The following is a 110,831-nucleotide window of genomic DNA, read 5'->3' on the forward strand; positions in this document are numbered from 1 at the left end:
GTGATAGACGGGCCTGATGAAGGTCAGGCATACAAAAAAAGAGACTGAATTGGTGGAAACGGACCAAGCCCACAAGTCGGGCCTTCCGGTCGCGGTGATCGCGGCGGCTAGGAGAAAACTTCGGTTCATTCGAGACGCCAAAGACGAGCGCGATCTAAGGGCAATGAAAAGCAACCACTTCGAGAAAATGAAAGGTTCAGAAGGTCAGTACTCCATCAGATTGAACGACCAGTACAGATTGATTCTCGAATTCGACCTGAGCTGCAATCCGCGCGAAGTCGTGATTGTGGCTATTACTGATTATCACTGAGGGAAGGAGGTTCACATCATGACTGCTGTATTCGATAACTTTGCTGAGCTTCCTGGTTTCTTTATCAAAGAGGAATTGGAGGCTAGGAATTGGTCTCAGCGCGATCTTGCTTACATTCTGGGTTATTCCGAGCAGACTGTAACGAAGTTGATTTCCGGTAAGCAGGGTATCACTGCTGAAATGGCCAAGGCTCTTGGCGGTGCCTTTGGCACATCTGCTGAACTCTGGTCGAATTTGCAGAGTTCCTACGATCTTCGGCTGGCTCGCGAGCCTGACCCTGCAATCAAAGTAAGAGCCGACCTCCAAGCCCTATTCCCAATTAGGGAAATGATCCACAGAGGATGGCTTGAAAAGACAGACCAATCGCTATTCGAATTGCAGATTACAAGGTTTTTTGAAGCTGATTCTTTCGATGAAATCCCGAAGCGAAGTCTTGTTGGGGCAGCTAAACGTACGAGCTACGATAATGACCCCGCCGAACAGATAGCGTGGTTATTTCGCGTTCGGCAAATTGCTCGTCAAATAAAAGCGCCAACCTACTCTCGGCATAAGCTAGAAGCAGCCTTGGCCAAGCTTCGCACGCTTACTCTCGATCCGGAAGATGTACGGCTTGTTCCGCCTATTCTTTTAGAGTGTGGTGTGCGTTACGTTGTAGCAGAGACGCTACCAAGTGCGCATAAAGACAAGATTGATGGTGTTTGTACGTGGTTGGATGACGATACACCAGTCATTGGGATGTCTACTTTTTATGACCGCATGGATAACTTTTGGCTCGTGTTGCGGCATGAAATTGAGCATGTAATTCGGGGCCACGGCAAAGCTAAGAGTGTCTTGGACAACCTAGAAGGATCGGCTCTCTCTGATGGTGACGATGTCACTGATGACGAGCGAGTGGCCAATTCTGCCGCGCTAAACTTTTGCTATTCACGCGATAAGCTTCTTTCTTTCTATAAGCGAAAAGCGCCGTATATTTCCGAACGAGACGTTGTAGGATTTTCCGCACTAATGGAGGCGCATCCATCAATTGCGGTCGGTCAAATCCAATACCTAAAAGACGACTATCGGTGGCTTCGCAAATTTCATGTTCGGATTAGGAAATATTTGTTGGAGACCGCCATCTATGATGGATGGGGACAAGTTGCGGCAACTAGCCTGTGAGGTGCGCAATGGTGACTAAAAACGACAGAATGGCCGAAATTTTGGATCGTTATATCGATGAAGTTAATCCGGAGCCGGTTTCGTTCGATGAGGTTGCCGATTGGGTGCTTAGCAAGGGCTTGTATGCACCAGAACCTCGCGACGTACGACGAATGTGCAAGGAAGCTCTCGCAGCAGGTGCTCGGGCGCAAAAGCGGTTTGATGGAAAGCGTTGGTATCGCGCAAAGCATTCTGTCACGACAAACATTGGGGGTGTCCAGCTCAGCATCTGGGCAGATATTGACAAAAATGCTTCGCGAACTTTCATGGAAAAGTCGCTAAGCCAAAGGCGTCGTGGCATAGTGAATGACTGTTACCAAATGAAAATGGACATAGATCATTTCAATGAGACACGCTTAGAGGAACCTCTGCCGCTTTTCCTAGACTTCACAGACGACGTGTTGGAGTTGGAGGCTGCCAAGCGCAGTGAGGATGATGCTGCTTAGGCGTTGTCCTTTTTCCATCTGGCGGCAGCCGCGCCGCGCGCGATTTCTGAGCGATGCTCTGGTGTCAGCGCACTGTATCGAGCCTTAGAACCCTTGATGCCGCCCTTGCGGGCGCTGGCGAGTGGCTTCTTGTCCACCACATCACCGGTTGCAAGGTCCACGATTCTCTTGGCCAGTTCATTGGCGTCTCTCGGTCTTTTCGGCGATTTTCCTGCCATGTTGCTGGTATGGCATGGAATGTCGATAATTGCGAACGTCAGCGTCCGATACAATCATACTGATCCGCTACCCACTCACCAACCCTCGAGATTCACTAACGGCAGGCGCGCCTCTCAATGAGGATAGAGGCTATGCGACCTTCTGGTGCCGCTCGCCGAAGATCGCCGAGCCGATGCGCACATGCGTCGCGCCGAAGCGGATCGCGGTCTCGAAATCGGCGCTCATCCCCATGCTGAGGCCTTTCAGGCCGTTGCGCCGGGCGATGGTCTCGAGCAGCGCGAAATGCAGCGCCGGCTCCTCATCGGCGGGCGGGATGCACATCAGGCCGGCAATGCCGAGGCCATAGGTCTCGCGGCACAAGGCGATGAAGCGATCGGCCGCCCTGGGCGCGATGCCGGCCTTCTGGCCTTCCTCGCCGCTGTTGATCTCGATGAAGAGCTCCGGCGAGCGGCCCTGGCGCTGGATCTCGTCCGCCAGGACGCGCGCCAGCTTCTCGCGATCGAGGCTCTGGATGCAGTCGAACAGCGCCAGCGCCTCCGCCGCTTTGTTGGACTGGAGCGGCCCGATGAGATGCAGCTTGATGCCTTGTATGCGCGACTTGAGCGCCGGCCACTTGCCTTTGCTTTCCTGGACGCGGTTCTCGCCGAAGACACGCTGCCCGGCCGCGATCACCGGCTCGATGGCGGAAGCCTCGAAGGTCTTGCTGACCGCCACGAGGGTGACGTCCTCAGGCCTCCGTCCCGCGTCGATTGCCGCGCTGGCGATGCGCTGGCGCACTTGTGTGAGGCCCGGATGTCCGGCGTCGACGTCAAGATGGGCGGGATGGTGGGTCATGGTTCCCCGCGATATACGCGGCTTGCGGGGCTTTGCAAGGGCTGGTACTTCCAAGCGGAAATAACCCCGATTGGACCCGAAGTTGAGCACCGAACGCTATAATCCGCGCGATACCGAGCCGCGCTGGCAGCAGGCCTGGACCGAGAAACGCGCTTTCGAGGCACGTCACGACCCGTCGCGGCCAAAATATTACGTGCTCGAAATGTTTCCGTACCCCTCGGGCCGCATCCATATGGGCCATGTGCGCAACTACACGATGGGCGACGTGCTCGCCCGCTACCGGCGCGCTCTGGGCTATAATGTGCTGCATCCGATGGGCTGGGACGCCTTCGGCATGCCGGCCGAGAATGCCGCCATCGAGCGCGGCGTCCATCCCAAGTCCTGGACCTATGACAACATCGCCGCCATGCGGGGGCAGCTCAAGTCCCTGGGGCTCTCGCTCGACTGGTCGCGGGAATTCGCGACCTGCGATCCGTCCTACTATCGCCACGAGCAGGAGATGTTCGTCGATTTCATCAAGGCGGGGCTGGTCGAGCGCAAGGTCTCGATGGTCAACTGGGATCCGGTCGACCAGACGGTGCTCGCCAATGAGCAGGTGATCGACGGGCGCGGCTGGCGTTCGGGCGCCCTCGTCGAGAAACGCGAGCTCGCCCAGTGGTTCCTGAAGATATCGGACTATTCGGAAGAGCTGCTGACGGCGCTCGATGATCTCAAGACCTGGCCGGAGAAGGTCAGGCTGATGCAGGCCAACTGGATCGGCCGCTCGGAAGGCATGCGCTTCGCCTTCACGCTCGAGGATGACAATGGCAAGCAGGTCGGCGACAAACTCACCGTCTATACCACGCGCCATGACACGATCTTCGGCGCCAGCTTTTGCGCGCTCTCGGCCGATCATCCCTTGGTCCGCGAGCTCGAGCCGGCGCTGCCCGGCCTCGCGGAATTCCGCCGCGAGGTGGCGGCACTCGGCACCAGCGAGGAATCGATCGAGCGGGCCGAGAAGAAGGGCTTCCCGCTCAAGCTCTATGCCCGCCATCCCTTCCGCCCGGAAGTCAGGCTGCCGGTCTATGCCGCCAATTTCGTCCTGATGGGCTATGGCGAGGGCGCCATCTTCGGCTGTCCGGCGCATGACCAGCGCGACCTCGATTTCGCCCGCAAGTATGGCCTCCCGGTCATACCGGTGGTCGCGCCGAAAGGAACGGATCCGTCACAATTTGCGGTCGGTGATGAGGCTTTCCTCGAAAAGGAAGACGATCAGACTGTCCTGATCAATTCGGATTTCCTCGACGGCATGACCGTGCCCGAGGCCAAGGAGGCCATTGCCCGGCGCATGGAGACGGCCGGCATGGGCGAGCGCAAGGTGAATTTCCGCTTGCGCGACTGGGGCGTGTCGCGCCAGCGCTATTGGGGCTGCCCGATCCCGGTCATCCATTGCGGCAAATGCGGCGTCGTGCCGGTGCCGAAGAAGGACCTGCCGGTGACGCTGCCTGAGGATGTCACCTTCGACAGACCGGGCAACCCGCTGCTGCACCACCCAACCTGGAAGGACACGACCTGTCCGTCCTGCGGCGGCAAGGCGCGGCGCGAGACCGATACCTTCGACACCTTCATCGACTCCTCCTGGTATTTCGCACGCTTCTGCTCGCCGCAAGCCCCGATTCCGGTCGACCGCGCCGAGGCGAAATACTGGATGCCGGTCGATCAGTATATCGGCGGCGTCGAGCATGCGATCCTGCATCTGCTCTATTCGCGCTTCTATGCCCGCGCCATGACGCTTACCGGCCATCTCGACCTGAAGGAGCCCTTCGCCAGCCTGTTCACGCAAGGCATGGTGGTGCACGAGACTTTCCGCACCGCCGCCGGCGAGTGGGTTCTCCCCGCCGAGGTCGCGCGCGCGGGCGAGGGCTATGTGCATGCGAGGACGGGCGAGAAGATCACGACTGGCGGCATCGAGAAGATGTCGAAGTCGAAGAAGAATGTCGTCGATCCCGAGGCCATCATCGAACGTTACGGCGCCGATACGGCGCGCTGGTTCGTCCTGTCCGACACGCCGCCCGAGCGCGACATCGAATGGACCGAGAACGGCGTCGAGGGCGCCTTCCGTTTCGTCCAGCGGGTCTGGCGGCTCGTTGCGGATATACAACAGAAGGGCGCGAGCCCCGGAACGAAGGCGCCGGCCGGCATCGCCGGCGACGCGCTGGAGCTGCGCCGCACCACGCATCTGGCCGTCCAGGCGATGACCGAGGATCTGGGCGCGCTGCGCTTCAACCGCGGCATCGCCCGCATCTACGAGCTCGCCAACGCGCTCCAGGCCGCCTTGCAGAAGAACGACCTCGATGACGGGATGCGCTTTGCGCTGCGGGAAGCCGGCGAGGCCTTCGTCGTCCTGATGGCGCCGATGATGCCGCATCTGGCCGAGGAATGCTGGCAGGTTCTGGGGCACAAGACCCTGGTGGTCGACCGGCCGTGGCCCAAGGCCGATCCGGCGCTCACCGTCTCCGATGAAGTGACCATTGCCGTCCAGGTCAACGGCAAGCGGCGTGATGAAATTCGCTTGCCGAAAGGCCTGCCAAACGCGAAAGTGGAGGCCGCCGTCCTGGCGCTCGACAATGTGAAGCGCGCTCTCGACGGCAAGCCGGTGAGGAAAGTCGTGGTCGTGATGGATCGTATTGCCAATGTGGTGAGCGGCTGAGCCCATGAAACGCTGGCGTTTCCTTGCTGTCCTGCCGCTGCTGGTCCTGCTCGGCGCCTGCGGGTTCAAACCGCTCTACAGCAGCGACAACGACTCGCCGGGCGTCAGGGGGGATCTGGCTTCGGTCAGCATTCCCGAGCCGCGGAACCGGCTGACCCAGCTCATCCGCAACGACCTGCTCTCGACCATGCGGCCGGCCGGCACGGCCGAGCCCGACCGTTACCGCCTCGATATCGTGGCGTCATCGCAGGAAGACCGCTCGATCGAGGATTCCTCCGATTCACGCCAGGCCCGCCGCTCGACCGTGCGGGTGATGGCGAGCTTCGAGCTGAAGGAGCTGGCCGGCGGCGGCAAGACGATCTATCGCGGCAAGACTTTCTCCAACGTGTCCTATGACGATATCGGCCAGTCCTTTGCCGATCTTCAGGCCAAGACCAATGCGGTGGAGCGCGGCGCCCATGAGATCGCGCTCGATATCCGCACCCGGCTCGCGGCGCATTTCGCGTCTGCGCAATAGAGCTGCATGGATGCGTCCCCACTCATCACCCTCACCCTGAGGCGCCCGCCAGAGGCGGGCCTCGAAGGGTGGCAACCGGCAAGACCGTTGTTCCTGGATCATGCTTCGAGGCTCGCTGCGCTCGCACCTCAGCATGAGGGTTGGGCAAGCGGCGCAATTGTTTTGAACTAGCCATGGCCATCCTCAAATGGACCGGCATCGACAATTTCCTGCGCCGTGACGCCGAGAAGGCGCTGGCGGTCCTGATCTATGGCCCCGATGGCGGCACGGTGCGCGAGCGGGCCCGGCAATTGGTCATCTCGGTCGCCGGCAGCCTCGATGATCCCTTCGCCGTGGTGCGTCTCGATGATCCCACCCTCCTCGCCGATCCAGCGAGGCTGGTCGACGAGGCGCAGGCCCTGTCCTTTGGCGGCGGCCGGCGCGTCGTCTGGGTGGAGAATGCCGGCAGCGGTTTTCTCAAGGCCATGCCGCTCGTCACCGCATCCGGCAATCTGGTGGTGGCGGAAGCGGGCACGCTCGCCAAATCGGCGGGCTTGCGCAACCTGTTCGAGCCCGCGGCCAATCTGTGGATCGTGCCCTGCTACGAGGATTCGGCCATCGACCTCGAGCGCCTCATCGCCGAGGAGCTGGACGCCAAGGGTCTCATCACCGACATGGAGGTGCGCCAGGCGCTCGTCGGTCTGCTCGGCGCCGACCGCCGCATGTCGCGCCAGGAGCTCGCCAAGCTGGCGCTCTACTGCCATGGCCGCGCGCAGGTGACACTGGCCGATGTGGAGGCTGTGTGCGGCGATGTCGCCGAGCTCTCCGCCGATGACCTCCTGAACGCCACCTTCGACGGCGCGCTGTCCGATGCCGATGACGCTTTCACGCGATTGCGCGACAGCGGCCTGGCGGGTGCCGGGCTGCTCATCATGGCCGCCAGTCACGCCGCCCGGCTCACCCGGCTCCGGGTCGATGTCGAGCGCGGCAAGAGCCCGGAAATGGCGGTGCGCCAGGCGCGTCCGCCGGTGTTCTTCAAGCAGCAGCCGGCGCTGCAGCGCCAGGTGGCGCTGTGGGACGGCGACTCGCTCCTGCGGGCGTCCGATCTCATTGGCCGGGCGACGCGCGACACGCGCACCACCACGCTATCGGCACTCAACGACCAGATCACTCATCGCGCCTTTCTGTCGCTGGCTCGTCTGGCGCTGCAGCGCCGGCACGGCGCGCGCGAGTGAATGGTCCGTGTCCGGATAATCCGTCTACTGATGATTACGACTTGACCAGTCGGTTGCACACGTCGTCGAGCTGCTCGAGCGTCTTGTAGCGCACCGTCACCGAGCCGCCGGCGCGGCCCTTGTTGACGATCTCGACCTTGAGGCCCAGCACCTCGCTGAGCTGGTGCTCGAGCGCCACCGTGTCCGCGTCCTTCTGCGCCTTGGCGACGGGAGGACGGCCCTTGGCTTCGGCTTCGCTGCGCGACAGGCCTTCGGCCTCGCGCACCGTCATGCCGAGCTGGATGATCTTCTCAGCGAGCTGCTGCGGCGATTCGGTGGCGACGAGGGCGCGGGCGTGGCCGGCGGTGAGCGCGCCGTCCTCGATATGGCGGCGGACACTTTCCGGCAGCGACAGCAGGCGGATGGTGTTGGCGATATGGCTGCGGCTCTTGCCGACCGAATCGGCGAGCTGCTGCTGGGTATAGTCGAACTGGTCCATCAGCTGCTGATAGGCGCGCGCCTCTTCCAGCGCATTGAGGTCGGCGCGCTGGATATTCTCGATCAGCGCGATCTCGAGCGCTTCGCCGTCGGTCAGATCGCGGATCAGCACCGGCACTTCGTGGATGCCGGCGCGCTGCGCCGCGCGCCAGCGCCGCTCGCCGGCGACGATCTCGTATTCGCTGCCGCGCTGGCGCACCACCAGCGGCTGCAGCAGGCCCTTGTCGCGGATCGAGCGCGTCAGGTCCTCGAGGTCGCTGTCGGCGAAATATTTGCGCGGATTGTTCGGATTGGCGTGCAGCAACTCGATCGGCACATGGCGCAGGCTGCGCGCGTCCTGGACGACCGCCTCTTCCGTCGTGTCATCGCCGATCAGGGCGGCCAGTCCGCGGCCAAGCCGGCGCTTTTGCGGTTGTTGTGTCATCATCATGCGTCCCGGAGCCCCCGAATCAAAGCGTTAACAAGACCTTAACAGAGTTTGTTGCGGTAGCGAATCGATTACGCCTCAAGCTGCCCGCAAATCACGTTCCCGCCGGATGATCTCCGAGGCGAGGCGGATATAGGCCTGGGAGCCCGCGCATTCGTGATCATAAAGCAGAACAGGCTTACCGTAGGAGGGCGCTTCGGATACCCGGACATTCCGCGGGATGACCGTCTGGTAGACCTTGTCGCCGAGCACGCTGCGCACATCCTGCGCCACCTGCTCGGAGAGCGAATTGCGCCGGTCGAACATGGTGAGCACGACGCCCTGCACGGCGAGCTTCGGATTGAGGCTGCCCTTCACCCGCTCCACCGTCTTGAGCAGCTGGCTCAGGCCTTCCAGCGCGAAGAACTCGCATTGCAGCGGCACCAGCACCGCATCGGCGGCCGACAGCGCGTTGATGGTGAGAAGATTGAGCGAGGGCGGACAGTCCGCCAAAATATAGCTGTAGCGCTTGTGGCGGGGATCCGCCTCGAGCTTCTGGATGGCATCCGCCAGCCGGTAGGTCTTGCGGCTGATCTCGGAGAGCTCGAGCTCGGCGCCGAGCAGATCCATGGTCGAAGGGGCACAGTCGAGCCGGGGGATGCCCGAGCTGACGATCACCTGGGAAAGCTCAGCCTCGCCCATCAGCACGTGGTAGGTCGAGCGCTGCTGCGGACGGCGCTGGATGCCGAGCCCGGTCGAGGCATTGCCCTGCGGGTCGAGATCGACGATCAGCACCGTTTCGCCGACGGCGGCGAGCGCGGTGCCCAGATTGATGGCCGTCGTCGTCTTGCCGACCCCGCCTTTCTGGTTGGCAAGCGCCAGGATGCGCGGCGTCGAGGACTGCGGCAGCAGTTTTTCAGCGAGGGACACGATGAGCCTCCTTCACCACAAGGATCACGCCGCGGGAATCGGTCATGCTCGGGTGCTTTTCAACCTGCATTTTCCAAGATTTGGTGGCATCGGTCAATTCCGCATCCACATCTTGTCCCTTATGAAAATAGCCTATGGCACCATTTTCGAGGAAAGGTTGGGCATAATCGAGGAGCTTGGGAAGCGGCGCAAGGGCCCGGGCGGTGACGACGTCAGCTTTGATCCGGGCCGCCAGCGCGCCCGCCGTCTCGATCCTCTGGCTGTGCACCTGTGCCTCAGCACCGGTCTGGCGCGCAGCTTCCCTGAGGAAGGCGCCCTTCTTGAGATTGCTTTCGAAGAGATGCGCCTCGAGCGGCCGGGCGATGGCGAGGATCAGCCCGGGTATGCCGGCGCCGCTGCCGAGATCGGCGAGGACTTTGGCGCTCTGCGGCAGAAGCGGCAGGAGCTGCAGCGCATCGGCGATGTGGCGTGACCAGATGTCGTCGCGGGTCGAGGGGCCGATAAGATTGATGCGCGTCTGCCAGGTCAGAAGCAGGCTGACATAGGTCTCGAGACGCTCGGCTGATTCACGTGAAACATCAAAGCGGTCGAGAACCGCCTGCTGGCCCGTCACGCGCTTTCCCTGCTTTCGCGCCGGCGCACATGACCCAGTATGGCGGTCAGCGCCGCCGGGGTCATGCCGTCGATGCGCGCCGCCTGACCGAGCGAGGATGGCCTGATCCGCGCCAGCTTCTGGCGCAGCTCCGCCGACAGCGACGGGATGGCCGCGTAGTCCACCGTGGCCGGCAGCGTCAGGCTCTCGTCGCGGCGCAGCGCCACGATGTCGGCCTCCTGGCGGGCCATGTAGCCCGAATAGAGCGCATCGGCTTCCAGCGCTTCGCGGGCATAGCGCGGCAGCCGCGCGAAATCCGGCCACAGGCCGGCGACGCGCTCGAAGCCGACATCGGGTGTCGCGATGAGGTCGAGGGCGCTGCGCCTTTTGCCATCCTGATTGACCTTGAGCCCGGCCTTGGCCGCCTCGGCCGAGGTGAGCGAGAGGGTGCGTGCCATGGCGCGGGCCTGGCCCAGCAGCTCCTGGCGGCCGGCGAAGACACGGGCACGCTCAGCCCCGACGAGGCCGAGCGCCAGGCCCTTGGGCGTCAGGCGCTCATCGGCATTGTCGGCCCTGAGGCTCAGGCGGTATTCGGCGCGGGAGGTGAACATGCGATAGGGCTCGGACACGCCCTTGGTCACGAGGTCGTCGATCATCACACCGAGATAGGCTTCCGCCCGGTCGAAAATGACAGGCGGCTGGCCGGCAACCCGGCGCGCCGCATTGAGGCCGGCGACGAGGCCCTGGGCGGCGGCTTCCTCATAGCCGGTCGTGCCGTTGATCTGACCGGCAAGATAGAGGCCGGGCAGGGCCTTCGCTTCGAGCGCCGAGGAAAGCTCGCGCGGATCGACATGGTCATACTCGATGGCATAGCCGGGCCTCAGCACCTGGACGGTCTCGAGCCCCGGTATGGTCTTGAGGAATGCCAGCTGCACCTCTTCCGGCAGCGAGGTCGAGATCCCGTTCGGATAGACCGTGTCGTCGTCGAGCCCTTCCGGCTCGAGGAAGATCTGATGCGCCGAGCGGTCCTTGAAGCGGTTGATCTTGTCTTCGATCGAGGGGCAGTAGCGCGGGCCGATGCTTTCGATCTGTCCCGAATACATGGGGCTCAGATGGATGTTGTCGGCAATGATCCGGTGCGTCGCTTCGGTCGTCTGGGTGATATGGCAGGAGACCTGGGGCGTGGTGATCGATTTCGTCAGGATCGAGAACGGGACGGGATCCTCATCGCCCTTCTGTTCCTCGAGCCTTGCCCAGTCGATGCTCGAGCCCCTGAGGCGGGCGGGCGTGCCGGTCTTGAGCCGGCCGAGTCTGAGGCCCGCGTCCCGCATCTGCTGCGACAGGCCGAGTGCCGGCGGCTCGCCGACCCGTCCGGCCGGGATCTTCTTGGGCCCAAGGTGGATGAGCCCGTTGAGGAAGGTGCCAGTGGTCAGCACCACGGCCCCGGCGCCGATGCGGCGGCCGTCCTCGCTCACAATGCCGCGCACCTGGCCATTGTCGATGATGAGGGCGGATACGCCGGCCTCGATCACCGCAAGGTTCGTCTGTACACGGATCGTTTCCTGCATGGCCTGCCGATAGAGCTTGCGGTCGGCCTGGGCGCGCGGCCCGCGGACGGCCGGGCCCTTGGAGCGGTTGAGCAGGCGGAACTGGATTCCGGCCTGGTCGGCGACACGCCCCATCACGCCGTCAAGCGCATCGATCTCGCGCACCAGATGGCCCTTGCCGAGACCGCCAATGGCTGGATTGCACGACATCTCGCCGATCGTCGCGAAACGATGGGTCACCAGGGCGGTGCGGGCGCCGAGGCGCGCCGCCGCGGCCGCGGCTTCGCAGCCGGCGTGACCGCCCCCGACAATGATGACATCGAAATCGCACGTCATGCGCGCTCCCATACTTAATCCGTTGACGGACGTCAAAGCGCCTGCATCTGGGAAGGCGCATCGATTCGCGAAAGTGTTAACGCGTCTTCACCAGTTTCACGTGAAACAGGGGTGAATCTACTTTCCGATGCAGAACTCACGAAAGATCGAGTCGAGAACATCTTCGATATCGATCCGTCCGGTAAGACGGCCCATATCACAAGCGGCCGCCCGCAAAGCCTCTGCCATCAGCTCCAGCTCATCGGTTGAATGTGTGGTGGCGCGCAGCAGATTTTCAACGCAGGATGTGGCGACCTGCTTGTGACGGGTCCGAATCAAAGTGGCCGATTCCGTTTGCGCCGCAAGCTGCAGAACCGGCTCTTCCAGCGCTGCAAAGAATTCGGCCATACCCGCGCCCGTCTTGGCGGAGATCCGGTACGCCGCGCCGGTGCTGCCGGTTCCGTCCCCGAGATCGCTCTTGTTCTCGATCCATAACGTCTCCGAATCGAGATCATGGGGAGGACCTTGCGGGCTTTCCGGCGCACTGACCCAGACGACGATGTCCGCGCCCGCAAGCTCGCGCCCGGTACGCGCCATGCCGATGCGCTCGATCTCGTCCTCGCTCGCGCTGCGCAAGCCGGCCGTGTCGGTGAGGATGACCGGCACGCCCGAAAACTCCATCGCCACCTCGATCACGTCCCGTGTCGTACCCGGTATGGCCGAGACGATGGCGGCGTCGCGCCGGGCGAGCACATTGAGGAGGCTCGATTTGCCGACATTGGGCGGCCCGGCCAGCACGATCTTGAGCCCCTCCCGGATGGCCGAGGCGCGGTCGGCTTCGGCCAGCGCACGGCGCATCCTGCGGGTCAGGTCATCGAGCCTCTCCCGGACATCCTCGACCGTCTGCCGGGCGACATCCGCTTCATCGGCGAAATCGACGGCGGCTTCCACCCGGCCCAATATGCCGATGAGATCGCGCCGCCAGCCCTCGATCACCTGCGAGGCGCCCCCCAGCGCATGATGGAGGGCGAGCTTGCGCTGCCGCTCGGTCCTGGCTTGGATGAGATCGCCGATCCCTTCCGCCGCCACCAGATCGATGCGCTCATGCCGGAAGGCCCGCCTGGTAAACTCGCCGGGCTCCGCCGGCCGCAGGCCGGCCATACCACCCAGCGCCGCGAGGACCGCGCGGATGACCGCGAGGCTGCCATGGACATGGAGCTCCGCCACATCCTCGCCTGTGAAACTTTTAGGCTCCGGAAACAGCAGCAGAATGCCGTCATCCAGCACGTCCTGCGAAAGGGGATCGCGGAAGATCCGCCGGGCCGCGAAGCGGGGCTCGGGTAGGGCGCCGGACAGCTTCCGGGCTGCCGCAAAGGCCTCTGGCCCACTGACACGGATGACCGCGATACCCGCCATTCCGGCCCCGGAAGAAAGCGCGAATATGGTACTACTTTCACTCATTTCGGATTCGAATCGATACCTTTTGACCGGCCTGGCTTGAGACATTTGCCTTGCTCGCCTGGCAGCGTAGCATGGGCTGATGACCGCATTATCCGCCAATCTGCTCCGCCACGAAACCAGCCCCTATCTGCTCCAGCACAAGGACAATCCGGTGCATTGGATGGCCTGGGGCGAGGCGGCTTTCGCCAGGGCCAGGACCGAGGACAAGCCCATCCTCCTCTCGGTCGGCTATGCCGCCTGCCACTGGTGCCACGTCATGGCGCATGAGAGCTTCGAGGACGACGACACCGCCCGTCTCATGAACGAGCATTTCGTCGCGATCAAGGTCGACCGCGAGGAGCGTCCCGATGTCGACCGCCTCTATATGCAGGCGCTGCATTCCCTGGGTGAGCAGGGCGGCTGGCCGCTCACCATGTTCCTCACGCCCGACGGCCACCCTTTCTGGGGCGGCACCTATTTTCCGAAGGAGCAGCTCTATGGCCGGCCGAGCTTCCGCTATGTGCTGCGCGAGCTCAGCCGCATCTGGCAGCACGAGCGCGACAAGGTCGCGACCAATGCGCGGGCCATCTTCTCAGCCCTCAGCCGCGAACCGGAAACGGCGGACCGCCAGGCGGCATTGTCTCTCGATCTCGTCCAGGAAGCCGCCCGCGCTTTTCTCGGCGCCGTCGATCTCGATCACGGCGGCCTCAAGGGTGCCCCGAAATTTCCGCAAGTTCCCGTCTTCGCCTTTCTGTGGACCATGGCCGAACGCACAGGCGATGAGCGCCTGGCCCAGGCCGTCACCACGACACTCACCCATATTTCCCAGGGCGGCATCTATGACCATCTGGGCGGCGGCTTCGCGCGCTATTCCGTCGATGCGGTCTGGCTCGTCCCCCATTTCGAGAAGATGCTCTATGACAATGCCCAGCTCGTCTCGCTTCTTGCCCGTGCCGCCGCGCGCACCGGCAATCCTTTGTTCCGTATCCGAATCGAGGAAACAATCGCCTTCGTCCGGCGCGAGATGCTTACCTCCTCAGGTGCCTTCGCCGCGAGCTACGACGCCGATTCCGAAGGCGAGGAGGGCAAATACTATGTCTGGACCAGGGAAGAAATCGATGCCGCCCTTCCGGCGCATGAAGCGGATCTTTTTCGCCAGGTCTATGATGTTTCACAGGCCGGCAACTGGGAAGGCCACACCATCCTCAATCGGCTGAGGATGCTCGACCTTCTCGACGACGAAACCGAGCGCCGTCTCGCCGCTTCCCGCCAGATCCTGTTCGCCCGCCGCGCGATGCGAATCCCGCCCGGTTATGACGACAAGGTGCTCGCCGACTGGAATGGCCTGATGATCTCAGGCCTGGCCGAGGCAGCACTTCTCCTGGCCCGTGAGGATTGGGCGCAAGCCGCCCGCACCGCCTTCACCGCCGTCCTCGCCACGCATTGGAAAAACAGGCGCCTGCACCACTCCTGGCGCGACGATCGGCTGCGCTACGATGCGACTGCCGAAGGCTATGCCCATCTCATCACTGCCGCCCTGGCGCTCGCCGCGATAACGCCGAACGGCGATCATCTCGCCTCGGCCGAAATGCTGGCAGAGGCCATGACCGCCCATCTCTGGGACGACAGCAAGGGCGCTTTCGATTTTTCCACCAAAGAGGCCGGCCTCATCATCCGTCATGCGCAAGGCCATGATGATGCGACACCCAATGCCAATGCCGTCATGCTGCGCAATCTGGCGGCGCTTCATCACCTGACCGGCAAGACTGAGTATCTGCGCAAGGCTGAGGCCATTCAGCGCGGTTTCGCCGTCCAGGCGGCCGGCAATCCCTTCGGCTATGCCACGCTGCTCGATGCCTTCACGACGCTCGCCGATCCGATCCAGATCGTCATGAGCGGCACCCAGGCCGATCCGTTTTCGGATCCGCGCTTCCGCCGCCTCATCGCAGCCCTGGGCGCCAGGGCCATCATTCTGTGGGTCACTGATCCCCAAGCCCTGCCGAGCGATCATCCGGCCCGGCAGAAATCCGCCGGCCCCGGCGCACGGATCTATCTCTGCCGCGGCCAGGTCTGCGCGGCACCGGCCGAGACAATTGCAGAGGTCGAGGAAGCCTTGCGGCTCCTCGGCTTAAGTCGGTAATTTCGCATTCTCAAACACTTCCCCCTCTCCCGTTGCGAAGCAATGGGAGAGGGTGCCCGACAGGGCGGGTGAGGGCTCTACCCTCACTCCGATACTCGCAAAATAATCAGAAACTCTTGGTGTCGAGAAAGAGCCCTCATCCGGCGCTACGCGCCACCTCCCATGCTGCGCACGGGAGAAGGGAAGGCCCACCTCAGGCATTCATTGAATCGAAGAAATCGCCGTTGGTCTTGGTCTGCCGCAATTTGTCGAGCAGGAACTCGATCGCATCGACCGTGCCCATCGGGTTGAGGATGCGCCGCAGGACATAGGTCTTCTTGAGCAGGTCCGGCTTGACCAGCAGCTCTTCCTTGCGCGTGCCCGAGCGCAATATGTCGATCGACGGGAAGACGCGCTTGTCCGCCACCTTGCGGTCGAGGATGATTTCCGAATTGCCGGTGCCCTTGAACTCTTCGAAGATCACTTCGTCCATGCGGCTGCCGGTGTCGATGAGCGCCGTCGCGATGATGGTCAGCGAGCCGCCTTCCTCGATATTGCGCGCCGCACCGAAGAAACGCTTCGGCCGCTGCAGCGCATTGGCATCGACACCGCCCGTCAGCACCTTGCCCGAGGATGGCACCACCGTGTTATAGGCGCGTCCGAGGCGCGTGATCGAATCGAGCAGGATCACCACGTCGCGGCCATGTTCGACGAGCCGCTTCGCCTTCTCGATCACCATCTCGGCGACCTGCACATGCCGCGTCGCCGGTTCATCGAAGGTCGAGGAGATCACCTCGCCCTTCACCGAGCGCTGCATGTCGGTCACCTCTTCCGGACGCTCGTCGATCAGCAGCACGATCAGATAGCATTCGGGGTGATTGGAGGTGATCGACTGGGCGATATTCTGTAGGAGCACCGTCTTGCCGGTACGCGGCGGCGCCACGATCAGGCCGCGCTGGCCTTTGCCGATCGGCGTCACGATATCGATGACCCGTGCCGAGAAATCCTTCTTGGTCGGATCCTGGATCTCCATCTCCAGCCGCTCATCGGGATAGAGCGGGGTGAGGTTGTCGAAATGGACCTTGTGCCGGGTCTTGTCCGGATCTTCGAAATTGATCGTATTGACCTTGAGCAGGGCGAAATAACGCTCGCCGTCCTTCGGGCTGCGGATCTGGCCTTCGACCGTGTCGCCGGTGCGCAAGGTGAAGCGTCGGATCTGGCTCGGGCTGACATAGATGTCGTCGGGGCCTGCCAGGTAATTCGCATCCGGCGAGCGCAGGAAGCCGAAGCCGTCCTGCAGCACCTCGACCACGCCTTCGCCGATGATCTCGACCTCACGCGCCGCCAGGCTCTTGAGAATGGCGAACATCAGCTCCTGCTTGCGCAATGCGCTGGCATTCTCCACCTGGAGTTCCTCGGCAATGACCAGGAGCTCGGCCGGGGTTTTCTCCTTGAGGGAGTGTAATTTGATCTCTTTGAGTTCTGAAATGCTTGTCATGGGGGTTCTTGGGAAACGCCGCAGAGGCGGCGCGTATTCCACGTAACTGTTGAAATGCCGGGCTTCCAAAACAACGGCCCGACGGGTGAGGGAGGGAGCTGATTCTGATGAAGAATCCTGCCGGTCCTTTGAGGTGGGAACCTTGAACCGGTCACTGCTTCACGAGAGCTTTAACAAAATCCTCGTGCGTTGGAAACTGTTAATTTCTGGCGCGTGATCAGGAAAAGTGGCTCCCGGTTTTCCGTCCGATCACGCGCCCAATCTTGGATTACGATCACGTTAATCACTTCAGACCGATACGGTCTGAAGTGATCGTGATCTATGGTTTGACCACGGCCATGATCACGATCACGATCAGCAGCACGGTCGGGATCTCGTTGATCATCCGGAAGAAGCGCTCATCACGCGGCCGTTCATCTTCGCCAAAGGCCTTCACGAACTTCGCCAGCCACTGGTGAAATCCGGTCATGGCCACTACCGCAATCAGCTTGACCACCAGCCACAGGCTGATATTGGCATAGGCATCGGTGACCCAGATCAGCGCCAGACCGAGCAGCCAGCTCATGCCCATCGCCGGATACATGATCGCCCTGAGCAACCGGCGCTCCATGACCTTGAACATCTCGGAGGTCTCGCCGCCGATCGCCGTGCGCCGGTGGTAAACCATGAGCCGCGGCAGGTAGAAAAGCCCCGCCATCCAGGCCACGACCGCAATGATATGGAAGGCCTTGAGCCAGAGATAAGCCATAACCGGGTCTACCCGTCCAACCTGCGCACAGCTTTGACGACAGAATCGACATGAGCCGGCGATGTCCCGGGCCGCATGCCATGGCCGAGATTGAATATATGGTGCTGCTTCGGCAGAATTCCAGCCACCTGCCTGACCCCTGCCTCCAGCGCTCCGCCCCCTTGTTCCACCACCAAGGGATCGAGATTGCCCTGGACGACATGCCGCCCCGCCAGATGATCCCGTGCCCAGTCCAGCGGCATCGACGTCTCGACGCTCAAACCCTCGGCCTTCGTCATCTCACCGATCATCCGGTGCCCGGCACCGGCGCCGCGCGCAAAAACGATCGCCGGCACACCCGGCCTCTCCTTCCGAAGCCGGCTAAGAATTGCCGCTATTGGCTTCCCCACCAGATCCTGCTGGGCATAGCCCGGCAGGTCGCCCGCCCAGGAATCGAATATCTGCACCACCTCGGCGCCGGCATCGACCTGCCGGACCAGATAGGCCACTGACGCATCGACCAGCCGCTGCATCAGCTCAGCGAACCATTGCGGACCAGCCAGGGCCACGGCACGCGCCGCTTCCCGTCCGCCTTCGCCGCCGCCACCGATCATATAGCTCGCCACCGTCCATGGCGCCCCGCAGAACCCGATCAACGCGATGTCCTTGGACAAGCTCGCCTTCACTTGTGACACGGTCTCGCAGACCAGCTGCACTTCCTCCGCCTCATCGACCGGCCGCAATGCCGCCACACCTTCAGGCCCTGAAACCTTCTCGACCACTGGCCCTTCGCCATCCGCAAAGCTCAGTCCCAGCCCCATGGCCTGCGGAACGACCAGGATATCGGCGAATATGATCGCCGCATCGAGATCGAAGCGCCGCAAAGGCTGAAGCGTCACTTCCTTCGCGAGCTCAGGCGTATAGCAGAGTTTGAGGAACGAACCGGCCTTGGCTCTGACTTCACGATACTCGGGAAGATAACGACCGGCCTGACGCATGAACCATAGTGGGCGTCTTCCCGGCATCTTGCCTTTCAGGACGTCCAGTAGTGCCGAACTCGCCATGACTCAAACCAATATAAGAGAAGAGAAAGGATTCTGATTAAGATGCTGGCGCACCGGAGTCATGAATAGCGATCTTCTCCGGCCTTTGCCAACCGGGCCCAGTTGTCACACATTTCCCGGACAAACGGCGAGCCCCGACAGATCAGGAATATGATCTTGATTCCAATGCTTTAGAGCAAGTCCGTTCAGGAATTTCCACAAGCCTTGCAGTCATCGTAAACAGCATCGGGTTATGCACAGAACCGACGCACCGCAATTCTGAGGCGCGAAATTGTGGATTACGCACTGAAGTAAATGATAGAAGCTTTCCAAGTCCTTAACAGGCACCGACTTATCCACAATCGAGTAACTGGTCCTCCCCGTGTCAGCGCCCAGATTTTTCCACATGCATCTGATCTCGGACGCCACGGGTGAGACGCTCAATACCGTGGCTCGCGCCGCCATGGCCTATTATGCCGATTACCAGCCGGTGGAACACATCTATGCCCTGGTCCGCACACCCAAGCAGCTCGCCCGCGCTCTGATCGAGATCGAGAACCAGCCCGGCGTGGTCCTCTTCACGCTCATCGACACCGATCTGAGGTCGCAGCTCGAAAAGAGATGTGCCGAGCTTGCCATTCCGTGCATTTCCATCCTCGATCCGGTCATCGCCAGTCTCGCGCAATATCTCAACGCCCAGTCGCGGCCGCAGCTCGCCGGCCAGCATGCGCTCAATGCCGAGTATTTCCGCCGCATCGATGCGCTCAACTTCACCATGATCCATGATGATGGTCAGCACACGAACGATCTCGACCAGGCCGATGTCATCCTCACCGGCATCAGCCGCTCTTCGAAGACTCCGACCAGCATCTATCTGGCCAATCGCGGCATCAAGACCGCCAATATTCCGATCGTACCGAATATTCCGGCGCCGAAAGAGCTCGAGACGGTGACCCGTCCGCTGATCGTCGGCCTCATTGCCAGCGCCGAGCGCATCGCCCAGATCCGCAAGCATCGGCTTCTCGCCATGAACGAGCACGGCGAGACCGACTATGTCGACCAGGATGCCATCGCGGCCGAGCTGTCGCATATGCGCAAGCTCTGCACCCGCCACAACTGGCCGATCATCGACGTCACCCGGCGCTCGATCGAGGAAACGGCTGCCGCGGTGATCAACCTGATGCGCGAGCGCAATGAGACGAAGGGTTCCGAGACATGAGACTGGTCCTTGCCTCGACCAGCTCCATCCGCCGCGAGCTCCTCACCCGTTCAGGCCTTGTCTTCGAAGCGGTCCGGCCGGATGTCGATGAGGATGAGCTGAAGCGCGGTGCGAAAGGCCTGTCTCCCGGCGACCTCGCGCTCGCCTTGGCGGCAGCAAAGGCCGTTTCGGTAACGAATCGAATGCCGGGCACCCTGGTGATTGGCGCCGACCAGGTCCTCAATCTCGCCGGCCGGACCTTCGACAAGCCGGCCTCTCCGGCAGCGGCGCGCGATCAGCTGAGCCAATTGCGCGGCCGAAGCCATGTCCTCGAGACCGCTTTGTGCTGCGCGGCCGACGGCAAGGTCGTCTGGCAGCATCTGGGCCAGGCGACACTGGTGATGCGTTTATTCTCCGATGCATTCCTTGACGATTATATGGCACGGACGGGCAGCGATGTGACCACCTCGGTCGGCGGCTATAAGCTCGAAGGCCTCGGCATCCAGCTCTTCGAGAGTATTGCCGGAGACTACTTCACCATACTGGGCCTTCCGCTGCTTCCCTTGCTCGATTACCTGAGGCGCAAGGGCGCCATCGCCGCATGACCCGCAAAGCCTGTGTCATTGGCTGGCCGATCAGCCATTCCCGCTCCCCCATCATCCATGGCTACTGGTTGAAGCGCTATGGCATCGAGGGATCTTACGAGCGCCTTCCGGTCAAGCCTGAGGACCTCTCCGGCTTTCTTGCCCGGCTGCGCGGCAACGGCTTTGTCGGATGCAACGTCACCTTGCCGCATAAGGAAGCCGCTTTCCGCGTTGTCCGCACCGCCGATGCGGCGACGAAAAAACTCGGCGTCGTCAATACGGTGTTCGAGCGCGACGGCGAGCTCTGGGGCACCAGCACGGACGGCGAGGGTTTCATCGCCAGCCTCAGGAACGACCTGCCGGACTGGCAGGTCAAGGGCAGGACCGTCGTGATCCTCGGCGCCGGCGGTGCCACGCGTGCCATCGTCGGCGCCCTGGTCGATGAAGGTGCCGAGCGTATCCTGATCGCCAACCGCACGCATGCCCGGGCGGAGGAATTGCAGCGCGATTTCGGTCCGCGCATCGAGCCCAGGGACTGGACGGAAGCGCCTCGGCTTCTCGGCGCCGCGGATCTGCTCGTCAACACGACATCGCTCGGCATGACGGCACAGCCGCCTCTTGATATCGACCTGGCGCACCTGCCCGCTTCCGCGGTCGTCACCGACATTGTCTATACGCCGCTCGAAACCGACCTGCTGAAGCGTGCCAAGGCGCGCGGCAATCCGACGGTGCCCGGTCTCGGCATGCTGTTGCACCAGGCGGTGCGCGGTTTCGAATTGTGGTTCGGCACCCGCCCGCAGGTGACGCCTGAGCTCTATGATCTCGTCGCTGCCGATATCGATCCGGGCTATCGGCGATGATCGTCCTGGGGCTCACCGGCTCGATCGGCATGGGCAAGACCGAGACCGCGCGTATGTTCGCCGAACTGGGCGTCCCGGTTTCCGATTCAGACGCGATCGTGCACCAGCTCTACGAGGCTGGCGGCGCTGCCGTGGCGCCGGTGGCCGAAGCTTTTCCGAATGTCGTCAGCGCCGGCCGCGTCGATCGCCGGAAGCTCGGCCTTCATCTCGGTGCCCATCCGGCCGACTTTGCCAGGCTCGAGAAGATCGTCCATCCGCTGGTGCGCGCCGAGCAGGCGAGGTTCCTGGCCGAGGCCCGCAAGCGCAACGCGCCGGTCGTGGTGCTCGATATTCCTCTCCTGTTCGAGACCGGGCGCGACCGCGATGTCGACAGGATCGTCGTCGTCTCCGCGCCCGCCGATGTCCAGCGCCGTCGCGTCCTTGCCCGCCCGGGCATGAGCGAGGCGAAATTCGCTGCCATCCTGGCGCGCCAGCTTCCCGATGCTGAGAAACGCGCCCGCGCCGATTTCATTGTGGATAGCCACAAGGGATTTGATCACGCCCGCCGCCAGGTCGCGGCTATAATCGCCGCACTTACCACAGGTGATTCGGCTTAAGCGATGCGCGAGATCGTTCTCGATACCGAGACAACCGGAATTGATCACGCCAAGGGCCATCGCGTCGTCGAGATCGGTGCGGTCGAGCTCGTCAACCACATTCCGAGCGGCAAGACCTTCCATTACTACATCGACCCCGAGCGCGACATGCCGTCCGACGCCGAAGCCATTCACGGCCTGTCGACCAAATTCCTGAAGGGCAAGCCGGTGTTCTCGGCGGTCGCGCAGGAATTCATCGCCTTCATCGGCGATGCGAGCCTCGTCATCCACAATGCCGCCTTCGATGTCGGCTTCCTCAATGCCGAATTCGCCCGCATCAATGCGCCGGCAATCCTGCCCGAGCGCGTCGTCGACACGCTGATGCTGGCGCGCCAGAAGCATCCGATGGGCCCCAACAGCCTCGATGCTCTGTGCAAGCGCTATGGCATCGACAATTCGAAGCGCGAGAAGCATGGCGCGCTGCTCGATTCCGAATTGCTGGCCGATGTCTATCTGGAGCTCATTGGCGGGCGCCAGTCGGCATTGTCGCTTTCGGCCATCACGGTTGCCACGCGCGCCGCTGTGGCCCCTTCTGGTCTCGTGAAACCGCGGACCCATCCGCTCGCCAGCCGCCTCACCGAAGCGGAGATTGTGGCTCACAAGGCGCTCGTCGCCGAACTTGGCGACAAGGCTCTCTGGAACGAGTTGTTGAACTAGAATTACCCTCCCCCTTGCGGGAGGGTCGACGCGCAGCGTCGGGGTGGGGGTCGGGTGCTCTCTCAAATTGTTCCGTGAAAGGATGATCCGGCTGTCGCTTGGCCGACCCCCCACCCCTAACCCCTCCCCACAAGGGGGAGGGGAATGGAGTGCGGAACTTTCTGGGAGAAACTTTGAGGTGGATCAAGCCGTGGCCTGCGCCTGCGCGGCCATGCGCTTCTGATACATGCCGGCGAAGTCGATCGGGTCCAGCATCAGGGGCGGGAAGCCGCCATTGCGCGTAGCATCGCCGAGGATCTGGCGTGCGAAGGGGAAGAGCATGCGCGGGCATTCGATGAGCACCGCCGGATGCAGCATGTTCTGTGGAAAGTTCTCCAGCCGGAAGACGCCGGCATAGAGAATCTCGGCGGCGAAGACGATCTTGCTTTCCGATGTCGCCTTGGCGTCGATATGGAGCTCGACCTCGAAATCATTGGGCGCCAGGTTGCGCGCATTCACATTGATCGAGATGTTGATCTCGGGCTGCGCCTTCTGCGGCGCGAGCGAAGCCGGCGCATGCGGGTTCTCGAAGCTCAGATCTTTCAGATACTGGCCAAGTATGCGCATCGAGGGCTGCGCGCCGGGCTGCGGCGCCGGGGCGTTGATGTCGGGCGCGACATTGGCCGCAGCGGGCGGGGGAGCATCCTCGGAGCTGCCGCCATTGGTTGTCTTGGCGGCCGTCTTCTTCGGCGCTGGCTTGCTGGTCTTGGCCATCAATCTCTGCCTTTCATCAAAAATGCGTGACCCGCCTATCATGAATGGCTGATGTGCCGCAAGCTTCCAGGCGATGCGTGATCTATCGCGTCCAGGGCGAGTCTTCGTCCTTTTCCCGGGGCGGCAGGCGATCCTCATGGATCTCGACCGCCTCGCCGTCGATCACCACCGCGCCGCGGCGCGCCGTCGGCTGGTGCATCCGCTTGCCGACGATCCGGCGCATGAAGGGAAGCAGCAGAACCAGGGCCGCCACATCGGACAGGAGCCCCGGCAGGATGAACAGGATGCCGGCAAGCACGCCCAGAAGGCCGCCAATGGCCATGTCGGGCCCGACCTGGCCGGTCTGGCTGGCGCGGCGCAGCTCGGACAGGGATTTGAGGCCGGCATGGCGGATGGTGAGGCCCCCGGCGATGAAGCCCGCCAGCACGGCAAAGATGGGGAACCAGGCGCCGAACCACTGGCCGGTCTTGACCAGGAGGAAAAGCTCCAGGAGGCCGAGCGCAAAAAGGACAAAAAATATGGTTCTGATCACCTGAAACCTGTAGGAAATTGAGCCGGGCAACGGCCTTTGGACCCGGCCCCGGTCCTCCTATATAAGGGGGTGGAGACCCGGACTTCAATTTGGTCAGACGGAAAGACCCGCAGAAATGATGAATCAGGCCTTTGACCCGCTCAATTTGCTGATCCTCGCGATCGCAGTGGTGGTCATTCTGCGCCTGCGTTCGGTGCTCGGAAAGCGGACCGGCAATGAACGTCCGCCGCTTGATCCCTATGCCGCCCAGCGCCGCGCCGAAAAGCCGCAATCGAACGGCAATGTGATCAATCTGCCGCAGCGCGACAATGCGCCCGAAAATACCGGCCTGGAGAAACCGGCCGAGCCGGTATGGACCGGCTACGCCGAAGCCGATTCCAGCGTCGCCAAGGGGCTCGAGAAGATTGCCGGCGCCGACGGCCAGTTCTCCGCCCGCGGCTTCATCGATGGCGCCAAGGTCGCCTATGAGATGGTGGTCACCGCTTTCGCGCAGGGTGATCGCCAGTCGCTCAAGAACCTGCTGTCGCGCGATGTGTATGAAGGCTTTGCCAAGGCGATCGATGAGCGCGAGCGCGCCGGCAACGTGCTCGAATCGCGCTTCGTCGGCATCGACAAGGCGGATTTCACCGCCGCCGATCTGAAGGGCAAGCGCGCCAGCATCACGGTGCGGTTCATTGCCGAATTCATCTCGGCGACGCTCAACAAGGCGGGCGAGGTCATCGAAGGCGACAACAAGCAGGTGCGCGAGATCACCGATGTGTGGACCTTCGAGCGCGACACCGGCTCGCGCGATCCCAACTGGAAACTGGTGGCGACGGACGAGCCGGGTTAAGTCCGGTTCAGGCCCATGCGCCTCGATAAGACAGCGATATGCCGGCTCTTGAGTTTGGCTCTGCTTGCGGTCATGTCATCTTTCATGAGCGCTCAAGCCCGCCCGATTCTCGAACCGACGGCTTTCGTGGATATTGCCGGCTGGAATGGCGCCGACCATCACGCGGCACTCGCCACCTTCCGCCGCTCCTGCGCCGAGATCGAGGACACGGGCCACGCTTTCGCCCGCAAGGTCGTCTTCGGCGGCACTCGCCGCGACTGGCTGGCCATTTGCGAGCGCCTGAAATCCGCCGAGGATCCCCGTGCATTCTTCGAAGCCGCCTTCACACCCCTGATCGTGCGCGATCCGGCGCGGCCCGATGGTTTGTTCACCGGCTATTACGAGCCCGAGGCCGAGGGCAGCCTGAAACCCGGCGGTGGCTACAAGGTGCCGCTTTACGCCAAGCCTGCCGATCTCGTCGCCTTCGATGCGAAGACCGCGAGGCGTCTGGGCCTTGCCTATGGCCGCGTCGTCGACGGCAAGGCCCAGGCCTATTTCACCCGCCGCGAGATCGAGGATGGCGCGCTCGAGGGCCGGGGCCTCGAGCTGGTCTGGCTCAAGGATTGGGCCGATGCCTTCTTCATCCAGGTCCAGGGCTCGGGCCGGGTACGCCTGCCCGACGGCCGGGTGATCAGGCTGGCCTATGCCGGCAAGACCGGCCAGCCCTATACCGGCATTGGCGGCGTCCTGGTCGAGCGCGGCATTCTCACCCGCGACGACATGTCGATGCAGGCGATCCGCGCCTGGATGCACAAGAACCCCAGGGACGGCCGGGCGCTCATGTGGGAGAACAAGTCCTTCGTGTTCTTTCGCGAGGTGACGGTCGATGATCCGGCACTCGGTCCGCCCGGCGCCCAGAAGGTTGCGCTGACGCCGCTCCACTCGCTTGCCATCGACCGTTCGTTGTGGATGTTCGGCACGCCGATCTGGCTCGATACCGAGGCGCCGAAAGGCAAGAGCGGCACGCTTGTGCCGTTCCGCAGCCTGATGGTGGCGCAGGACACCGGCACCGCCATCAAGGGCCATGCGCGGGGCGATGTCTTCTGGGGCGCGGGCGAGGAAGCGGCCCTGACCGCCGGCCATATGAAGAGCCCCGGCCGCATGATCGTGCTCCTGCCCAAGCCATTGGCGAAGCGTCTGCTCAAGCGACAATGACCCGCAAGCTCCCGACCGATTTCGCTCTGTGGGAGGATGTCGCCCGGACCGTCAAGCCGCTCCATAAGAGCAAGGCGAGGAGGAAGCCGCCGGCAAAAGCGGAAGCGCCGCCGCCCGCGGCAAAGGCGCCGGCGCCGGGCAAGCCCATCGTCCGGCCTCCCGTCATTCGTCACGACCCGCCGCCGATCACCGGCCTCGACCGCCGCAGCGAGAGGCGCATGACCCGCGGCGATGTCGAGATCGAGGCGCGCATCGATCTGCATGGCACCGGCATCGAGCGCTCGCGCGAAAGGCTGTTGAATTTCCTAACCTCGTCCCGCGCCGAAGGCCTGCGCCTGGTGCTGGTGATCACCGGCAAGGGCGCCTCGCCTTTCAGCCGCCACACGCTGCATGGCAAGGGTCACTATCACGCGCCCGAGCGCCAGGGCCGCTTGCGCCAGCTGGCGCCCGAATGGTTTCACGAAAGCGCGTTCCGCGCCCATATTGCGGGCTTCCAGCCGGCCCATCCGCGTCATGGCGGCGGTGGCGCCTTCTATGTGAAACTGCGCAAGCGCGAGAGGCGGGCCGGATGACGCCTTTCGGCGAGCGCATGCGCAAGATGCGCGCCGAGCGCGGTGTCACACTCAAGGAGATGGCCGCCGAGATCGGTGTGTCGAGCGCCTATCTCTCGGCACTCGAGCATGGCAAGCGCGGCCGCCCCGGCTGGCATCTGCTCCAGCGCATCATCAGCTATTTCAACATCATCTGGGACGAGGCGGAAGATGTCGTGCGCCTCGCCCGCATCTCGCATCCGCGCGTCGTCATCGACACGTCGGGCCTCGAGCCGCAGGCGACCGAGCTCGCCAATCGCCTGGCCGACGACATTTCCGGCCTCGATGCGAAAGAGCTCGGTGAGTTGCTCGCCGTCCTGAATCGGAAGAAACAGAAGAAGCGGTAATCCTCTCTCCCCCTGTGGGGGTGAGGGGATCAGAGAATAAACTTCGACAGATCGGTATTGCGCGCCAGGTCGCCGAGATTCTTCTCGACGAAGGCCTTGTCGACCATGACCGTCTCGCCCGAGCGGTCGGTCGCCGAGAAGCTCACATCGTCGAGCACGCGCTCCATTACCGTTTGCAGGCGCCTGGCGCCGATGTTCTCGATCGCCGAATTGATCTCGGCGGCGATATCGGCCAGCGCGTCGATGCCGTCATCGCTGAAATCGAGCGTGACGCCTTCGGTCTGGAGCAGCGCCTTGTATTGCTTGATGAGGCTTGCTTCCGGCTCGGTGAGGATGCGGCGGAAATCATCGCGGGTCAGCGCCCTGAGCTCGACCCTGATCGGCAGGCGGCCCTGCAATTCGGGCAGGAGGTCGGACGGCTTGGCGATATGGAAGGCGCCCGATGCGATGAACAATATGTGGTCGGTCTTGACCGGCCCGTATTTGGTCGAGACGGTGGTGCCCTCGATGAGCGGCAGGAGGTCGCGCTGCACGCCCTCGCGGCTCACATCGGCGCCCTGGCGCTCCGAGCGGGCGCAGATCTTGTCGACCTCGTCGAGGAACACGATGCCGTTGTTCTCGGTGACATTGATCGCTTCCTGGGTGATCTGGTCCTGGTCGAGCAGCTTGTCGCTCTCTTCCGCCAGCAGCACCTCATGGCTCGCTTTCACCGACATGCGCTTGGGCTTGAGGCGATGGCCGAAGGCCTTGCCCAGCATGTCGGAGAGATTGATCACGCTGGCCGAGCCGCCAGGCATGCCGGGGATATCGAAGCTCGGCACGCTGGGCGAGTCCATGACCTGGACCTCGATCTCCTTGGTATCGAGCTCGCCGGTGCGCAATTTCTTGCGGAAGCTGTCGCGCGTCGCTTCCGATGAATTGACGCCGACCAGGGCATCGAGCACGCGGTTCTCGGCATTGATATGGGCCTGCGCCTCCACATCCTTGCGCCGCGCCGTCTTCACCATGCCGATCGCCGCTTCCAGGAGGTCGCGGATCATCTGCTCGACATCGCGCCCGACATAGCCGACCTCGGTGAATTTCGTCGCCTCGACCTTGATGAAGGGCGCATTGGCGAGCTTGGCGAGGCGGCGCGCAATCTCGGTCTTGCCGACGCCGGTCGGCCCGATCATCAGGATGTTCTTGGGCATCACCTCTTCGCGCAACGGACCTTCCAGCTGCTTGCGCCGCCAGCGGTTGCGCAGCGCGATGGCGACCGCGCGCTTGGCGTCCTTCTGGCCAACGATATGGCGGTCGAGCTCGGAAACGATTTCGCGGGGAGAAAAGTCGGTCATGGATTACTCAAATCAGGTTCTGACAACAGGCAAATGCTGGGCGATCGGAGAGGGCACGAATTGCATCACGGCACGCCGCGCCCGATGCCATCCGACGCCGAGCAGGATGACGCTCGTGCCGAGGAGCAGGAGTGTGATCCATCGGGCATTTTGCTCGCCTCCGAGCTCGGTGAAAGTAAAAAGCATGGCGCCGCCAAGATAAGCGAGCGAAGAAACCAGGAGTGCGCGCCGATCAATGATCAGGGCAGCCAGCGCAAAGAGCACGACGACGGCGATGGTCAGGAAGCTTGTTTGTGCCGTCATATCAGCGCCCGAAGAAATCATGCCCGCGATGGGATGAACGATCAGGGGAGCGGCAATCAGAGTCAGCCAGAAACCGCAATCGGAGCGCCGGGTGATACGCTCACGATCGGACATATCGTACCGCTGCGCCGCTGCCAGCGTAGCGAGCCCCGCGAACAGGAACAGACCATAGGTGGCTGCATCGGAGACGTAGCCAAAAAGTCGGGCATAGCCGGCAACGAGGGTCACCACACAACTGCCGGCGAGAAGAAGGAGGGCGAAAGGCAGCCGGAAGCGGAGATAGAAGAGAACCGCGGCAAGGCCTCCTGCGATGCCTGGAATCAGCAGACTTTGCGGAAAGCCAGTCCATGCACGCTCATAACTCACGGCCATGATGAGGCTATGAATATAATATGCCAGTCCCGGGACGATGAAGAGAGCAAGGACAATGCTCGGCAAGGTGAGCTTGAGCTTGCGGGTCAGATATTCGGCGAGTGCCCACATTACGACGATGAAAAAGAGCGTAAGTGTTGCGAAATAGATGCCCATCGCCGCGTTCCTTCCCAGATACGGCACGACCGGGCCGAGAAGGGTCTCCGCCAAGGCAACGAACATCGGCGTGGCAAACATGATTCCGGCGGCAAGTAGCACGACGCCCAGCGCGATGAAGAACTCGTTGAAGTTCTTCATGAACACGAAGCGCTCGTCGCCCAGCGCGTGGACATGCCGGGCCTGCCGCCGCTTCTCTGGCAGGCTTGCGAGCGCAAGCGATTGCTGCTCGGTGATGATGCCGCTCTTCACGGCCTCATCGAGATCGGCGCGCGTCAGCATTCGAGACTTTCGACGATCACATTGTTGTTGGTGTAGACGCAAATCTCGGCGGCGATCCCCATCGCCTTGCGGGCGATGGCTTCCGCCTCCATGTCCATGTCGATCAAAGCGCGCGCCGCGGCGAGGGCGTAATTGCCGCCCGAGCCGATGCCGATCAGGCTGCGCTCGGGCTCGAGCACGTCGCCCGTGCCGGTGAGCACCAGACTCACCTGCTTGTCGGCCACGATCATCATGGCCTCGAGCCGTCTCAGATAGCGGTCGGTGCGCCAGTCCTTGGCGAGCTCGACGCAGGCGCGGGTGAGCTGGAGCGGATATTGCTCGAGCTTGGCCTCGAGCCGCTCGAACAGGGTCATGGCATCGGCGGTGGCCCCGGCAAAGCCCGAAATGACCGCTCCGCCGGCCAGCGGGCGCACCTTGCGGGCATTGGACTTGATCACGGTCTGGCCGATGGAAACCTGGCCATCGCCGGCGATCACCACCTTGTTGCCCTTGCGGAGGGAAAGGATGGTCGTGCCGTGCCACTGCTGGGGGTTGCTCATGGAATTCCTTCAATCGCCAACTGGGCCGGGACTTCCCGGCAGGCCGTCATGTAGGCTCTGACGGCGGCCAAGAAAAGCCTCTGAAATTGACCTGCCGGTTAACTTGGCGACAGGTAAAGGGTGGCACCCCTCTATTGCACCTGCTAAGAGACCGCCGCAACATGGGGTTAAAGGCCATGCGCAAGGCCAGCATCGAACGAAAGACCACCGAGACCGAGATCGCCGTCACCGTCGATCTCGACGGCAAGGGCGCCTACGACGTCAAGACCGGGGTCGGCTTCCTCGACCATATGCTGGAGCAGCTGGCCCGGCATTCGCTCATCGACATCAAGGTCAGGGCCAAGGGCGATCTCCATATCGATTTCCACCACACGACCGAGGATTCAGGCATTGCGCTCGGCCAGGCGGTGGCCAGGGCCCTGGGCGACCGCAAGGGTATCAGGCGCTATGCCAGCCTCCATCTGCCGATGGACGAGGCGCTGACCCGTGCGGCCATCGATGTCTCGGGCCGGCCTTTCCTCATCTGGAAGGTCGCGTTCTCAGGCCCCAGGATCGGCGAGTTCGACACCGAGCTGGTGCGCGAATGGTTCCAGGCCTTCGCCATGAATGCCGGTGTCACGCTGCATGTCGAAACGCTCTATGGCGACAACAGCCATCACATTGCCGAGAGCTGCTTCAAGGCGCTGGCGCGGGCCTTGCGCGAGGCGATCGAGATCGATCCGCGCCAGAAGGACCGCATTCCCTCGACCAAAGGATCGCTCAACAAGTAATGGCCTGGTGGGCAGCCTATAGCAAGGAAGGCGGCAGCGCCGATGACGTGGTCTTCCTGCGCGAAGGCTTCAGCTGGTGGGCGCTGCTCTTCCCGCTGCCCTGGCTCGCGATCAAGGGCATGTGGATCGTGCTCGTCATCGCGGTGGCCGCCCAGTTCCTCATCTGGTCGATCGCCGAGGCGCTGGGCTTCGGCGAGGCGATGCGCATGGTCTTCAGCCTGCTGATCAATCTCGTTCTCGGCTTCGAGGGCAAGGATCTGCTGCGCTGGAGCTATCAGCGGCGTGGCTTCAGCGAGAAGGGTCTCGTCCAGGGCGATGATCTCGAGGAAGCGGAATATCGCTTCTTCACCGAGATCGGCCTGCCGGCGCCGGAAGTGGAGCCGCCGCCCGCGCTGCCGGCATATGGCACGTCGCACAATTGGAAGGCCGAGGGTCCCGATATCCTTTTTCCCGGATTTGGCCGGTCATGACGAGTGTCGCCATCATCGATTACGGCTCCGGCAATCTCCATTCGGCGGCGAAAGCCTTCGAGCGCGCAGCGCGTGGATCAGATACACAAATCCTCGTGACGTCCGATCCCGACAAGGTGCGCCAGGCCGAGCGCATCGTCCTGCCGGGGGTCGGCGCCTTTCGCGATTGCCATGACGGCCTCAAGGCCGTGCCCGGCATGTGGCAGACGCTGGAAGACGAGGCCCGGCGCGGCAAGCCGCTCTTCGGCATCTGCGTCGGCATGCAATTGATGGCCGCGCGCGGCCTCGAGCATGTCGAAACCAAAGGCTTCGGCTGGATCGACGGCGATGTGAAGGTCATCGAGCCCGCCGACAGCACGCTCAAGATCCCCCATATGGGCTGGAACACGCTTGATCTGGCGAAGCCCCACAGGCTGTTTGACGGCATTGCGCTCGGCGCCGATGGCCTGCATGCCTATTTCGTCCATTCCTATCACATGGCGCTGAAGGATGAGGCGCTGCTCATCGCCACCGCCGATTATGGCGGCAAGGTCACGGCCTTTGTCGCGCGCGACAACATTGCCGGCAGCCAGTTCCACCCCGAGAAGAGCCAGGCCTTGGGCCTCGCCCTCATCGCCAATTTCCTGGAATGGCGGCCATGATCCTGTTCCCGGCCATCGATCTCAAGGGCGGCCAGTGCGTGCGGTTGAAGCTCGGCGACATGGCGCAGGCGACGGTCTTCAATGACGACCCCGCCGCCCAGGCCCGGGATTTCGAGGCCCAGGGTTTCCGCTGGCTGCACCTCGTCGATCTCGACGGCGCCTTTGCCGGCAAGCCGGTGAATACATCGGCCGTCGAGGCGATCCTCGCCGCGATCACCATCCCGGTGCAGTTGGGCGGCGGCATCCGCGACATAAGCGGGATCGAGACCTGGCTCGGGCGCGGCATCCGCCGCGTGATCCTGGGCACCGTCGCCTTGCGCAACCCCGAGCTGGTGAAGGAAGCCTGCCGCAAATTCCCTGGCCGCATCGCCGTCGGCATCGATGCCAAGGGCGGCAAGGTGGCGGTCGAGGGCTGGGCCGAGACATCGCAGCTCACCGCGATCGATCTGGCGCGGCGTTTCGCCGATGCCGGCGTCGCCGCCATCATCTTCACCGATGTCGATCGCGACGGCGTGCTGAAGGGCCTCAATATCGACGCCACCCTGGCGCTCGCGCGCTCGGTGGATATTCCGGTGATCGCATCAGGCGGCCTTGCGTCGCTGGCCGACATCGAAAGGCTGCTCGAGCCCGATTGCGCCATTCTCGAGGGCGCCATATCGGGCCGCGCCCTCTATGACGGGCGTCTCGATGCGCGCGCCGCGCTCAAGCTCATTGCCGAGGCAGCGTGATGCTGAAGGCGCGCATCATTCCCTGCCTCGATGTGAAGGATGGGCGCGTCGTCAAGGGCGTCAACTTCGTCAATTTGCGCGATGCCGGCGATCCGGTCGAGATCGCCAAGGCCTATGACAAGGCCGGCGCCGATGAATTGTGCTTCCTCGACATCACCGCGACGCATGAGAACCGCGGCATCATCTTCGACGTGGTGCGCCGCACGGCGGAAGCCTGCTTCATGCCTCTCACCGTGGGCGGCGGCGTGCGCACGACGGATGATATCCGCAAGCTGCTGCTCGCCGGCGCCGACAAGGTGTCGATCAACACCGCGGCGGTGAAGAATCGCGACTTCGTGCGCCAGGGGGCGGAGAAATTCGGCAGCCAGTGCATCGTCGTCGCCATCGACGCCAAGCAGGTGGCGGAGGGCCAGTGGCAGATCTTCACCCATGGCGGCCGCGAGCCGACCGGCATCGATGCCATTGCCTTTGCCGGGGAGGTCGTGGCGTTGGGGGCCGGCGAATTGCTGGTCACCTCCATGGACCGCGACGGCACCGGCACGGGCTTCGACATCGCCCTGATGCGCGCCATCACCGACAAGGTCCGTGTCCCGGTCATCGCCTCAGGCGGGGTCGGCACGCTCGATCATCTGGTCGAGGGGGTCAGGGACGGCCATGCCAGCGCCGTGCTCGCCGCCTCGATCTTCCATTTTGGTCAATTCACCATTTCCCAGGCGAAAAACCACATGGCCGAACGGGGAATTCCCATGCGGCTGGCCTGAATGGTAAAAGCGCGAGAGGGGCAGGAACATGACAGATAGCACACGCCACCGGCTTGAGGTTCTGGCCGAGCTCGCCGACACGGTGACCGCCCGCAAGGGGGCGTCGCCGGAAATCTCCTATACCGCGAAGCTCCTGTCCCAGGGCATCGAGAAATGCGCCAAGAAGGTGGGCGAGGAGGCGATCGAGGCCGCCCTTGCCGCCGTCAAGGGCGACCGCAATCATCTCAAGCTCGAAGCCGCCGATCTGTTCTATCACCTGATCGTGCTGCTCGAAGTGTCGGGCCTGCCGCTTTCCGAGGTGATGGGAGAGCTCGAGAAGCGGGTCGGCACATCAGGCATCGCCGAGAAGGCGGGCCGCAAGCAGGTATAGGCATGGATTCGCTGCGCGACGAGATCTCGCCCTACCGCCATTTCGAGCGCAATGCCTGGGCGAAGTTGCGCGCCGATACGCCGATGACTCTCGACCAGGCCGATATCGATGAATTGCGCGGCCTTAATGACCGCATCGACCTCGCCGAAGTCGTGGCGATCTATCTGCCGCTATCGCGTCTGCTCAATCTCTATGTCGCCGCCACCCAGGAACTGTTCCGCGCCACCGGCAAGTTCCTGCATGCCGAGGGCGGCACCAAGGTGCCTTACATCATCGGCATGGCGGGCAGCGTCGCCGCCGGCAAGAGCACCACGGCGCGCATATTGCAGCGCCTGCTGGCGCGCTGGCCGAACCATCCCAAGGTCGACCTCGTCACCACCGACGGCTTCCTGCTGCCCAACGAGATCCTCGAGCGCGAAGGCATCATGAACCGCAAGGGCTTTCCGGAAAGCTACGACCTGCCGGCGATGCTGCGCTTCCTGTCCGACATCAAGGCCGGCAAGCGCAAGGTGACGGCGCCCGTCTATTCGCATCTGACCTACAATGTGATGCCGGACAAGCGCATCACCGTCGACCGCCCCGATATTCTCATCGTCGAAGGCCTGAATGTGCTGCAGACCGGCCGTCCGCCGCGCGACGGCAAGATCATTCCCTTCATTTCCGACTTCTTCGATTTCTCGATCTATCTCGATGCCGCCGAGGACGTGCTGCGTGACTGGTATGTGACGCGGTTCTTCTCGCTGCGCGACACCGCCTTCCGCGATCCCAAATCCTATTTCCACCGCTACGCCTCGCTCACCGACAAGGAAGCGCGTGCCACCGCCAATCGCATCTGGGAGACGATCAATCTCGTAAACTTGCGCGAGAATGTCGTGCCGACGCGCCAGCGCGCCGATCTCATTTTGCGCAAGGGCGCCGACCACATCATCCACAGCGTCTGGCTGCGCAAGTTGTAGTTCCCCTCTCCCCGCTGAAGCGGGGCGAGGGGCGGCTGCAATCCGGATACGATGTGTGAATCCGATAGCGGCTTTTGCTCGGATGACGATTGGGCTCGCAGGCCCAAATCCCACCAAACCGCAATTTTACCAGGAGTGAGAAATCGCACAGGCAGGCGGCGGACCGTCCTGTATGCAACGCCCATCCAAATTGAACCGTCTCAACCCGGCGCGGAGATTTCAGCATGGATTGGCAGGTCCTTGGCGCCTTTCTGGTCGCGACGGCGATCTACCTCGCCGCGCCATGCACCGTCACGGCCATCGTCATCGGCAATACGTTGAATGGCGGCCGCCCGGTCGGGTTGCGCACGGTTCTCGGCATCGGGCTCGGCGAAACGACGGTGCTCGGCCTGCTGGGGCTGTCCCTGCTTCTGTCGAGCCGGGTTCTCGGCGACATCTTTCCCTGGGTCTCGCTGGCGAGTGCCGGCTATCTCGCCTGGCTTGCGGTGGCGGCGCTGCGCCACGCGGGCGGGCCGGCGCTGGCTGAGACGACAAACCTCTCGGCCCGCCCCCTTCTTGATGGATTTGCCGTCACCGTCAGCAGCCCCACGGCGATGCTTTTCTATTCCGCCTTCTTCATGCCCTTCGCCGTCCAGAGTGACAGGCCGGTGCTCCAGTTCGGCATTCTCGCCGCCCTCTATATCTCGCTCAGCGTCGCCTATGATCTGACCTGCGTGATGCTGATCGCCCGGTTGGTCGGAAAGCGCCTGCACAACTCCGCCTTTGCCCGCCTTGCGCGGTTCTGCAACGCCGCCGTCTATCTGGGGACCAGCGCTCTGGCGATCGCCTCCTTCCTGCGGACGGTCGCACCCTGAGCCGTGCGAATGGAGCTCAGCTCCGGGGCTTCAGGTTTTCCGGATCATAGAGCGGCTTGTAGCCGACACTTGCCACCTCGACCGGATAGGTCTCGGCGAAATACTCGACATGGAGCTTTCTTCCTTCCTGGCAATAGGCCCAGGGCAGATAGGCGAGCGCGATGTTCTTGCCGATGGTGGGGCCGAAGGCGATGGAGGTCGTATAGGAACGGCGGCCGAGCTCGTCCACCAACACTTTGCCGGTGTCCGGATCCATGACCGGCAGGGTACCGACCGGATAGCGCTTCACCCCCTTTTTGTCGGTGTTCTCCGTCATCACCAGCGTGCACAGCATGGCCGGCTGGTGCGCGCGCGCTCTGTATTCCAGATGCTTCGCCTTGCCGCGGAAGTCCGCTTCCTTGACCTTCGGGCGCGCAAGGTCGGCCTCGATGAGATTGTATTGGGTGAGGAGATCGGCATTCTGCAGGCGCAGGCTCTTTTCCATCCGGCGCGAATTGGCATAGGTCTCGACCCCGAAGGCCATCACGCCGGTCGCGCGCAGCGCGTCCCACACGGCGAGGCCGTCCTCATATCTCATATGCAGCTCCCAGCCCTGCTCGCCGACATAGGAGATGCGGAAGGCGGTGACCTTCTTATCCGCGATCTCGATCTGCTTGATCGCGGCGAAGGGGAAGTTCTCGTGATCGAGGCCGGCGGGATCGGCGACGGCCTTCTTCAGCGTGGCGCGCGCATTCGGGCCCCAGATGCCGATGGTGACATATTTTTCCGAAGTGTCCGTGATCGTGACGTCGAGGCCGCGGTCCTCGGCGACGCGGCGCATATAGTGGAAATCGCGCGGGCCCGCATCGGCGCCGTTCACCAGGCGGCAGCGGTCCGCCATGCGGAAGACGGTGAAGTCGGCGCGCACCATGCCTTCGTCATCGAGGAAGTGGGTATAGATGCCCTTGCCGATATTCGCATCGCCGCCGATCCTGGCGGCGCACAGCCATTCCAGCAGCTCGACATGGTCCGGCCCCTCGATGTCAACCATGTGGAAATGCGAGAGATTGACGATGCCGCAATCCTCGCTCATCGCCAGATGCTCGGCGTTGGAGACACGCCAGAAATGGCGGCTGTCCCATTCGTTCGGACGCTCCGGCACGCGGTTGTCGTATTTCTTCAGGAGGTGCTCGTTGGCGGCATAGCCATGCGCGCGCTCCCAGCCGCCGAGCTCCATGAAATAGCCGCCCAGCTCCTTCTCGCGCTCGTAGAAGGGCGAACGCTTGATGTTGCGGCCCGTCGCATAGGGCTCGCGCGTATGCACCGCCGGGTAGTAGATCTTCTGGGCGGCCTCGAAGGTGCGGCCCTCGATGAACTTTTCCTCGAGCTGGTGCGGATAGAAACGGGCATAGTCGATCGAAGCGTGGTCGATTTCGGTGCGCCCGTCGGTCATCCAGTCGGCGATCAGCTTGCCATAGCCGGGGCCGTCCTTCACCCAGATGGCGACGCAGTACCACAGGCCGCGCACCTTCTGGCTCTCGCCGCAGGATGGGCCGCCGGCGGCCGACACCTGCAGGAGCCCGTTGAAGGAATGGCTTTCATTATAGCCGAGCTCGCCGAGGATCGGGGTGAGCTCCATGGCGCGCTCGAGCGGCTCGATGATCTGCTCCATGTCGAGATCGCGCTGCGAGGGCGACAGGCGCGCCTCGTGCTTTTCCAGGATGTCGCGCGGATGGCAGAGGCGCGGATGGGTCGTCTCGTAATAGCCCCATTCGATCTGGCCGCCTTCGGCGGTCTTGGGATCGCCGGTGTCGCGCATATAGGCGGAGTTGCCCTGGTCGCGCAGCAGCGGATAGCCGATCTCCTTGCCCGTGCCTTCGAACTGGTTGAACGGGCCGAAGAAGGACAGCGGATGATCGACCGGCATCACCGGCAGGTCCTCGCCGGCCATGGCGGCGATCAGCCGGCCCCAGATGCCGGCGCAGACCACGACATGGTCGGCCATGATGGTGCCGCGATGGGTGGCGACGCCCTTGATGCGGCCCTTCTCGACGACGAGCGAGGTCGCCGGCGTATGGCCGAAAACCTTGAGCTTGCCGGATTTCTCAGCCGCATCGATGAGCTTGCCGGCCACCGTCTGCGAGCGCGGAATGACGAGGCCGGCATCGGGATCGAACATGCCCCCCATCACCTGGTCTTCCTCGATCAGCGGGAACAGCTTCTTGATTTCGGCAGGCGAGACATAATGCGCAGCTGTGCCGAAGGCCTTGGCCGAGGAGAGCTTGCGCTTGATCTCCTCCATCCAGATGTCGTGGCCCTTGCGCGCCACTTCGAGGCCGCCGATCCGGGCGTAGTGGCCCATCTTCTCATAGAAGTCGATCGAGTACTGCGTCGTCCACACCGAAAGATAGTCGTGGCTCGTGGTGTAGCAGAAGTCGGAGGCATGCGCTGTCGAGCCGATATCGGTGGGCACGCCCGATTTGTCGATGCCGACAATGTCGTCCCAGCCGCGCTCGATCAGATGATGGGCGACGGAGGCCCCGACGATGCCGCCCAGCCCGATGATGACAACCTTCGCCTTTTCGGGGAACGCCGACATGGATGCTCCTGATAAGTCCTTCGATCCGATTGGGGCACATTAGTGAGCCCGTTTCAACGGTCGTGAGATGGAACGACCAGAGGCGAGCCGATTCCGACAAACTCACCCCGCAAGCAGTTGCGCAAAGATCGGCCCCGGATCGTCGATCTCGGCCAGCTTCCTGGCCGAAATCACCCAGACGCGTGTCGCCACGGCGCGGACGAATGCCCGGTCGTGGCTGACCAGAAGGCAGGCGGCGCCGTGCTCGATCAGCTCGCTTTCCAGCATGTCCTGGCCCTCGATATCGAGATGGTTCGTCGGCTCATCCAGCAGGTAGAAATTCGGCTCGCACAGCTTAAGCAGCAGCATCGCGAGCCGCGCCCGCTGGCCGCCGGAAAGCCGTGCGACGGGCGTCACCTGCGCGTCGATGCCGATCCCCGCCCCGGCGAGCCGCGCCCTCGCCTGATGGTCGCTCAGGCTGCTGGACCGCTTTACCGCGTCCCAGGGTGTCGGAAACCTGTCGAGTTGCGCCAGCGCCTGATCGGAATTGCCGAGTCTCAGGCTCGCAGCACCCCTTATATGCGCATCCTCCCCGGCAAGAGCCGCGCGCAGTCTTTCGACCAGTCGGGTCTTGCCCGTCCCGTTGGCCCCGAGCAAGGCGATCCGATCCCCTTTCTCGATCCAGAGCTTCCCGGTGCGGAACAGAAGCCGCCCGTCCGGCGTCGTGATCGCCGTATCGTTGATGGTCACCAGCGCCTTGGCATGGGTGCCGCTGTTGGTCAGGCGGATCGTCCCGGCCGAGCGTTCCTGATGCGCCGGCCGCGCCCGCTCTTCCAGCCTGTCGGCCCTTTCGGAAAGCTGCCTGGTCTTTACGACCAAAAGGTCGGAGCCGGAATTGATGCCGATATTCTTGAGCTTGGCCGCCTGCTTGCGCAGATCCCGGACCTTGCGCATGTCGTTCTCATACTGGCGGTCCCGCGCCATATCGCGCTCTCCCAAGGCCTGGAGAGCGCGGGAATAGGGAAGCGCGTAATCTTCACTTTCCTGCGGGCGCAGGAACAGGGTGCGGTTGGTCACATCATCGAGAAAGGCGCGATCATGGCTCGCCGCGATCACCGCGCAGTCGCGCGGCAGGGCCATGAGAAACCGCTCCAGCACGCCGATCCGGCCAATGTCGAGATGGTTGGTCGGCTCGTCCAGGAGAAGGAGATCGGGTTCGGTCACGGCGGCCCGCGCCAGAAGCATGGTGCGCTGCCAGCCGCCGGACAGGCTGCGAATAGCGCGGCCTCTTATGGCCTTGTCCACCTGGAGATCATCGAGCAGGACATCAACCCGCCAGCTCTCCGTTTCGGCGATCTCAGGGGAAAGCGCGTCGCGCACCGCGTCATGGAAGCTGAGCGACAGCAGGTTTTCGGGCACATCCTGCGATGCGAAGGCGACGACCAGACCGCGCATATGGGTTACGGCGCCTGTCGTGGCGTCTTCCTCGCCCGCCACGATGCGCAGGAGCGAGGATTTGCCTCGCCCATTGGCCGCGACGAGGCCGAGGCGGTCGCCCTTGGCGACAGAGAAATTGAGTCCTCTGAAAAGGAACTCGCTGCGGGTCAGGGAAAGGTCTTTGACGGAGATAAGGGACATTGCGGTCTCATTGAGTCAGGGCGGCACAACCAGCTGTGCCCGGAAAGGCTGACGATGAGACGGCGATGCGTTCCTCTGTCAGCCCCGCGAGATCAAGCGCGGGGCGAAGACAGGTCCACGAGTTCGGTGATGGAAGTGCTGATGCAGCACCGACTTCCTCTCCTGTTTTGAACGCAAAGCCAACCTAGTCCGCTTAGCGCCGGATTGGCAATACCGCGCAGGGCGCCGGATCACCCCTTGAAGCCGCCCGCCGCGAGGAAAGCCAGTTCCTCCGGGCTCGATTTCCGCCCCAATATGACATTGCGGTGCGGGAAGCGCCCGAAGCGGGCGATGATGTCGAGATGGAGCTTGGCCCAATGGACCATGTCGCCCGGGTCGCGCGCCGTGAACAGGGCGACACAGCGCTGCTGAGCATCGAGATCCTCGGCATGTTCGTAGGGCATCAGGAACCATCTCGCCTGTGGCGCCGGGAACTGCAGATGATCGCCGCGCGCGATGGCCTCTTTGGCGAGCGCCAGCGCCTTCTTGTCGGCGGCGAAAGCGAGCGGCGAGCCGCGATGGATATTGCGTGAGAACTGGTCGAGCAGGATGACGAGCGCCAGGGCACCTTTCGGCGTCTTCGCCCAGTGGTCGAAGGCACCCTCGCGCGCTTGCGCCAGCGCCTGCTTGAAGCGCACCGACAATTGTCCGTCGAAAGCAGCATCCTTGGTGAACCAGCGGTCTTCGCCGGCGCTGAACCAGAAATCGAGCACGTCGTCCGGCGTCATGTCCTGGCAAGCTCCATATGCCTGATGATGAAATCCGTGAGCGCTCCGACGTGATCGCGGTCGAAGACCGGCACCGGCGCATCGGCGATTGCGCCATTGGCGGCGATCGCCACGATGGTCGGATCCTCGCCCGCGAGCTTCGGGTGATCGAGGCTTAGATTGCGCACCTCGATCTTCTCATGCGTTCCGTGCTTGTAGCCCTCGACGATCACGAGATCGCAAGGATCGAGCATGCCGAGGATCGTTGCGAAGGACGGCTCCGCCTCGCCGCGCAATTCATGGATGATGGCCCAGCGCTGGCCCGATATCACCGCGACCTCGCTGGCGCCGGCCTGCCGGTGGCGGAAGCTGTCGCGCCCTTCATGATCGATGTCGAAGGAATGATGCGCATGCTTGACGGTGGCGATGCGATAGCCGCGCCCCGTCAGCTCGCGCACCAGCTTCTCGACCAGCGTGGTCTTGCCGGCATTCTTGAAGCCGGCGACACCGATGACCTTTTGCATCATGGCCGGAACTCCGCCTGGATCTCGAGCGCGGTGCTCACATCCGCTGGCCCATTGATGTTGAAGAAGGGATCATAGGGCTGGACCGGCCATTCGGCGACGCCGGCATCATGGCCGAGCGCCCAGTGATGGACCGAACGTGGGCTGCTCTCGATGAACTCTGCAAGCTGCGGCGCAAGCGTCGCTTTCCACAGGCCGAAAACCGGATGCAGCCTCTCGCCGGACCGTGCCACGGCCATGTCTTTCCCGGCCGCCGCATCGGCGAGCTTCGCCACCAGATCGCGCGGGAAGAACGGCGTGTCGACGGCAGCCGTTGTGATCCAGGCGACATTGTTCCGCGCCGCCCAGCGCAGCGCAGCGAGAATGCCGGCGAGCGGACCCAGATGATCGCCTTCGGGGTCCGTTACGACCGGCAGGCCATAGCGACCGAGGTCGCCTCTATCCTCATGCACATTGATGATGAGCGAAGCGGCCTGGGGCCTGAGCCTTTCGATGGCGCGGTCGAGCAGTCTCGATCCGTCAAGAATGAATCGCGCTTTGTCTTCGCCCATGCGGCGCGATTGCCCGCCGGCCAGGATGCAGCCGGCGATATCGCGGGCGGGGTTCACGCGGGGGCGCCGCCATAAAGGCGCTGCGGCGGGATCCAGATGGTGATGGCATCGCCGACGCGCACATCGCCTTCGCGCTCGACCCAGGCGGTGATGCCGCGCTTGTGCTTGGCGGCCTTCACGAAGCCGACCTTCTGATCCGGATTGTGCTTTTCGATGATCTCGGCCGGATAGCGGCAGGGCTCGTTCTCCATGTCGACCACGATGGTGGCGCCGGAGGGGAACTGCACCCGCGAGGAGGGCGGCAGCAGCGTGAGGTCGGCAATGCCGGACGTCACCATATTGGCGCCGACCCATTCGGGCTTGACGCTCGGAATCTCCATGATCGCGGCTATGTCGGCCAGCTCCTCGACCGAGAGCAAAGTAAGCTGGCGCACATTGCGGATCGGCGTGTTGCGCGGATATTGCCTTATGGTGCGCACATCGGCGGGCCGCGTCAGCCCGCTATGGCAATCGCCTGCGATCCCGTCGAAGCGCAAGGTCAGCGCGTCGGTGGGTGATTTCTCGAGACCGGTCTTGCGGTCTTCATTCTTGAGCAGCGCCTCGACGCGTCCGGTCGTGGCGAGCTTGGTCAGAAGGGGCATGAAAATCTCCTATCGGCCCGTCGCATAGCAGGTCGCGGATAGCCCCGCTATAGTGCGCGGCCATGACCGAACATGAACTCGATGCCCGGGGGCTTTTATGCCCGCTGCCGGTGCTGAAGGCCCGCAAGCGCCTGGAGGGCCTCAAATCCGGCGAGATGCTGAAGCTCATTGCCACCGACCCCGCTTCCGTCATAGACGTTCCGCACTTCTGTACCGAGCAGGGCCATGAGCTCGTCTCGCATGAGACGAAGGAAGGCCGCCATATTTTCAGGATCAGGCGCAAATGAGCTTCGACTTCGGCAGTTTCAACAATTGGGGATCGCTCAGGCGGGTGGCGGTGCGTCCGCCCTCGGTCGCCTTCAAGAGCGACGCGCGGCTCGATGCCGAATGGCGGCCGCTCAACTACCATTCGCGGCCCGATCTCGCCGAGTCCAACCGGGAATTCGCGCGTGTCGAGGCGATTCTGAAAGTCGCCGGCGCCGAGGTCATCCCTTTGCCCGATGGCGACGGGCTGACGCTCGATTCGCTCTATACCCATGACGCGCTGATCGTGACGCCCAATGGCCTGGTCCGGCCGCATATGGGCAAGCCGCAGCGCCGCCGCGAGGCGCAGGTCAATGGCGCGCATCTCGAAAAGCTGGGCTTCCCGATCGCCGGCGAGATTGCGGCGCCCGGCTCGGTCGAGGGCGGCGATCTCGTCTGGATCGATCGCCACACGCTGCTCGCCGGCATCGGCTATCGCACCAACCGCGAAGGCATCGCGCAATTGCGCAGGCTTGCCGGCCCCGATGTCGAGATAATCGAATTCGACCTGCCGCATTACAAGGGCAGGAGCGACGTGTTCCATCTGATGTCGGTCCTGAGCCCGCTCGATAAGGACCTGGCGGTCGTCTATTTGCCGCTGATGCCGGTCAGGCTCGTCCAGTTCCTCGAAAGCCGCGGTATCGGCTTCGTCGAGGTGCCGGATGAGGAATTCGACTCCATGGGCTGCAATGTCCTGGCCATCGGCCCCCGCCACGCCATGATGGTGGCGGGCAACCCCGAGACCGAGCGCCGCATGAAGACGCAGGGAGTCAAGGTCGAGGTCATCAAGGCCGACGAGATCTGCCGCAAGGGCGAAGGCGGCCCGACCTGCATGACGCGCCCGCTGGTCCGCGGATAATTCCGTCATCCCGGCGAAAGCCGGGACCTCCTGAATAAGCGCGAGCGGGCGACGCTGCCCGGTTGGTGAGAATTTAAGGGGTCCCGGCTTTCGCCGGGATGACGGGATTGGGTTAACCGATGAATCCCTTCACCTTGTCCGAAAATCCCACTGTCACCGACCCATCCTTGTGCTCGATGAGCGGCCGGCGGATGAGCGAGGGATTTTTCACCGCGAGCGACACGGCCTTGGCCTCGGTGAGGTTCTCCGTCTCGGCAGCCGGCAGGCCGCGCCATGTATAGCCGGCGCGGTTGATCAGCTTCTCCCAGCCGCCCAGCGCCTTCGACCACTTCGCCACCTGGTCCTTCGACAATTTGTCTTCCTTCACGTCGCTGAAGTCATAGGCCTTCTTCTTCTTGTCGAGATAGTCCATGGCCTTCTGGCAGGTGGTGCATTTCTTGAGGCCGAACAGCTTGAGCATCGGGAATCTCCGGGGGGTCTAGGATGGCGTGTTGAGGGAAAGTGTCTTGTCGGTGTGGAAGGCGCCGGCGCCCGAGATCTGGTCGGTGAAGGCCTTGAACAGCTCCTCGATCAGGCGCTTCTCGATGTCCTTGACGATGAAGACGAGGCGGGTGCGCTCGTCGCCATCCGGCCATTCGGCAAGCCGGACGGGCGGGTGATAGATATGCTGCACGCCATGCAGCACGATCGGACGCTGGGGATCATCGGCGACCTTCACGATGCCCTTCATGCGCAGCATATTGGCGCCGTGGAAGGATTGTAGAAGCCCCAGGAACATATCGAGCCCCGCCGCGCTGATGGCGCGCTCGTCCGAGAAGGTGAAGGAGCGGATATGGTCGTCATGGCGCGACACGTCATGATGATCATGGTCATGGTCGTGATGATGATGGTGGTCATGGCCGTGATGATGGCGCTGCCGCCGCCGCTTCTCGCCCGTCGCATAGGCTTCGGCGCTGAGCCAGCTGCGCACATCGAGCGACTTGGTCTCGGGATTGTAGAGGCCGCTGTTGAACAGACGCGCCGCGGTCGCCTCGCCGCGATGGGTGGTGAGGATGCGCGCCGCCGGGTTGAGCGACCGGAGCCTGCCGATCAGCGAATGGAGCGCGTCTTCGCCCGCCCGCCCCGACAGGAGGTCGAGCTTGGTCAGCACCAGCCGGTCGGCGACGGCGGCCTGCTTCACGGCTTCGGCATGGGCATCGAGCGTCGCCTCGCCCTGGACGCCGTCGATGACGGTGATGACGCTTTCGAGCCGGCAGCGCTGCAGCAGTTCCGGCTCGCTCATCACCGTATGCAGGACGGGGGCGGGATCGGCGAGGCCGGTCGTCTCGATGATGATGCGGTCGAATTTTTTGAGCTCGCCCTGGTCGCGCCTTGCGATGAGCTTCGCCATCGTGTCGATGAGATCGCCGCGGATGGTGCAGCACAGGCAGCCGGACGACATTTCGAAGACATTCTCGTCCGAGCGCTCGACCAGCAGATGGTCGAGGCCGATCTCGCCGAACTCATTGATGATGACGGCGGCATTGCCCAGCATCGGGTCCTTGAGGAGCCCATTGAGCAGGGTCGTCTTGCCGGCGCCGAGGAAGCCGGTGATCACCGATACGGGGAGGATGTCATTCATGTCGGGCTGATATAGGCGATCATCCGCCGTCCGTCAGCCCCGGCAAAACCTCACCTGTTTCATACGTGATTCACCCCTGGCTCATGCCGGAGCGAGGCGGGCCTGCCCGCCGAAGCGAAGCCTCGGCTTCGCGAAGGCGGGAACTCAGTTCTTCTTGCGTTTCGCCTTTTTCTTCTTGCGCGGCATGCCGGCATCGCCCTGCGAGGCGGCCGGCACGATGCGCTCCTCGGTGGCGCGCGCCAGATTGGCGATCGAGGCGAAGCCTTCCGGCGTCATCACATCGCAATAGCTGTTCTGCTTCTTGAAAGCGGCGCAGACCGACAGCGAGGCGGCCTGGTCGAGATCCCACACCATGGCACTGTAGCCATTGGTGCCGGGAATGCGCACGACGCCGGCGGTCGAGTTCTGGATCATGTCGCGGGCCCCGAGCAGGCGGCCGCGCAGCGCCATATCGGCGGTGGCGGGCTTGTCATAGGAGCCGAAGGACACGCCCCAGCCGGTCAGGCCGGAGGCCCTGGCGATCGCCGTGGGCTTGCCCTTGCACACCGTTTGGGTGAGATCGGCCGGCACCAGGGTGCCGAGCTGCGCATTGGCGATGGCCGAGAGGCGCATCTGCTGCGGCTGCGGCGGCTTGGCGAAGCCCGAGGTCAGCATCATCTCGGCGAGGTCGGCGCGCTCCCTGCCGCCCGAGGCGCCGAGCACGATGGCGATGAGCTTGCGGCCATTGTCGGTCGCCGAGGCGACGAGATTGAAGCCCGAATTGCAGACGAAGCCGGTCTTCATGCCATCGGCCGTCTTCATCTTGCGCAACAGCGAGTTGCGGTTGAGCAATTTCCTTTTGCCGAGCGCCACGTCGGCTTGCGAGAAATAATGCGCATGCTCGGGGAAATCGCGCAACAGCGCCGTCGCCAGCACGCCGATGTCGCGGGCGCTTGTGACCTGGCGCGCATCGAACAGGCCGTTGGGATTGGCATAATGGGTCGCCGTCATGCCGAGCCGCTTGGCCTCGGCATTCATGAGCTTCACGAATTCTTGATAGTTGCCGCTGGCGCCTTCCGCAAGGACATAGGCCATGTCATTGGCGGAATAGATGAGCAGCATCTGCACCGCGAGATCGACCGTGATGGTGGTGCCGGGCTTCATGCCGACCTTGCTGGCCGGCTGGCTCGAAGCGAGCTGCGACACGGCAAGCTTCTGGTCAGGCGTCATCTCGCCGCGCTTGAGCTTTTCGAAGATGACATAGGCCGTCATCAGCTTGGTGAGCGAGGCCGGATACCAGGGCTCGCCGGCCCGGTCCTGCGACACGACCTCGCCGGTCGCGGCATCGAAGAGAAGGGAGGGTCCGGCCAAGGCCGGTTGTGCGGCGAATGCGGCCGCAACCAACAGCGATAGGGTCCTGAGACGTAATCGTGCCGCCACAATGTCTTCCTTCTAACTTCGAAAACCCCGTCTCGCCTGCCGGACTACCGCACCCTTGGGCGAAGATCAACAGGTGTGCGCATCGTGGAACCCCCGCGATACGGGAAGCCTACGCCAGGATTTTGTCGAGATTTGGCATTTTGAGGCCGAGATCGTTAAGAGTTGTTTCGAGTCTTGCCCAATCCGGATCGGAAAGCGCCATCAGCGGCGGCCGCATGATCCTGAACCCCGGCGCCTTGCCATATTCGGCCACCGTGCGCTTGAGGCCGGGCATCATTGCGGCCGTGTCATAGGCCGCGCGCATCGCGTTGAGCGCCGTCTGCTTGGCCGGAGCATCGGCGCCGGCGCGTGTCTCATAGAGATTGACGATGGCGCCCGGATGGATATTGGCCATGGCCGAGATGCAGCCTGCCCCGTTGTGGCGCATGGTGTCGAGCAGGAAGCGTTCCGAGCCAGAGAACACGCGAAAGCCCGGAAAGGCATCGAGCATCGCCCTGGTGTTGGCGAAGTCGCCGCCCGAATCCTTGATGCCGACCACCGTGTCGGGATAGCGCTTGATCAGCCTCTCGATGAGCGGCATCGTGATGGCGATGCCCGACACTTGCGGGATGTGATAGAGGCAGACCTTGAAGGCGGCAGCCCCCACCCGTTCGATCGTCTCGGCATAGAAGGCGAAGAGCCCGTCCTCCGGTACCTGCTTGTAGTAGAAGGGCGGCAGCATCAGCACCGCCGCCGTCTTCGCCTTGGCGGCCGCCTCGCACAAGGTGACGGCATCGCTCAGCGCGCAGGCGCCGGTGCCGGGCATCAGCCGCTCGGGCGGCAGCTCGTTCTCGATGAGGAGGCCCAGAAGCTCGAGCTTCTCCGCCACCGACAGCGAATTGGCTTCCGAATTGGTGCCGAAGACGGCGAGGCCCGATCCTTGCGACAGGATCCAGCTGCAGAATTTGACGAAGAGCGGACCGTCCGGCTTCAGCGTCTTGTCGAAAGGCGTCAGCACGGGGGCGAAGACACCGGCGAGATTTTCGTGGGCCATGGGACGATCCGGTCAATGCGTTGAGATATCCGCTCCAGGCTTATGCTTGCGCGCTGCGTGAGTCAAAGAGCTTGTGCGGACGACAGCCATGCCGGATCAGCGAGGCGTCAACAGAACCTGCTCGCTGAGCAACGCGGTCCGCGTCGAGGCGATCTCGTAGCCCGCGGCCTCGGCAAGCGGCGCGAAGCCCGCAATGCCGCGCGGGATGATCTTGAAGCCTGACATGGCGATCATGCGCCGGCGGATCTCATCGTCATGGGTCACCGAGCCCGCGACGAGGCGGGCACCCTCATGCAGGACGCGCAGATTGCCGATGATCGCATCGTCGCTGCCATATTCGAAGAGGCCGCCTTCGCTTGACGCGGCGATCACGCCTTGGGTTCGCCTGATATCGGCAACGAGCGCCGCGAGCGGGCCTGTGTCGCTCCAGTCGTAATCTTGCGGCACGAAGGAAATGTCGAGTCCGAAGAGCGGACCATCGTCACCCTTGAGAGCCGCAAGCGCATTGGTGCCGAAGAAGGCGCCGTCCGGATTGCGGTCGAGGACGTGGATGGTGATCCGGCGGTGCAGGAGCTCGGCCCGCTTCCGCTTGAGCAGGATCAGCGCATTGACCGCATCGAGCGCCGGCCCGCCGGCAATGTCGATGAGATGCAGCGGCGCGTCGGTGGCGAAGGCCGGGTCTTCCGCGATCCCATCGGCGATGAGGCCCGCCACCTGCTGCATGCGCAGGCGCAACAGCTTGATATGGGGCGATGACGCGAAGCGCTTGTCGGCCGGATGATCATAGGGCGGCACCAGATTCTCCGGCCCGAGCTTCATCACATAGGTGCTGAGGCTGTCGAGATAGCTCGCATCCGATGTGAACAGGGCGGCGGCGAGGCGCGATTTCTTCGCGAACTGGCGGATCAGGAAGCGCAGAAGAAAGCGCGGCATGAAGCGCCGCTGCCGGTCGTCGCGCCGGAAAGCCTCGCGCAGGGCGGCGAGCGAGGCCTGGTCCTCGGGGATGGCGAAGCTCGGATGGGTGACATCGATGACCGGCAGATCATGGCCTTCACGGGTTCGCGCGAAGAGAACAGCGGGCGTTTGGGGAGGAGGCTGACGCGTATTCATGAATGAGATCCCCGATGGCCGGCGGCAAAAACCTTGAATGCGCCCATCACTAGCGCGCATCCCGGCGAAGTGGAATCACTTCGCCGAGAAGGATTCGCGCCAAATCAATATCTTGGAGCAAATCCTTATCGCCAAAGTCTTCAACTTTGGCGGGATTTTCTCTAAGTGGTTCACTATAGCTACGTCAAACTCTGCATAGGCTTCAGGCACCGAGGTGACCATGACGGGCTTGCTCAAAAATCGGTCGATGCCGTCGGCGACGGTCATACCGCAGCTCCCTTACACGGATGTCGGCAGAGCCGCGGACTGGCTGTGCCGCAGTTTCGGCGCGACCATCCGGCTGCGCATTGCCGATCATCGCGTGCAGCTCAATCTGGGCGACGGTGCCGTTGTGGTCGTCCAGGGCGACCCTGCGCGCGCCTCCTTGATGGTGCGCGTGGCCGATGTCGATGCGCATCATGCCCGCGCCGTGGATCAGGGGGTGCGCATTCTTCATCCGCCCGCCAGCTATCCTTATGGCGAGCGCCAATATACGGCGATCGATTGTGGCGATCACATTTGGATCTTCTCGCAGTCGATTGCGGATGTGGCGCCTGAAACATGGGGCGGTACGCCTGGCCTTCGATAGGCGAGGTTCTCTCGGCGAGAGCCATGGTGCCCCTGGAGGGACTCGAACCCCCACGCCCTTGCGAGCAACAGATTTTGAGTCTGCCGCGTCTACCATTCCGCCACAGAGGCCAACCGAGGGCAGGGTGTAGAGGGAGGCTGGCCTCCCCGTCAAGCTTCCTTACTTGGCGGCGGAATCAGGCTAGATTGGCTCAATGATCCGCATCACCGCCAATATATCGATCCCGGAAGACGCCTTGACCGAGCGCTTCATCCGCGCCTCGGGCCCGGGCGGCCAGAATGTCAACAAGGTGGCGACCGCCGTCGAATTGCGCTTCGAGTTGGCGCGCGCCGCTCTTCCCATCGACATGGTCCAGCGCCTGCATGTCCTCGCCGGGCGCCTGCTCACCCTCGATGGCGTGCTTGTCATTGCCGCCGACACCCATCGCTCGCAGGAGCGCAACCGGGCCGAGGCGCGCGGCCGTCTCATCGACCTCCTGCGCCGGGCGGCAGTCAGGCCCAAGAAGCGCATCGCCACGCGGCCCACCAAGGCCTCGAAGCAGCGCCGGCTTGACTCGAAGGCGCGCAACGCGAAGATCAAGTCGCTGCGCCGCGTCCGTCCCGGGCATGATTGAAAGGGGCTGTCGCCTCATCCCGCAGCTGGAGGGGTACCCCTGGTGAAGATCGCGATGGCGCCGGAAGAGTTGCGGACATTTTCCAGCTTCCTGAGCTGCTCGCGCCGCTATGTCGAGTTCGGTTCGGGCGGCAGCACCGTGCTGGCGGCGGGCCATGTGGCTCAGTCGGTGATCGCCTTCGATTCATCGCGGGAATGGCTTGACCGTGTCGCGAACGCCTGTCGCGAGGGGAGAACAAGATTGACGCCCGAGCTCGTCTTCCTCGATATCGGCGAGCTTGGCGACTGGGGCTTCCCCAAGGATGAGTCGGCGCGCGCGCGCTGGCCGCTCTATCATTCGAGCATGTGGAGCGAACCGCGCTATTCGGCCGGCGATCTCTACCTGATCGATGGCCGTTTCCGTGTCGCCTGTTTCACCCAGGTGCTGCTGCATGCGGATGACCGGGCGCTCGTCGCCATCCATGACTACGCGCTGCGGCCGCACTATCACCGTGTCGCCGCACTGGCCCGCGAGATCATCCGCGTCAAGGATCTTTCCGTCTTCATCCGGCGCGCCGATTTCAACCGCAAGACCGCGCTCGATCTCCTCGATGACCACGCCTATGACCCGCGGTGAGCCGATGCGTAAAAAATGGTCACCCTATCGTGGCGTCGCAAGTGGGCCCTCGACGGGAAAGCTTCGGACCGCTAGACAGCTTGCCTCATGTTGCGCGCCCTTTACGACTGGACCCTGTCTCTCGCCGCCCGCAAGACCGCGGAATTGTGGCTGGCCGTCATCGCCTTTGTCGAAAGCTCGGTCTTTCTGATCCCGGCCGACGTGCTGTACCTGCCGATGGCGCTCGCCCGGCCGGAGCGCGCCTATCGCTATGCCATCGTGGCGACGATCGCCTCGACCTTGGGGGGCATCGCCGGCTATTTCCTGGGCTATCTCGCTTATGACGCGCTGGCCCGTCCCGTCCTTGATTTCTATGGCAAGCTCGATGACTTCGAGCAATTGCGCCAATGCACCGGCGAGGACACGATCATGCTCCTGTTGGTGACCTCGGGACTGGCCCACTTGCCGCCGATCAAGGTCGTCACCATCCTGGCGGGCGTCGTGCAGATCAGCTTCGCCTTCTTCGTCATCTCCTGCATCGTCGCCAGGGGGGCCCGCTTCCTGGCGCTCGCCTGGGCGATGCGCCGCTATGGCGAGCCGATCCGCCATTTCATCGAGAAGCGCCTGGGCCTGATCGCCGGCCTTGCCGCCGCCATACTTATCGCTCTCTATTTCGCCGCCAAGTATTTCGGAGGAGGGGCGTTAGCCGCCTGCTAAAGCATCGGCCCGAAAAGCATGCGGCCGGGCTTGACCCGGCCATGCGAAGCGGTTTTCGGACAAGCCGATGCGACAAAAGAAGAGTGAAAAATGATCCTGACCCAGCGCACATCCTTGATGATCATCTTCATCGTCAGCCTGCTGACGATTATCGGCGCTTTCATCTTCCAGTGGGCGGGCTATGAGCCCTGTCCGCTCTGCCTCATGCAGCGCTGGGCCTATTATGCGGCCATTCCCCTGAGCCTCGTCATAGCCGGGGTTGCCGGCACCAATGCCGGCGTCGCCCGCTGGGGCCTCCTGCTGCTGGCGCTCGTCTTCATCGCCAACAGCGTCTTCGGCATCTATCACGCCGGTGCCGAATGGAAGTTCTGGCCGGGCCCCGACACCTGCGGCGGCACCCTGGGCGACGGCCTGCCGAGCCTCACCAACGATCCGGTGGTGCGCTGCGATGAGGCGGCGATCCGCATTCTCGGTCTGTCGCTCGCCGGATGGAATGCGGTGATCTGCGCGGCACTGGCCATCGTCGCGCTGAAGGGCGCCTCGCGCCGGATTTGATTACGGCTCCAGTTCCGTATCCCAGTAGAGATAGTCCTGCCAGCTGTCGTGCAGGAAATTGGGCGGAAACATCCGCCCGTTGGTGTGCAACTGGTTGATCGTCGGCCGGATCGGCTTGTGCTCCGGCCACATCTTCGCTTCCTGCGGCAGGTGCCCGCCCTTCCTGAGATTGCAGGGCGAGCAGGCGGTGACCACATTGTCCCAGGTCGTCTGGCCGCCTTTCGAGCGCGGGATGACGTGATCGAAAGTGAGATCGTGCCGGTCGCCGCAATATTGGCAGGTGAAGCGGTCGCGCAGGAACAGGTTGAACCGCGTGAAGGCTGGGTTGCGCGCCGGCTTCACATAGGTCTTGAGCGACACGACCGATGGGATGCGCATCTCGAAGGCCGGGCTGCGCACGACGCGCTCATATTCGGAAACGATATTCACCCGGTCGAGAAAGACCGCCTTGATGGCGTCCTGCCAGCTCCACAGCGACAGGGGGTAATAGCTCAGAGGCCGGTAATCCGCATTGAGCACCAATGCGGGGCATGCCTCCGGAGATATGGTTGGATGGTGAACTCCGGCACCGTCCTCCTGTAACATGGCTCCATATTCTACATCTTGTATGTCAGGCCTGTGAAGGGGGATATTAGAGCGGGCGCGAAAAAGTGGAGGGCGGCTTTTCCGCGAAAAGCCCGCTTCGGCATAGAGTTACACCGCCTGTGGCAGGCCCTTGAGGCTGCGATAATGGGCCCAGAGCAGCCTTGCGGCAACCGAGCGCCAGGGCCGCCATTTTTCCGCCAGCTCGAGCATGGCGCGCGCATCGGGGCGCTTGGCGAGGCCGAAGAGATCGGCTGCCGATGCCTGGAGCGCCAGGTCGCCGGTCGGCCAGGCATCGGCGCGTCCGAGGCAGGACAGCACATAGATATCGGCCGTCCACGGGCCGATGCCGGGCAGCGCCACCAGAGCGGCAATGGCGTCCTCATTGGAATGAAGATGGAGCTTGTCGACCAGGAGCTCGCCCTTATGGGCGGCCTTCGCCAGGCTGCGGAAAGTGCGGCTCTTGGCGCCCGACAGACCGAGCTTCATCAGGGTCGCGTGCCGGCGGCGCAGGATCGCCGGCGGGTCGAGCGGCGCCAGTTCCTTCTCGATGCGCCGCCAGATGGCGTCCGCCGCCTTGAGCGAGATCATCTGCTCGGTGATGATGCGCAACAGCCCGGGCAGGCCGCCTTCGGCGCGCCTGAGCGCCGGCAGGCCGGTGGCCTCGGTGACGCGCCGGAAACGCGGCTCACAGGCCAGGAGCCATTCCACCCCTTCCTTCAGGTCGTCTTCGCTCTCGATGGTCTTGTGCATGGCGCGTGTTATAGAGCATCGCGCCGCCGGAAACAGTCATGAGCCCTCCCGTCTTTCGCTTTGCCCCGAGCCCCAATGGCCGTCTGCATCTGGGCCATGCCTATTCGGCGTTGCTCAATGTCGCGATGGCGCGTGCCGCGGGCGGACGGTTTCTGCTGCGCATAGAGGATATCGACACCTGGCGCTGCACGCCCGCGCTCACTGAAGCGATGCTCGCCGATCTCGCCTGGCTGGGGCTTCATTGGGAAGAGCCGGTGCTGCGCCAGAGCGAGCATATTTCCGTCTACACGCAGGCACAGCAGCGGCTGAAGGAAGAGGGCCTGCTCTATCCCTGTTTCTGCTCGCGCCAGGATATTTCCCGCGCCGGAAGCGACGGGCCGCGCGATCCCGAAGGACAACCCGTCTATCCCGGCACCTGCCGGCATATGGCCAAGGAGGAGCGCGACCGTCGCCTGGCCTGTGGCGAAGCTGCTGCCTGGCGCATCGACATGGCGAAGGCCGTGGCGCTTCTCGCCGCCCCGCTCGTTTTCATCGAAGCGGGCGAGGGAAGCGACAGAAGCGAAACCGCGCATCCTGAAAACTGGGGCGATGTCGTCCTCATCCGCAAGGATATCGCCACCAGCTATCACATCGCGGTCGTCGTCGATGATGCGCGCCAGGGCATCACCCATGTGGTGCGCGGGCGTGATCTCTTTCACGCGACCTCGATCCACCGGCTGCTGCAGCATCTGCTCGCTCTGCCGGTGCCGGTCTATGTCCATCACAAGCTGATCGATGATGAGCAAGGGCGCAAATTGTCGAAGAGCCTGGGCAGCCGCTCGCTCGCTGACCTGCGCCAGGAGGGCGTGTCGCCGGCCGATGTCAGGAGAGCGCTGGGCTTTTCATAATTACATACCGTCATCCCGGCGAAAGCCGGGACCCCCTGAATAAGATCAAGCGGGCGGTGCGTTGCACTTTGGAGCAATTTAATAGGCCCCGGCCTTCGCCGGGGTGACGATATAAGCAGGTAAGCTTGTCAAAAGTCGCTGGCGATGCCCTTGATTTCCCAGTCGCCGAACCGGGTCGGTTCCAGTCCGTCCCGGCCATTGATTTCCTTGGGAAGATCGGTAGCCGCTTTTGTCTTGCGCCGCGCTTCGGCCTCCTTGAGAGCCCGTTCCGCAGCGGCGGGTAGAGTCTTGCCGGTCTTGTCCTTGCCGTCAGCCATACCCATCATATAGGGCATCGGCCCGAAAAGTGCGACGCGGTTTTCGGACGAGCAGATGCCGGCTAAAAGAGAGCTGATTTGCACGCTATGCAAGGCGAGCGCGGAAGGAGATTGAGTCGATGAATGTGATGCGTACCGGAATTCTGCTGGCGGGGCTGATGGCCCTGTTCCTGGCCGTCGGCTACGCCATTGGCGGGCAGACCGGCATGCTGGTGGCGCTCGTCATCTCGGTCGGCATGAATATCTTCGCCTATTGGAATTCCGACAAGATGGTGCTCTCGATGCATGGCGCGCGCCAGATCGACCGCGCCGCGTCGCCCGAATTCTACGACATGATCGCCAAGCTTTCGCGCAATGCCGGCCTGCCGATGCCCAAGGTCTTCATCATGGACAATCCGCAGCCCAACGCCTTCGCCACCGGGCGCAACCCGGAGAATGCCGCCGTCGCGGCGACCAACGGCCTCCTGTCGTCGCTGAGCTATGACGAGATCGAAGGCGTCATGGCGCATGAGCTCGCCCATGTGAAGAACCGCGACACGCTCATCATGACGGTGACCGCCACCATTGCCGGCGCCATTTCGATGCTCGGCAATTTCGCCTTCTTCTTCGGCGGCCGCGACCGCAATTCGGCGCTCGGTCCTTTCGGCACCTTGCTCATGATCATCGTGGCGCCGCTCGCCGCCATGCTGGTGCAGATGGCGATCAGCCGCACCCGCGAATATTCGGCTGACCGCGGCGGGGCCGAGATCTCGGGCAAGCCGATGGCGCTCGCTTCCGCGCTCAACCGCATAGCGGGTGCTGCGCATCGCATCGAGAACGACACGGCCGAAGCCAATCCCGCCACCGCCCACATGTTCATCATCAATCCGCTGTCCGGCCACCGCATGGACAACCTGTTCTCGACCCATCCTGCGACCGAGAACCGGATTGCCGCTCTCCAGCGCATCGCCACCGAGATGGGCACGGCGCCTCAAGCAGCGCCTGATCATCCGTCAGGCCCCTGGTCGACATCCGATACATCGCCCAAGGGCCCATGGGGCTGAGCGAAGCCGCCAAGCCGGACGGCAAGGCAGGGCTTGCGGCGCGCCGCGCCGCGCTCGCCATTCTGGCCGCGGTCACGGGCGAGGCGCGTCATTTCGATGATGCGCTGATGCGCGATTGCACGGCTGAGCTTGCGCCGCGCGACCGGGCTTTCGTGACGGCGCTGGTGCAGACATCGCTGCGCCGCAAGGGCGAATGCGATGCCGTCATTGCGCAGTTCCTGGCGAAGAAGCTGCCACGCAAATCGGGCGGGGCGCCGCTCATCCTGCTGATGGGTGCGGCACAGCTGCTTTATCTCGAAGCCCCGCCGCATGCGGTGATCGATACCGCCGTGACCCTGGCGCGCGATGACCGCGATGCCCGCCATTTCTCAGGATTGATCAATGCCGTGCTGCGCAAGGTTGCGGCGGCGCGTCCCCCGGGCAAGCCGCATCTCAACGTGCCGCAATTCCTGTGGCGGCGCTGGACGCAGAATTACGGCCGCAGAATCGCGCATGAGATCGCCGCCGCTCATGCCGAGCCGCCGCCGCTCGATCTCACCGTCAAGGCCGATCCCGAAAAATGGGCCGAAGCGCTCGATGGGACTCTCCTGCCGACAGGCTCGCTGCGCCTCAGGAACCGGCAGAGCGCCATCGAGTCGCTTGCCGGTTTCGCCGAGGGCGCCTGGTGGGTGCAGGATGCCGCCGCCGCATTGCCGGCGCGTCTCCTGGGTGATGTTGCCGGCAAGTCGGTGCTCGATCTCTGCGCCGCGCCCGGCGGCAAGACGGCCCAGCTCGCCGCCGCGGGTGCGAAGGTGATGGCGGTGGATCAATCGGCGCCGCGCATGGAGCGCGTCCGGCAGAATCTCGATCGCCTGCGGCTTGCCGCCGAGCTTCATGTCGGTGACGCGCTCGATGTCTCGGGCCGGCTTTTCGATGCGGTGCTTATCGATGCGCCCTGCTCGGCGACCGGCACCATCCGCCGCCATCCCGATCTGCCGCATATCAAGAGCGAAGGGCAGATCGCCGAGCTCGTCACTCTGCAGGAGCGCCTTCTCGACCATGCGGCGACTTTGCTGCGACCGGGCGGCAGCCTGGTCTATTGCACCTGCTCGCTCGAGCCCGAGGAGGGCGAAGGCCAGGTCGGACGCTTCCTCGAACGGCATTCAGACTTCGAGCGCCAACCCGTGACGGCAGGCGATGTCGCGGGCGAGGCGCAGTTCATCACCGCGGATGGCGATCTGCGCACTCTGCCATCGATGAATATCGGGGCAGATCAAGGGCTTGACGGATTTTACGCGGCAAGGCTCACGAGGCGCTTCCCGCCGAAGTGACCTCGGTTTGGCGATTAGGAAGCGCTCCAAGGAAGACCCTGTTAGCCAATCCTTAACCTTGACCCTCTCCAATAGACCGTCGCCCCAATCCGAACGATGCCTGAACCTGTCGAACCATCGCCATGTTGCGTGCCCTCGAGTCCCGTTTCGAATTCCTCGGCCCCTTCCGGGCGGCCGTTGGCGCGACCTTGCAACCTATTGAAAAGGCCCAAGATCTAGGAAGCCGCCTGCTGCGCCGCTGGCGCCCGGCAAGGCTCGCCCGACCGATTGTTCCGCTCGTTCTGGGCAATCCCGATCTCGGCCGCCAGATCTACCGCAACCGCTTTTCGCTGGCCGGGCAATCGGTTTCGGGCGGCACCGCCAGCATCTTCCTCAAATCCGTGCTCGACCCCGCCTGGCTCATCGAACTGCATGGCTTCACCTGGCTCGCGCATCTCGAAGCCGCGGGCTCGGCCATGCACCGCGCCTATGCGCGAACCCTCATCCTTGACTGGATGAACGCGACCAAGAGCCTGCCCCCGGAAGCGCGCCAGAGCGATGTCGCGGCGGTGCGCCTGATGGCGTTGGTCCGCCACGCGCCGTTCCTCATGAAAGGGGCGGGGTCCTTCTTCGAGGAGAAATTCCTGCGCCTCATCGCGCGCGAGACGACGCAGCTGGCGCATGAGCCTGGCCGCATCGAGCAGGCGCTGGCGCTCGCTTATGCGGTGACCGCGTTCGAATCAACCGCCGCCTTCCGCAGCCACGCTTATGAGCGGCTCGAAGCGGCAATGGCCGAGCATATTCTGCCCGATGGCGGCCATGTCTCGCGCAATCCCGCGATCCTGCTTGGCCTTCTGCTCGATCTCGTGCCCCTGCGCAGCGCCATCATCGCCGCCCGCGAGCCCCTGCCGCAGCGGCTCAATGCCGGCATCGAGCGCATGCTGCCGATGCTGCGCTTCTTCTGCCATGGCGATGACGGCCTTGCCGTCATCCAGGGTGTCGCCGATCCGGCGGTGCGCCAGATGCGCGCCGTCTTCGGCCAGGACACCACCTTGGGCCGGCCCGTGTCGCTCGCCGCCTATTCGGGCTTCGTCCGCCTGGCGCATGGCGGGGTGACGGTGATCGCCGATTTCGGCCCCGATGCCGCCTGCGCCGGTCCGCTCGCTTTCGAGTTCTCCGACGGACCGCATCGCATGATCGTCAATTGCGGGCTTCCGGCCGACGGCTCGAAGCGCTGGATCTATGCGGCCTCGGGTCCGGCCGCCCATAACACGCTGAGCCTCGACTCCTTCGCCGCCGAAAAGGCGCAAGGCGCGCTGGCGCGCTGGGCCGGGTCCTTGCGCAAGAAGGAGAGCGAGCGGCGGGGCGTGAGCGAGACGGGTGATTTCGGCACCTTGTTCCGGGGCGGCGCCGTGCTCGACGGCAGTCTCCTGCATGAGCGCAATCTCTATCTGTCGATCATGGGCGATGATTTCCGCGGCGAGGACCGTCTCAGCCGCGATGCCGGAAGCGATCCCGCGCTGACCGGCCTTCCCTATGTGCTGCGCTTCCACCTCCATCCCTCCGTCAAGGCGACCTTGTCCAAGGACGGCGAGACGGTCATGCTCATCCTGCCCAACCGCACCGCCTGGCGTTTTGCCGCCAAGGGCTGCGTCATCGATCTCACCGACAGCGTCTATCTGGCTGGCCTCCCGCAGCCGAGGCGCACCCAGCAGATCGTGCTCAAGGGCGTCGTCGGCCGGCATGACCGGGTGAACTGGGCCTTCAAGCGCCTGGCCAGGCGCGACAAGCGCGAGGCGGCCGAAACCCGTAGCCCCGAGCTGCCTTTCTGACACCGGGATGCGCGCGAGCGGCCATTGAGTCCTTGAGCGCCTGTGCTAGATCACGGCGACACTGCTGACTTGCCTGTTGAAATACCCTCATGCTGAGGTGGCCGCGCAGCGGCCCTCGAAGCATCCCTCAGGATAAAGCGAGCTTGCTTCGACACACCCTTCGAGGCTCGCTTCGCTCGCACCTCAGGGTGAGGGGTTGGCGGGTCATCCCGATCACGTCGTCTAGCCATGGGTTCCCTCTGATGTCGCCACCTGTCCGCCGCGCTCTCCTTTCCGTCTCCGACAAAACGGGCCTTCTCGATTTCGCCCGCGCTCTCGCCGCCCGCGGCATCGAACTCGTCTCGACCGGCGGCACCGCCGGGACGCTGAAGGCGGAAGGCCTCGCGGTCACCGATGTCGCTGCCGTCACCGGTTTTCCTGAGATCATGGATGGAAGGGTCAAGACCTTGCATCCCAAGATCCATGGCGGGCTCCTCGCCGACCGCGGCAATGCCGAGCATGTGAAGGCGCTCTCCGCCCAGGCCATCGCGCCCTTCGAGCTTCTCGTCGTCAATCTCTATCCCTTCGAGCAGGTGACCGCGAAGGCCGGCACCCAGTGGGACGAGGCGATCGAGAATATCGACATTGGCGGACCGGCCATGATCAGGGCCGCCGCCAAGAATCACGGAAGCCTCGCCGTCATCGTCGATCCGTCCGACTATGATGAGGTGCTGAAGGAACTCGACGCGCATCAAGGGGCAGTGAGCGAGAAGGCGCGCCGTCGCTTCGCCGCGAAAGCCTTCGCCCGCACCGCGTCCTATGACGCCGCCATCGCGCAGTGGTTCGCCCGCGAATTGAAGGACGATGCTCCCGACTACGCGGCTCTCGGCGGCAGGCTCATCCAGAAACTGCGCTATGGCGAGAACCCGCACCAGTCGGCCGCCTTTTACAAGAGCCCGGAAAATCGCGAAGGGGTGGCGACCGCGCGGCAGCTTCAGGGCAAGGAGCTCTCCTACAACAACATCAACGACACCGACGCCGCCTTCGAATGCGTGGCGGAATTCGGCGCTGCCGATGCCGCGGCCTGCGTGATCGTCAAGCATGCCAACCCTTGCGGCGTCGCCCTTGGCGCATCGCTCTGCGATGCCTATCGCAAGGCGCTCGCCTGCGATCCGGTCTCGGCCTTTGGCGGCATCATCGCCTTCAATCGCCCGATCGATGAAGCGACGGCGGAAGAGATCACGAAGATCTTCACCGAGGTGATCATAGCGCCCGGCGCGACGGACGAGGCGCGCGCCATCATCGCGCAGAAGAAGAACTTGCGGCTCCTCGTCACCGAGGGCCTGCCCGATCCGAAGGCGCACGGGACCTTGTTCAAGACCGTGGCCGGCGGCTTCCTGGTGCAGTCGCGCGATGCGGGCCATGTGGCGATGAGCGATCTCAAGGTGGTGACAAAGCGCGCGCCGAGTGTCGGGGAGCTGGCCGATCTGCAGTTCGCCTTCACCGTGGCGAAGCATGTGAAGTCGAATGCCATCGTCTATGCCAAGGGGCGCGCCACGGTCGGCATTGGCGCCGGGCAGATGTCGCGCGTCGATTCGACTCGTATCGCCGCCGCCAAGAGCGCCGAAGCGGCGAAGGCGCTGGGCCTTGGCGAGCCGCTCGCCAGGGGCGCCGTCGTTGCCTCCGATGCCTTCTTCCCCTTTGCCGATGGGCTCATCACCGCGGCGGAAGCGGGCGTCACCGCCGTCATCCAGCCGGGCGGCTCGCTGCGTGATGCCGATGTGATCAAGGCCGCCGACGAATTGGGCCTCGCCATGGTCTTCACCGGCATGCGCCATTTCCGTCATTGAAAGCATCGTCATCCCGGCTCAAGCCGGGGTGACGAAATGAGAGGGCGGTCTGCTCCAGGAATGGCGCATGCTCGCTGGCATGCTAGAACCATTCCATGACGACTGACGTGAACATGGCCTCTGCCGGTGACGCGGGCTTCCCGGGACTGGCTCTGGGCGAGCAGGGTTTGCGCCTCAAGACGCTGGTGCGGCTGCGCTGGCTGGCGGTCGCCGGGCAGACCGCGGCGGTCGTCGGCGTGCATTGGGGTTTGGGCTTCGATCTGCCGGTCGGCTGGTGCCTTGCCGCCATCGCGCTCTCGGCCTGGCTCAACATCTTTCTCACCTTGCGCTGGCGCGGCAATCTCCTCACCGACCGCAATGCGGCGCTGCTCCTGGGCTATGACATCCTGCAGCTGGCGCTGCTCCTCTATCTCACCGGCGGCCTGCAGAATCCCTTCGCCTTCCTCTTCCTGGTGCCGGTCACCGTGTCGGCGACGTCGCTGCCCATCAAATGGACCTTGTTCCTGAGTGCGCTTGCTTTCATTTGCGCGAGCTTCCTCGCCTATGATCATTTTCCGCTGCCCTGGTTCGCCGCCGCGCCGCTCGAATTGCCGGCCATCTATATTCTCGGCATGTGGACGGCGCTGGTGTCGGGCGTCGTCTTCTCGGCCATCTATGCGCGCCGCATCGCCGAGGAGGCGCGCCAGATGTCGGCCGCCCTGTCTGCCACCGAACTGGTGCTGGCGCGCGAGCAGCGCCTGTCGGCGCTCGATGGCCTGGCCGCCGCCGCCGCGCATGAGCTCGGCACGCCCTTGGCCACCATCGCCCTCGTCGCCAAGGAGCTGAAGCGCGAATTGCCGGCGGGCGGCCATACCGGCGAGGACATCGATCTCCTGATCAGCCAGGCGGCGCGCTGCCGCGAGATCCTTTCCCGCCTCGCCAACCGCGACACGCCGGCCGATGCCATGCTGGCGCAGGCCAAATTGCCGGTGATGCTGGAGGACATCGTGGCGCCCTTGCGCGGCTCGGACGTCACCATCGCGGTCGATGCCCGCGCCGCCGATGACGGCAAGCCCAAGACCCTCGGCGAGCCCGTCTTCGAGCGCAATCCGGCCATCACCTATGGCCTCGGCAACCTGATCGAGAATGCCGCCGATTTCGCCGCCACCCGCGTCGATGTCGAGGCGCGCTGGTCGGCCTCCGACATCACCATCGCGGTGCGCGACGATGGTCCCGGTTTCTCGCAGGACATCATCGACCGGCTGGGTGATCCTTTCGTCACGTCGCGCAAGGGCTACGGTCCGGGCGATCCGGCCAGCGCGGCGGGAAGCCATGAGGGCATGGGGCTTGGCTTCTTCATTGCCAAGACGCTGCTTGAGCGCTCGGGCGCCCAGGTGGCGCTGGCCAACCGGGCCTATCCCGATCATGGCGCGACGGTGCGCATCTCCTGGCCGCGGACCCGGGTGGATATGGCCCTGCGTAAACCGTAGAAGCGCTTCCCGTCAAAGGCCTGCCCCGGACTTGATCCGGGTTGCTCGGCTTTGGCGACCAGGAAGCACGCGAGATAGATAAAATCGAGCCCTCTCCGCTCTGCGGGGGTCCATGCGAAGGGGGAAGGGGCTCGATTGAGGTATGATTTGAGGTGGGGGAACATTGTCCCTATAAGGGGCCGAAAGGACGAAAATCTTGATGACTGAACCGACCCTGCCGCAAGACATGACCCTGCTCCTGGTGGATGACGACAAGCCGTTCCTGACCCGGCTGGCGCGCGCCATGGAGACGCGCGGTTTCGTCGTGCGCATGGCCGAGACGGTGGCCGAGGGGGTCGAGCAGGTGAAGAAGGAGCCGCCCGGCTATGCGGTGGTCGATCTCAGGCTCGGCGACGGCAACGGCCTCGATGTCATCGAGGCGCTGCACCGCTCGAGGCCCGACGCCAGGGCCGTGGTGCTGACGGGCTATGGCAATATCGCCACCGCGGTGACGGCGGTGAAGCTCGGCGCCATCGATTACCTGGCGAAGCCCGCCGATGCCGATGCGGTCTATAGCGCGCTGACGGGCTCCGGCGCCGCGCGCGCGGCGCTGCCGGAAAATCCCATGTCCGCCGACCGGGTGCGCTGGGAGCATATCCAGCGCGTCTATGAATTGTGCAACCGCAATGTCTCCGAGACGGCGCGCCGCCTCAACATGCACAGGCGTACCTTGCAGCGCATCCTCGCCAAGCGCGCCCCTAAGTGACCGCTTGCGGTCATCGCGAAGAAAGAACGTCATCCCGGCGAAAGCCGGGACCCGCTGAATAAGAGCAACCGGGCGGTGGTGCCTGCTGTGACAGATTTAGTGGATCCCGGCTTTCGCCGGGATGACGAACAAGGGCATCGCAGCCCTACATCGTCTCCGGGTCGTAGAGCCCATGCAGCCTGAGCGCCGCGGCGCGCGCGAAGCTGAGCGTCATCGCCTTGCGCCGCGCGGCATGCAGGAGATGCTCGGCCGGGTCGCGCTGGATTTCCGCCCCCCAGGCATCGGCGATGATGAGGCCGGCCTCCGCCGGCATGATCTCAGGGCTTAGCTCGGTGGTGATGGCGAAATAGAGCCGGTCGCAGAAATCGCGATATTCCGGCCATTTGAGATCGGCGCGGAAATCCTCGAGCGAGGACTTGATCTCCACGATCCAGATCTGTCCTGCGGGCGACAGTCCCATGACATCGACGCGCCGCCCTGACGCAAGGGTGAATTCGGTCAGGGTGGCGAAGCCGGCGGCGCGCAGATGCCGGCAGACCCCTTTCTGAATGGCGGCGGCGGTGACGGACTGGCGCCCGTCGGGTTTAACCAAAGGTATCATGCGGTGACTATAATTGAGGCTTGTTGGCGGCCAAGCTTTCCCTCTAATGTTTCACCCCAAGCGATGACCCGGTCAACCGGGCTTATGCGGGCGTATGCGCGCTGCTGACAAAAAGGGGAAGCTACCATATGGGCGGATTGCTCGCATTGAGCCGCATGATCGACGCGGTCACGGCCTTCATTGGCCGCTACGTCATCTGGCTTATTCTCGCCGCCATCCTGGTCTCTGCCGTCAACGCCGTCATCCGCAAGGCCTTCGACATGAGCTCGAATGCCTGGCTCGAATTGCAGTGGTATCTGTTCGGCGCCGTCTTCATGGTCGCCTCCGCATACACGCTGCAGAGGAACGAGCATATCCGCATCGACATCATTTCCGGCCGCCTGTCGCAGAACGCCCGCAACTGGATCGATATTGCCGGCCACGCTCTGATGCTGATCCCCTTCACCGCGCTCATGATCTATGAGTGCATGCCTTTCGTCCTGAGCGCGCTGCGCTCGGGCGAGATGTCGGGCTCGGCCGGCGGCCTCATCATCTGGCCGGCCCGCGCCTTCATCCTGGCCGGTTTCTTCCTGCTCTTCCTGCAGGGCGTTTCCGAGCTCATCAAGCGCATCGCTGTGATGAAGGGCCTCATTCCCGATCCGCACCCGCATCACGGCCATCACGCGCCGCTCGAGCCGCATCCGTAGCGCGGGAGGCACGAACCCTTGACCGCCTTCCTCATGCACAACATGGCGCCGATCATGTTCGCGGCGCTCGTCATCTTCCTGCTGCTCGGTTATCCGGTCGCCTTCTCGCTGGCCTTTGTCGGCCTGGGCTTCGGCGCCCTCGGCATCTGGCTCGGCATGTTCTCGCCGAGCTTCCTGCAGGCCTTGCCCGATCGCGTCTTCGGCATCATGGCGAACGAGACTCTGCTCGCCATTCCCTTCTTCACCTTCATGGGCCTCATCCTCGAGCGATCCGGCATGGCCGAGGAGCTGCTCGATACCGCGGGCAAGCTCTTCGGCCCGGTCCGCGGCGGTGTCGCCTATGCGGTCGTTTTCGTCGGCGCGCTGCTCGCCGCCACCACCGGCGTCGTCGCCGCTTCGGTGATCGCCATGGGCCTCATCTCGCTGCCCATCATGCTGCGCTACGGCTATGACCGGCGCATGGCCTCGGGCGTGATCGCCGCTTCCGGAACCCTCGCCCAGATCATCCCGCCGAGCCTCGTCCTCATCATCCTCGCCGACCAGCTCGGCCGCTCGGTCGGCGACATGTACAAGGGCGCCATCATTCCGGGCATCGTGCTGACGACCCTCTACATGAGCTATGTCTTCATCATGACCATGGTCTTTCCGAAGGCGGCGCCGGCCTTGCCGGCCGAAGCACGCTCCTTCGGGCCTGGTGCCGAATACCGCCCGGTGATCACCGCGGTCGCCTTCCCGCTCGTCCTTATCCTCTGGGGCATGATCGTGCTCTTCGCGCCCAAGCTCGGCATCGACATCTTCAATGCCTTCGTGCCGGGTGTCGGCGAATGGGTCGAGGGGCTTGTCGTCAGCGAGGGACCGCGCATGCTGGCGATGCTCGGTTTCCTTGCCGTGATCTATCTGCTCTATGTCGCCTGCCTGCGTCATGCGCCGAAGGCCTTTGCCATGGCGCTCGGCGCCCTGTTTCTTCTCCTCGCTCTGGGCGTGCTGTGGCAGGCGGCGCTCGCCTTCCATGCCAGCTGGCTGGCATTGCCGGCCGCGTCCGGGCGCGGCTTCGCCGTCCTTGCCGATCTCATTGCCTGGGTTGCCGGCCGGTGGGTCTATTTCGCCGCCCTTCTCGGTCTCCTGGGCGGCGGAGTCTCGCTGTTGAATGCGCCCTCGCAGCCGGTCTCGGCCGCTGTGTGGAAGATCGTCGCCGATCTCCTGCCGCCGCTCATTCTCATCTTCCTCGTGCTCGGCACCATCTTCCAGGGCATCGCCACGCCGACCGAGGGCGGCGCCATGGGGGCGGTCGGCGCGCTGCTTCTGGCGCTGGCCCGCCGCCGGCTCAATTTCGGCATGATGCGTCAGGCGCTGGAGCAGACCACCAATCTCTCCGCCTTCGTCGTCTTCATCCTGATCGGCGCGCGCGTCTTCTCGCTCACCTTCTATGGCGTCGACGGCCACAAATGGGTGGAGGAGCTTCTTGTCAGCCTGCCCGGCGGCCAGCTGGGCTTCCTGATCTTCGTCAATCTTCTCGTCTTCGTGCTCGCCTTTTTCCTCGATTTCTTCGAGCTCGCCTTCATCATCGTGCCGTTGCTTTCGGGCCCCGCCGAGGCGCTGGGCGTCGATCTCATCTGGTTCGGCGTGCTGCTCGCCATCAATATGCAGACGAGCTTCATGCATCCGCCCTTCGGCTTCGCCTTGTTCTATCTGCGCTCGGTGGCGCCGCGCCAGCCCTACAAGGATCGCGTGACGGGAGAGAAGCTGGCGCCTGTCACCACCGGCCAGATCTATTGGGGCGCGGTGCCTTTCGTGTTCATCCAGCTCATCATGGTGGCCCTCGCCATCGCTTTCCCGGCGATGATCATGCACTACAAGGGCTCAGGTCCCGAGGTCGATCCCTCGACGATCGAGATCACGGTGCCGACCGACGAGAACAACGGCGACCTCACCGGCCCGCCTTCGTTCGAGTGACGGCTTCCCGTCCCTTGAGAGACTCACAGCATCTTCTTGCGCTGCTGGCTCATCATGAAATTGTCGAAGCTCGCTTCCGCCACCTGCTGCCATAGATAGGCGTCGTTGCGGTAGGCCATCATCGAATCGTGGATCTTCTTGAAAGTCGCGTTGCTGCGCGCGATCTCGGCATAGGTCTCTTTCGCCGCGGTGAAGCAGGCTTCCATGATCTCCTGCGAGAAGGGCCTGAGCCTGGCGCCGTCGGCGACCAGCTTCTTCAGCGCCGTCGGATTCACATGATCATATTTCGCCTGCATGTCGGCATTGGCCTTGGCTGCCGCCGCGGCCAGGATCGCCCGGTAGCTTTCCGGCAGGCTCTCCCATTTGCGGGAGTTGATGAAGAAATGCAGCATGGGCCCGCCTTCCCACCAGCCCGGATAGTAGTAGTAGGGCGCCACCTTGTGGAAGCCGAGCTTGAGATCGTCATAAGGGACGGCCCATTCTGCCGCATCGATCGTGCCTTTCTCGAGCGCCGGATAGACGTCGCCGCCGGCGATCTGCTGCGGCACGACGCCGAGCTTGGCGATCACCTTGCCGCCGAAGCCGCCGATGCGCATCTTGAGCCCCTTGAGATCGGCGATGGTCCTGATCTCCTTCCTGAACCAGCCGCCCATCTGGGCACCCGTATTGCCGGCCGGCAGCGCATGGATGTTGTAGCGGGCATAGAACTCGTTCATGAGCGCGATGCCGCCGCCGAAATACATCCAGGCATTCATCTGGCGCGCATTGAGGCCGAAGGGCACGGCGGTGCCGAAGGCGAAAGTCGGGTCCTTGCCCCAGTAGTAGTAGGACGCGGTCTGGCACATCTCGACGGTGCCGTCGGTCACCTTGTCGGCGGCCGCGAGGCCGGCAACGATCTCGCCCGCCGGGAAGCATCTGATCTGGAACTTGTTGTCCGTCGCCTGGGCGACGGTCTTCGCGAAGATTTCGGCGATGCCGAAGATGGTGTCGAGGCTTTTGGGAAAGCTCGAGGTGAGCCGCCATCTGATCTCCGGCATTGATTGCGCGACGGCGGGGCAGGCGAGCGCCGTCGTTGCGGCAGCCGCCATACCGGCGGAAGCGATGAGTCTGCGGCGATCCATTGCGGTGATCCTCTCCTGGGCGCGCTTCATTGCCGCCATCCTATAGAGCATGATCCGGAAAAGTTCATGGCCGGGCCTGACTCGGCCATCATACCGGTTTTCCGGAAGAATCATGCGCAAACAAAAAGCTAGAGCGTGATGGCGATTCGACGAAAAGCCATCATGCTCTAGCAGCGGTGTTCGATGACAAAAGACCCCGGGAGATGGGCTCCCGGGGTCTTTCAGGCATGAGATGCTTGCAAGGCGCTCAGAGCTGCTTCTTGCGCTGCTGGCCCATCATGAAGTTGTCGAAGGTCGCTTCCGACACCTGCTGCCACAGGAAGGCGTCGGCACGATAGGCCATCATCGCGTCATACACCTTCTTGAAGGCGGCATTGCTGGCGGTGATCTCGGCATAGGTTTCCTTCGCCGCGTTGAAGCAGGCTTCCATCACGGCTTGCGGATAGGGGCTGAGCTTGGCCCCGTCGGCGACGAGCTTCTTGAGCGCCGTCGGGTTGAGATGGTCGTATTTCGCCTGCATGTCGACATTGGCGAAGGCCGCCGCCGACGTGATGATCGCCTGGTAGCTCTTGGGCAGCGCTTCCCACTTTTCCTTGTTGATGAAGAAGTGCAGCATGGCGCCACCTTCCCACCAGCCCGGATAGTAATAGAACGGCGCCACCTTGTTGAAGCCGAGCTTCTGGTCGTCATAGGGGCCGACCCATTCGGCCGCATCGATCGTGCCCTTCTCCAGCGAAGGATAGATCTCGCCGCCGGCGATCTGCTGCGGCACCACGCCGAGCCTGGAGATCACCTTGCCGCCGAAGCCGCCGATGCGCATCTTGACCCCTTGCAGGTCTTCCGGCGTCTTGATCTCCTTCCTGAACCAGCCGCCCATCTGGGCACCCGTATTGCCGCCGGGCAGCGCATAGATGTTATAGCCGCCATAGAACTCGTTCAGGAGATCGATGCCGCCGCCGTGATACATCCAGGCATTCTGCTGGCGCGAATTGATGCCGAACGGCACCGCGGTGCCGAAGGCGAAGGTCGGATCCTTGCCCCAGTAGTAATAGGACGCGGTATGGCACATCTCGACCGTGCCGTCGGTCACCTTGTCGGCGGCCTGCAGGCCGGGCACGATCTCGCCCGCCGGAAAGGCCTGGATCTGGAACTTCCCGTCGGTCGCGTCCGCCACGTTCTTGGCGAAGACTTCCGCCGCGCCGAAGATCGTGTCGAGGCTTTTCGGGAAGCTCGAGGTGAGCCGCCATTTGATCTCGGGCGCTGACTGCGCGATGGCGGGGGCGGCAAGAGCTGTCGTTGCGGCAACCGCAGTTCCGGCAGACGCGATGAATTTCCGGCGATGCATTCCGTTGATCCTCCCTTGGGCGGGGTCGTGAGCCCGCGATGATGTTTCCGCGCGGAGGGCCCGTTCTGCGCGGGTCTCTCCGTTACCTCTTTTATAGAGGCGGCAATCCTACATTCAAGCGTTCTTGGGGGCCTTCGTCCCTGGTCGGCTGCCTGTTCCATCCCGAGGCAGTTTTCCAGCCTGCATGAAAAATATGCAGACAGGGGTCCCCTCCCCTTGCGGGTAGGGGGTTGGCGGTGGGGCCTGTTGCAGATCAGAACAGGCTGATCACAGCTGCTTCTTGCGCTGCTGGCTCATCATGAAGGTGTCGAAGGTGTTTTCCGACACCTGCTGCCACAGATAGGCGTCGTTGCGCTGCGCCGCCATCGCCTCATAAAGCTTCTGGAAGGCGGGGTTCTTGGCCGAGATCTCGGCATAGGTCTCTTTCGCCGCGTTGAAGCAGGCCTCCATCACCTCTTGCGGATAGGGCCTGAGCTTGGCGCCGTCGGCGACCAGCTTCTTGATCGCCTGCGGATTGAGCTGGTCGTATTTGGCCTGCGCATCGACATTGGCGGCCATGGCGGCTGCGGTGATGACGGCCTGGTAGCTCTTCGGCAATTCGCTCCATTTCGCCGTGTTGATGAAGAAATGCAGCGCCGCTCCGCCTTCCCACCAGCCCGGATAGTAGTAGAACGGCGCCACCTTGTTGAAGCCGAGCTTCTGGTCGTCATAGGGACCGACCCATTCGGCCGCATCGATGGTGCCCTTTTCGAGCGAAGGATAGATCTCGCCGCCGGCGATCTGCTGCGGCACGACGCCCATCTTCTGCATGACCGCGCCGGCGAAGCCGGCGATGCGCATCTTGACGCCCTTGAGATCGTCCGGCGTCCTGATCTCCTTCCTGAACCAGCCGCCCATCTGGGCGCCGGTATTGCCGCCCGGCAGGCCGATGAAATTATAGGGCGCGTAGAATTCATTGAGCAGCTCATTGCCGCCGCCATGATAGAACCAGGCATTCTGCTGGCGCGAATTGAGCCCGAAGGGCACCGCGGTGCCGAAGGCGAAGGCCGGGTCCTTGCCCCAGTAATAATAGGAGCAGGTGTGGCACATTTCGAGCGTGCCGTCGCTCACCTTGTCGGCGGCCTGCAGGCCCGGCACGATCTCGCCCGCCGGAAAGCACTGGATCTGGAATCGCCCGTCGGTCGCCTCGCTCACGAATTTGGCGAAGACTTCGGCCGCGCCATAGATCGTGTCGAGGCTCTTGGGAAAGCTCGAGGTGAGGCGCCATTTGAGCTCGGGCGCGGTCTGCGCGATCGCCGGCGCGGCGAGTGTTGTTGCCGCAGCGGCAAGTGTTCCGGTTCGGGTAATGAAGCGACGGCGATCCATGGGAAACGTCTCCAAGTTGCAGGGATGTCCCTTATAGAGGCCGGCTCGGCGCCTTGGCCATAAGCCGAAAGACGGAAAAAGCCCGGCGCAATAGGCTGTTAGGAGGCGCGGAACCTTTCTTCGGGGAAGGCGTTATCGCGGTGTGCTTCGCTGGCCATCCGGGCCGGCTGAAGCCCGGCCCGCCTCGGAAACTCCGTGGTTTTCCCGGGCGGGCCGGCACTCGGAAATCTGTTTCATCGCCAAGCTATCGCGAGCGGGAGGAGTCCATGACTCTGTCGGCGCACAAGGCATTGTTCTCACTGATCGTCCTCGCCGCCCTTCTGGGCTTCGGCTGGGTGCTGATCATCTATGTTCTGTCCTTCCATGCCGCCCAATGGATGATCGACCGCCTTGAGGGCGGTTATGCCCCGCGCCGTCCGGCGGTGCGCCGCATCGCCCGCAATCGCTATCTGCGCGCCTGATCCGCAGCCAGTGCCGCTGTTGCGGAATTAAAACTATGAGGGGCGGTTCTGCGCGATCAGCCCGGTGACCAGCAGCACCATCGCGACGAGCGGCAGTGCCGTGCGCACATGGTTCCACAAGGTCCAGTCGATGAGATAGCGCGCCCACAGGGCAGCGCCTTCGCTGCTGGCGGGGGCCGCGGCGGCAAGCGCATTGTTGAGCGGCACGTTGAAGACCATCGTCACCACGAAGGAGCCCGCTATGTAGGTCAGCGCCGCCGCGATGACGAGAAGGCTGCCGGGCTCGTTCCAGCGCAGGAGCGCCAGGATGGCGATGATCCCGCACAGGACCGGCGTTCCCATGAACACCGCCATGAACCAGGGATTGATCACCGTGACATTGATCGAGTTCATCGCCGCGATGCCCTGCTCGGCCGGCAAACGGGCAAGGGCTGCCATCACGAAGGTCGAGAAGGCATAGAAGATGCCGGCGGTGAGGCCGGCACCCGCCGCCGCGGCGATTTCCAGGATCATCAGGATGCTCATGCGCGTCTCCTCCTGCCAGCCTTATAGCGGCCGGCATTTGACATATGAACTGACTTTTACGGCGGAGACCGGGGCCGGACGGACATATTGAAGCTGCGATATGTTCCGATAAAGTCCGGCTTCCGGAGAACCTCCTCGCCCGCCACGAGACACCCATGTCCACCGCCCGCACAAATATCGACTTCGACCGTTCCGGCAAGCAGACCGGTTTCATCGACATCGCCCATTCCCCGCATGAGGATGCCTGGGGCGCCACCCGCATCCCGATCGCCGTCATCAGGAACGGTTCCGGCCCCACCGCCATCCTGCAGGGCGGCAATCACGGCGATGAATATGAAGGGCCGATCACCTTGGGCGAGCTCATCCGCGATCTTGATCCGGGCCGCGTTGAGGGCCGCATCATCTTCCTGCCCGCCATCAACACGCCGGCGGTGCTGGCGGGCCGGCGCACCTCGCCCGTCGACGGGCTCAATCTCAACCGCACTTTTCCGGGCAACAGCCGCGGCACGATCACCCAGCAGATCTCGGCCTATGTGAGCGAGGTCATCTTCCCTTTGGGCGATGCCTATCTCGATCTCCATTCCGGCGGCTCGTCCCTGATGATCCTGCCCAGCGCCATCATCGATCCCGCCCCCACGCCCGAGCATCACCGGCGCAATGTCGCCGCCGCTTTCGCCTTCGATGCGCCCTTGACCGTCGTCATCGACAATCTGGGCGAGCCCAGGACCTCGACCGCGGCCGCCGTCCGGGCCGGCCTCACCACTGTCGGCACCGAGATGGCGGGCGCCGGCACGGTGACGATCGAGGCGCTCGATATCTGCCGGAAGGGCGTGCGCAATGTGCTGGGCCATCTTGGTATCCTGCCCGAAGCCGCGAAGCCGCCCGAAAGCAAGGAGCGCAAGCTGCTGCGCATCCCCGGCAGCGAGGGCTTCGTGCTCGCCACCGTCAATGGCGTCTTCGAGCCTTTCCATGCGCTCGGCGCCGAAGTCCATGCCGGCGAGGCGGCGGGGCGCATCCACAATCTCGCCGATCCCGCGCGTGCGCCGGAGACGCTTCATTACGCGGCCGACGGCATCGTCTATGGCAGGCGCCAGCCCGGCCGCGTCGTCGCCGGCAATTGCTGCGTGACGGTGGCCGGCAAATATGAGGGAGAGCTCGGCTGAAGCTGCCGCGCATGGTGAAGTTCAACCTCATCATCTTCCACACCCCCAAGCGCCAGCATCTGTCGGACTTCACCGCCATCCGCGAGCGTCTGGGCGTCATGGCGGCGGACATTGAAGTCCACATCGTTTCGCCGGAAATTCCCATGCCTCCCGATTTCTGGCGCAAGGCGGCGGAGCGCCCGACGGTGCTGTTCTCGCCCATGCCGAGGAACATCGACCCGCGCATCAGGGGGTTGCGGCTGGTGGCGCGGCGCTACAGCAAGTTCGAAGAGGTGCGCATGCTGGCGCAAGCGGGGCTGCCGGTGCCCTATACGCGGAAAATCCTTCCGGATACGGTGCTGGATGAGCGGCAATGGGGACCGTTCACCGTCGTCAAGCCGAACATGGGTTACCGCGGCCGCGGCCTGCGGCTGATGCGCACCCGCGATGTGCGCTGGATCGACACCAAATTGCTGCCGGCCGACGATCCGCGCCACGCCATGAATCTGATCGCCCAGCAGTTCATCGACACGGGTCCCTATGCCGCCTGCTATCGCGTGATGACCGTGCTCGGCCGGCCCATTTATGCGATGCGGTCGACGGCGGTGGCGCCGCTGCCGACCCTTGCCACCCTTGCCGACGCGCCGGTCGCGATCGAGATCGCGGCCAATGGCGTCGAGCGCCGGATGGAGCTCATCGATGATGCCGGGATCATCGCGCTGGCGAAGAAGGTCCATGCCAGACTCACCCACACGCCGGTGATGGGCATCGACATCATCCGCGAACAGGCGAGCGGACGGCTGGTCGTCCTGGAAATGAATTCCGGCGGCTGGACATGGCACTTGTCGTCCGATCATGGCCGCCGGCATCAGGCGGATCACGGCCTGGACTATTACGGCCAGTTCGGCGCGCTGGACGTGATTGCCGATGCGCTGGCCAGGGTCACGCGGGGCAGAGCCGTGTGATGATGGTCAGGCCCTGAGCAGCGTCATTGCCGCTTTCTCCGCCGCCGCCAGCGGATCGTCCACGCCTTTGATATAGGCCTCCGTCACCGCGCCATCGAGGAGGAGGGTGATCTGGTCGGCGAGGAGGTCGCGGTTTCGCCGCTTGCCGGCCAGGGCGCCCAGGATGCGCCGGCGCAGCGCCTTCTTGTAGGCCTGCACCACGCCATGGATCGGCCCATGCGGATCCGCCTCCTGCAGGCTCGCATGGATGAAGCGGCAGCCGCGGAAGCCGGGCTTGTGCGCATTGCGGCCGAAATGGCGGAACAGCCGCGCGATGCGTGCCTGTTCGCTCGGCTCCTCGGCGAGCAGCGCATCGATGCGGATAAGCGCCTCATCGGCCATTTCCCGGTAGACTTCGATGGTGAGCGCCTCCTTCGACGGAAAGTTGTTGTAGAGCGTCATGCGCGCCACGCCCGCTTGCGCCGTCACCTCGTTGATGCCGACATGGGCGGTGCCGCGCTCGCCGAACAGCCTTCGCGCCGTGTCGATCAGCTTGCGCCGTCCGTCGGTTTCCTCTGATTTGACCCTTGCCATTCGTCAGCTGGACTCCGGCTTCGATTATAGGTAGACTGATCTACCTAATCAATGAGGAGAGGAAAGATGTCCACCGTCAGATTGTGGTATTCGCCGGGCGCCTGCTCGCTGGCGCCGCATATCCTGCTGAACGAGACCGGCGCCGCATTCGAAGCCATCAGGGTGCCGATCCGCGAAGGCGCGCATCTGACCGAGAGCTTCATCCGCCTCAATCCCAAGAAGCGCCTGCCGGTGCTGGCGCTCGATGACGAGGTGATCACCGAATTGCCGGCCATCGCCACCGCCATATCGCATCTGTCGCCCGAGCGCCGGCTGATGGGTGCAACGCCGCTCGAGGCGGCGCGCGTCTACGAATGGATGAACTGGCTGTCGGGCACGGTTCATGCCCAGGGCTTCGGCGCCATCTGGCGGCCGCAGCGTTTCTGCGACGATGCAGCCCTCCATCCCGCCATCACCGCCAAGGGCAACCAGACGGTCGGCGAATGCTACGCCATGATGGAAGGCAAGCTGAAGGGCGCGAGCTTCGCGGTCGGCAGCGCCTTCACCGGCGTCGATGCCTTTCTCGTCGTGCTCTATCGCTGGGGCCATCGCATCGGCCTCGCCATGGACACGGCCTATCCGAATTTCGCTTCCCTCATCAAGGGCCATGCCGCGCGTCCGTCGGTGCAGCGCACCCTGGCCGTGGAGGATATCGCCCTGGACGGAACCAGGTGAGTCCGGGCGCCGCCCGGACTGATGATCCAGAATGGCACTGCTGTTGCAGGAAAGTCATACCGGCCGGCATTTTTCAGGCAACCAGCCCCATCCCGCTTGACGCAGCGAAAGGCCAATTCCATTCTGACCGGGCAAGTGGGGAATCGGGTCATGAAAATCGCAAGTGCCTTGGTCCTGTCGGCAGCGGCCGGCTTTTTCGGCTCCGCCGTCGCCTCGGCGGCGGATATGGAGCCGCCGGTCGAGCCGGGGCTGGTTCCCGCCGGCCTGATCGATGGCTATGTCGGCTACAGGAGCACCACCTCCACCGACTACGTTCACACCGATGGGCTGACCTATGGCGGCGCGGCGCGTTTCTCCCTGCCGCTGTTCGACATATTCTCGATCCAGGGTGACGCCCAGGGCGAGTGGTATGACGATATCGACGATTCCTGGGAGCCGACGGAAGCCTGGGCCCTGGGCGGTCACATCAGTGTCCGCGATCCCGAGCTTGGCCTCATTGGCGCCTTTGCCGCTTATTCGAATGGCGACGGTGTCGATGAGCACAACGGTCCGCCCACCCATTCGCTCGTGGTTGGCGGCGAGTTCCAGTACTATCTCGACGATCTGACGCTTTATGTCCAGGCCGGCTATGCCGACATCATCTATGACAGTGGTGAGCCGGAAGGCTTTGTCGACGGCTGGTTCGTGCGCGGCGTCGGGCGCTATTTCCTGGGCGACGACACGCGTCTTCAGGCCGAGATCAGCTATGGCGAGACGAGCCAGTTTGTCGATGCCGAAGACGATGGTGAGATCACCAACTGGGAAGTGGAGCTGCGGACCGGCTTCGGCTTCGACATGCCGCTTTATGGGTTCATCGGCTATCGGGGCGGCTATTATGATGCCACGACCGAGGAGGACGACGGCGAGGAGCATGTGGGCTTCGTCGGTCTGAGCTTCCTGTTCGGGGCCGACAGCCTCCGGCACAATGACCGCTACGGCGCCACCCTGGATCTGCCGATGCTGCCCGCGCGCGCCGCGCCCTGGGCGGAAGGCCTGGATTGAGCCGGCAGCGCGTCAAGGCGTGAGGGAAAGAGACCTCAGAACATCGGCATGTAGAAAGGCAGGTGCGTCGGATTGGGGCCCACCAGCAGGTCGCCGAGCTTGTCGAGCGCCCGGGTGAGCGCGCCGGGCTGCTTGTCGGCTTCCGCTTCCCGCCTGATCTCGATGATGGCGTCATTGGCGGCCTCGAGGCGCCGGGCCAGGATGGCGGCGACATAGGCGAGCGCCGTCACATTGTCGGTGAGGAGCGACGAGGCCTCGGCGACATGGAATTCCGAGCGCTCCAGCGCCCGCACATCGGCGCTGTGCGGCCGGTCCAGGATGACGGAGAGCTCGCCGAACACGGCGCCCGGCTCCGACACTTTGGCGATGCCCAGTCCGTCGCGCGTCACCTCGACCGTGCCATTCCGCAGGATGAACAGCTGCCCGGTCGTGGAGCCGGCGTCCAGCACGCTCTCCCCCGGCTCGTAGACCGCGATCGGAAGATCGGCGAGGCTTTTGGTGAAGGTGGCAGGATCCGTGATGAGCGCCATGGTCGTCGTCCTCCTTTGGGCAGCTGAGCCCCCAGATCAGACTATTCCTATCGGATTGTCAAAACCGGCCCTAATTGCCCCGAAATGCCCTTTGCCGTTGGGTCAGAAACGGGCTTGACTGTCCGGGCGATCGTCAATGCCCAACACAGGACCTGTCATGACCAAGCGATTTCTGACCCTGATGGCGGCCCTCGCCATTTTCTGCGCCGTCCCGCTCGTTGCCGCAGACGCGGCCTCCCGTCCGTTGCAGAAGCTGCCTTCCTCCGGCACCGTGCTCAAGAAGAAGAGCGGCTACTACATCCAGTGCTATTATTCGGGGCTGGGTGAGATCTGCGAATATGTCTATGCCCGAGTGCGCACCTCCAAGGGCGCCTCGGCGAAACTTCACCGCGTCAAGGTCGCCAACGGCCCGCTCAAGAAGAAGCTCGGCTACTACACCCAATGCTATTATTCGGCCCTCGGCGAGGTGTGCGAGACCGTCTATATGAGGCCGCGGCGCAAGGCGCCCTGAGGTCCCGCTTCGACCCGTGGAAACAGGCCGGCGCGACCGTCAGGCCGGGAACCCGCGTCAGCCTGGCGAGGACAGGATGCCATGCGGCATCGAGCGCCGGCCCGCCTAACGGCTGTTGCGCGGTCGACACGCTGTCCGCCGGAAAGATCGTCACCGCATGCCGGACCGGATGCGCGTGTGGGGACTTCATCCCGCAAGCTCGTGGAAATGCACGATCGCGCCCGCCGCGTCGATGAAGATGATCGCATAGCCCGGCCGTTCCGGGCCGAGCTGCCAGCCCGTGCCGAATTGCAGCGCCGTCTGGTGGCTGGTGCTGCGCGTGATGCTCACCGGGACGCCGTGCCAGCTGCCGGCGATGAAGCGGTGCACATGGCCGGCGAAGATATGGCGCACCTGGCCATGCGCCAGGACGAGGTCGCGCAGCGCCTCCGCCCCGGCGAGCGGCAGCGCGTCGAATTCCGCCATATGCAGCATGAAAGGCGGATGATGCATGAAGATGTAGGCCGGTTGGCTCCTGGCCCTTTCAAGCTCGCGCGCGATGAAGCCGAGACGCGCCGCATCGAGCCGGCCGCCGATCTGTCCCTCGTCCAGCGTGTCGATGAGCAGGAGGACACCCTGTGGCGTCGCCATGGCGCTCTGCACGAAGCCGTCGGTCATGACCGCGCCCTGCGGGAACATCTCCGCCATGAGCCGGCGGTCGTCGTGATTGCCGGGTATGAGGCGGAAGGGCGGCACGAGGTCGCCCAGCGCTTCCGCGAGTGCTTCATAGGCCGGGCGCTCGCCGTCATTGGCGAGATCGCCGCTGATGATGACGAGCGCCGCATCGCCGTGATGCGCATTGATGTCGGCGATGGCGGCCTTCAGCTTGCTCACGGGATCGCCGCCCTGGACGAGGCCCGGCGGCGGCGCCAGATGCGCATCGCTGAGCTGGATGATCTTGAGTGCATTCGCGGTCATGGGTCTTTCGTCTGGGCTATGGTGAAGCTGTCGCGCAGGATGAGCGGCGCGGTGAGCTTGACGGCGAAGGGTGCCCGCTCCGGCTCGGCCTGCCGCTGGTCGAGCAGCGCCACCACCTTGCGGGCGATGGCGGCGGGGTCCTGCCGGAAGGTGGTGAGGCGGTAATTGAGCCATTGCGCCTCGGGCACGTCGTCGAAGCCGATCACCTTGAGATCGCGCGGGACCGTGAGCCCGGCTACGAGGCGCGCATGGTCCATCACGCCGAAAGCGATCGGGTCATTGACGCAGAATATCCCCTCGGGCGCCCTGCCGCCGCCGATCAGCGCCCGCGCCGCCGCAAGCCCACCCTCGTAATCGGAATCCGCCCCTTGCGCGGTTCTGACCTCGGCCCCGAGCTTCAGCGCTTCGGCGCGAAACGCCTGTTCGCGCTCGACAATGGCGGGCGTGCCGGAGCGCGAGCCCGCCAGGCCGAGCCGCGTCAGCCCGCTTTCGACGAAGAGCCGTGCCGCCTGGCGCGCCGCCCTGGTGCCGTCGCTCCGGATCTGGTCGGCGCCCGGCTCAGAGCGGCCGAGCACGATCACCGGCTGGCCGTTGCGCCGCGCCAGGTCGACGAATTCGGAAGAGGGCGAGCCGGTGAGGATGACGCTCGCCTCGGCGCGATAGCCGAGCAGGGTCTGCTGGGCGGCGGCGAGCTCCGCCGCACTTTCCCCGACATTGATCAGCACCGGCACATTGCCGCGCCGGATCAGCGCCTTGCTGAGCTCGGCGGTGAGCTGGGCGCGGAAGCCGATCTCGGGCCGTGTCGCGATGAGGCCGACGAGGCGGCTCTGCCGCGCCAGCAGGCCCCGCGCCAGGTCGTTGACGTGATAGCCGAGCTCGGCCGCCGCCCGGATGACCTTCTCGCGCGTGTCCTCGGCCACGCTGGCGCCCGGCGTGAAGCTGCGCGACACCGCCGAGCGCGATACGCCCGCCTTGCGCGCCACTTGCAGCGCGCTGACGAAGCCCCGGCGCTTGCCGCTCCTTCCCTTCTTTCCCCTGTCGCTCACATCAATGCCCCACCTTGGCCAGCACGTCGGCCTTGAGGAAGCGTTCCACCACCAGCATGAAGCCGATGGAGGGGATGAGCAGCAGAAGGGCGGTGATCGAGGCGATCTGGTAATTGCCGCCGGCGCCGGCCGAATAGAGCAGCAGCGGCAGCATGTTCACATCGGGGGCGCCGACGAAATAGCTGCCGGTGAATTCATCGAGCGATTCGAGGAAGACGAAGATGGCGCTCGCCATCAGCCCCGGCATCGCCAGCGGCAGCGTGACATCGCGAAAGGCGCGCAAGGCGCCTGCGCCCATCGAGCGCGCCGCCTCTTCGAGCTCGGGCTCGATGGCGGCGAAGGCGGCGGTGGCGATCCACACCGCATAGACGAGCCCATGCGTCACATGCACCAGCACCACGCCGGGAATCGTGCCGTTGAGCCTTACCTCATAGAAGAGCCGCGCCACATTCACATAGACCGAGAGATTGGGAAAGGCCTGCGGGATCAGGAAGGCGAGCAGGATGAGGGCGCGGAACGGAAGCTTCAGCCTCGCCAGCGCATAGCCTGCGGGGATCGCGAGCGCCAGCGCCACCGCCACGGTGAGCAGCGCCACGATGATGCTGTTGGAGAGCGACGACAGTGCGCCGCCGCGCGGCGAGAACACCCTCTCCCAGAAGCTGAAGCCATATTGCGAGGGCAGCGCATGCGGGAAATACCAGCGCTCGGCCACCGTCCACAGCAGGAGATTGGTGAGCGGCCCGAAGATGACGAAGGCGAGAAGGCCGAGCAGCAGGGCGCGCGGCAGCCAGGCGAGGCCGGTCCTGATCGCGCTCATGACCGCTCCTTCACCGAGAGCTTGAGATAGAGCCAGGCGACGGTCGAAGTGATGATCAGCGAGATGAAGCCCAGCGCATTGGCGACGCCGTAATCGCCATAGGCATTGATGCGGAAGGCGATGTCGGCGGTGATCATGGTGGGCGATTGCGCATTGATCATCAGCGGCACCGACAGCACCGACATCATGGTGACGAAGGAGAGGATGAGGCCGACGGTCAGCGTGACGAGGACCTGCGGCACCACGATCTCGATGAGGATGCGCGGGCGTGAGGCGCCCAGATTGCGTGCCGCCTCGATCGTGCCGCGGTCGATCGAGGCCATGGCGCCGGCGACCAGCAGCGCCACGAAGGGCGTCTGCTTCCACACGAAGGCGATGACGATGCCGCGCCAGTCGAGGAAGGACAACGCCTGGTCGGGCGTGATGAGGCCGGAGCCGACCAGCATGTTGTTCATCAGCCCGTTGCGGGCCAGGAAGGTGCGCAGCGTCTGGCCGACGACGATGAAGGGGATGAACAGCGGCCAGCGATAGAGCCAGCGCAGAATGGCGACGGCGCGCGGATTTTCGCCGAGGGTGAGATAGCCGCCGATGGCGATGGCGAAGAAGCCGATGAGCAGGCTCGCCAGCGTGACGATGAGGACGCTGAAGAGGATGTCCTCGCTGTAGAGTTCGCGCGCCTTGACGAAATTGCTCAAGCCGGCGCCCTCTGGCGTCTCGAAGGCGCCGATGACCGAGGCGATGAGCGGCAGGATGAAGAACACGCCGATCATCACCAGCGCCGGCAGGACGAGAAGCAGGCCGAGCATCTTCTTGGAGACCATCGGCACTCTCTAGAACATTCGCCCTCGCCCGTTGCGAAGCAATGGGAGAGGGTGCCCGAAGGGCGGGTGAGGGCTCTTTGTTCGTAACGCGGCGACTCTCGAAAAATCTGCACGCTTCGCGAAAGAGCCCTCATCCGGCCTGTCGGCCACCTTCTCCCATGCTGCGCACGGGAGAAGGGAAAAAGTTGAAGAAAATGTGGCGCGGGAACTCACTGCGCCGCCTGGCGCTCATAGGCTTCGAGGATGGCATTGTTGTAGGGCGAGATCGGGAAGGGCTTGCCGTATTTGGCGAGATCCTCCGGCGGGATGTCGATGAACAGCTTGTTCCAGGTCGCCTCGTCGAGCTTCGGCTTGACGAACTCGGCATCGATGCCGGGATACCAGTTGAAGCGCTTGACGATGCCGTCGGCCTGCACTTCCGGGCTGGTCGCCAGGGCCACGAATTTTTCCGCAAGATCGCGGTTGGCGGCCTTTTCGGGGATCACATAATGCATCGGCTGGCCGGGCATGCCGGGCGCCGGCAGGAACAGTTTGAGTTCGGGCGGCAGCCGCCCGTCTGCCTGCCAGGAATAGAACATGTCGACCCATACCGGCCCCATGGCGATCTCGCCGCGCGACAGCATGTCGAGGGTTCCGGCATTGCCGGGGGTCAGCGTCGCATTGGCGGTGAATTCCTTGAGACTCTGGAAGGCCTTGTCCCATTTCTTCGTCTCGGCCTCATCGAACGGGCCGTTCATCAGCTTCTGGGCGTCGCCCTCGCCGAAGGCATAGATCCAGCCCATGACGAAGCTCACCCCCGAGGCGCCGCCCTTGATGCCGTTATAGCCGAACTGCCTGGGATTTGCCTTCGCCCAGGCCGCGATCTCCTCATAGGTCTTGGGCGGGTTGGGCAGCAGGGCGGGATTATAGGCGATCGCCGTCTGGCTGTTGAACATCGGCATGACATAGCCCTTGACCGGGCTGCCCAGTGCCATGTCGGCATTGCCGCGCGTCACCATTTTGCCGGTCGGGATCTTGTCGCGGTAGGATTCGAGATAGCCTTCCTTGATCATCGGCCCGATGAATTTCTCATGCGCCACGGCGACATCGGTGTCCCAGGCGGCGCTGCCGGCCTTGGCCTGCGCCGCGAAGCGCTCGATGATCTTCTGCGAGCCGGCATCGCCGGGCCCGGTGCCCACCGCGCGCACCGTGTCGCCCGGATTCTGCTTCTCGAACAGGGGCGCCAGGTAGTTGTTGACATAGTCCACCATGTTCTGGTCGCCGGCGGTGACGACGGTGAGCTCGGCGGCGGTGACCGGCGCTGCGGCAAGGCCGAGCGCCAGAAGGGCGGGAAGGACGGCGTGTTTCATCTTAAGCCTCCGGTTGCGATGAGGGTTCAGGCGTGGAGTCTTTCCGGGCAGCGCTCGGGCGTGCGCCGGGAAGCGAGGGGGCGCCGGCGGGCCGGGCCGCGAACAGGAAGAGGGCGGCGGGCGGGATGCGCAATTTGACCGGCTCGCCTTGCGCGAAGGCGCGGGGGGCATCGCAGAGCACGGTCGTGTCGCCCACCTTGATCGAATGCCGCCACAGCCCGCCCGGATAGCTGGTGCTCAGGACCTCGCCCCACAGCTCCAGCGTGCCGGAGGGCGGCGCGCCGGGGGCCGCCTTGGGCAGCAGCTCGCCGGCGCCGGCGCGGAATCGCGCCTCCACCGGCCCGTCCGGCAGGGTGCTGTGTTGCGCATGCACAACACAGGCGGCATTGCGGGCCGATTCATGCAGCATGAAATGCCGGGCGTTCCGCCGGCCGGCGAGGAGAAGCGTGTTCTCCGCCCCCATGAAGGCGGCGACGAAAGCCGAGGCCGGGTGGTTGTAGACCTCTTCCGGCGTGCCGGCCTGGGCGATGCGGCCCTGGTCGAGGATGACGATGCGGTCGGCCATCACCATCGCCTCCTCGCGGTCATGGGTGACATGGACGGCGGTGATGCCGAGGCGCTGCTGCAGCTCGCGGATCTCGTGGCGCACGCTGAGGCGGATGCGCTGGTCGAGATTGGACAGCGGCTCGTCCAGCAGCAGGATCTCGGGGTCGATCGCAAGGGCCCGGCCCAGAGCCACGCGCTGGCGCTGCCCGCCCGACAATTGCGCCGGCTTGCGCCCGGAAAGTCCTTCGAGCCCGAGCAGGCGTTCCATCTCGGCGACGCGCCGGGCGATCTCAGGCTGCGGCCGGCGCTTGAGCTTGAGCCCGTAGCCGATGGTCTGCGCCACCGTCATATGCGGCCACAGCGCATAGGACTGGAAGACCAGCGCCATGCCGCGTTTGTCGGGCGGCAGATGCGTCACGTCGCGCCCGCCGACCGTGATCGTGCCGGCGGACGGCGTGACGAAGCCCGCAATGGCGCGCAGCAGCGTGGTCTTGCCGCAGCCCGACGCGCCCAGCAGCGCCACGAATTCGCTTTTGCCGATGGCGAGATCGATGCCCGACAGCACCGGCGTGGCGCCATAGCGGGCCGCGAGGCCCTTGAGCGCGAGGAAGCCTGATCCGGTCCCGGCCTGCACCATGGGCGCCATCTTTGCACAGCTGTGCATCATCGGTCAAAAACTGCCTTTCGCCTTCCCGCATAGGCGGCTTTCGCGACGGGTTGATGACGATAATTCTCCCGCCCCTTGTTTCTGTCGGAGCCACGCGATTTCATCCTTCCCCCTTGCGGGCAGGGCGATCGCATATGGGGTGGTAGGGCGCCCGACGGTCTTGGGCCGGATAGCCGGATGGGGCTGGCCGCGGGAGCAGTGTCGATGGGTTGCGCACTGCGCAATCTGATGGTCTCAGCTCTGAGGGATCAGCTTTCCCCGCCGCGCCATGCGGCGGGCCTTCAGTGCCTCCAGTCGTCGCCCGGCATGATCCGCCGCATGAACGCATCGAACAGCGGCACGGTAAAGGCGGTGTCGCCATGACTGGGGCTCCAGATCATGCCCTTGGCAATCAGCTGGTTGCGCGTGGGGCCCAGAGACGTGACGCCTCTGTGCAGTTGCTCGGCCACGTCGCCGGAGCGATGGGGGCCCGGACCCAGCTCCGCCATGGCGCGCAGGTATTTTTTCTCGCTCGGCGTCAGGCGGTCGAAGCGGACGCGGAAGAAGCTTTCATCGAGCGCGGCGATGGCGCTCCGCGAAGCGCGGTTCACATCCGGCAGCGTGATGGGCGATCTCTCTGCCGCGTCCCAGGCATGCTTGCCCCATTCCTGAAGGAAATAAGGATAGCCCTGGGTTTCGTCGAAGATGCGCCCGAGGGCGTCGTCGGTGATCTCCACCCCCTGGTCGTGGGCAGGCTTTGCTATGGCGATACGTGCTGCGGGGCGAGGCAGGGGTCCGATCACCGGATAGTCGAACAGGCGCTCCGCATAGGATTTGGCGCGGCCCATGCGCCCCGGCAGTTGCGGCAGGCCGGCGCCGACCAGAACGACCGGCAGGTTGCGCTGCGACATGCGATGGAGGGCGGTGATCAGCGCGGCGAGTTCTTCTTCTGCAACATATTGCAGTTCGTCGGCGAAGATCGCCAGCGCCGTGCCGGCTGCCTGCGCCGCGTTCCCCGTCACTTCGAGAAGGGCTTGCAGGTCATGCTCGAGATCGCCATTGTCGGCAAGGCCGGGCTCGGGATCGAAATCAAGCCCGACCTCGATGTCTTGATACTTCACCTTGAGCGCCTTGGCGAAGCCTGCGAGCCCGCGCAGGGCGCGCTGTGCCAGGTCTCTGGCTTGCGCGTTCAGCGACAGCCGCAGAAGGGCTTGCCTGAGTTGGGGCGCCAGGATAGCCGGGAGCGAGCGGTTTTCGGGGGCCTCCACCCTGATCGTGTGGATGCCGGCGGCTTCCGCATCTTCCCGCATCCGGTCGAGCAGGACCGTCTTGCCGACGCCGCGCAGCCCGACCATCAGGATGCTCTTGGCCGGACGTCCGGCTTTCACGCGCGCCAGGGCGATGCGCACGGTTTCCCGCAATTCATCCCGTCCCGCCAGTTCGGGCGGGGGCGTCCCGGCACCAGGGGCGTAAGGGTTGCTGACCGGATCCATAGGGCATTTATAGCGAATTTAGGGAGTTTATGCCAGTACCGTATAAATGCATAAACTATATCAAATTGCCCGTCGCCGTCACTTCAGCTTGGTCTTCGTGCCTGGAAATTCGCGCCAGTACTCGCCGCTGCCCTTCCGGATCACCTTGTCGCCGGCCAAAATCTCGAATGGCGTCAGCGTCGGCTCGCCGCGCACTTCGTCGAACAGCGCCATGATGTCCCGGCCTTCCAGCACGTCGAACAGGTCCTCGAAGCGCTCGATCACGAAATAGCTCGCCTGGAAGTCGTCGATATAATAGCCGGTGCGCAGCACGCGGGTGAGGTCGAAGCTCAAGTGATGGGCGGAAGCGTCCTGCGCCACATATTTCGCCTCGCCATAGGACGAGACGATGCCCGCCCCGTAAATCTTCACCCCCTCGGGCTTGCGGATCAGCCCGAACTCGATCGTGTACCAGTTGAGGCGGGCGAGGAACTTCACCGCCTTCCTTTCGATGGCCTGAAGCCCGATGCGGCCATATTCGTTCATGTATCGTGCATAGGCCGGGTTGGTGAGCAGCGGCACATGGCCGAACACGTCATGGAAGATGTCGGGCTCTTCCAGATAGTCGAGCTGGGCGCGGCTCCTGATGAAGGTGCCGGCCGGAAACTGCCGGTTGGCCAGCATCTGGAAGAACGGCCGCGACGGGATGAGCCCCGGCACCGCCACCACTTCCCAGCCGGTGATCTTGCGCAGGCGCGCATTCATCTTCGCGAAATCGGGCACGCCGTCGGGACCGATGCCGAGCGCCTCGAGACCGTCGAGATATTCCTGCGCCACCTGGCCCTTGAGCGTTGAGAGCTGGCGCTCGAACAGCGTGCGCCAGATGGCATGGTCTTCGCTTGAATAGCGGCCCCAGTTCTGGTCGATGATGCAGTCATCGAGCGTCTGGGCGGCAAGGACGGCATGAGCGGACATGGCATTACCTCCTGCGCTTCTGCCTTGGAACGCGCGGCGTGCGGCTTTGGTTGCTCACTATATCAGCATATAATGCCCGGAATCGCGCAAATCTGCGGGCTTTGGCCGGGATCCTGCGCCAAATCGCGCATCACGGGCCCGCCGCCGGCGCAAGCTTGCCGAGCGCGCCGTCGATCTCGGCCAGCTGGCCGGCGAAATAGGCATCGTAGCGGTCTTCGCCGAGGGATTTGTAGATGTCCCATGAAGAGGCGAGCCGCGCTCTCGCCTCCTCGATCGTCTCGCGTGAGCCGGTGCGCCGGCCCAGCGCCATCAGCGCCGCGGCGAGATTGTTCTCGCTCATGGCCCGGCTGCGGGGCAGCGGCCCGTTCGACTTTTCCTCGAGCGCCGCGCGATAGGCGGCGACGGCTTCGCTGAGCCGCGCCGTGCCGCTCTCGCGCTCGCCCAGCGCCTTGAGCGCGGCGCCCAGATTGTTCTGGGTCGAGGCCCATTCGATCGGCGCCTGCGCGCGCGGCCGCGCCATCAGCGCGGCCCGATAGGCCGCGACCGCCGCCTCGAGCCGGGCGGGGTCGTTCTCGCGCTCGCCCAGCACCGAAAGCGCATTGCCGAGATTGCCCTGGATGCGCGCCCAGGCGAAGGGCATGCGCTGGCGCGTGATCTCCTCGAGCGCCAGCTCATAGGCCGTGACGGATTCATCGAGGCGCTCCGTGCCGCTCTCGTCCTGGGCCAGCGTCTGCAGCGCATTGCCGAGATCCTCCATGATCTTGGCCCAGGTCAAAGGCATGCGCTCGCGGGTCATTTCCTCGGCCGCGGCGCGATGCGCGGCAAGCGCCTCATGCAGCCGCGCGGCGTCGCCGCGCTCGCCCAGCATCTCGAGCACGCTGCCGAGATTGTTCTGGATCACCGCCCATTCGAGCGGCAGGCGCGCGCGCGTGATCTCCTCGAGCGCCGCCTGATAGGCGGCGGCGGCCGCATCGAGGCGCGCCATGCCCGATTCGCGCTGGGCCAGCCGCGACAGGGCATTGCCGATATTGGCCTGCGTCCTGGCCCAGTCGACGGGCGCCCGGGCGCGGCTGCGTTCCTCGAGCGCCGCGCCATAGGCGGCGAGCGCCTGCTCCAGCCGCGCCGGGCCTCTTTCGCGCCCGCCCAGGCTCTCGAGCGCGAGGCCCAGATTGTTCTGCGCCTTCGCCCAGTCGAGGGGGGCGCGCGCGCGCGGCGCCAGAGCGAGCGCCTCGTCATAGGCGGCGATCGCCTGTTGCAGCGCCGCGTCGTCGCCCTTGAAGTCGCCATGGTCCTTCAGCGCGCCCGCCTCGGCGAGCTTGTAGGCGAAAGCGAGGCCGGTATCCCATGTCTTCGCCTTCTCATGCGCCGCCTTGAAATCCGCCGCGGCCTTCCGATGGTCGAAGGCCAGGATGTTGGTGCGCCCGCTCGCGGCATAGACCTGCGCGAACTCGATCTCCCGCGCCATCACATCGGCCTTGGCCTGCTCCACCGCAGGCGACAGCTGGCCGATGCGCGTCTTGGCTTTCTCATGCAGGGCGATCGCCGTCCGGATCGCGCCCTGGTCCAGCGCCTCATCGGCAAGCGCCGACAGCCGCGTGAGCTCGGGATCCTCGCTCTTCAGCGCCCGGCGCTCGGCGAGGAAGCCCTTCAGCTTCTCCGCCCCCTCGCGCAGGCGCCGGTCGAGATCGGCCGCGTCCTTCGCCCCGCCGGGCTCGAGCAGGTTGAGCATGCCGTAGAGCGCATCGAGCGGCACCGCATCCGCGCGCGCCAGCGTCTCGACCAGCCGCTTCCTGTCCTCAGGCGTGCTGGCGATGGCCAGCAGCAGCTTGCGCCGCTCGCCGCGGATCGAGGCCTCCTCGCCCGCGTCGCTTTCCGCCGCCAGGCCGAAATAGAGGAACTGCCTGAGATTGTGGTTGGTCCACGGAACCTGCCGCCCGCCGGTCTCGACATAGACCTCCTGGCTCACCAGCGTCATCACATCGCCGAAATCGAGGCCCTTCGCCGCCAGATGCTTGAGGAGGGCTTTGGCATAGGGGCTGTTGCCGTCCTTCGGCCCGTCGAGCGCCACATCGCCGGGTGCGGCGGCGAAGCCGAGCACCGTGGCCGTTCCGCTTTCGCTTTGGGGCGTCGCCTCGGGCTCGATGACGCTCACCCCCTTGGCGGTCCCGGCGAGACCCTGCGCGCCGACCGGCACCGGCCTGTCGGCGGGCGACGGGCGCAGGCTGGCGCCCGGCGGAAACGGGCTCGTCCGGCAGGCATCGAGGAGGAGGATGGTGAAGGGCACGCTCTGCTGCAGCCGGCGCAGATAGGCCGAGAGCGGGATCAGCCTGTCCTGCGCCTTGTCCAGCGCGGTGAGATCGGCATCGACCGGCACCAGCCAGTTCTCCCCGCCCGCCTCGATGCCGTGCCCCGAATAATAGATGAGCGCCACATCGGCGCCCGCCGCATCCTCGGCGAAGCGGTCGAGATCGCGCCTGAGCGTCCGCGCGTCGCGGTTGACGGCGTCGCGCGCATCGAAGCCCAGCCTGTCGAGCAGCGTCTTGATCGAGCGGGCATCATGGGCTGGATTGGCGAGGGCGCCGAGATGCGCATATTGGGTCTCCCCGATCACCAGGGCGACACCCTTGAGCGCCCGCGTCTCCTCGGCCGGCGCGCCGCCGCCCAGCAGGGCGAGGAGCGCCAGCGCCGCGATGAGCGCGCGGGCCGGCCGCGCTGCCCGGCCGGACAATATCGCGAGGCCGGCGCGCCACCGCGCCGGCCTCGTGTCGGAAGTGCCATCTGCCACCGGCGCCGTCATGCCAGCGGGTCCTTTCATGTCATCGGTTGCGCAGTCTCGCCGAGGATCCCGGCAGCACCATGTCAGGGCAAAGGCAGCGCCAGGGCAAGCGAAAGCTGGGGCGCGCCATCGGCAGCGGCCATGTCCGCCTTGACGATGACGGGTCGCTGCGGTCTAGTTGCCGCCATGACCCGCCTTCTCGCTTTCTGTCTCCTCGTCCTGTGTCTCGCCGCGCCGGGGGCGCTCGCCGATGATCGCCTGAGCAGCGGCGAGATGCGCAAGGCCGTTCTGGGCGACTGGTCCGGCCGCTGGAAATCGACCTCGCTGTCGCTGTCGATCAGGGGGGATGGCAGCGTCAAAGGCCGCTATGCCGGCATACCGGCGCGCGGCAGCTGGGCGGTGAAGCGGCGCGGCTCCGGCGATGAGTTCTGCCTCACTTTCCGCTCCATCCTCGGCAGCGACACCAAATGCGGCGAGCTGTTCCGCCAGGGCCATGGCGTCATCTATGGCTATCTCAAGCGCGGCAAGCCGCGTTTGTGGCTGAAGCGCGGCTGACCGATTCATACTCCTTCCTCCGCGAAGCGGCAGAGCTGTCCGGGGAAAAAGTGCGAGGTATTCGTAGAAGCCCGCAAGAGCAGGGATATAACCTTATCTTTGACAACCGAGACTCAGAACTCACCTCGGTTTCCCTTCGCCCGTGCGCAGCATGGGAGAAGGTGGCCGAAGGCCGGATGAGGGCTCTTTGCTCGACTGCGGCAGAAAGCAAATGTTTCGTTCTTGCTACAATCAACTGCTTGAGAATAGTGAGAGGTGAAGAGCCCTCACCCGCCCTCTCGCCTTCGCGAAGCCGAGGTTTCGCCCCGACAGAGCAGATAACTTCCGCTTCGGCGGAGCAAGGTCGGGCACCCTCTCCCATCCTTTGGACGGGAGAGGGGGAATGATTGGACGAGTTCGACACCGAATTCATTTTCCCCGGACAGCCCTGCGCGAAGCGGGGGAAGGTGGCGCGAAGCGCCGGATGGGGGCGGCGCCGCGCGAACCGTGTTGATAGTGGCTTTGCATCCGAGGCCCGCCATGCCGAGGCACAGCCTTCCAGCAGTTTCATCGGTTGCACCACCCCATCCGGCGCTTCGCGCCACCTTCCCCGTGCTTCGCACGAGGAAGGAGCAGGATGTGTGAGCTCGACAGCCCTGCGAAGCGCGTCAGCGCGAAGCAGGGTCGCGCCCCGGAAAGGCGACGCGCCTGAACGGCCAGGCGGTCTGAAGCCAGTGCCGGAAGGCGGCACCCAGCCTGTCGTCGAGGCCGTCGGCGACGGCGCTTGTCCGCACCCACCAATAGGCATCGGCATCATAGCCTTCCTGCATGCTCGGATAGATGTAGCAGCAGCCGAGGCACATCGCCTCGTCCGGCGCCATCACCGTATAGGCGAAGGAGCGCCGCAGCCTGAATTCGCGCTGGTGCCAGCCGAGGTCGATCAGGTCGTCCTCGCGCGTCAGCCCCTCGGGCCAGCTGCTGGTGGGCGAGAGCGCGCCTTTCAGCCTGTCGGCGCTCGTCATCACCGCCTCATAGTCCTTGTCGAGGTCATCGATGGTGAGCATGCGCAGATGAAACCCGTCTCCCTCGAGACGCGCCGGCACTTCGAAATCGGGCGGCACCAGTTTCTGCCAGTAGGATGACATGGTCTCTAAGCCTTCACCGCCTCGATGACGCTCACCGTCGACTCGGTCGGCACGATGCGCGTCAGCCTGAAGCCGGCCTTGGCCAGGAGCTTCTCATATTCCTCGGAAGTGCGTTCCTCGCCGCCCGGCAGCGCCAGCATCACCATGTCGAGGATCTTGCCGAAATGCGGCTCATCGCCGGGTGGCAACACCATCTCGATGAGGAGGAGGCGCGCATCGGGCTTCATCGCTTTGTGCACAAGCCTGAGGATGGTGAGGCACTGCGCCTCGCTCCAGTCATGGATCACATGCGAGAGGATATAGGCATCGCCGCCTTCGGGCACCGATTTGAAGAAATCATGCGCCTCGATGCGGATGCGCTCCGCCACACCTTTGGCCTCGAGGAAGGAGGGCGCGTCCTTCACCACATGCGGCAGGTCGGCCAGGATGCCCTTGAGATGCGGATGGAGGCTAAGCAGCACTGCCAGCATATTGCCATTGGCGCCCCCCACATCGACGATCGTCGTGAGCTTGGAGAAATCATAGGCCCTGGCCACGGCCGGCGGCTCGCCGCCATGGATGCCCACCATCGTCTCCGTGAACAGCGAGGCGAGCTCGGGGTGCTTTCCCAGATAGTCGAAGGCCGGCATGCCGTTGATCTTCTCGAACGCCGTCCTGCCGTCCTCGACGCTGGAGGCGAGCGCTTCCATGGCGCCGGTGAACCACGGCCCGCACACAGTGAGGATGGAGGAGCGCGCATAGCCGGGCGCGCCTGTCTTCAGCGCCTCGCCGAGCGGCGTCAGCCCGAAGCGCTTTCCCTCCGTCTCGGTCAGGATGCCGAGCCCGGCGAGGCTGCGCATCAGCCGGTGCAGCGACGGCGCATGGAGCTTGAGCGGCCCTGCGATCTCCGCCGCCGTCTTGGGCCCCGAGGCGAGCTTGTCCGCCAGGTCGAACTTCGCCGCCGCATGGACGATGCAGGAGACCCAATAGGCGGACGCCATCTGCACCAGCTGGGCGGAGGGTGGAATGGGTGGTTGTTGTGATTTGGACCCTTCGGACATGTCGTATCTTCCTCCCTTGTTCCCCGGATCTCCAACATCCCTTGACAAGGTAAGGAATATTCCTTACTTATGTCGGGAGGCAAAATTGGAGCTGTCCATGGCTGCGCTGCTCAAGGAAGAGAGTACCATTACCGCGAAGGGCCAGACCACTGTTCCCAAGGCTGTCCGGCAGGCTTTGGGTGTGGACTACGGTGGACGCATCGCCTTCTTTGTCGACGACCAGCGCCGGGTCTATGTCGAGAAGGCGGCGGAAGAAACGAGCGACCCGGTTGTCGACCGCTTCCTTGCGTTTCTGGCGCAAGACATGGCCAGGCATCCCGGGACATCCATTGTCACCTTGCCGCCTGCGCTACGGGATCGCATCGCCGCCCTGACCGAGAACATGGACGTCGACCTCGATGCCGAGATCGATGGGGATGTCGCACTCTAAGAGCATGATCCGGAAAAGTGGATACCGGTTTTCCGGAAGAATCATGCGCAAACAAAAAGCTGGAGCGTTAATGTCGACTCGACGAAAAGCCGTCACGCTCTAGCCATGCTCACGATCAATGGCTGGACCATTCTCGCCCATCCTCTGTTTCTCGATCAGTTGGAAAAGCTGGCCGGGGCCGTCGAGGCATTGAAGGCGAAAAAGCCCGACCAATACCAGAGGAACGCCAGCACCAAGCTGCTGGCGGCTTTGAACAAGCTCGTTTTCCAGACGATACCGGCTGATCCGATGGCGACCGTCTATCGGCAGGGCTCGACGCTGGGTGACGGATACAAGCACTGGTTTCGGGCAAAATTCGGCAACGGTCGGTTCCGGCTGTTTTTCCGCTACGACACGAGCTCGAAGATCATCATCTTCGCCTGGGTGAATGACGCCACGACCCTGCGGGCCTACGGCGCAAAAACTGACGCCTACAAAGTCTTTAAAGGGATGTTGGACGACGGCAATCCGCCCGACGACTGGGCCTCGCTGCATAAGGCGGCGTCCGAGAACGCTACGGTAAAGCGGCTGGATAGCGCCTCTCCCACAAATCCGTGACGAGCACGCCGATGAAGGTCAGCAACGGAAGAAGATTTTGCGATAAGGATTTGCTCCAACTTATTGATCTGAGAATGCCGCAACCGGCTTGTCCAATGAAGATATCGCCCCACACCCCGTCGGGCTCATAGCCTTGTCCGGGCAGCCTCCAGTGACTGCTGGACGACATAGACCAGGAGCACGAGGGCCGCGTTGAATTCGAGCGCTTCCTCCAGCGCGGACAAGGCTCGGGAGGACGTGGCGACATCGACAGCCTGCGCCAGGCCGATCAGCCCGACGTGAAGGAAGAGCAGGGCGTAGCGCGAAAGCCCTGGACCGGCGCCCCATCCGGCCCTTTTCGCAAGCCGCAATGCCACGAGCATGAGTGCGATGGATGCGCCGGCGATAAGCCCGACCCACAGCAAGCCAAGGCCGGGGCTGACATCGGCCAGGAGGCGGTAGGCCAGGATCAGCAGGTCGTGGAATCCGTCCAGCTCGCCGCCGCCATGGAGCGGGGGCGGCTGAAATCCAAGAAGGCGGGCGCCGAAGCTGGTCTCGTCCAGCAACTCAACGAGCCCGAGAAAGCCCGCCAGCACGAAGGGCAGACGCGGGCCCCAGGCGACACTTGCCGAACCCGCCCCGAGCACGGCGCCCGCCAGGCAGATGACGCTGCCCGTCTCCACGATGCCGTCTTCCCGAAGCAGCACGCCGCGAATGCCGGGCACGAGGATCGCCGTCAGGGCCATGACTGCGGTGCAGAATGCGATGACAGCGACTGTCCATGTCAGCCAGCGAAATTCACTGATCCGCTGTGGCCGGCGGGAGAAGCCGGCGGGCATGCGCCATGCCGTGCCGTCAGCACGCCCGGCGTGGATTTTGGGGTTTTCCGGCATTTAGGTGTCATCGATCTGTCATAGCAGTAAGGCGAAACGGAGAACCCCGCCGTCTATTCCCGGCCGGGTGACGCTTTTCGTTCGACAGCTTGTTATGCCCATCCAATCTGCGAGCCATTGACCTCCAATTATCATGAGCGATAATTCCAATCGTCTCCGGACGGGAAGAAGGGGAACTGGAGGAGTAATTTCTCCTTTCCAGGAGCCTCGCAAAATTCCATATGCATAGCCCTCCCCGTAGAAGGGGGCGGCCGAAACCCGGGCTCGGCCGCAGGGAAAGGCTTTTCCTTTCAATTCATTTGGATTGGCGCAGATAATCGTAGTCTGGCTACGATCCAGTCGCCAAAGTCAAGCTTGCCCGATTTTGGAATTATTAGTATAATCGTAGTATGGCTACGACTCAAAGAGACAAGCTAAACAAGCTCTACACCTGCCTGGCGCCAGGGACACCGCTGACCTCCGCGGATCTTGCCGCCCTCGGAATATCGGCCGATCTCGCGGTCCACTATGTTCGGGCGGGTTGGCTGGAGCGGCTGGCGCGCGGGGTCTTTTGCCGCCCCAATGATCCGCCCGCCTTGCATCCCAGTGTTGCGCGGCTGCAGCGAAGCTTTGAAGGCCTGCATGTCGGCGGCAAGTCCGCGCTCGACTGGCATGGCATCCGCCACTACGTGTTGCAGCGGCCCGTCCTTCATCTCTACGGCTGGAAGGCTGGGCGCCTCCCTGAGTGGTTCACCCATCGCTTCCCGGCCGGGTATCACCGCAAGCGGCTGTTCGAGGAGCACCCCGGTGCATTGCTGCATGTCCGGCCCTTCGAGAACCGCAAAGGCGCTCCGCTCGTCTCGGCGCCGGAGCGCGCGCTGCTGGAGGTTCTGAGCGAGGTGGGCGTCAGGCAACCGCTGCAGGAAGCGCGCGAGCTGGTGGAGAGCAGCTACAGCCTGCGTGCTGATGTTCTGAACGACCTGCTCAAGCACTGCACCAGCGTCAAGACTGTGCGCCTCTGCCTGCAACTCGGCCGCGAGCTCTCCCAGCCCTGGGCCAGCAAGCTCGACCCATCCCGGTTGCCCAAGGGCAGCGACCGGCCGTGGGTGTCGCGTTCGGCTGACGGCCTTCTGGTGCTGAAGCCGTGAACCAGATCTATCTGGACAGCGCCCGATTGCTGACGCGCGTCGCCCCGCTCGTGCTCGTCGACGATACCTTCGCGCTCAAGGGCGGCACGGCGATCAACCTGTTCGTGCGCGACATGCCGCGGCTCTCGGTCGACCTCGACCTGGTGTTTCCCGATTACACGCTGCCGCGCGAGGAGGCGCTCAAGCGCATCAACGAAGCCATCCGCCAGTCCGTTGCGCGCCTGAGGAAGCAGGGCTTCCAGACCCATGCGCCGGCTTCGGCGGATGCCGGCGAAACCAGGTTGCTGGTGCGCCAGGGCGCCATCGAGGTCAAGGTCGAGGTCAATTTCGTCATGCGCGGCACCGTTCATCCGCCGCACATGGCATCGCCGACACAGAATGCGCGCGACACGCTGCAAGCGGATCTCGATATCCCGGTAGTGTCGCTTGAAGACATGTATGGCGGCAAGCTGGTCGCGGCGATGGACCGCCAGCATCCCCGCGATCTGTTCGACATCATGCAGCTCTTCGCGCATGAGGGGATCACGGCGGGCATCCGCCGCGCTTTCGTCGTCTATCTCGCGAGCCATAATCGGCCGGTGCACGAGGTCCTGTTTCCGTCGCTTCGCGACATCCGTCAGGAGTTCGAGCATAATTTCTCAGGCATGACCGCCGAGCCCGTCGAGCTCGATGCGCTCCTGGCGGGGCGCGAGCGGATGGTGCGCGAGCTTCAACAGGGCCTGACGGCCGACGAGCGGCGGTTCCTGCTATCGCTGGTCGCTGCGCAGCCCGCGTGGGATCTGCTGGGCGTGCCGCATCTGGAGCAACTGCCGGGCGTCCAATGGAAGCTGCAAAACCTTGAGCGTCTGCGGAAGGCCAATGCGCGCAAATTCGCCGAGCAGTCCGACGCGCTCAGGAGAGCGCTGGAGTGAGTCTGGGCTGGAGGACAACTCTTGTCGGGCACAGCCACAGAGATCTTTAGGGGAGGGCGAACATGCGCAAATCGCGAGATATCACTCAGAAGGGGCGAATTGCGGCGAAGTCTTTGGCGCATCGGCTGACAGGATTTTCGCTGCCATTCTTTGGCGGCGCCGCCAGGCCCGGTATGGAGCGGGATTGGCGTCGGTCATCGGCCTCGACGGTGCAGTCTTGTTTTAAACAAAGCGAGAGCATTCCTGTGGGCGGCACTTTTGCCCGGCCTGGCATTGCGGGGATTGTCCGGCAGCACGGACAGGCAGTTCCGAAAAGCGGACTACCGGATGCGCAAGGCTCGCGTTATTCGCTGGGCCTCAACGCCACCATATCGGGTCGACCATGACAAGGAATTCGAGCTGGCTCCTCAAGCGCTACCCCACGGGGATGCCTGGTCCCGACGACTTCCTTCTGGAGGACCTTCCTGCGCCGGCCGCCGGCCCAGGCGAATTGCTGGTCAGGACTCTATGGCTTTCCGTCGATCCCTATATGCGCGGCAGGATAAGTCCGGCGAAAAACTATGCGGCCGGATTGAAGATCGGCGACGTGATGCGCGGCGGCGGCGTGGGTGAGGTCTTGCAGTCGGAGTCCCCCGGCTTCAAGGCCGGCGACATCGTGCAGGCCGATGATTTCGGCTGGCAGCCGATGACGGTCATCTCAGGCAAAACCGCCATGGCGCTGGATCCGGCGGCGGCACCTGTCCAGGCCTCGCTGGGTTGCCTCGGCATGCCGGGCCTGACCGCCTATTTCTCGCTGCTTGATGTGGGCTCGCCCAAGGAGGGCGAGACGGTATTGATCTCGGCCGCATCCGGCGCCGTTGGCCAGATTGCCGGCCAGATCGCGCGCATCCGCAAGCTCGATCCCGTGGCGGTTGCCGGAAGTGACGCGAAGCTCGCCTGGTGCAGGAGCATCGGCTATCGCGCCGGTGTGAATCACCGGACGGCGGCGGACCTGGCAGACGCCGTGGCTGCCGCCTGTCCGCAGGGTGTCGATGTCTTCATCGACAACACCGCGGGGCCGATCCACGATGCGGCGATGTCCAGCCTCAATCTGTTCGGCAGGGTCGTCATTGTCGGAACGGTCGCCCTGGCGGATCGCTTCGGCCAGCCGGATTTGGGGCTCAGGCACCTCAGGCGCATTCTGGTCACCCGCGCCAGGATCCAGGGCTTTCTCCTGGATGACTTTGTGCAGTCCTACGTCGCCGCTCGGGCGCAGTTGCTGGCCTGGTACAGGCAAGGTCTTCTCGAAACGCGGGAGGATATATCGAGCGGCATCGATACCGCTCCTCACGCCTTCATCCGCATGCTAAAGGGCGAAAACTTCGGCAAGCAGCTGGTGAAGCTGTGATGTGGTAGAGCATGATCCGGAAAAGTGGATGCCGGTTTTCCGGAAAAATCATGCGCAAACAAAAAGCTGGAGCATGATCCGGAAGAATCATGCGCAAGCGCGCCTTCGTCCTGCGGAGGGATGGGCATGGAAAATATCGACGATATGCTGCTGTTTGCCGAGGTCGCGGATTGCGGCAGCTTCACCCAAGCGGGGGCCCGCCTCGGCATTCCGAAATCGACGATCAGCCAGCGCGTGTCGCAGCTGGAAGCAAGGCTGGGTCTGCGCCTGCTCAACCGGTCGACGCGCAATGTCACTTTGACGAACAGCGGCCGCGTCTATCTGGAACACTGCCGGCGTGTCAGGGCCGAGGCCGCCCTCGCCGAGCGGGCGATGTCCAATCTGAGAGACCAGCCGATCGGCGCGTTGCGGATCACCTGTCCGGAAGTCACTGCGACATACTTCATGCCGGGCTTCCTGCGGGATTTCTCCGCCCAGTTCCCGAAAGTTGAAATTGAAGTGCTGGCCACCAATGAGCATCTGGACATTATCCGGGAACGGATAGACTTCGCCTTTCGCGTAGGGCCTGTTTCCGGCCAGGACTTCATCATCCGCAGCCTGTCTTCCGTCAAACGGATGCTGGTCGCGTCTCCGGACTATGTCGCTTCCGCAGCGCCCATCACCCATCCCAATGATCTCCTTGCACATCGCTGCCTGGTCCATGCCGCGCATCTGGACTGGAGTTTCTCGGACGAGAACGCGAGCGTATCGCTCCGCCCCGTCGCCGCACTGAAAAGCGATTCAATGGGTTTCCTTCTCCAGTCGAGTGTGGTGGGCGCGGGAATCTCCTTGTTGCCGGCCTATGTCAGTGCGGCCTTCAGGTCGTCAGGCGCTCTCGTTGAAGTCCTGCCGCGCTGGCAAGCCTCCACCTATCAGATGAGCATGATCTATCCCAACAGGACCAACCTGTCGAAAGCCCAGTCCGCCTTTCGCGCCTTCACCGATGCATATGATTTTTCACGTTTGGCGAATGCACTGACTTAGCAAGGGGACTCCAGGTCGGCCAGGATGCCCTTGAGATGCGGATGGAGCGAAAGCAGCACCGCCAGCATATTGCCATTGGCCCCGCACATATCGATGATCGTCGTGAGCTTAGAGAAGTCATAGGCCTTGGCAACGCGGCGGCTCGCCGCCATGGATGCCCACCATCGTCTCCGGGAACAGCGAGGCGAGTTCAGGATGTTTTCCCAGAAAGTCGAAGGCCGGCATGCCGTTGATCTTCTCGAACGCCGTCTGCCGTCCTCGACGCTGGAGGAAAGCGATTCCATGGCGCTGGTGAACCACGGTCCGCACACAGTGAGGATGGAGGAGCGCGCATAGCCCGGCGCCCCTGTCTTCAGCGCCTAGCCCAGCGGCGTCAACCCGAAACGCCGGCCGTCGCTCTCGGTCAGGATGCCCAGCCCGGCAAGGCTACGCATCATCCGGTGCAGCGACGGCGCATGCAGCTTGAGTGCGCCTGCAATCTCGGCCGCCGTCTTCGGCCCGTCTGCAAGCTTGTCCGCCAGGTCGAACTTCGCCGCCGCATGGACGATGCAGGAGACCCAATTGGCGGATGCCATCTGCACCAACTGGGCAGAAGGTGGGAGGGGTGGGTCTTGTGGTTTAGATGTGTCGGGCATGCTCTCCACCTGAAGAAAACTCAAACATTGACCATCAGTGACACGATGTATCACTGCCTATTTGCCGAATCGTTGCCTGATGTATTCATTTGCTTGTGAACCTTTGAGCTCGCTTGTGGCCGCCCCTGTTCTAACGAACAATCGCTCTTCCCCACCGTCTTTGAGATAGAGCGGTGAGCGTCCAGGCAGACAGTCGACCGCGAGGACCCGCTTGCCACCAAAATCGTCGAACCGCGGATGGATATAGAGGGTGTGAGTTGTCCCCAAGCGAGACTTGATCAAGTTGATCAAATGGAGATTCATTTTATCCTCGTTTGGGAAGTGATCCTCCTCAATTCCGAGAGCCACGCCGTCATCGGTGACTCCGATAATCAAAGTCCCGCCGCCGGGAGAGTTCACGAACCCGGCTATGGTGCGGAGGACGCTGAATTCCATACGCGGGTCGGGTTGCTGAGTATGCAGGTTTGTTCGCAGAGTTGATTTGAACTCAGTCGTCGAGCTTTCGCCACCGGCAACGATAGCGGTAAGATCGAGGACCGCTTCGAGTTTACTAACAGACTCACCTGACAATTTAAGATAGGCCGCATGGATAATACCCGCGATCAACTCGCGTCGCCTTTCGAGGAATTCTCGGTAGTCTAAGTTGAACCAGCCATCTGGTAGAGCGTGCCAGTAATACATACGCTCAAGATCCTTCGCGGAGAAGTTGGCTTCCATTTTCTTGACGTAATCGGCTGGTGCTTTCCGTGAGATTTTTACATTGTCATTCCATTCCACGATGGCAAAGTTGGCCGTCTGATTCATCTGACGAGTTTCGTCGATTCCAATACTCTCGAGGTAGGCTTTTGGAAACAGATGATGACGTTCAACGGCGTTCCGGGGCGCCGTGAGGCTTGGATCAAAGTGATCGGATACTCTATGAACGGAATAGAGAGCCTTGGCGTCAAGGAGGCAAAGGGCAGCAAAATAAGCAAACAATGACGGACTGCGAGCAGCCGAAGTCGCTAGCTCATTGGGCAGGGTAATAGCCCAGAAGTCTGCTGTCAGCGTCGAATCACAAATCTCCGACAACACTTTAACGAAGCCATCTGCGGTATTCACCTGCCGGAATCTGGCCAAGTCGAATTCCATTTTTGACTCAGGTGAACTTGTGTAACGGCCGGTCAGGGCGGTCATGAAGAACCATTTGCTCATGAGGCGCTGAAGGAGTTGTTCGTCGACCGCAAGTTCCGTCCTACCAATGAGGTACAGGCTGTACGCAAAGAGCAGATTGTTCTCGGAGCTGATTTGCCTTTCAGAGCGGAAGCCGGCGCCACGAACCGATTTGAGAAAATCGTGCCAGTACTGCAGATTAACGACATGGGCTTGGGCGGTCTTGAGTTTGGCAAACTGCTCATCCCGGCGCTCCCGACTGAATTCCCCGGTCTCCAAGTCCTTCCCGCGGAGAAGTGAATAAACATACTTAAGGCGTGCTCGACGGAAGGCTAGATTGACACCGACCCGCAAGAGCTGATCGGGGCCAGGTTGAATGAAGTGGTTAAATGGCGATGGCCCCGAAACGGAAGGCACTCGAGAGTCCCTACTGAACTTCTCTAGTTCAAATCGGCCGGCGTCCCAAAAGACTGACATGAGTGTCAAAATGAAATCGGCCTGATTTAGCTTCTTGCCTTCGGAATTGATTCGGACAAACACCTCAGCAACCTGTTCCTCACCTACTTGAGAAGACAATTCCAGTGCGGTGAAGGGATAGCCCATCAGATTGGAAAGCCTAATCAGTGCTGACTGTATTTGGGCTCTCTCTCCCTCGGAGATTGAGCGGCTTTGAACTAGGCCATTCAAGTATGCATCGGAAATGCTAAAGATGTTGGCGCCAGCTTCCCACAGGACGGAAATGTTTGGGATATAGGATGGGTCTCGACGCGTTGCTGCGTCAGCGACTTCAAATTGACTTGCCAGCGGATTGAATGCGATCTCTATTTTTTCTGGTTGGTAGTCTTCTCGGATCACCGGCGTTCCGGTAGTTACGGCATATAGGCTTGTCAAGCGCTGTTGGCCGTCAACGACAAGTAACCGTGGCGGTCGCTGCTTCGAATCAAGTCCGATTGATCTGCTGCCTTCAATTTCGGTGGTCTCCCAGAAAAGAAAATAGCCGACCGGAAATCCCCGAAACATTGAGTCAAAAAGATTCCGGATCTTCGCGTTGGTCCAAACAAATGGCCTCTGTAGATCGGGAAGGCCGATATCGCCCATCTTGATGCTTTCAACCAAGCTTCGCAGTGTTGGTTCGACTTTCTTGTAAATTGTTTCAACCACGCCATCCCTCCATAGGTCTTATTTCTGATTTATGCAGAAGTTCTGAAAGAAAACCAAAGCAAGGCCACTGTTATTCAATAATCATCGACTGCTGGTCGTGATTCACAGGATTGAGCAAGCTTGCAACTCCCATTGGCTCCCGAACTCCAGACAATCGAAACGATCAAAGTATCACGCTTACGATGTGAATCGAGCTTCTCTCAGATAGGGTGAGGGTACTGTTGGATCGTCGCCAATTCTTGCGCTCACAGTCAGCCATAGTTTGCGTTTTACTCGTGTCATTGCAACATAGAAAACTCTTCGTTCTTGCTCTTGCTGAGCCTCGGAGACCGCTTGCTTAGCCGGCCAAATGCCGTCATTCACGTCCAGTAGGACGACTTCGTCAAATTCACGCCCCTTAGCTCGAAGGGCGGTCATCAGGTGCACCGGCCGATCCCAGAAGTCGCTCGCAGAATCCTCATCAATTGGGAGCTGTACTAACGTATCTATCGCCTTGTCGATGTCGTCGAGAAACGCGTCAAAATCCGTCCCATAGCGCTCGGCATAGCGAGAAAGATAGTAAAACGGCGGATCGGCATAGAATATCTCATCTCTGGACTTGCCATAATCCTTCTCAAAACCTTGGAAATCGACGGCCAGACTGTCGAGACATGCGGACACGGTTTCACTTCCAACATATTTGCGCAACGAGATGGCCGCTGACCGGCACATGGACACGGCCGCTTCGCCCGTCATGCTCTTGATTGGGCCTGCATAGGCCGCGAGCGATGCGATACCTTCTTCCATTGACTTCGGTGAACTGCGGGTCAAATGGCCTTCCAGCTTGGCACGCTCTTCTTTCTTCAGCGGGAATCGCTTGAGCTTGTCCACGAGCATGACGACGGCATCCGTGATCTGGCGGGAGCGCATTCGCCCTTCGCAGGAAGCTCTTATCTCGATAACTCCCCTCAGCTGCTTGAAGGCCTCGCTCAAGAAAACCTGAAGATCCTCGGCGGCGCAAAAGGAAATGCCCTCGGCAGCAAAAATGATCTGGTAGGGGATCAGCTGAGCACGCTTGCGTGACATGAGCGCGATCCGCTGCCCTTTTCCTCCATACTGAGACATAAAACCCTGCACGACGCCGACCACCTTCTCGATCGTCCTGGTGAAGTCTTCTTGCATGGCAACTTCGATTTCGGCCGTGAGTGGGGATTTGGCTTGGATGACCTTCTTTACGCGTCGCTTATTGTTGGATATCAGCGCCTTCGAGGATTCCACGATATTTGCTGGGCATCGATAGTTATTCTCGAGGATATGTGTGACGAAGTCGCGCTTGAAATTCTTCTCCGGATTGAGGATGAAGTCGGGGACGGATCCGCGCCACTCATAGATCGCTTGATCGTCATCGCCGACAATTGTGATGCTCGAATTGTTATAGGTGACCAGAGCTTTGACAAGCCTGAGATCGAGGGGATTTATATCCTGGAATTCATCCACGAGAATGTCAGTGTAGCGGGCACCCCCGACGGGGAGCTGTTTTCTTTCGATAGCTGCCTCCAAGACGCGCGCTGCCGCATACTTCTGGTCTTCCAGGGTAAAGAAAGCCTGGGATTGCAGCGTGCCGACGGCATCGCACCAGAACTCCATGAACTTCTTGAAAGGGTGCGGCTCATCGCTCTTCCTGGCTTCCGCGGGTGGTGGAATGATCTTCAGCTTCTCAAGGTTATCTGAGAGAATGTTGAGCATTGCGCCACAACCGATATCCTCGAGATGCTCCATCAGAGCCTCATGTGCAGCCGGCGTGACATGTTGCTCGTGGTCAAACGACAGACTCTTCAACAGATCGATCGTCTCCAGCAGCAATTCGTGAAATCGGCCTGTTCCACTGCGCGCTGCTTCGGCGACGATCGGGTGTCGCTCGATTACAGGTGCGAGCACGTTTCGACTAAGCATGTTCTTGTCGTAGGCCGAAGTCATAAGTCTCGGATTGGAGAAGACAGATCGTACTCTCTTCCAGCCCCAGCCATTCAGCGTCGATACTTCGATGGCCCCGCTGGCTTCCTTGAAGTCCGGCAGCGCAAGCCGCTTTCTCAATTCGTCACGCGCTGCCCGAGTGAAGGTGATGAGGAGGAATTTCGCGCTACCGCCCTGACGACGATGAACTTCGGCACAACGGTAAAGAAGACTGTGGGTCTTGCCGCTGCCCGCGGGCGCGAGCAACCGGATGTTCCGGTTGGTATCGGAGCAAAACCGCTTCTGAAACTCATCGAGGGGCGGATTTGATGGTTGCATTCCGTTAGCCCGCAAAATCGTCCAGGAACTCGGATGTCGGTCTTACGCCGCTGACCAGCAGGTAATCGCGCGCACGGGTGCATGCGACGTAGAGAAGGTGCCGTTCAGTATCGTAGACCTCTTGTAGGTCGCTCTCGTCGCCGACGGCCTCTATGCGTTCCTGCAGGGGAATCACTTCGTCGTCGCAGGCCATCACCGCGACAGCGCGGAACTCGAGCCCCTTGGCCAGATGCATTGTGGCGATCGAAACATGTCCGCTGACACTTTCCATCTTCTCATCGAGGATCCTGGCGGGCAGCTCAGATTTGGAAACGGCTTCACGGGCTCGGTCAAGCTCGGCGACAGAGCGGACAAAGACGGCAATCTCATGCGCAGAGACGCCGGATTTCGCTAGATCGGCGATCCATTGTCCCGCGGCGCTGCTCTCCTCCGCTTGGCTGGCGAATGTCCTCATCAGCGGCGGCGGTCCGTTGAATACAGATACGGCATCACCTCGAGTCTCTGCATTACCGTCCACGTCGGCAATCTCGGAAGCCAGCAGAAGATCGGCCTGGGACCGGATCTGATGCGAGGTTCGGTAGTTCACGCGCAAAGTGCGTGAGCGGCCGCGAACATCGACACCAAGGCTCTTCCACGAGAAGGGTTGTTGGAAGATACGCTGGCCAAGGTCGCCGGCGAAGAACAGGGCGTCAGGTCTCCCGCCGCCGAGTGCCGCCAGGAAACGAAGATGTGCAGGTGTCGCATCCTGGGATTCGTCGGTGACCGCAAAATCAAACACAGGCCGCGGAGCCCTAGAAAGCGACTCGGCAAGCTCAGTGAAGAGTTGAGCTTCGGTGATAAGCTTCTTCGACTTCAGGGTGTCGCGCACCGCATCGAAGATCGACCAAAGGATACGACGCTGTGCTTCCGTGAGTCGCGTCTTCCGGCCGAGGCGCGCGACATCGCGGTAGTTCTCCCAGCTGCCGATCTGCCACGCATCTACGATATCTTCCCATTCTGTAGCCAGAAAATATTGAGTATAAGGATTGTTGGGCTGGGAACGGCTGGCCGCTTCGATCAGCGGGGCAATTGTCTCACGGCTGGCGATCTCGAAAGGACCGACATGCGCCTTGTACAGGCGCTGGCCGATGCTGCCAAGGGCATGAACATCAACTCGTTCTTGCAGACGCGGTTCGTCGCCCAAGAGCCGGCGCAGGCGCACGCGCAGCGCCTGGGCAAGCGCTTCTGAGAAGGTAGTGAGTAAGATGCGGGCATCGGGATTTGCCCGCGCCAGATGGACAGCCCTGTGGAGCGCGACGATCGTTTTGCCGGTGCCGGCGGAACCTGAGACGCGTGCCGGGCCGGAATAGCTTCGTTCCACCAGATACCTTTGCTCAGGATGCAGGAAGATCGTCCATTTATCCCACGGGTAGTCGAGGGCGCGTTCGAGCTCCTCGACATTGGCCATGATGCGGAAACGACGCTGGGCATCGGGATGGTCGAACGGACTGACGAGAGCACCAGGGGACTCCGCCATTCGCGGCTTGCCCCCGGTGGCAAGCTCAAGAAGCGCCTCCGCCGCCTCGGCGGGAAGGTGATCTGCCAATGTCAGCAGGGTGTCCTCGGTGGCGCGCTTGACATCCGCCAGCCATTCCGGGGGCACGCCGTAGCCGAGCAGCTCCTCATCAGGGATTCGCGCGAATAGGGTCGGTGCATCCCGCGATGGCATCGGTTCGAGCGGAAGGTTGGTCTGCACATAGACCGGGACAACGACCTCCTGCACTGTCTCGCGAATTTCGACCAGTTGCGCGGCGCCTGTCTTGGGATGCGCCTCAAGCTTGCGCCTCTCGGCCCAGGCATAGGCTTTGTCGTGATGGTCGACATAGCACAGCATCAGGTTGGTCTGCGTCTTGTGGACGATGAGGCGGATATCGCGGTTGACGCGCACAGACCAGAAATTCTTGTCCTTCGCCTTGTCGAGTTTGTGAAAGCTCATGCCTGGATTGGCTGGATCGAGCTGCAAGTCGAAGGCCGTTGTCTTGACAGCTTTCTGTTCCTCACCTGTCAATCGCGCAAGGCTGTCAGTGAACGTGTCGGCGATGCGAAAGTCCATAATCCTCACACCACTAATCCGCCCATTCTCGGGCAGCCCATTTGAGTAACATCTCCTCTCGATCTACTATTTGTTTTTGCTTCCAGCCTTGCGCATCAATCTTATCTGCAGCTTCGATGGCAATTAAAAGCCCCGTCAAATGGTACGATTGTGCCTTATCTTTTGGATCCTTGTCTTGCAGTCTCGAGTTAAGACCTGGTGGCAACAAAACCAAGTTTCCCAAGCGATGCTTGAGTTTCGCTGGAGCCTTACTCTTTGCCCATATGTGCTCGATGGATTTGGACGGACTCTCCATCCAAATTTTCTCCCATTGCTCGTTTTTGAAGTTTAGCTTTCGAACACCAGAAAGGTGTTCCTCGTAGCGATACATAAAGTATCTCAGCTCATTCTCCCAGCCAATGTAGCAATCAGCAGCCCGCAGTTCGTCGACGGCACCTTGAATTCTGAACTCTTTCCCGATTTCCTTTATCTCAGCATCTATGGCCTTCGCTGATAGATCGGCGTTCACGACACGCCAGGCCAGTCGAACGTAGTCACCCACTCTAGTTCTGGCGTCATAGTGATACATGCCGTATATGCGGAAGGATACCTTCTCCCATCTTGCCAACAGCCTAGCGCAATCCTTTTTTGAGATATCCTCCCTAAGAAGAATTGCTGTCGCAAGCAGTCGAGCCTGAGAAATCCGCGTAACAGCATTTATCCGCACATTCGCGACCAGTTCATCGCATGCCTTCGTTACACGCAGAAGCCAGTCACCAACTTCTCTTATGTGTTTTGCATCGCTCGCCTTCGAACGGAGAAGAGCGACGGAATCCTTCTCTCCCAATGGGCGACTAGGGGGCTCGTCCGCAAGAAGCGTGGCAGCGAATCGCAGTGCCTCTGTGCTTAAACCTTGGCGAAGTCCTATTACCGAATAGATACTTCGCCATGTTGAGTGCAGTTCAGAGACCAGGCCCTTTGTATTGCCCTTTTTAAGATCAAAGGCCGCTCCCATTAAAATACTTTTCAAACGATCTAGCCAAGAGACATCGAGACCGCGGCTATTGAGTACTTCAAACACCGTGTAGACAGCCTTCTCACTTTCCACTTCGTGAAGTAGAAAGTAGAGGCGATTTTTCAGTAACGCCGCTAGCTCGACCAAAGATCCGCCCTGCGTTTTCCACAAGGTGATGAATGCTCGACAATCTTCGACTGCCTGCAGTAGTTCTCGATCGGCAATGGTCTTGGCCGTTTTTGGCTCCTTAGCGACGCCTTTGCGCAGGTAGGTTGCAAAATGCCGGCTTGTGTCGTGATTGGTTTGAAGTAGCAGCAGTTCGTCTCCTTCAGTCTTAACCAGCAATTCCGCGATCTCTCGCGCAAGCTTCGCCTCAGTGTTCTTCAGCGTCTTGTTTAGACTGAGTTTTATTGCGTTTAGTAGGATCAGCAGGGTGGTTATCCGCTGTTGCCCGTCAACAACATCTACTACATGGTACTCGTCCGTCCCAAGGACTTGCTTTGAACGACGCAGACAGACGATTGCCGCCATAAAATGACCGTCATTCGGAGATTCCGTGTGGACTTTCAATATGTCTGTAAAAAGGTCGCCGCGTTCCTGAGAAGTCCAACTATAAGCGCGTTGATACTCCGGAATTCGGAAAAGCCTCGCATCAAGAAGCTTTGATAGTGTCAAATATTGCGGCTGTATCATTTGCATGTGTCTAATCCCAAGAAACTGCCGACTAGCGGAACGATTAGAAAGTCCGTGGGAAACGATCTAGCTGACGCGGAACACTTTCATTACTTCATCGCCCAAATGATTGATTACTTTGACGGCGATACGTCCTCTTTTTGGCTTGTCGAAGGGCCGTGACGTGTCACTGTGGAGCGTTGCCCAGGCCTCGGGATCGATCTCCGCCTTGAGCGTCGTCTTCAGCGCGCTGTAGGGATCGTTGGCGCCAAGGAAATAGGCATGGCGCACGAAGAAGCTCTCTTCATTGTAGTCGGTGTCGATGAACCAGCAGGCGATGCCATCGGCGCCGTCGCTGACCACCTCGCCGGTCTGCGGCTTGAACACATCGACGCCCTTCACCCTCACCCTGAGCCTGCCGTCCTTTTCGGGCAGGAGGTCGATATCCGGCTCGCCGAAGATGACGAAGAGATTGCCCTTGGAGGTCGTCTTGAGGTCATCCGCCATATGCAGGTCGGCATTCATCCGCGCCTTGAGCACCGGGATGCGGCCGAGCTTCGAGAATTCTGTCGTATGGGCCTCGTAGTTGAAAGCGCAGGCGATCAGCACGTCGAAGGCGGCATCACCGGCCTCGCGCGCGGCGGCTACGAGATCGGCGCGCTGCACGGTGCCGAATTCCGGGCCGATGAAGATCGCGGCGCGCTTTTCCGTCTCGCCTTCCATATAGCGACCCTCGGCGCAGACGAGATCGCCCGGCCAGGGGTTGAGCGCCGTGAAAGTGATCCGGTCTTCCTTATGGGCCTGCTGCACACCGGCAATTTTCAAATTCTCCAGGATCATCTCGGGGAATGAGTTTTTGACGCCGTATTCAGAGCTAGGGTCGTCGAATTGATCAATCAGCTCGTCATTCTCATCGACTCCCAGCACGCGATGCGGGCTCAGGCTCTCGACGGTGAAGGGGCCGGCGACGCGGACCTTCTTCTTGTCGTCATAGGGCCGATCATAGAGATATTCGAACTCGGCCTTGGCGGCGATGGAGGCATCGATCTCCTTCTGCCGGCCGATGCGCGCTTCCCACCAGCCAGAGTGCAGTTTCTTCACTGACTCCGGCCACGATTCGTCCATCTCGCGCGGGATTTCCCATTCTTGCCACTCCTTCTTGAGCACAGCGTTAAGACTCTCGCGCAACAGCTCCAGCTTTACCTGCCACTTCTCCCAGATAACATCGATCTCGGCATTGCTGGCAATGGATTTGAGCGTGATATGGGGCACCCGCTCATAGACGAATCCATGCCGGATATTGCCATGCACCGGCTTGCTCCTTGGCGCAATGCGGGCGATGTCGCCCTCCTTGATTTGGCCATCACGCGAATCAGCGAGGAGATAGAACGGATAGCGCGCACCCATGATGCGGGTACGCGCCAGCGCCAGTGCAACTCTGGATGTATCGATCGTGATCCAGCGACGACCCCACTGTTCGGCAACATAGGCTGTAGTGCCAGAGCCACACGTCGGATCAAAAACCAGGTCACCCGGGTCAGTAGCCATCAATAAGCAGCGCTGAACCACCTTGGTAGTTGTTTGCACGACATATACCTTTGGGTCGTTAAATCCTCCCGACTGCGTATCTAGCCAAATGTTGTCGAGAGTTTTAGCTGAAAAGGAATCCCAGTAAAGTCGATGATAAAGCGATTTGCCAACTCTCAGAAGCTTTCCTGCACGGCCGAGACGGTGCATGCCTTCAATGCTGGTTTTCCAGTGTGAATTAGCGCCCGGAAAGAATTCTTTGCCCTCGAATACGACCCTTTGATCAGTTTTACTCGCGCCATCGGACTGGAGCGGTCCGAGCCGAAAGATGCGCGTATTATCGGGAAGTGGCTGCTGCCGAAAACGCTCCCCGGGCGTCATACGGCGAAAGTCAAAATCAGTGCACTCTAGTAAGACGTAGTTAGGATCGTCCGGAGGAGGCTCTGGAATTAGCAAATTGACTGGCCGATACTTCAGCGAACTTATCGACCTAGCATACCACAATATGTGATCAAGTATGTTTCCGATCTTGGACTGCGAGAAACCGCCGGTTTTCTGGATTGAGATCTGCGACACAAAACTCGTTTCTCCGAAGATTTCATCCAGCACCGCTCGAACACGGTGTACATTTTCGTCACCTATTTGGACAAAGATCGATCCTGATTCAGTGAGTAGATCACGCGCAACCGTAAGACGATCTCGAAGGTAAGTGAGATAGCTATGGATGCCATCACGCCAGGTATCGCGGAACGCCTTCACCTGTTCCGGTTCTCGCGTGATGTGCCCGGCATTACCGTCCTTCACATCGCGGCTGGTCGTCGACCACTGGAAATTGCTGTTGAACTTGATGCCATAGGGTGGATCAATGTAGATGCACTGCACCTTGCCTCGCAGGCCTTCACGCTCGGCGAGGCTCGCCATCACCTGCAGTGAATCGCCGAGGATCATGCGGTTCGACCAGTTCTGGTCGTGACTGTAGAAATCGGTCTTGTCCACATCCTTGGGGATGCCGTTGAAATCGGCGAAGAGATCGGGCGTCAACTCGCCTGAGTCATGCGCGCGCTCCTTGCTTTCACGCAGCAAGTCATCGATCAGCGCCTTGGGATGGACCTTCTCCTGGATATAGAGCGGCGGCGCATGGACGATGAGATCGCTCCAGTCCTGCTCGTCCTTGCCGCGCCAGACGAGCTGAGGATCAAGATCCCGGTTGCGCTCATAGCGGACCTGCTTCGGATTCTGCTGCTCCTTGTCCAGCACCGATTGATATTCCGCCGTCGGGATGTTCTTCCGCTTGGCTTCGTCATGCTTGAGGGTCTCGACGGATTTCTGTGTTGTGGCTTTCTTTGCCATTATCCTTGTTCCATATGCCAATCGCCGGGCTTCATACCAGAAATGAGTTCAGACACGGCATCGATCGCACCGTACTTAGCTGCCCATTGGAGATGGGTGTGAAATCGGTCTCGTTTATCGCGATCGGAGGTGTCCCACCACGCAGCAAGTATTAAAGGAGGCGGCGGTTCCCACCTGGATCCAACCCTACGCTTATTCGGGAGGAGTTCCCAAAGGCGATTCCAGATCAAGGGTTGAGGACACACTCGGCTGTCTTTGTTTGCTTCATTAATGATTTCGTCAACTGTCATCGATTGAGTTTCCCTGCGGACACAATCATCTTGTCGAACTCGCCTTTGACCTTCGACTCGAAATCGCTCTCGATCTGGTAGACTTCCCTGAATTCCGCAAAGGCCCAGCGGCCGTGCGAGCCCAGATGGTTCACGCCGGGCACCCAGTAAGTCTCCATCGTGGATTTCTTCTCCTTGGCATCCTCTCGCCTGTAGCCCTTGATCTCGACCACCAGATTGAGCGGATCGTCGGGGCCACGCCCGTCATCCACCTTCACGATGAAATCCGGCAGGTATTTCCGGTTCTCCGAGCCATAGCGGTAAGGCACTTCGAAACCGAGATTGTGGTTCTTGGTATAAGCGAGTACCCTGGGATGCGCCTCGGCGACGCGGCAGAATTCTGCCTCCCAGTCGCTGTCGAGCACCACCCAGTTCACCTGATTCCTGGGCGGCGGCCCGCTCGTCTCCCAGCGATCGGCGCGTGATGTGTTGAAGCGGACATGCCTGCTTGATCCGACCGGGTTATAGGCATCGAGCAGCGCCTTGATAGGTTTCTCGCCATGGAACTTCCTGGTGATGGCCGCGGTGATACGGTTGCAGGCCATGTCAGCCAGTTCCTGATACATGAGCTGCGCCGGATAGGTGCCGCCCTTGCAGACGAGACAGGTGTCGAGCCATTCCTTGGTGATGCGCTTGAGCTGGCCGAACAGATGAAGCTTCGGTTCCTCGCCGGGATCGCGCCATTTGGTATAGAGCAGCCTCTGGGTCAGATGGAAGACAAGCGTGGATGGTCGCATGTCGCCTAGATGTTTGACAGTAAGCATTTCTGTCTGACCAATGATTCCCGCGTTGAGATTCTCGGTAGGGCCTACAAGGTCAGGCGTGAGCTCCAGAATGGAGCCGTCGTTGAAATCGGCGCTGAGCTTTTCCTCCGGCAATTCCACCCGATAACCTTCGACGCGTGGGAACCGGATCTCGAGGTTTTCGCGCTCCGGCAACACTGCCTTGACCTGGATCGTTTCGCGGGGCGGCTGCGGCGGTGCGATGACCGGCTTAGCAGTGAAATCGAAGGGAATGCCGAAGATGTCGGCATATTCGACGTTGAACAGACCCTCATCGTTCTGTTCGTAGGACTGCCGGCGCAGCGCCCGACCGATCACCTGCTCGCACAGCAGCTGGGTGCCGAAGGCGCGGATGCCGAGCACATGGGTAACGGAATTGGCGTCCCAACCCTCGGTCAGCATCGAGACCGAGACAACGCAGCGGATCGAGCCGCCAAGCTGGCCCTGCTTGCCGACCGTGTTCATGACCTCCCGCAGCAGATCCTGGTCCGTGATGTTGTCGCCGGCACGGGCGTCGCCGGTGCGCTCGACGATGTCGCGGCGGAAACGCTCTATCTCATCCGCCGCCATGGCGCGGAAATTGTCGTCCAGCGCGTCGCCGGCTTCGAGCTGCTCGCTGTCGATGAGAAGCGTATTGGGGCGCGGCAGCGGATTGCCGGTCACATCGTCGAAATTGCGGAACAGCCGGTGCCGGCCATTCTCCAGCGTGGAGGTGCCGTCGGCATTCTTGCGGTGGAAGCCCGAGATGAAATCATAGACGAGCTTCGAGATCGCGGTGTTCTGGCAGACGATGATGAAGCAGGGCGGCACCTTGATCCCCTCGTCCTGCCACAGCTTGAACGTCTTCTCGTAATGGCCGTAGAGCGCTTCGATCGCCGTCTGCAGGCGCGTCGGCAGCTTGAGCGGGTCGAGCTCCTCGCTCTTGCCACGTCCCTTCTTAGGCATGTCCTTGCGGATATTCTCCCACAGGTCCCGATAGATCGGCATCTCGCTGCCGGGGATGTTCTCGGCCACCGGCACGCGCGGCAGTTTGACGATGCCGCATTCGATGGCGTCCATCAGCGAGAAATCGCTCATCGTCCAGGGAAACAGCGTGCCTTCGGCATAGCGTGATCCCCGCAGGAAGAAGGGCGTCGCCGAGAGGTCGATCACGCGGCTCAGGCCCAACTTGCGGTTGACCGCTTCGAGGCCGGAGATCCACAGCCGCGCTGCCTCATTGTTCTTCTCGGCTTCCTTCTTCTCTTCGCCCTTCAGCTCCTCGTCGTCCTCTTCACCGGGCTTTTCCCGATAGCAGTGATGCGCCTCGTCATTGATGGCGAGGACGTTTTTCATGCCCATGAGGTCGGGCATGACCCGCTGGATCATCTGGCCTTCGGTCTCCAGCGTGTTGAGCTCATCGCCGGTGCGCCCTTGCAGCAGCTGGCGCCCGCCTTTGGAGAGCTCCAGCGTTTCGCGCAGCTTGAAGGCATGATAATTCGTGATGACGATCTTGGCGCGCTGGATGTCGTCGAGCATGTCGTTCGGTACGATCTCGCGCGTCGTGTAATAGCTGTCTGGATCATTCGGCTGCAGCACGCGCAGTCGATCCTTGATGGTGAGGCCCGGCGCGCAGAGCAGGAAGCCGCGCGTAAAGCTTTTGCTCGCCGGGCGCCTCACCGCATTGATCGTCTGCCAGGCAATCAGCATGGCCATGACGGTGGTCTTGCCGGCGCCGGTGGCAAGCTTCAGTGCCAGGCGCATCAATTGCGGGTTGGCCCCTTTGTTGGCTG

General features: G+C 62.8%; 112 protein-coding genes and 1 tRNA gene (1 of these 113 cut by a window edge). 55 read left to right on the forward strand and 58 right to left on the reverse strand.

Features of this window, described 5'->3' with window-relative positions; all coding sequences use genetic code 11:
• Positions 1–16: 16 nt before the first annotated feature.
• Genes DT068_RS14290 through DT068_RS14300 form a run of 3 tightly spaced genes read left to right on the forward strand, consistent with a single transcriptional unit; the run spans position 17 to position 1,953 of the window.
• Positions 17–310, forward strand: a complete 294-nt coding sequence (locus DT068_RS14290) for a type II toxin-antitoxin system RelE/ParE family toxin (RefSeq protein WP_119390517.1) — start codon at positions 17–19, stop codon at positions 308–310.
• Positions 311–328: 18 nt separating this feature from the next.
• A complete protein-coding gene (locus tag DT068_RS14295; protein WP_119390518.1) occupies positions 329–1,468 on the forward strand; it encodes a HigA family addiction module antitoxin in 1,140 nt (379 codons plus the stop codon).
• Between the two features lie 8 nt (positions 1,469–1,476).
• Complete coding sequence (locus DT068_RS14300; protein ID WP_119390519.1) at positions 1,477–1,953, forward strand: hypothetical protein; 477 nt, start codon at positions 1,477–1,479, stop codon at positions 1,951–1,953.
• Here DT068_RS14300 and DT068_RS14305 read toward each other — a convergent pair.
• Together DT068_RS14305 and DT068_RS14310 are read right to left on the reverse strand one after the other, a co-directional pair.
• Positions 1,950–2,225 carry a histone H1 gene (locus tag DT068_RS14305; RefSeq protein ID WP_368904725.1) on the reverse strand — a complete coding sequence of 92 codons (276 nt, stop codon included), beginning with the start codon at positions 2,223–2,225 and terminating at the stop codon, positions 1,950–1,952. The two genes, DT068_RS14300 and DT068_RS14305, sit on opposite strands and share 4 nt — an antisense overlap.
• A 76-nt stretch (positions 2,226–2,301) precedes the next feature.
• A complete protein-coding gene (locus DT068_RS14310; protein ID WP_119390520.1) occupies positions 2,302–3,006 on the reverse strand; it encodes a YggS family pyridoxal phosphate-dependent enzyme in 705 nt (234 codons plus the stop codon).
• Between the two features lie 82 nt (positions 3,007–3,088).
• Here DT068_RS14310 and leuS point away from each other — a divergent pair, with 82 nt between their 5' ends.
• From leuS to holA, 3 genes are all read left to right on the forward strand, one after another.
• Positions 3,089–5,695 (forward strand): leucine--tRNA ligase, encoded by a 2,607-nt coding sequence (gene leuS / locus DT068_RS14315; RefSeq protein ID WP_119390650.1) that lies wholly within the window; start codon positions 3,089–3,091, stop codon positions 5,693–5,695.
• A 4-nt stretch (positions 5,696–5,699) separates the two neighbouring features.
• Positions 5,700–6,212 carry a hypothetical protein gene (locus DT068_RS14320; RefSeq protein ID WP_119390521.1) on the forward strand — a complete coding sequence of 171 codons (513 nt, stop codon included), beginning with the start codon at positions 5,700–5,702 and terminating at the stop codon, positions 6,210–6,212.
• 173 nt (positions 6,213–6,385) lie between these two features.
• On the forward strand, positions 6,386–7,426 hold the full coding sequence (holA, locus tag DT068_RS14325) for a DNA polymerase III subunit delta (protein ID WP_119390522.1): 1,041 nt from the start codon (positions 6,386–6,388) through the stop codon (positions 7,424–7,426).
• Positions 7,427–7,460: 34 nt separating this feature from the next.
• Here holA and DT068_RS14330 read toward each other — a convergent pair whose 3' ends face one another.
• The 5 genes from DT068_RS14330 to mnmE all read right to left on the reverse strand — a co-directional run bounded on the left by DT068_RS14330 (position 7,461) and on the right by mnmE (position 13,199).
• Positions 7,461–8,327, reverse strand: a complete 867-nt coding sequence (locus DT068_RS14330) for a ParB/RepB/Spo0J family partition protein (RefSeq protein WP_119390651.1) — start codon at positions 8,325–8,327, stop codon at positions 7,461–7,463.
• Positions 8,328–8,408: 81 nt separating this feature from the next.
• Positions 8,409–9,239 carry a ParA family protein gene (locus DT068_RS14335; protein ID WP_368904726.1) on the reverse strand — a complete coding sequence of 277 codons (831 nt, stop codon included), beginning with the start codon at positions 9,237–9,239 and terminating at the stop codon, positions 8,409–8,411.
• Positions 9,226–9,852 (reverse strand): 16S rRNA (guanine(527)-N(7))-methyltransferase RsmG, encoded by a 627-nt coding sequence (gene rsmG, locus DT068_RS14340; RefSeq protein ID WP_119390523.1) that lies wholly within the window; start codon positions 9,850–9,852, stop codon positions 9,226–9,228. The genes DT068_RS14335 and rsmG overlap by 14 nt, the downstream gene beginning before the upstream one ends.
• Positions 9,849–11,714 carry a tRNA uridine-5-carboxymethylaminomethyl(34) synthesis enzyme MnmG gene (gene mnmG / locus DT068_RS14345; protein WP_119390653.1) on the reverse strand — a complete coding sequence of 622 codons (1,866 nt, stop codon included), beginning with the start codon at positions 11,712–11,714 and terminating at the stop codon, positions 9,849–9,851. The genes rsmG and mnmG overlap by 4 nt, the downstream gene beginning before the upstream one ends.
• Positions 11,715–11,831: 117 nt before the next feature.
• Positions 11,832–13,199 (reverse strand): tRNA uridine-5-carboxymethylaminomethyl(34) synthesis GTPase MnmE, encoded by a 1,368-nt coding sequence (gene mnmE, locus DT068_RS14350; RefSeq protein WP_368904727.1) that lies wholly within the window; start codon positions 13,197–13,199, stop codon positions 11,832–11,834.
• Positions 13,200–13,233: 34 nt separating this feature from the next.
• On the opposite strand from mnmE, the gene DT068_RS14355 reads away from it, so the two are divergent.
• Positions 13,234–15,273, forward strand: coding sequence for a thioredoxin domain-containing protein (locus tag DT068_RS14355; protein WP_119390525.1), 2,040 nt, complete (start codon positions 13,234–13,236; stop codon positions 15,271–15,273).
• A gap of 193 nt (positions 15,274–15,466) precedes the next feature.
• Here DT068_RS14355 and rho read toward each other — a convergent pair whose 3' ends face one another.
• From rho to hemE, 3 genes are all read right to left on the reverse strand, one after another.
• Positions 15,467–16,750, reverse strand: a complete 1,284-nt coding sequence (rho, locus tag DT068_RS14360) for a transcription termination factor Rho (protein WP_119390526.1) — start codon at positions 16,748–16,750, stop codon at positions 15,467–15,469.
• Between the two features lie 319 nt (positions 16,751–17,069).
• The gene (gene hemJ, locus DT068_RS14365; RefSeq protein WP_119390527.1) at positions 17,070–17,498 is read right to left on the reverse strand and encodes a protoporphyrinogen oxidase HemJ; all 429 of its coding nucleotides are present in this window, start codon (positions 17,496–17,498) and stop codon (positions 17,070–17,072) included.
• An 8-nt stretch (positions 17,499–17,506) separates the two neighbouring features.
• Positions 17,507–18,541 (reverse strand): uroporphyrinogen decarboxylase, encoded by a 1,035-nt coding sequence (gene hemE, locus DT068_RS14370; protein ID WP_119390528.1) that lies wholly within the window; start codon positions 18,539–18,541, stop codon positions 17,507–17,509.
• A gap of 385 nt (positions 18,542–18,926) precedes the next feature.
• Between hemE and DT068_RS14375 the strand changes: the two genes are divergently transcribed.
• The 5 genes from DT068_RS14375 to dnaQ are packed head-to-tail and all read left to right on the forward strand — an operon-like array spanning position 18,927 to position 22,454.
• Complete coding sequence (locus DT068_RS14375) at positions 18,927–19,739, forward strand: pyruvate, water dikinase regulatory protein (RefSeq protein ID WP_119390529.1); 813 nt, start codon at positions 18,927–18,929, stop codon at positions 19,737–19,739.
• Complete coding sequence (locus DT068_RS14380; RefSeq protein WP_119390530.1) at positions 19,736–20,323, forward strand: Maf family protein; 588 nt, start codon at positions 19,736–19,738, stop codon at positions 20,321–20,323. The genes DT068_RS14375 and DT068_RS14380 overlap by 4 nt, the downstream gene beginning before the upstream one ends.
• Complete coding sequence (locus tag DT068_RS14385; RefSeq protein ID WP_119390531.1) at positions 20,320–21,162, forward strand: shikimate dehydrogenase; 843 nt, start codon at positions 20,320–20,322, stop codon at positions 21,160–21,162. The genes DT068_RS14380 and DT068_RS14385 overlap by 4 nt, the downstream gene beginning before the upstream one ends.
• On the forward strand, positions 21,159–21,758 hold the full coding sequence (gene coaE, locus DT068_RS14390; RefSeq protein WP_119390532.1) for a dephospho-CoA kinase: 600 nt from the start codon (positions 21,159–21,161) through the stop codon (positions 21,756–21,758). The genes DT068_RS14385 and coaE overlap by 4 nt, the downstream gene beginning before the upstream one ends.
• A 3-nt stretch (positions 21,759–21,761) precedes the next feature.
• On the forward strand, positions 21,762–22,454 hold the full coding sequence (gene dnaQ, locus DT068_RS14395) for a DNA polymerase III subunit epsilon (protein WP_119390533.1): 693 nt from the start codon (positions 21,762–21,764) through the stop codon (positions 22,452–22,454).
• Between the two features lie 183 nt (positions 22,455–22,637).
• Here dnaQ and secB read toward each other — a convergent pair whose 3' ends face one another.
• Positions 22,638–23,207: a protein-export chaperone SecB gene (gene secB, locus DT068_RS14400; RefSeq protein ID WP_119390534.1), complete on the reverse strand. Its 570-nt coding sequence runs from the start codon at positions 23,205–23,207 to the stop codon at positions 22,638–22,640.
• A gap of 82 nt (positions 23,208–23,289) precedes the next feature.
• Entirely contained in the window at positions 23,290–23,739 is a 450-nt protein-coding gene (locus DT068_RS14405; protein WP_368904728.1) for an FxsA family protein, read from the reverse strand.
• A gap of 118 nt (positions 23,740–23,857) precedes the next feature.
• Between DT068_RS14405 and DT068_RS14410 the strand changes: the two genes are divergently transcribed.
• The 4 genes from DT068_RS14410 to DT068_RS14425 all read left to right on the forward strand — a co-directional run bounded on the left by DT068_RS14410 (position 23,858) and on the right by DT068_RS14425 (position 26,702).
• Complete coding sequence (locus DT068_RS14410) at positions 23,858–24,571, forward strand: Tim44/TimA family putative adaptor protein (protein WP_119390655.1); 714 nt, start codon at positions 23,858–23,860, stop codon at positions 24,569–24,571.
• An 84-nt stretch (positions 24,572–24,655) separates the two neighbouring features.
• On the forward strand, positions 24,656–25,765 hold the full coding sequence (mltA, locus tag DT068_RS14415; protein ID WP_162914198.1) for a murein transglycosylase A: 1,110 nt from the start codon (positions 24,656–24,658) through the stop codon (positions 25,763–25,765).
• Entirely contained in the window at positions 25,762–26,337 is a 576-nt protein-coding gene (locus DT068_RS14420; protein ID WP_119390536.1) for a Smr/MutS family protein, read from the forward strand. Before mltA ends, DT068_RS14420 begins: the two co-directional genes overlap by 4 nt.
• Positions 26,334–26,702 (forward strand): helix-turn-helix domain-containing protein, encoded by a 369-nt coding sequence (locus tag DT068_RS14425; RefSeq protein ID WP_119390537.1) that lies wholly within the window; start codon positions 26,334–26,336, stop codon positions 26,700–26,702. Before DT068_RS14420 ends, DT068_RS14425 begins: the two co-directional genes overlap by 4 nt.
• Before the next feature lie 29 nt (positions 26,703–26,731).
• On the opposite strand, the gene hslU is transcribed toward DT068_RS14425, so the two are convergent.
• Genes hslU through hslV form a run of 3 tightly spaced genes read right to left on the reverse strand, consistent with a single transcriptional unit; the run spans position 26,732 to position 29,688 of the window.
• Complete coding sequence (hslU, locus tag DT068_RS14430) at positions 26,732–28,036, reverse strand: ATP-dependent protease ATPase subunit HslU (RefSeq protein WP_119390538.1); 1,305 nt, start codon at positions 28,034–28,036, stop codon at positions 26,732–26,734.
• A gap of 12 nt (positions 28,037–28,048) precedes the next feature.
• Complete coding sequence (locus DT068_RS14435) at positions 28,049–29,149, reverse strand: hypothetical protein (RefSeq protein WP_119390539.1); 1,101 nt, start codon at positions 29,147–29,149, stop codon at positions 28,049–28,051.
• Positions 29,143–29,688 (reverse strand): ATP-dependent protease subunit HslV, encoded by a 546-nt coding sequence (gene hslV / locus DT068_RS14440; RefSeq protein ID WP_119390540.1) that lies wholly within the window; start codon positions 29,686–29,688, stop codon positions 29,143–29,145. Before hslV ends, DT068_RS14435 begins: the two co-directional genes overlap by 7 nt.
• Positions 29,689–29,864: 176 nt before the next feature.
• Here hslV and hisB point away from each other — a divergent pair, with 176 nt between their 5' ends.
• From hisB to DT068_RS14480, 8 genes are all read left to right on the forward strand, one after another.
• Complete coding sequence (gene hisB, locus DT068_RS14445; RefSeq protein WP_119390541.1) at positions 29,865–30,458, forward strand: imidazoleglycerol-phosphate dehydratase HisB; 594 nt, start codon at positions 29,865–29,867, stop codon at positions 30,456–30,458.
• Positions 30,458–30,928 (forward strand): DUF2628 domain-containing protein, encoded by a 471-nt coding sequence (locus DT068_RS14450; protein WP_119390542.1) that lies wholly within the window; start codon positions 30,458–30,460, stop codon positions 30,926–30,928. The genes hisB and DT068_RS14450 overlap by 1 nt, the downstream gene beginning before the upstream one ends.
• Positions 30,925–31,569 carry an imidazole glycerol phosphate synthase subunit HisH gene (hisH, locus tag DT068_RS14455; RefSeq protein WP_119390543.1) on the forward strand — a complete coding sequence of 215 codons (645 nt, stop codon included), beginning with the start codon at positions 30,925–30,927 and terminating at the stop codon, positions 31,567–31,569. Before DT068_RS14450 ends, hisH begins: the two co-directional genes overlap by 4 nt.
• Positions 31,557–32,297, forward strand: a complete 741-nt coding sequence (hisA, locus tag DT068_RS14460) for a 1-(5-phosphoribosyl)-5-[(5-phosphoribosylamino)methylideneamino]imidazole-4-carboxamide isomerase (protein WP_368904729.1) — start codon at positions 31,557–31,559, stop codon at positions 32,295–32,297. Before hisH ends, hisA begins: the two co-directional genes overlap by 13 nt.
• On the forward strand, positions 32,297–33,058 hold the full coding sequence (hisF, locus tag DT068_RS14465; RefSeq protein ID WP_119390544.1) for an imidazole glycerol phosphate synthase subunit HisF: 762 nt from the start codon (positions 32,297–32,299) through the stop codon (positions 33,056–33,058). The genes hisA and hisF overlap by 1 nt, the downstream gene beginning before the upstream one ends.
• A gap of 28 nt (positions 33,059–33,086) precedes the next feature.
• The gene (locus DT068_RS14470; RefSeq protein WP_119390545.1) at positions 33,087–33,428 is read left to right on the forward strand and encodes a phosphoribosyl-ATP diphosphatase; all 342 of its coding nucleotides are present in this window, start codon (positions 33,087–33,089) and stop codon (positions 33,426–33,428) included.
• A 2-nt stretch (positions 33,429–33,430) separates the two neighbouring features.
• Complete coding sequence (gene coaA / locus DT068_RS14475; RefSeq protein ID WP_119390546.1) at positions 33,431–34,384, forward strand: type I pantothenate kinase; 954 nt, start codon at positions 33,431–33,433, stop codon at positions 34,382–34,384.
• 224 nt (positions 34,385–34,608) lie between these two features.
• On the forward strand, positions 34,609–35,238 hold the full coding sequence (locus DT068_RS14480; protein WP_119390547.1) for a LysE family translocator: 630 nt from the start codon (positions 34,609–34,611) through the stop codon (positions 35,236–35,238).
• A gap of 16 nt (positions 35,239–35,254) precedes the next feature.
• On the opposite strand, the gene DT068_RS14485 is transcribed toward DT068_RS14480, so the two are convergent.
• From DT068_RS14485 to DT068_RS14510, 6 genes are all read right to left on the reverse strand, one after another.
• A complete protein-coding gene (locus DT068_RS14485) occupies positions 35,255–37,816 on the reverse strand; it encodes a GcvT family protein (protein WP_119390548.1) in 2,562 nt (853 codons plus the stop codon).
• A gap of 102 nt (positions 37,817–37,918) precedes the next feature.
• Positions 37,919–39,433 (reverse strand): ABC-F family ATP-binding cassette domain-containing protein, encoded by a 1,515-nt coding sequence (locus DT068_RS14490; protein ID WP_119390549.1) that lies wholly within the window; start codon positions 39,431–39,433, stop codon positions 37,919–37,921.
• Between the two features lie 230 nt (positions 39,434–39,663).
• The gene (locus DT068_RS14495; protein ID WP_119390550.1) at positions 39,664–40,200 is read right to left on the reverse strand and encodes a DUF924 family protein; all 537 of its coding nucleotides are present in this window, start codon (positions 40,198–40,200) and stop codon (positions 39,664–39,666) included.
• Positions 40,197–40,706, reverse strand: coding sequence for a molybdopterin-guanine dinucleotide biosynthesis protein B (gene mobB / locus DT068_RS14500; RefSeq protein ID WP_119390551.1), 510 nt, complete (start codon positions 40,704–40,706; stop codon positions 40,197–40,199). The genes DT068_RS14495 and mobB overlap by 4 nt, the downstream gene beginning before the upstream one ends.
• Complete coding sequence (gene mobA, locus DT068_RS14505) at positions 40,703–41,311, reverse strand: molybdenum cofactor guanylyltransferase MobA (protein WP_119390552.1); 609 nt, start codon at positions 41,309–41,311, stop codon at positions 40,703–40,705. Before mobA ends, mobB begins: the two co-directional genes overlap by 4 nt.
• The gene (locus DT068_RS14510; RefSeq protein WP_119390553.1) at positions 41,308–41,895 is read right to left on the reverse strand and encodes an MOSC domain-containing protein; all 588 of its coding nucleotides are present in this window, start codon (positions 41,893–41,895) and stop codon (positions 41,308–41,310) included. The genes mobA and DT068_RS14510 overlap by 4 nt, the downstream gene beginning before the upstream one ends.
• A gap of 62 nt (positions 41,896–41,957) precedes the next feature.
• Here DT068_RS14510 and DT068_RS14515 point away from each other — a divergent pair, with 62 nt between their 5' ends.
• Together DT068_RS14515 and DT068_RS14520 are read left to right on the forward strand one after the other, a co-directional pair.
• On the forward strand, positions 41,958–42,182 hold the full coding sequence (locus DT068_RS14515) for a sulfurtransferase TusA family protein (RefSeq protein ID WP_119390554.1): 225 nt from the start codon (positions 41,958–41,960) through the stop codon (positions 42,180–42,182).
• The gene (locus tag DT068_RS14520; protein WP_119390555.1) at positions 42,179–43,057 is read left to right on the forward strand and encodes a dimethylarginine dimethylaminohydrolase family protein; all 879 of its coding nucleotides are present in this window, start codon (positions 42,179–42,181) and stop codon (positions 43,055–43,057) included. Before DT068_RS14515 ends, DT068_RS14520 begins: the two co-directional genes overlap by 4 nt.
• A gap of 112 nt (positions 43,058–43,169) precedes the next feature.
• Here DT068_RS14520 and DT068_RS14525 read toward each other — a convergent pair whose 3' ends face one another.
• From DT068_RS14525 to DT068_RS28020, 6 genes are all read right to left on the reverse strand, one after another.
• Positions 43,170–43,517 carry a Spx/MgsR family RNA polymerase-binding regulatory protein gene (locus DT068_RS14525; RefSeq protein ID WP_119390556.1) on the reverse strand — a complete coding sequence of 116 codons (348 nt, stop codon included), beginning with the start codon at positions 43,515–43,517 and terminating at the stop codon, positions 43,170–43,172.
• Between the two features lie 18 nt (positions 43,518–43,535).
• Positions 43,536–44,678, reverse strand: a complete 1,143-nt coding sequence (locus DT068_RS14530) for a CobW family GTP-binding protein (protein WP_119390557.1) — start codon at positions 44,676–44,678, stop codon at positions 43,536–43,538.
• Positions 44,679–44,822: 144 nt separating this feature from the next.
• Positions 44,823–46,028, reverse strand: coding sequence for a D-alanyl-D-alanine carboxypeptidase family protein (locus DT068_RS14535; protein ID WP_162914199.1), 1,206 nt, complete (start codon positions 46,026–46,028; stop codon positions 44,823–44,825).
• A gap of 178 nt (positions 46,029–46,206) precedes the next feature.
• Positions 46,207–47,130, reverse strand: coding sequence for a dihydrodipicolinate synthase family protein (locus tag DT068_RS14540; protein WP_119390559.1), 924 nt, complete (start codon positions 47,128–47,130; stop codon positions 46,207–46,209).
• Positions 47,131–47,226: 96 nt separating this feature from the next.
• Positions 47,227–48,240, reverse strand: coding sequence for a hypothetical protein (locus tag DT068_RS14545; RefSeq protein ID WP_119390560.1), 1,014 nt, complete (start codon positions 48,238–48,240; stop codon positions 47,227–47,229).
• A 75-nt stretch (positions 48,241–48,315) separates the two neighbouring features.
• On the reverse strand, positions 48,316–48,507 hold the full coding sequence (locus DT068_RS28020; protein WP_162914171.1) for a hypothetical protein: 192 nt from the start codon (positions 48,505–48,507) through the stop codon (positions 48,316–48,318).
• On the opposite strand from DT068_RS28020, the gene DT068_RS14550 reads away from it, so the two are divergent.
• Positions 48,488–48,868 (forward strand): VOC family protein, encoded by a 381-nt coding sequence (locus tag DT068_RS14550; protein ID WP_368904730.1) that lies wholly within the window; start codon positions 48,488–48,490, stop codon positions 48,866–48,868. The genes DT068_RS28020 and DT068_RS14550 overlap by 20 nt on opposite strands.
• Positions 48,869–48,892: 24 nt before the next feature.
• On the opposite strand, the gene DT068_RS14555 is transcribed toward DT068_RS14550, so the two are convergent.
• Positions 48,893–48,978 (reverse strand) — tRNA-Leu (locus DT068_RS14555).
• A gap of 83 nt (positions 48,979–49,061) precedes the next feature.
• Between DT068_RS14555 and arfB the strand changes: the two genes are divergently transcribed.
• From arfB to DT068_RS14575, 4 genes are all read left to right on the forward strand, one after another.
• Positions 49,062–49,481 (forward strand): alternative ribosome rescue aminoacyl-tRNA hydrolase ArfB, encoded by a 420-nt coding sequence (gene arfB / locus DT068_RS14560; protein ID WP_119390561.1) that lies wholly within the window; start codon positions 49,062–49,064, stop codon positions 49,479–49,481.
• A gap of 42 nt (positions 49,482–49,523) precedes the next feature.
• Positions 49,524–50,096, forward strand: coding sequence for a hypothetical protein (locus tag DT068_RS14565; RefSeq protein WP_162914200.1), 573 nt, complete (start codon positions 49,524–49,526; stop codon positions 50,094–50,096).
• 87 nt (positions 50,097–50,183) lie between these two features.
• Positions 50,184–50,792: a YqaA family protein gene (locus DT068_RS14570; RefSeq protein WP_119390563.1), complete on the forward strand. Its 609-nt coding sequence runs from the start codon at positions 50,184–50,186 to the stop codon at positions 50,790–50,792.
• Positions 50,793–50,882: 90 nt separating this feature from the next.
• Positions 50,883–51,347, forward strand: a complete 465-nt coding sequence (locus tag DT068_RS14575) for a disulfide bond formation protein B (RefSeq protein ID WP_119390564.1) — start codon at positions 50,883–50,885, stop codon at positions 51,345–51,347.
• On the opposite strand, the gene DT068_RS14580 is transcribed toward DT068_RS14575, so the two are convergent.
• Together DT068_RS14580 and DT068_RS14585 are read right to left on the reverse strand one after the other, a co-directional pair.
• Positions 51,348–51,932 (reverse strand): HNH endonuclease, encoded by a 585-nt coding sequence (locus tag DT068_RS14580; RefSeq protein WP_119390565.1) that lies wholly within the window; start codon positions 51,930–51,932, stop codon positions 51,348–51,350.
• 108 nt (positions 51,933–52,040) lie between these two features.
• Positions 52,041–52,682 (reverse strand): DNA-3-methyladenine glycosylase family protein, encoded by a 642-nt coding sequence (locus tag DT068_RS14585; protein ID WP_119390566.1) that lies wholly within the window; start codon positions 52,680–52,682, stop codon positions 52,041–52,043.
• Positions 52,683–52,720: 38 nt separating this feature from the next.
• Between DT068_RS14585 and gluQRS the strand changes: the two genes are divergently transcribed.
• Positions 52,721–53,569, forward strand: a complete 849-nt coding sequence (gene gluQRS / locus DT068_RS14590) for a tRNA glutamyl-Q(34) synthetase GluQRS (protein ID WP_119390567.1) — start codon at positions 52,721–52,723, stop codon at positions 53,567–53,569.
• Positions 53,570–53,697: 128 nt separating this feature from the next.
• Here the strand turns inward: gluQRS and DT068_RS14595 are convergent, their stop codons facing one another.
• Positions 53,698–53,895, reverse strand: coding sequence for a DUF1674 domain-containing protein (locus DT068_RS14595; RefSeq protein ID WP_438816435.1), 198 nt, complete (start codon positions 53,893–53,895; stop codon positions 53,698–53,700).
• A 110-nt stretch (positions 53,896–54,005) separates the two neighbouring features.
• Between DT068_RS14595 and htpX the strand changes: the two genes are divergently transcribed.
• From htpX to DT068_RS14625, 6 genes are all read left to right on the forward strand, one after another.
• Positions 54,006–54,929, forward strand: coding sequence for a zinc metalloprotease HtpX (gene htpX / locus DT068_RS14600; RefSeq protein WP_119390568.1), 924 nt, complete (start codon positions 54,006–54,008; stop codon positions 54,927–54,929).
• Positions 54,920–56,239, forward strand: coding sequence for an RsmB/NOP family class I SAM-dependent RNA methyltransferase (locus DT068_RS14605; protein WP_119390569.1), 1,320 nt, complete (start codon positions 54,920–54,922; stop codon positions 56,237–56,239). The genes htpX and DT068_RS14605 overlap by 10 nt, the downstream gene beginning before the upstream one ends.
• Positions 56,240–56,361: 122 nt before the next feature.
• Positions 56,362–58,050: a heparinase II/III family protein gene (locus DT068_RS14610; protein ID WP_119390570.1), complete on the forward strand. Its 1,689-nt coding sequence runs from the start codon at positions 56,362–56,364 to the stop codon at positions 58,048–58,050.
• A 242-nt stretch (positions 58,051–58,292) separates the two neighbouring features.
• Positions 58,293–59,879: a bifunctional phosphoribosylaminoimidazolecarboxamide formyltransferase/IMP cyclohydrolase gene (purH, locus tag DT068_RS14615; RefSeq protein ID WP_119390571.1), complete on the forward strand. Its 1,587-nt coding sequence runs from the start codon at positions 58,293–58,295 to the stop codon at positions 59,877–59,879.
• 95 nt (positions 59,880–59,974) lie between these two features.
• Positions 59,975–61,348: an ActS/PrrB/RegB family redox-sensitive histidine kinase gene (locus DT068_RS14620; RefSeq protein WP_368904731.1), complete on the forward strand. Its 1,374-nt coding sequence runs from the start codon at positions 59,975–59,977 to the stop codon at positions 61,346–61,348.
• Between the two features lie 199 nt (positions 61,349–61,547).
• Positions 61,548–62,093, forward strand: coding sequence for an ActR/PrrA/RegA family redox response regulator transcription factor (locus tag DT068_RS14625; protein WP_119390573.1), 546 nt, complete (start codon positions 61,548–61,550; stop codon positions 62,091–62,093).
• A 145-nt stretch (positions 62,094–62,238) separates the two neighbouring features.
• On the opposite strand, the gene DT068_RS14630 is transcribed toward DT068_RS14625, so the two are convergent.
• Positions 62,239–62,694, reverse strand: a complete 456-nt coding sequence (locus tag DT068_RS14630; protein WP_119390574.1) for an MmcB family DNA repair protein — start codon at positions 62,692–62,694, stop codon at positions 62,239–62,241.
• A 128-nt stretch (positions 62,695–62,822) separates the two neighbouring features.
• Between DT068_RS14630 and DT068_RS14635 the strand changes: the two genes are divergently transcribed.
• Positions 62,823–63,380: a TRAP transporter small permease subunit gene (locus DT068_RS14635; RefSeq protein ID WP_119390575.1), complete on the forward strand. Its 558-nt coding sequence runs from the start codon at positions 62,823–62,825 to the stop codon at positions 63,378–63,380.
• A gap of 33 nt (positions 63,381–63,413) precedes the next feature.
• Positions 63,414–65,333 carry a TRAP transporter large permease gene (locus DT068_RS14640; RefSeq protein WP_438816436.1) on the forward strand — a complete coding sequence of 640 codons (1,920 nt, stop codon included), beginning with the start codon at positions 63,414–63,416 and terminating at the stop codon, positions 65,331–65,333.
• A 23-nt stretch (positions 65,334–65,356) separates the two neighbouring features.
• Here DT068_RS14640 and DT068_RS14645 read toward each other — a convergent pair whose 3' ends face one another.
• The 3 genes from DT068_RS14645 to DT068_RS14655 form a co-directional block, all read right to left on the reverse strand.
• Positions 65,357–66,454, reverse strand: a complete 1,098-nt coding sequence (locus DT068_RS14645; protein ID WP_119390659.1) for a TRAP transporter substrate-binding protein — start codon at positions 66,452–66,454, stop codon at positions 65,357–65,359.
• Between the two features lie 247 nt (positions 66,455–66,701).
• Positions 66,702–67,799: a TRAP transporter substrate-binding protein gene (locus tag DT068_RS14650; protein WP_119390577.1), complete on the reverse strand. Its 1,098-nt coding sequence runs from the start codon at positions 67,797–67,799 to the stop codon at positions 66,702–66,704.
• A 267-nt stretch (positions 67,800–68,066) separates the two neighbouring features.
• Complete coding sequence (locus DT068_RS14655) at positions 68,067–69,164, reverse strand: TRAP transporter substrate-binding protein (protein ID WP_119390578.1); 1,098 nt, start codon at positions 69,162–69,164, stop codon at positions 68,067–68,069.
• 266 nt (positions 69,165–69,430) lie between these two features.
• Here DT068_RS14655 and DT068_RS14660 point away from each other — a divergent pair, with 266 nt between their 5' ends.
• Entirely contained in the window at positions 69,431–69,625 is a 195-nt protein-coding gene (locus DT068_RS14660) for a hypothetical protein (RefSeq protein ID WP_119390579.1), read from the forward strand.
• 33 nt (positions 69,626–69,658) lie between these two features.
• On the opposite strand, the gene DT068_RS14665 is transcribed toward DT068_RS14660, so the two are convergent.
• A complete protein-coding gene (locus DT068_RS14665) occupies positions 69,659–70,150 on the reverse strand; it encodes an anthrone oxygenase family protein (RefSeq protein WP_119390580.1) in 492 nt (163 codons plus the stop codon).
• Between the two features lie 155 nt (positions 70,151–70,305).
• Here DT068_RS14665 and DT068_RS14670 point away from each other — a divergent pair, with 155 nt between their 5' ends.
• Both DT068_RS14670 and DT068_RS14675 read left to right on the forward strand, forming a co-directional pair.
• Entirely contained in the window at positions 70,306–71,313 is a 1,008-nt protein-coding gene (locus DT068_RS14670; RefSeq protein WP_119390581.1) for a succinylglutamate desuccinylase/aspartoacylase family protein, read from the forward strand.
• Between the two features lie 11 nt (positions 71,314–71,324).
• Positions 71,325–72,257 (forward strand): ATP-grasp domain-containing protein, encoded by a 933-nt coding sequence (locus tag DT068_RS14675; protein WP_119390582.1) that lies wholly within the window; start codon positions 71,325–71,327, stop codon positions 72,255–72,257.
• 6 nt (positions 72,258–72,263) lie between these two features.
• Here DT068_RS14675 and DT068_RS14680 read toward each other — a convergent pair whose 3' ends face one another.
• Positions 72,264–72,830 (reverse strand): TetR/AcrR family transcriptional regulator, encoded by a 567-nt coding sequence (locus DT068_RS14680; RefSeq protein WP_119390583.1) that lies wholly within the window; start codon positions 72,828–72,830, stop codon positions 72,264–72,266.
• A 66-nt stretch (positions 72,831–72,896) separates the two neighbouring features.
• On the opposite strand from DT068_RS14680, the gene DT068_RS14685 reads away from it, so the two are divergent.
• Positions 72,897–73,544, forward strand: coding sequence for a glutathione S-transferase family protein (locus tag DT068_RS14685; protein ID WP_162914201.1), 648 nt, complete (start codon positions 72,897–72,899; stop codon positions 73,542–73,544).
• 150 nt (positions 73,545–73,694) lie between these two features.
• Positions 73,695–74,585 (forward strand): hypothetical protein, encoded by an 891-nt coding sequence (locus DT068_RS14690; protein WP_162914202.1) that lies wholly within the window; start codon positions 73,695–73,697, stop codon positions 74,583–74,585.
• 35 nt (positions 74,586–74,620) lie between these two features.
• On the opposite strand, the gene DT068_RS14695 is transcribed toward DT068_RS14690, so the two are convergent.
• Complete coding sequence (locus DT068_RS14695; protein ID WP_119390586.1) at positions 74,621–75,115, reverse strand: cyclic nucleotide-binding domain-containing protein; 495 nt, start codon at positions 75,113–75,115, stop codon at positions 74,621–74,623.
• Positions 75,116–75,272: 157 nt separating this feature from the next.
• On the opposite strand from DT068_RS14695, the gene DT068_RS14700 reads away from it, so the two are divergent.
• The gene (locus tag DT068_RS14700; protein WP_119390587.1) at positions 75,273–75,626 is read left to right on the forward strand and encodes a hypothetical protein; all 354 of its coding nucleotides are present in this window, start codon (positions 75,273–75,275) and stop codon (positions 75,624–75,626) included.
• A 186-nt stretch (positions 75,627–75,812) separates the two neighbouring features.
• On the opposite strand, the gene DT068_RS14705 is transcribed toward DT068_RS14700, so the two are convergent.
• The 9 genes from DT068_RS14705 to DT068_RS14745 all read right to left on the reverse strand — a co-directional run bounded on the left by DT068_RS14705 (position 75,813) and on the right by DT068_RS14745 (position 87,070).
• Positions 75,813–76,583 carry a phosphodiesterase gene (locus tag DT068_RS14705; RefSeq protein WP_119390588.1) on the reverse strand — a complete coding sequence of 257 codons (771 nt, stop codon included), beginning with the start codon at positions 76,581–76,583 and terminating at the stop codon, positions 75,813–75,815.
• Positions 76,580–77,629, reverse strand: coding sequence for a LacI family DNA-binding transcriptional regulator (locus DT068_RS14710; protein WP_368904732.1), 1,050 nt, complete (start codon positions 77,627–77,629; stop codon positions 76,580–76,582). The genes DT068_RS14705 and DT068_RS14710 overlap by 4 nt, the downstream gene beginning before the upstream one ends.
• 1 nt (position 77,630) lies before the next feature.
• Positions 77,631–78,446, reverse strand: coding sequence for an ABC transporter permease (locus DT068_RS14715; RefSeq protein WP_119390590.1), 816 nt, complete (start codon positions 78,444–78,446; stop codon positions 77,631–77,633).
• Entirely contained in the window at positions 78,443–79,267 is an 825-nt protein-coding gene (locus DT068_RS14720; protein WP_119390591.1) for an ABC transporter permease, read from the reverse strand. The genes DT068_RS14715 and DT068_RS14720 overlap by 4 nt, the downstream gene beginning before the upstream one ends.
• A gap of 209 nt (positions 79,268–79,476) precedes the next feature.
• Positions 79,477–80,616: an ABC transporter substrate-binding protein gene (locus tag DT068_RS14725; RefSeq protein ID WP_119390592.1), complete on the reverse strand. Its 1,140-nt coding sequence runs from the start codon at positions 80,614–80,616 to the stop codon at positions 79,477–79,479.
• 1 nt (position 80,617) lies between these two features.
• Positions 80,618–81,799, reverse strand: coding sequence for an ABC transporter ATP-binding protein (locus DT068_RS14730; protein ID WP_119390660.1), 1,182 nt, complete (start codon positions 81,797–81,799; stop codon positions 80,618–80,620).
• A 311-nt stretch (positions 81,800–82,110) separates the two neighbouring features.
• On the reverse strand, positions 82,111–83,301 hold the full coding sequence (locus DT068_RS14735; protein ID WP_119390593.1) for an ATP-binding protein: 1,191 nt from the start codon (positions 83,299–83,301) through the stop codon (positions 82,111–82,113).
• 78 nt (positions 83,302–83,379) lie between these two features.
• A complete protein-coding gene (phhA, locus tag DT068_RS14740; protein ID WP_119390594.1) occupies positions 83,380–84,255 on the reverse strand; it encodes a phenylalanine 4-monooxygenase in 876 nt (291 codons plus the stop codon).
• Positions 84,256–84,385: 130 nt separating this feature from the next.
• Positions 84,386–87,070, reverse strand: coding sequence for a caspase family protein (locus DT068_RS14745; protein ID WP_119390595.1), 2,685 nt, complete (start codon positions 87,068–87,070; stop codon positions 84,386–84,388).
• Positions 87,071–87,217: 147 nt separating this feature from the next.
• Between DT068_RS14745 and DT068_RS14750 the strand changes: the two genes are divergently transcribed.
• Positions 87,218–87,586, forward strand: coding sequence for a hypothetical protein (locus tag DT068_RS14750; protein ID WP_119390596.1), 369 nt, complete (start codon positions 87,218–87,220; stop codon positions 87,584–87,586).
• A gap of 647 nt (positions 87,587–88,233) precedes the next feature.
• Here DT068_RS14750 and DT068_RS14755 read toward each other — a convergent pair.
• Complete coding sequence (locus tag DT068_RS14755; protein WP_119390597.1) at positions 88,234–88,710, reverse strand: GNAT family N-acetyltransferase; 477 nt, start codon at positions 88,708–88,710, stop codon at positions 88,234–88,236.
• Between the two features lie 5 nt (positions 88,711–88,715).
• Positions 88,716–89,750 carry a methyltransferase gene (locus tag DT068_RS14760; protein ID WP_119390598.1) on the reverse strand — a complete coding sequence of 345 codons (1,035 nt, stop codon included), beginning with the start codon at positions 89,748–89,750 and terminating at the stop codon, positions 88,716–88,718.
• A gap of 97 nt (positions 89,751–89,847) precedes the next feature.
• On the opposite strand from DT068_RS14760, the gene DT068_RS14765 reads away from it, so the two are divergent.
• Positions 89,848–90,180 carry a type II toxin-antitoxin system PrlF family antitoxin gene (locus tag DT068_RS14765; protein WP_119390599.1) on the forward strand — a complete coding sequence of 111 codons (333 nt, stop codon included), beginning with the start codon at positions 89,848–89,850 and terminating at the stop codon, positions 90,178–90,180.
• Positions 90,181–90,285: 105 nt separating this feature from the next.
• Positions 90,286–90,777: a type II toxin-antitoxin system YhaV family toxin gene (locus DT068_RS14770; protein WP_119390600.1), complete on the forward strand. Its 492-nt coding sequence runs from the start codon at positions 90,286–90,288 to the stop codon at positions 90,775–90,777.
• A 125-nt stretch (positions 90,778–90,902) separates the two neighbouring features.
• Here DT068_RS14770 and DT068_RS14775 read toward each other — a convergent pair whose 3' ends face one another.
• The gene (locus tag DT068_RS14775; RefSeq protein ID WP_119390601.1) at positions 90,903–91,649 is read right to left on the reverse strand and encodes a hypothetical protein; all 747 of its coding nucleotides are present in this window, start codon (positions 91,647–91,649) and stop codon (positions 90,903–90,905) included.
• A gap of 389 nt (positions 91,650–92,038) precedes the next feature.
• On the opposite strand from DT068_RS14775, the gene DT068_RS14780 reads away from it, so the two are divergent.
• The 5 genes from DT068_RS14780 to DT068_RS14795 all read left to right on the forward strand — a co-directional run bounded on the left by DT068_RS14780 (position 92,039) and on the right by DT068_RS14795 (position 96,097).
• Positions 92,039–92,776: a type IV toxin-antitoxin system AbiEi family antitoxin domain-containing protein gene (locus tag DT068_RS14780; protein WP_119390602.1), complete on the forward strand. Its 738-nt coding sequence runs from the start codon at positions 92,039–92,041 to the stop codon at positions 92,774–92,776.
• A complete protein-coding gene (locus DT068_RS14785; RefSeq protein ID WP_119390603.1) occupies positions 92,773–93,687 on the forward strand; it encodes a nucleotidyl transferase AbiEii/AbiGii toxin family protein in 915 nt (304 codons plus the stop codon). The genes DT068_RS14780 and DT068_RS14785 overlap by 4 nt, the downstream gene beginning before the upstream one ends.
• A 62-nt stretch (positions 93,688–93,749) precedes the next feature.
• Positions 93,750–94,073 carry a hypothetical protein gene (locus tag DT068_RS28025; protein WP_162914203.1) on the forward strand — a complete coding sequence of 108 codons (324 nt, stop codon included), beginning with the start codon at positions 93,750–93,752 and terminating at the stop codon, positions 94,071–94,073.
• Entirely contained in the window at positions 94,070–95,074 is a 1,005-nt protein-coding gene (locus DT068_RS14790) for an NADP-dependent oxidoreductase (protein ID WP_119390604.1), read from the forward strand. The genes DT068_RS28025 and DT068_RS14790 overlap by 4 nt, the downstream gene beginning before the upstream one ends.
• A gap of 24 nt (positions 95,075–95,098) precedes the next feature.
• Complete coding sequence (locus tag DT068_RS14795) at positions 95,099–96,097, forward strand: LysR family transcriptional regulator (RefSeq protein WP_162914204.1); 999 nt, start codon at positions 95,099–95,101, stop codon at positions 96,095–96,097.
• On the opposite strand, the gene DT068_RS28030 is transcribed toward DT068_RS14795, so the two are convergent.
• Entirely contained in the window at positions 96,094–96,249 is a 156-nt protein-coding gene (locus tag DT068_RS28030) for a methyltransferase (protein WP_162914205.1), read from the reverse strand. The two genes, DT068_RS14795 and DT068_RS28030, sit on opposite strands and share 4 nt — an antisense overlap.
• A 43-nt stretch (positions 96,250–96,292) precedes the next feature.
• Here DT068_RS28030 and DT068_RS28035 point away from each other — a divergent pair, with 43 nt between their 5' ends.
• Positions 96,293–96,433, forward strand: coding sequence for a hypothetical protein (locus DT068_RS28035; protein ID WP_162914206.1), 141 nt, complete (start codon positions 96,293–96,295; stop codon positions 96,431–96,433).
• A gap of 23 nt (positions 96,434–96,456) precedes the next feature.
• On the opposite strand, the gene DT068_RS14805 is transcribed toward DT068_RS28035, so the two are convergent.
• From DT068_RS14805 to DT068_RS14835, 7 genes are all read right to left on the reverse strand, one after another.
• Positions 96,457–96,672: a methyltransferase family protein gene (locus tag DT068_RS14805; RefSeq protein ID WP_162914207.1), complete on the reverse strand. Its 216-nt coding sequence runs from the start codon at positions 96,670–96,672 to the stop codon at positions 96,457–96,459.
• 117 nt (positions 96,673–96,789) lie between these two features.
• Positions 96,790–99,045 carry a GmrSD restriction endonuclease domain-containing protein gene (locus tag DT068_RS14810; RefSeq protein ID WP_119390608.1) on the reverse strand — a complete coding sequence of 752 codons (2,256 nt, stop codon included), beginning with the start codon at positions 99,043–99,045 and terminating at the stop codon, positions 96,790–96,792.
• Positions 99,046–99,222: 177 nt separating this feature from the next.
• Positions 99,223–101,316, reverse strand: coding sequence for a UvrD-helicase domain-containing protein (locus DT068_RS14815; RefSeq protein ID WP_119390609.1), 2,094 nt, complete (start codon positions 101,314–101,316; stop codon positions 99,223–99,225).
• Between the two features lie 4 nt (positions 101,317–101,320).
• Positions 101,321–103,408 carry a 3'-5' exonuclease gene (locus DT068_RS14820; protein ID WP_119390610.1) on the reverse strand — a complete coding sequence of 696 codons (2,088 nt, stop codon included), beginning with the start codon at positions 103,406–103,408 and terminating at the stop codon, positions 101,321–101,323.
• Between the two features lie 13 nt (positions 103,409–103,421).
• Positions 103,422–105,101: a DUF262 domain-containing protein gene (locus tag DT068_RS14825; RefSeq protein ID WP_119390611.1), complete on the reverse strand. Its 1,680-nt coding sequence runs from the start codon at positions 105,099–105,101 to the stop codon at positions 103,422–103,424.
• A gap of 60 nt (positions 105,102–105,161) precedes the next feature.
• Positions 105,162–107,951 carry a site-specific DNA-methyltransferase gene (locus DT068_RS14830; RefSeq protein ID WP_119390612.1) on the reverse strand — a complete coding sequence of 930 codons (2,790 nt, stop codon included), beginning with the start codon at positions 107,949–107,951 and terminating at the stop codon, positions 105,162–105,164.
• A gap of 286 nt (positions 107,952–108,237) precedes the next feature.
• Positions 108,238–110,831 carry the 3' portion of a BPTD_3080 family restriction endonuclease gene (locus DT068_RS14835; RefSeq protein ID WP_119390613.1) on the reverse strand. The gene runs 469 nt beyond the window's last position, so the window shows 2,594 of its 3,063 coding nt (coding positions 470–3,063); its start codon lies beyond the right edge, outside the window — the gene reads right to left on this strand; the stop codon is at positions 108,238–108,240.

Source organism: Taklimakanibacter lacteus, assembly GCA_003576695.1.
Taxonomy (GTDB): domain Bacteria; phylum Pseudomonadota; class Alphaproteobacteria; order Rhizobiales; family Aestuariivirgaceae; genus Taklimakanibacter; species Taklimakanibacter lacteus.

What these genes read in the sequence shown, in the direction of transcription:
- coaA (WP_119390546.1), top strand. Translation starts at nt 33,431, where the DNA reads ATGGATTCGCTGCGCGACGAGATCTCGCCCTACCGCCATTTCGAGCGC.
- DT068_RS14610 (WP_119390570.1), top strand. Translation starts at nt 56,362, where the DNA reads ATGTTGCGTGCCCTCGAGTCCCGTTTCGAATTCCTCGGCCCCTTCCGG.
- DT068_RS14750 (WP_119390596.1), top strand. Translation starts at nt 87,218, where the DNA reads ATGACCCGCCTTCTCGCTTTCTGTCTCCTCGTCCTGTGTCTCGCCGCG.
- DT068_RS14755 (WP_119390597.1), bottom strand. Translation starts at nt 88,710, where the DNA reads ATGTCATCCTACTGGCAGAAACTGGTGCCGCCCGATTTCGAAGTGCCG.
- DT068_RS14765 (WP_119390599.1), top strand. Translation starts at nt 89,848, where the DNA reads ATGGCTGCGCTGCTCAAGGAAGAGAGTACCATTACCGCGAAGGGCCAG.
- DT068_RS14550 (WP_368904730.1), top strand. Translation starts at nt 48,488, where the DNA reads ATGCCGTCGGCGACGGTCATACCGCAGCTCCCTTACACGGATGTCGGC.
- secB (WP_119390534.1), bottom strand. Translation starts at nt 23,207, where the DNA reads ATGGCCAAGACCAGCAAGCCAGCGCCGAAGAAGACGGCCGCCAAGACA.
- DT068_RS14635 (WP_119390575.1), top strand. Translation starts at nt 62,823, where the DNA reads ATGGGCGGATTGCTCGCATTGAGCCGCATGATCGACGCGGTCACGGCC.
- holA (WP_119390522.1), top strand. Translation starts at nt 6,386, where the DNA reads ATGGCCATCCTCAAATGGACCGGCATCGACAATTTCCTGCGCCGTGAC.
- DT068_RS14650 (WP_119390577.1), bottom strand. Translation starts at nt 67,799, where the DNA reads ATGCATCGCCGGAAATTCATCGCGTCTGCCGGAACTGCGGTTGCCGCA.
- DT068_RS14780 (WP_119390602.1), top strand. Translation starts at nt 92,039, where the DNA reads ATGGCTACGACTCAAAGAGACAAGCTAAACAAGCTCTACACCTGCCTG.
- DT068_RS28030 (WP_162914205.1), bottom strand. Translation starts at nt 96,249, where the DNA reads ATGGCGGCGAGCCGCCGCGTTGCCAAGGCCTATGACTTCTCTAAGCTC.
- DT068_RS14485 (WP_119390548.1), bottom strand. Translation starts at nt 37,816, where the DNA reads ATGTCGGCGTTCCCCGAAAAGGCGAAGGTTGTCATCATCGGGCTGGGC.
- DT068_RS14410 (WP_119390655.1), top strand. Translation starts at nt 23,858, where the DNA reads ATGAATCAGGCCTTTGACCCGCTCAATTTGCTGATCCTCGCGATCGCA.
- DT068_RS14570 (WP_119390563.1), top strand. Translation starts at nt 50,184, where the DNA reads ATGTTGCGCGCCCTTTACGACTGGACCCTGTCTCTCGCCGCCCGCAAG.
- DT068_RS14595 (WP_438816435.1), bottom strand. Translation starts at nt 53,895, where the DNA reads ATGATGGGTATGGCTGACGGCAAGGACAAGACCGGCAAGACTCTACCC.
- DT068_RS14385 (WP_119390531.1), top strand. Translation starts at nt 20,320, where the DNA reads ATGACCCGCAAAGCCTGTGTCATTGGCTGGCCGATCAGCCATTCCCGC.
- DT068_RS14655 (WP_119390578.1), bottom strand. Translation starts at nt 69,164, where the DNA reads ATGGATCGCCGTCGCTTCATTACCCGAACCGGAACACTTGCCGCTGCG.
- DT068_RS14435 (WP_119390539.1), bottom strand. Translation starts at nt 29,149, where the DNA reads ATGCTGACGCGCGCCGATCTCGATGAGGCCGTGAAGAGCGGCATCATC.
- DT068_RS14490 (WP_119390549.1), bottom strand. Translation starts at nt 39,433, where the DNA reads ATGTCCCTTATCTCCGTCAAAGACCTTTCCCTGACCCGCAGCGAGTTC.
- DT068_RS14520 (WP_119390555.1), top strand. Translation starts at nt 42,179, where the DNA reads ATGAGCTTCGACTTCGGCAGTTTCAACAATTGGGGATCGCTCAGGCGG.
- DT068_RS14735 (WP_119390593.1), bottom strand. Translation starts at nt 83,301, where the DNA reads ATGGATCCGGTCAGCAACCCTTACGCCCCTGGTGCCGGGACGCCCCCG.
- DT068_RS14420 (WP_119390536.1), top strand. Translation starts at nt 25,762, where the DNA reads ATGACCCGCAAGCTCCCGACCGATTTCGCTCTGTGGGAGGATGTCGCC.
- hslU (WP_119390538.1), bottom strand. Translation starts at nt 28,036, where the DNA reads ATGACCGACTTTTCTCCCCGCGAAATCGTTTCCGAGCTCGACCGCCAT.
- htpX (WP_119390568.1), top strand. Translation starts at nt 54,006, where the DNA reads ATGAATGTGATGCGTACCGGAATTCTGCTGGCGGGGCTGATGGCCCTG.
- hslV (WP_119390540.1), bottom strand. Translation starts at nt 29,688, where the DNA reads ATGAGCAACCCCCAGCAGTGGCACGGCACGACCATCCTTTCCCTCCGC.
- dnaQ (WP_119390533.1), top strand. Translation starts at nt 21,762, where the DNA reads ATGCGCGAGATCGTTCTCGATACCGAGACAACCGGAATTGATCACGCC.
- DT068_RS14825 (WP_119390611.1), bottom strand. Translation starts at nt 105,101, where the DNA reads ATGCAAATGATACAGCCGCAATATTTGACACTATCAAAGCTTCTTGAT.
- DT068_RS14580 (WP_119390565.1), bottom strand. Translation starts at nt 51,932, where the DNA reads ATGTTACAGGAGGACGGTGCCGGAGTTCACCATCCAACCATATCTCCG.
- mltA (WP_162914198.1), top strand. Translation starts at nt 24,656, where the DNA reads ATGAGCGCTCAAGCCCGCCCGATTCTCGAACCGACGGCTTTCGTGGAT.
- DT068_RS14510 (WP_119390553.1), bottom strand. Translation starts at nt 41,895, where the DNA reads ATGCCCCTTCTGACCAAGCTCGCCACGACCGGACGCGTCGAGGCGCTG.
- hisA (WP_368904729.1), top strand. Translation starts at nt 31,557, where the DNA reads ATGGCGGCCATGATCCTGTTCCCGGCCATCGATCTCAAGGGCGGCCAG.
- hisF (WP_119390544.1), top strand. Translation starts at nt 32,297, where the DNA reads ATGCTGAAGGCGCGCATCATTCCCTGCCTCGATGTGAAGGATGGGCGC.
- DT068_RS14745 (WP_119390595.1), bottom strand. Translation starts at nt 87,070, where the DNA reads ATGAAAGGACCCGCTGGCATGACGGCGCCGGTGGCAGATGGCACTTCC.
- DT068_RS14815 (WP_119390609.1), bottom strand. Translation starts at nt 101,316, where the DNA reads ATGCAACCATCAAATCCGCCCCTCGATGAGTTTCAGAAGCGGTTTTGC.
- purH (WP_119390571.1), top strand. Translation starts at nt 58,293, where the DNA reads ATGTCGCCACCTGTCCGCCGCGCTCTCCTTTCCGTCTCCGACAAAACG.
- DT068_RS28020 (WP_162914171.1), bottom strand. Translation starts at nt 48,507, where the DNA reads ATGACCGTCGCCGACGGCATCGACCGATTTTTGAGCAAGCCCGTCATG.
- DT068_RS14380 (WP_119390530.1), top strand. Translation starts at nt 19,736, where the DNA reads ATGAGACTGGTCCTTGCCTCGACCAGCTCCATCCGCCGCGAGCTCCTC.
- DT068_RS14775 (WP_119390601.1), bottom strand. Translation starts at nt 91,649, where the DNA reads ATGCCGGAAAACCCCAAAATCCACGCCGGGCGTGCTGACGGCACGGCA.
- mnmG (WP_119390653.1), bottom strand. Translation starts at nt 11,714, where the DNA reads ATGACGTGCGATTTCGATGTCATCATTGTCGGGGGCGGTCACGCCGGC.
- DT068_RS14670 (WP_119390581.1), top strand. Translation starts at nt 70,306, where the DNA reads ATGTCCACCGCCCGCACAAATATCGACTTCGACCGTTCCGGCAAGCAG.
- DT068_RS14515 (WP_119390554.1), top strand. Translation starts at nt 41,958, where the DNA reads ATGACCGAACATGAACTCGATGCCCGGGGGCTTTTATGCCCGCTGCCG.
- DT068_RS14695 (WP_119390586.1), bottom strand. Translation starts at nt 75,115, where the DNA reads ATGGCGCTCATCACGGATCCTGCCACCTTCACCAAAAGCCTCGCCGAT.
- DT068_RS14290 (WP_119390517.1), top strand. Translation starts at nt 17, where the DNA reads ATGAAGGTCAGGCATACAAAAAAAGAGACTGAATTGGTGGAAACGGAC.
- DT068_RS14310 (WP_119390520.1), bottom strand. Translation starts at nt 3,006, where the DNA reads ATGACCCACCATCCCGCCCATCTTGACGTCGACGCCGGACATCCGGGC.
- DT068_RS14470 (WP_119390545.1), top strand. Translation starts at nt 33,087, where the DNA reads ATGACAGATAGCACACGCCACCGGCTTGAGGTTCTGGCCGAGCTCGCC.
- DT068_RS14715 (WP_119390590.1), bottom strand. Translation starts at nt 78,446, where the DNA reads ATGAGCGCGATCAGGACCGGCCTCGCCTGGCTGCCGCGCGCCCTGCTG.
- hemE (WP_119390528.1), bottom strand. Translation starts at nt 18,541, where the DNA reads ATGGCGAGTTCGGCACTACTGGACGTCCTGAAAGGCAAGATGCCGGGA.
- DT068_RS14540 (WP_119390559.1), bottom strand. Translation starts at nt 47,130, where the DNA reads ATGGCCCACGAAAATCTCGCCGGTGTCTTCGCCCCCGTGCTGACGCCT.
- gluQRS (WP_119390567.1), top strand. Translation starts at nt 52,721, where the DNA reads ATGAGCCCTCCCGTCTTTCGCTTTGCCCCGAGCCCCAATGGCCGTCTG.
- DT068_RS14680 (WP_119390583.1), bottom strand. Translation starts at nt 72,830, where the DNA reads ATGGCAAGGGTCAAATCAGAGGAAACCGACGGACGGCGCAAGCTGATC.
- DT068_RS14575 (WP_119390564.1), top strand. Translation starts at nt 50,883, where the DNA reads ATGATCCTGACCCAGCGCACATCCTTGATGATCATCTTCATCGTCAGC.
- DT068_RS14675 (WP_119390582.1), top strand. Translation starts at nt 71,325, where the DNA reads ATGGTGAAGTTCAACCTCATCATCTTCCACACCCCCAAGCGCCAGCAT.
- DT068_RS14820 (WP_119390610.1), bottom strand. Translation starts at nt 103,408, where the DNA reads ATGGACTTTCGCATCGCCGACACGTTCACTGACAGCCTTGCGCGATTG.
- DT068_RS14730 (WP_119390660.1), bottom strand. Translation starts at nt 81,799, where the DNA reads ATGGTGCAGGCCGGGACCGGATCAGGCTTCCTCGCGCTCAAGGGCCTC.
- arfB (WP_119390561.1), top strand. Translation starts at nt 49,062, where the DNA reads ATGATCCGCATCACCGCCAATATATCGATCCCGGAAGACGCCTTGACC.
- DT068_RS14320 (WP_119390521.1), top strand. Translation starts at nt 5,700, where the DNA reads ATGAAACGCTGGCGTTTCCTTGCTGTCCTGCCGCTGCTGGTCCTGCTC.
- DT068_RS14770 (WP_119390600.1), top strand. Translation starts at nt 90,286, where the DNA reads ATGCTCACGATCAATGGCTGGACCATTCTCGCCCATCCTCTGTTTCTC.
- coaE (WP_119390532.1), top strand. Translation starts at nt 21,159, where the DNA reads ATGATCGTCCTGGGGCTCACCGGCTCGATCGGCATGGGCAAGACCGAG.
- DT068_RS14425 (WP_119390537.1), top strand. Translation starts at nt 26,334, where the DNA reads ATGACGCCTTTCGGCGAGCGCATGCGCAAGATGCGCGCCGAGCGCGGT.
- DT068_RS14830 (WP_119390612.1), bottom strand. Translation starts at nt 107,951, where the DNA reads ATGGCAAAGAAAGCCACAACACAGAAATCCGTCGAGACCCTCAAGCAT.
- DT068_RS14630 (WP_119390574.1), bottom strand. Translation starts at nt 62,694, where the DNA reads ATGATACCTTTGGTTAAACCCGACGGGCGCCAGTCCGTCACCGCCGCC.
- DT068_RS14665 (WP_119390580.1), bottom strand. Translation starts at nt 70,150, where the DNA reads ATGAGCATCCTGATGATCCTGGAAATCGCCGCGGCGGCGGGTGCCGGC.
- rho (WP_119390526.1), bottom strand. Translation starts at nt 16,750, where the DNA reads ATGACAAGCATTTCAGAACTCAAAGAGATCAAATTACACTCCCTCAAG.
- DT068_RS14375 (WP_119390529.1), top strand. Translation starts at nt 18,927, where the DNA reads ATGCATCTGATCTCGGACGCCACGGGTGAGACGCTCAATACCGTGGCT.
- hemJ (WP_119390527.1), bottom strand. Translation starts at nt 17,498, where the DNA reads ATGGCTTATCTCTGGCTCAAGGCCTTCCATATCATTGCGGTCGTGGCC.
- DT068_RS14700 (WP_119390587.1), top strand. Translation starts at nt 75,273, where the DNA reads ATGACCAAGCGATTTCTGACCCTGATGGCGGCCCTCGCCATTTTCTGC.
- phhA (WP_119390594.1), bottom strand. Translation starts at nt 84,255, where the DNA reads ATGTCCGCTCATGCCGTCCTTGCCGCCCAGACGCTCGATGACTGCATC.
- DT068_RS14720 (WP_119390591.1), bottom strand. Translation starts at nt 79,267, where the DNA reads ATGGTCTCCAAGAAGATGCTCGGCCTGCTTCTCGTCCTGCCGGCGCTG.
- DT068_RS14605 (WP_119390569.1), top strand. Translation starts at nt 54,920, where the DNA reads ATGGGGCTGAGCGAAGCCGCCAAGCCGGACGGCAAGGCAGGGCTTGCG.
- DT068_RS14790 (WP_119390604.1), top strand. Translation starts at nt 94,070, where the DNA reads ATGACAAGGAATTCGAGCTGGCTCCTCAAGCGCTACCCCACGGGGATG.
- DT068_RS14705 (WP_119390588.1), bottom strand. Translation starts at nt 76,583, where the DNA reads ATGACCGCGAATGCACTCAAGATCATCCAGCTCAGCGATGCGCATCTG.
- DT068_RS14295 (WP_119390518.1), top strand. Translation starts at nt 329, where the DNA reads ATGACTGCTGTATTCGATAACTTTGCTGAGCTTCCTGGTTTCTTTATC.
- DT068_RS14640 (WP_438816436.1), top strand. Translation starts at nt 63,414, where the DNA reads ATGCACAACATGGCGCCGATCATGTTCGCGGCGCTCGTCATCTTCCTG.
- DT068_RS14620 (WP_368904731.1), top strand. Translation starts at nt 59,975, where the DNA reads ATGACGACTGACGTGAACATGGCCTCTGCCGGTGACGCGGGCTTCCCG.
- DT068_RS14530 (WP_119390557.1), bottom strand. Translation starts at nt 44,678, where the DNA reads ATGAATGACATCCTCCCCGTATCGGTGATCACCGGCTTCCTCGGCGCC.
- DT068_RS14495 (WP_119390550.1), bottom strand. Translation starts at nt 40,200, where the DNA reads ATGACGCCGGACGACGTGCTCGATTTCTGGTTCAGCGCCGGCGAAGAC.
- hisH (WP_119390543.1), top strand. Translation starts at nt 30,925, where the DNA reads ATGACGAGTGTCGCCATCATCGATTACGGCTCCGGCAATCTCCATTCG.
- DT068_RS14725 (WP_119390592.1), bottom strand. Translation starts at nt 80,616, where the DNA reads ATGAAACACGCCGTCCTTCCCGCCCTTCTGGCGCTCGGCCTTGCCGCA.
- DT068_RS14300 (WP_119390519.1), top strand. Translation starts at nt 1,477, where the DNA reads ATGGTGACTAAAAACGACAGAATGGCCGAAATTTTGGATCGTTATATC.
- DT068_RS14760 (WP_119390598.1), bottom strand. Translation starts at nt 89,750, where the DNA reads ATGTCCGAAGGGTCCAAATCACAACAACCACCCATTCCACCCTCCGCC.
- DT068_RS14330 (WP_119390651.1), bottom strand. Translation starts at nt 8,327, where the DNA reads ATGACACAACAACCGCAAAAGCGCCGGCTTGGCCGCGGACTGGCCGCC.
- DT068_RS14450 (WP_119390542.1), top strand. Translation starts at nt 30,458, where the DNA reads ATGGCCTGGTGGGCAGCCTATAGCAAGGAAGGCGGCAGCGCCGATGAC.
- mobB (WP_119390551.1), bottom strand. Translation starts at nt 40,706, where the DNA reads ATGATGCAAAAGGTCATCGGTGTCGCCGGCTTCAAGAATGCCGGCAAG.
- hisB (WP_119390541.1), top strand. Translation starts at nt 29,865, where the DNA reads ATGCGCAAGGCCAGCATCGAACGAAAGACCACCGAGACCGAGATCGCC.
- DT068_RS14660 (WP_119390579.1), top strand. Translation starts at nt 69,431, where the DNA reads ATGACTCTGTCGGCGCACAAGGCATTGTTCTCACTGATCGTCCTCGCC.
- DT068_RS14480 (WP_119390547.1), top strand. Translation starts at nt 34,609, where the DNA reads ATGGATTGGCAGGTCCTTGGCGCCTTTCTGGTCGCGACGGCGATCTAC.
- DT068_RS14625 (WP_119390573.1), top strand. Translation starts at nt 61,548, where the DNA reads ATGACTGAACCGACCCTGCCGCAAGACATGACCCTGCTCCTGGTGGAT.
- DT068_RS14690 (WP_162914202.1), top strand. Translation starts at nt 73,695, where the DNA reads ATGAAAATCGCAAGTGCCTTGGTCCTGTCGGCAGCGGCCGGCTTTTTC.
- mnmE (WP_368904727.1), bottom strand. Translation starts at nt 13,199, where the DNA reads ATGTCTCAAGCCAGGCCGGTCAAAAGGTATCGATTCGAATCCGAAATG.
- DT068_RS14545 (WP_119390560.1), bottom strand. Translation starts at nt 48,240, where the DNA reads ATGAATACGCGTCAGCCTCCTCCCCAAACGCCCGCTGTTCTCTTCGCG.
- DT068_RS28025 (WP_162914203.1), top strand. Translation starts at nt 93,750, where the DNA reads ATGCGCAAATCGCGAGATATCACTCAGAAGGGGCGAATTGCGGCGAAG.
- DT068_RS14585 (WP_119390566.1), bottom strand. Translation starts at nt 52,682, where the DNA reads ATGCACAAGACCATCGAGAGCGAAGACGACCTGAAGGAAGGGGTGGAA.
- DT068_RS14805 (WP_162914207.1), bottom strand. Translation starts at nt 96,672, where the DNA reads ATGGCATCCGCCAATTGGGTCTCCTGCATCGTCCATGCGGCGGCGAAG.
- DT068_RS14645 (WP_119390659.1), bottom strand. Translation starts at nt 66,454, where the DNA reads ATGGATCGCCGCAGACTCATCGCTTCCGCCGGTATGGCGGCTGCCGCA.
- DT068_RS28035 (WP_162914206.1), top strand. Translation starts at nt 96,293, where the DNA reads ATGTTTTCCCAGAAAGTCGAAGGCCGGCATGCCGTTGATCTTCTCGAA.
- DT068_RS14355 (WP_119390525.1), top strand. Translation starts at nt 13,234, where the DNA reads ATGACCGCATTATCCGCCAATCTGCTCCGCCACGAAACCAGCCCCTAT.
- DT068_RS14685 (WP_162914201.1), top strand. Translation starts at nt 72,897, where the DNA reads ATGTCCACCGTCAGATTGTGGTATTCGCCGGGCGCCTGCTCGCTGGCG.
- DT068_RS14525 (WP_119390556.1), bottom strand. Translation starts at nt 43,517, where the DNA reads ATGCTCAAGCTGTTCGGCCTCAAGAAATGCACCACCTGCCAGAAGGCC.